This is a genomic window from Rodentibacter ratti, from assembly GCF_002000485.1.
In the GTDB taxonomy this organism is placed as follows: domain Bacteria; phylum Pseudomonadota; class Gammaproteobacteria; order Enterobacterales; family Pasteurellaceae; genus Rodentibacter; species Rodentibacter ratti.
This window is the reverse complement of record NZ_MLAJ01000002.1, coordinates 1-115,343: the sequence shown is the minus strand read 5'-3', so window position 1 is coordinate 115,343 and position 115,343 is coordinate 1. Positions and strand designations below refer to the sequence as shown.

The window sequence follows — 115,343 nt, the reverse complement described above, 5'->3', positions numbered from 1 at the left end:
ATTTACGTGCGGATCGTCAGCCTGAATTTACTCAAATCGATGTAGAAACGTCTTTTTTAACTGCCCCTGAAGTGCGGGAAATTATGGAGAATATGATCCACGGTTTGTGGAAACATATTCTTGATGTAGATCTTGGTAAATTCCCGATTATGACATGGCACGAGGCGATGAACCGTTTTGGTTCTGATAAACCTGATTTGCGTAACCCGTTAGAATTGGTCGATGTGGCTGATATCGTTAAAGATGTGGATTTCAAAGTATTCCAAGGGCCGGCGAATGATCCGAACGGTCGTGTTGCCGTCATTCGTGTGCCGAACGGTAATGAAATTACCCGTAAACAAATTGACGAATATACCCAATTTGTCGGTATTTACGGCGCAAAAGGTTTGGCGTGGTTAAAAGTGAATGATGTGAATGCCGGTCTTGAAGGCGTGCAAAGCCCGATTGCTAAATTCTTAAATGAAGATGTGTTAAAAGCCTTGTTTGCCAACGTAGGTGCACAAACCGGCGATATTCTGTTTTTCGGTGCAGATAAATGGAATGTCACTACCGATGCAATGGGGGCATTGCGTTTGAAATTAGGTCGTGATCTCGGTTTAACCCGTTTAGATGAATGGCAACCGCTTTGGGTGGTTGATTTCCCAATGTTTGAACGTGATGAAGAGGGCAATCTTGCTGCAATGCACCACCCGTTCACTTCACCACGTGATTTTACGCCGGAAGAATTGGAAGCTAACCCGACCAATGCGGTGGCGAACGCCTATGATATGGTGATTAACGGCTACGAAGTGGGCGGCGGTTCAGTGCGTATTTTCGATCCGAAAATGCAACAAACTGTGTTCCGTATTCTTGGTATCAATGAGCAAGAACAGCAAGAAAAATTCGGTTTCCTACTTGATGCCTTAAAATTCGGTACGCCGCCACATGCAGGTCTTGCTTTTGGTTTAGATCGCTTAACGATGCTTCTTACCGGCACGGATAATATTCGTGATGTAATCGCCTTCCCGAAAACTACCGCAGCAGCCTGTTTAATGACGGAAGCGCCGAGTTTTGCAAATCCACAGGCATTGAATGAGCTAGCAATTAGTGTTACTGCAAAAGCAGAGTAGTCACCTAACTTGGGCTTATCCTCAATTTAGGATAAGCTCAATTTTTAAAAGGATATAAAATGAAAAAATATTGGTGGGTAAATCAAAGTACTAAAAAAGATATGCACAAAATAAAATTATATGGGCTCCAGAAAAGAATAAACAAGGAAATAAAGTTCCACATTGGGATTCTTTATTTGATGCCAATATAGGAGATGAGGTCATTCACTATACAGATGGATATATTGTTGGTATTAGTCAAGTTATTGGAAAAGCTGAAAAAGCAAGTAATCCTTATCCGGATAATATTCAATGGGATATTGATGGAAAACGACTTTCTATAGAGTACCACGAAATAAATCCAATTCCTAAAAAAGCAATCCATATAAATATTAGAAAAGAAAATAAATCAATATTTGATAAAAATGGAAATGTTAAACAGGGGTATTTCTTCTTGATTGATGATCTTTTACAACAAGAAATCAAAAAGTTATTAAAAAATTGAGTAAAAATATTCTTATTAGTTTTATATGAACAATTTAACTTCTTAATGTTTTTATATATGGTAACACTGCCACTGCTGTTTGATGACCGGGGCTCTGAGTGTTAGTCAGAGCAGTTGAATGAATTTGCTATTCAGACAGTGATGAAAGAGTAATTTTGGTGTGAAGATAAACGGTGGTTAAACTACCGTTTTATTTTTTAGTATTTGTTGAAAGAGATAAGTATAATGTGTAATTTTAGAAAATATCTTAACGATCTCAAGAACTCCATAAATGGAGTTTCGAAAAGTATTAATGATAAAAATATTACCATTCCGTTAGAAACAGAGAGGAAAGAAAATATTCTTTCTGAATTTTCCCATTTGTTTCCTATTTTATCTCTCATTAGTTTTGGTATTTGCTCTTTTAGTGTTTTTGAATATCTATCTTCAATTCAAAGTTCTGAGTATTATATTTTCTCTATTAATCTGGAGTTTCTCACATCTATATTAACAATAGTAATAGTTTTTTCAGGTGTTTTCTCCTTATATCTTGTTTCACCGTCTATATTTTTATTTGATAAAAAAGATTTAACCAAGAAAGAACTTATTCAATTTTTCTTAGGGATTGTTATTGCAAGTGTCATATTTTTGGTAGCCCTAGTGTTATTTTCAATTTTTCGAGAAAAATTATCAATCTCTGCAGAGATATGTCTTATACTTTCTTTTATACTATCATTTTTCGTCTCTTGGTTTATTCTAAAGTTTTGTATTAAGATACAATCCTTCAGGGCTATTTCTTCGTCTTATTTTATTTTAGTAATTAATTTCTTCTTTCTTTTGTTTTTCTCTTCTTTTCACAGGGAGCTTTCTTGGGATGAGTTTATTGATGAAATAGTTTCAAATAGAATGTATTTTCTTGTTGTTTTCATAATATTTGGAATTGTCAATGTAGCTTTTCTATTTTTCATTAACTTAAATAAACTATTAAATAAAATTATATCTATAGTGTTATTGTTTTTTATTGTTTCTATGGTTATTAATACTATGTATAATAAATACTTTTTTATAAAATTGGGATTTTTGGACAAAGATAATATTCCTTATATCATAGATAAAGACTTCTGGGGAGAAAATAATTTAAAACAAAAAGAAAAAGCAAGCTTTATATCCGTTCTACAAGATGGAAAAGAAAAAATATTTTATATATATTGTGGAAAAGTTGTATGGAAAGTAGGAGATCATTATTTATTTCAAAATTTAGATGAAAAAATATATCCAATCCCTAAAAATAGAATTCGTAAATATTTAGGAGAGGATATTATTTGCCCTACTTCGGAGAAGAGAAAAAGTGCAGAAGAAAATGGTAGTTAAATGAGATATAAAAATCCCATTTCTATACTGGTGGTAGTTTTTTGTAAAAATACAAATAATATTTTAATGCTCCAACGCCAAGATGATCCCGATTTTTGGCAATCTGTGACCGGTTCTCTGGAAGAAAATGAAACACCACGACAAGCGGCAATTCGTGAATTGTGGGAAGAAGTGCGGTTAAAAATAACGGAAAATTCCACCGCACTTTTTGATTGTAACGAAAGTGTAGAATTTGAAATTTTCCCGCATTTCCGCTATAAATACGCACCGAATGTTACCCACTGCCGAGAACATTGGTTTTTATTGGCGGTGGAAAGGGAGTTTGTTCCCCAATTATCGGAGCATTTGGCGTATCAATGGGTTTCGGCGGAGCAAGCTGTGAAAATGACAAAATCCCCGAATAATGCCGAAGCGATCAGAAAATATTTATTAAGTAATAAATTCTTAGAAACAAAGAATCATCTGTTTTAACAAAATAATTTTAAGAAGGAAAACAATATGGCAGGCCATAGTAAATGGGCAAATATTAAACACCGTAAAGCTGCACAGGATGCACAACGCGGTAAAATTTTTACAAAATTAATTCGTGAATTAGTGACCGCAGCAAAATTAGGCGGTGGTGATGTCAGCGCAAACCCGCGTTTACGTGCGGCAGTGGATAAAGCATTAAGCAATAATATGACTCGTGATACGATCAACCGAGCGATTGATCGTGGCGTGGGCGGTGGCGATGACACCAATATGGAAACCAAAATTTATGAAGGTTACGGACCGGGCGGCACGGCAGTGATGGTGGAATGTTTAAGCGATAATGCTAACCGCACGATTTCGCAAGTTCGTCCTAGTTTTACCAAATGTGGAGGAAACTTAGGAACGGAAGGTTCGGTAGGATATTTGTTCAGCAAAAAAGGCTTAATTTTAATTGCTGAAGCCGATGAAGATGCTTTGACCGAAGCCGCAATTGAAGCCGGTGCAGACGATATTCAGCCGCAAGACGACGGTTCATTTGAAATTTATACGGCGTGGGAAGATTTAGGGAATGTGCGTGATGGTATCGAAAAAGCCGGTTTCAAAGTTCAGGAAGCCGAAGTGACGATGATTCCATCTACAACAGTTGATCTTGATCTTGAGACTGCACCGAAACTTCTTCGTTTAATTGAGATGTTGGAAGATTGTGATGATGTACAAAACGTCTATCACAACGGTGAAATTAGTGATGAAGTGGCAGCACAGCTTTAGTGGTATGGTAGATGGGTAGGATTCCTACCCATTTTTTATAGAAAACAATGAATATTATTTTGGGCATTGACCCCGGTTCTCGTGTGACCGGCTATGGTGTGATTCGCCAAGTGGGGCGTCATTTAGAATATCTTGGTAGCGGAGCAATTCGGACTCAAGTGGATGATCTTCCTACTCGATTAAAGCGAATTTATGCCGGAGTTACGGAAATTATTACTCAATTTCAACCGGATATGTTTGCTATTGAGCAAGTGTTTATGGCAAAAAATGCAGATTCGGCATTAAAACTTGGACAAGCTCGTGGAACTGCAATTGTGGCTGCAGTCAATCATGATTTACCGGTATTTGAATATGCGGCAAGGTTAGTGAAACAAACTGTTGTTGGGGTAGGATCGGCAGATAAGATTCAAGTGCAGGATATGGTTATGCGTATTTTGAAACTTTCCGATAAGCCTCAAGCGGATGCAGCGGATGCCTTAGCCATCGCAATTACCCATGCTCATTCGATGAACCATTCTTTGCATATTACAGGTTCAGTAAAAATAACAGACACTCAAGAGAAAATCACCGCACTTTTGAAAACACGCTATAGTCGGGGGCGTTTTCGATTAAAAAAATAACTGGATGTTCGTCCAGTTTTCTTTTATGCTATGCAAAATTTTATGCTTATGGATAGATTATGATTGGTCGTTTAACAGGCATTCTATTAGAAAAACAACCTCCAGAAATTTTACTTGATGTGCAAGGCGTTGGTTATGAGCTGCTTTTGCCGATGACGAGCTTTTACGACTTGCCTGAACTCGGACAAGAAACAACGTTATTTACCCATCTTGTTATTCGCGAAGATGCGCATTTACTTTTTGGATTTGCGCAAAAAAACGACCGCACTTTATTCCGGGAATTAATTAAAACCAATGGTGTTGGACCAAAATTGGCACTGGCAATTTTATCTGCTATGTCTGTCGAACAATTTGCCTATGCGATTGAACGTGAAGAACTTTCTAAACTCATTAAAATTCCTGGTGTGGGTAAAAAAACTGCAGAACGTCTATTGGTTGAATTAAAAGGAAAATTTAAAGGCGTGAAACAGAGTGATTTCTTTATAGAAAGTAAGCATATTCCGAGCGAATCATCAGCTGTTTCATACCAGGAAAGTTCGGAAGATGAGGCGGTTGCGGCGTTAATTGCGTTAGGCTATAAACCAACGGATGCTGAAAAAATGGTTAAGCGTGTAGCAAAACCGGAATTGAATAGCGAACAACTGATTCGTGAAGCCTTAAAAGCAGCGTTATAAGGTCGGATAGATGATTGAAGCTGATAGAATAATTAGCAATCAAGCTAAGTTTGATGAAGATGTGATCGACCGTGCAATTCGCCCCAAATTGCTTGCGGATTACGTCGGGCAAGCACAAGTATGCGAACAAATGGATATTTTTATCAAAGCGGCAAAATTACGCAAGGACGCTTTAGATCATTTGCTTATTTTTGGTCCTCCTGGTTTAGGTAAAACAACGCTTGCCAATATTGTAGCCAATGAAATGGGCGTGAATATTCGCACAACATCAGGTCCTGTTTTAGAAAAAGCTGGTGATTTAGCTGCGATGCTAACGAATCTTGAGCCCTATGATGTGTTGTTTATTGACGAAATTCATCGCCTGTCCCCGGCTATTGAAGAAGTGCTTTATCCGGCAATGGAGGATTACCAACTGGATATTATGATCGGGGAAGGACCGGCGGCACGCTCCATCAAATTAGATTTACCTCCCTTTACTCTTGTAGGGGCAACCACACGTGCCGGTTCTTTGACCTCACCTTTACGTGATCGTTTTGGTATCGTACAACGTTTAGAGTTTTATTCAGTAGAAGATTTAACCTCAATTGTGGCTCGAAGTGCGGTTTGTTTAAATCTTGAATTGGAGCAATATGCTGCTTTTGAAGTTGCTCGCCGATCGCGTGGTACACCACGTATTGCAAATCGTTTATTACGCCGTGTACGTGATTATGCCGATGTAAGAAACGGAGGGATTATTTCTCTAGATATTGCGAAGCAAGCACTTTCGATGTTAGATGTTGACGATGCCGGTTTTGATTATTTAGATCGAAAATTGCTGACAGCTATGATTGAACGTTTTGATGGTGGACCGGTTGGATTAGATAATTTGGCTGCCGCAATAGGCGAAGAGCGTGATACTATTGAGGATGTGTTAGAGCCTTATTTAATTCAACAAGGTTTTTTACAGCGTACGCCACGTGGAAGGATTGCAACCAAGCAAACTTATCAGCATTTTGGTTTGCAAAAATTAGTCTCTTAGACAAATGAATAATAAAAAAGACTTATTGAAAATTTTCAATAAGTCTTTTTTATTTAACATTTAATTTAATTAGTTTCTTCAGAACTATTTTTCATACTATTAAGTTTTGCTAATCCTAGATTACAGCTTTTGAGCTGGGTGGCGAGCTCCATTTCAAGAATTTGTTTTTTACTTTGATTGAGTTTATTTTTAATTTTACTCACCTGTGTATGTGTGCCAGGTTGTTTTTCTGCTTGAATGATTAAATTTTCTGTTTCTTTAAATAATTGAGCACATTGGGGAAGAATTTCATTAGATTTATGTGGTGCTGCAATTGCTGAAAATGATACCGCTGAAAAAAGTGCGGTCAAAATCATTGAAATTTTCTTCATCGTGAAGTCCTTTAGTAAAATTGTCTTAAATTCATTTAAGTCTAACTCTCGGCGAAAATAGCAAAATATATAGTAAATGTCTAGATATTAATCAATGTTTTTTGTGAGTAATTGATTTTCATCAGAAAATCAACAATATTTTTTTCCAGTTTATATCAAAAATGTGAGCGAGATAACATTTTTGTTGTTTTTTATCCTTATGATTAGTAGTAGAATAGTGCCTATTCTGAGTTATCTGCTTCATAATTCATCACTTTATTGTAATTCTCAAAAGGATTTATTATGTGTAGTGATTTAGTATTTACTTAATTGGACCTGATGGTTTAATTAGGTATTTGGGGTGATTATTTAAAGGATAATCTTTATTAATCATAGTGAATGGCTTGTCATTTTACAAGAGGTTGGGATGTTAGACGTTGTTGAACTTTCTCGCTTACAGTTTGCCTTGACTGCGTTATATCACTTCATTTTTGTCCCTTTAACATTAGGTTTGACTTTCGTATTAGTGATTATGGAAACCACCTATGTTGTAACAGGCAAAGAAGTCTATAAAGATATGACAAAATTTTGGGGTAAGTTATTTGGTATTAACTTTGCCCTTGGGGTGACTACCGGTATCATTATGGAATTCCAATTTGGTACTAACTGGTCTTACTATTCTCACTATGTAGGTGATATTTTCGGTGCGCCGTTGGCGATTGAAGCATTACTTGCATTCTTCTTAGAATCAACATTTGTTGGTTTATTCTTCTTTGGTTGGGATCGTTTATCTAAAGGTAAACATTTATTGACTACATACTGTGTTGCGTTTGGTTCAAATCTTTCTGCAATGTGGATTCTTGTTGCAAATGGTTGGATGCAAAATCCGGTTGCCTCAGAATTCAATTTTGAAACTGTGCGTATGGAAATGACCAGCTTCATGGATTTATGGTTAAATCCGGTTGCACAAAGTAAATTCTTACATACCCTTTCTGCCGGTTATGTAACGGGTGCATTCTTTGTATTGGGAATCAGTGCATACTACCTGTTAAAAGGTCGTGATCTTGGATTTGCAAAACGTTCTTTCTCTATTGCCGCTACTTTCGGTTTTATTGCTTCTATCTCAGTATTAATTCTTGGTGATGAGTCAGGTTATGATATTGGTAAAGCTCAACCGGTAAAATTGGCTGCAATGGAAGCTGAATTTGAAACCCAACCGGCTCCGGCATCATTTCACATCGCTGCAATTCCGAATAGTGCTGAAATGAAAAATGATTTCGAAATCAGTGTACCAATGATTGGTGGTATTATTGCAACCCGTTCTTTTGATAAAGAAATCATGGGCTTAAAAGAACTCCAAGCTTTAAATGAGCAAAGAGTACGCAGCGGTATTGTGGCTTATGATCTTTTCACTCAATTAAAAGCTGAGAAAAAATCATCGGGTCAAGTGAACCCTGAAACGAAAGCAAAATTTGAAGAAGTGAAAAAAGATCTTGGTTTTGGTTTATTGTTAAAACGCTATACCGATAAAGTTGTTGATGCGACAGAAGAACAAATTAAACAAGCTGCTCGTGATACCATTCCAAATGTAGGTCCTAACTTCTGGGCATTCCGTGCAATGCTTGCGGTCGGTGGTTTACTCGCATTCTTGGCGTTTGGTGCGTTTGTTCAAAATCTACGTAACAAAGTGACACAAAGTCCACTGTTGCTAAGAGCATTGTTATGGAGCTTACCTTTACCTTGGATTGCTATTGAATGTGGTTGGTTCTTAGCCGAGTACGGTCGTCAACCATGGGCAATTTATGAGGTGTTACCGGTAGGGGTATCTGCTTCAAATTTAGGTGTAGGTGATCTTTGGTTCTCTATCGGTTTAATCTGTGCACTTTACTTGGCGTTTATCATTGTTGAAATGTATTTAATGTTTAAATATGCGCGTTTAGGTCCGAGTGCGTTGAAAACCGGCAAATACTACTTTGAACAATCATCTAAATAAGCAGGAGACGAATTATGATTGATTATGAATTTCTACGTTTTATTTGGTGGGTGTTAGTTGTTGTATTGCTGATCGGTTTCTCTGTAACTGACGGATTCGATATGGGTGTGACTGCACTTTTACCTGTTGCAGGTAAAAAAGAAGTGGAACGCCGTATTATGATTAACTCCATTGCGCCTCACTGGGATGGTAACCAAGTTTGGTTATTAACTGCCGGTGGTGCAGTGTTTGCCGCATGGCCAATTGTATATGCGGTATCCTTCTCAGGTTTCTACATTGCACTGGTGTTGGTATTAGCAGCGCTCTTCTTCCGTCCAATCGGTTTTGAGTATCGTGCAAAAATTGATAACCCAACATGGCGCGCAGTGTGGGATTGGGGCTTGTTTGCCGGTGGTTTTGTTCCCGCATTAGTTTTTGGTGTCGCATTTGGTAACTTATTACAAGGTGTTCCATTTGAATTTAATGAAATCGCACAGGTGACTTATACTGGTTCATTCTTTGCGTTGTTAAATCCGTTTGCCTTATTATGTGGTGTGATTAGCTTAGCAATGCTTGTAACACATGGTGCAAACTGGTTACAAATGAAAACCACCTCTGAATTAAGAGATCGTGTACGTGCAATTACTCAAATTGGTGCATTTGTCACTTTAATCGCCTTTGTTCTTGCGGGTGTATGGTTATACTTTAAAGATGGTTATGTCGTCACCAGTACGATTGATCATTTTGCACCGTCTTCCCCTATGGGCAAAGAAGTTGCAGTTGAAACCGGCGCATGGTTCAGAAACTTCAATGAAATGCCTATTTTGTGGATTTTCCCTGCACTAGCCGTAGTGAGTGCATTGTTGAATGTCATTTTCTCAAAAGCAAATCGTTGTGGCTTTGCATTTTTGTTTTCCTCATTAACTATGGCTGGTGTGATTATCACTGCCGCAGTTTCTATGTTCCCATTTGTGATGCCTTCAAGCTCACATCCGGAACAAAGTTTATTAATGTGGGATGCAACATCTAGCGAATTAACGCTAACTTGGATGCTTTTCTTAGCGCTAGTATTTGTGGTTATTTCCTTGGCTTATACCATTTGGTCATACTTTAAAATGTTTGGTCGCTTGGATGAACGCTTTGTGGAAGAAAACACAAGCTCATTATACTAAAGGAGATATGAGATGTTATATATAATTTGGGTAGTGGGTATTTTGGCAGCAATTTTTGCAAGCGTAAAAGTCACAAAAAACAAAGAAAATTTAGGGCAATTTGACGAATAATGATTCAATTTCTCTATCAATATGTTAATAAGGGTTCGTTAAGAACCCTTTCATTTATTTTGGCGATTGTATTAACACTTGCCTTTTTGTTTAATTTTAATTTGTTTTCCACTCAATTAAGAACAGCCAACCCTTTTTTGATTCTTTTTATTCTATGGGGAGTGGTTTGTGCATGGATTCATGGAATTGGCTTTGAAATTAACCGCACTTTTTGGCAAGTGATATTTTTTCCTTATTTTGGTTATTTCGCATTTTTAGTTGCGATAGTCATACATTATTCATAAATCAGATCTTACCTATTTGAAAGTGCTTGCGAATAGTAAAATCTGACTCTAAAATACACAGTTTCAGATTGTTGAATAAGGAAAATAAAGTGGATTCAAGGATCTTTCGTTTCCCTGTGCGAGTTTATTATGAAGATACGGATGCAGGTGGTGTGGTTTATCACGCACGTTACTTGCATTTTTTTGAACGCGCGAGAACGGAGTATTTAAGAAAACAGAATTTTTCTCAACAAATATTATTGCAGGAACAACGGGCAGTATTCGTTGTCAAATCCATGGCGATTGATTATTGCGTTCCGGCAAAACTGGATGATTATCTTATTGTTGAAACAGAAGTTACTGCAATAAAAGGTGCAACAATTCTTTTTGAGCAACGACTGATGCGAGAGGCAGTAATTCTATCAAAGGCTACTGTGAAGGTAGCCTATGTTGATCTAGGTAAAATGAAACCGGCAGCGATTCCAACTGAAATAAAGGCTGCTTTTTCAGACAATATATAACTTTTCTCGGAGTAGGTAATGACTGCAGAATTGAACTTTTTAGATCTTTTTCTAAAAGCAAGTATTGTTGTTCAACTTGTAATTGTGATTTTGATTTTATTCTCAATTATTTCGTGGGCAATTATTATTCAACGTAGCCGTGTATTAACGAGTGCGTTGAAAGAAGCAAACACATTTGAAGACCGTTTTTGGTCTGGTGAAGATCTTAATAAATTATACGAAGGTTTATCAAATCGCCGAGATGTATTAACCGGTAGCGAACAAATTTTCTTTGTAGGATTTAAAGAATTTTCACGTTTAAAACAAGTTAATGCAGATGCGCCAGAAGCGATCATCAAGGGGACAACCCGTGCGATGAATTTGGCAATGAATCGTGAGATTGAAGGGCTTGAAAGCCGCGTTCCATTTTTAGCAACAGTTGCTTCGGTTAGTCCTTATATCGGATTATTTGGTACAGTTTGGGGAATTATGCACGCATTTATGGCGTTAAGCGGTGCGAAACAAGCCACCTTACAAATGGTTGCGCCGGGTATCGCGGAAGCATTGATTGCTACTGCAATTGGCTTATTTGCGGCGATTCCTGCTGTGATGGCGTATAACCGTTTAAGTTTACGGGTGAATGCAATTGAGCAAAATTATGGTAATTTTATAGATGAATTTACCACAATTTTACATCGCCAAGCCTTTGGTAAAGCACCACATTCCCATTAAAAGTAACAGGAAAATCAACCGCACTTTTTGAAGTGCGGTCATTTTTAGCGAAGTTTTAGAGGAAAATATGGCTCGTCGCTCACGTAAAGAGATTAAATCCGAAATTAATATTGTCCCATTTTTGGACGTTTTGCTTGTTCTTGTATTGATTTTTATGGCAACTGCGCCGATCATTAGCCAAAGTGTGCAAGTTGAACTTCCCGATTCAGTACAAAGTCAAAATGTATCGAATGAAGATAAAACGCCTGTTATTTTAGAAGTTTCCGGTGTCGGTCAATATACGCTTTCTATTGCGGGTGATCGTCAAGAAGGTTTAACGGAAGAAATGGTGACACAATTATCAAAGCAGGAATTTGATAAAGATAATAATACGATGTTCCTCGTTGGGGGGGCAAAAGAAGTGCCTTATGAAGAAGTCATTAAAGCGTTGAATTTGCTTCATCTGGCAGGTATTAAATCAGTTGGTTTAATGACAAACCCAATTTAATAAAGTAGGTAAAACGTGCAGAATAATCGACAGAAAAAGGGAGCGAATGCATTTGTCATTTCGATCCTCATGCACCTTGCCTTGTTCGGATTGTTGATTTGGAGTTCTTTCTATCAAACTGTTGAGATTATGGGCGGTGGTGAAGGTGACGGTGATGCGTTAGGCGCTGTCATGGTTGACACGGGGAATGCTGCTCAGGAATGGGGGCGTATCCAACAACAAAAAAAAGGCCAAGCCGATAAGCAGAAAAAGCCAGAGCCTGTTGTTGAGGAGAAACCGACGGTGGAACAAGAGGACGTTCGTCAACAAGAAATTGCTAAACAGGAAGAACTAAAACGCCAGCAGGAAATTCAACGTCAAAAGGAAATTGAACGTCAGAAACAACAAGAAGCGGCGGAAAAACAAAAGCAGCTAGAAATAGCCCGTCAGGAAGCCTTAAAAAAGCAGGCAGAAGAGGCTAAGGCAAAACAAATGGCTGAGGCAGCCAAGTTAAAAGCAGAAGCAGAGGCCAAACGTTTAGCGGCTGTGGCAAAACAGGCGGAAGAAGAAGCGAAAGCAAAAGCCGAGAAGGCTGCTGTAGAAAGAGCAAAAAAACAGGCTGAAGAAAAAGCTAAAAAACAAGCAGAAGAAAAACAAAAATCCGAATTAGAAGCGAAGGCGAAGGCTGCAGCCGAGGCAAAAGCAAAAGCGGAAGCAGAGGCGAAAGCAAAAGCTGAGGCAAAAGCTAAAGCTGAGGCAAAAGCTAAAGCCGAGGCAAAAGCGAAAGCTGATGCGGAGGCTAAAGCGAGGGCTGCAGCAGAAGCGAAAGCGGCTGCGGAAGCTGCTGCAAGACGTAAGGCAGATCAGGCTGCTTTAGATGATTTCATGAATGGCGGTAATATTGGTGGCGGTAGTGCTTCTAAAGGCGGTAATGCCAATAAAGGAGGCTCGCAAGGCAGTGGAGCCGGATTAGGCGCTGGTGACGGAGGCAAAGTGGGTGATCAGTATGCTGGTGTCATTAAAAGAGAAATTCAGCGTCGTTTCTTAAAAGATCCTAGTTTTGCTGGTAAAGTTTGCCGTATCAAAATTCAGTTAGGCAGAGATGGTACGATTTTGGGATATCAAAAAGTATCAGGTCCAGAGGATATTTGTACAGCTGCGTTAAGTGCTGTCGCAAGAACAAAAAAAGTTCCTGCTGCACCGTCTGATGCTGTGTACAATAAATATAAAGCACCAATTATTGATTTTGATATTAAGTAATTAATTTTTGGAAAGTATTAATCAGTTTACTCAAAGGTAACAAAATGAAATTAATTAAAAAGCTTGTAGGCGTATTTACAATCGTTCTTGCTTTCGTAGGTAATGCTGTTGCAGAAGATGAAGTTCGTATTGTGATTGATGAAGGTGTTGATGGTGCTCGTCCCATTGCAGTCGTGCCATTTGCAGGGTCTGCTCCGGAAGATATTGGAAAAATTGTTGCGGATGATTTACGTAATAGTGGTAAATTTAATCCGATTCCGGTGGCTCAAATGCCTCAAAAACCGACTTCAGCCTCTGAAGTCAATCCGGAAGCTTGGAGTGCTTTAGGTATTGATGCAGTAGTTGTCGGACAAGTAACCGCAACCGGTAGTGGTTATAATATTTCTTATCAGCTTGTTGATACGGTTGGGGCATCAGGTAATGCGGGCTCAGTGCTTGCCCAAAACAGCTATACTGTGACAAATAAGTGGTTACGTTATGGTGCACATACTGTAAGTGATGAAGTATTTGAAAAATTGACAGCTATTCGTGGCGCTTTTAGAACACGTATTGCCTACGTGGTACAAAAAAATGGAGGCTCACAACCTTATGAAGTACGTGTAGCAGACTACGATGGTTATAATCAATTTGTAGTGAATCGTAGCTCTCAACCAATTATGTCTCCGGCATGGTCGCCAGATGGTAAACGTTTGGCATATGTTTCGTTTGAAAATAGAAAATCACAATTAGTCGTTCAGGATTTAGGTTCCGGCGCACGTAAAGTTGTTGCTTCATTTTCAGGCCATAATGGTGCTCCGGCATTTTCACCAGATGGTTCCCGTTTAGCCTTTGCTTCGTCACAAGACGGGACATTAAATATTTATGTGATGAGTTCAAACGGTGGAACGCCGACACAATTAACTCGTGGGACAGGTAATAACACTGAGCCATCATGGTCGCCGGATGGCAGTTCAATTTTATTTACTTCGGATAGAGGCGGTTCACCTCAAGTTTATCGTATGAGTGCAAACGGTGGTGGAGCATCTTTAGTGGGTGGTCGTGGTAGTGCTCAAATTAGTGCTGATGGTAAAACGCTTGTTATGATCAATGGTAACAACAATGTGGTTAAACAGGATCTTGCAACTGGTGCTTCCGAAGTTTTAAGTACATCTTTCCTAGGTGAAAGTCCGAGTATTTCCCCGAATGGAATTATGATTATTTATAGTTCTACCCAAGGATTAGGAAAGGTGCTACAATTAGTTTCTGCAGATGGTCGCTTTAAGGCGAGTCTTCCAGGAAGTAATGGCCAAGTAAAATTTCCAGCTTGGTCTCCATATTTAACTAAATAAAAATGTGATTAGGAGAATCTAATGAACAAATTTGTTAAATCATTATTAGTTGCAGGTTCTGTAGCTGCATTAGCAGCATGTAGTTCCTCTAGCAACGATGCGGCTGGCAACGGTGCTGCAACAAACGGTCAAACTTTCGGTGGTTATTCTGTTGAAGATCTTCAACAACGTTACAACACAGTATATTTCGGTTTTGACAAATATAATATCGAAGGTGAGTATGTTCAAATCTTAGATGCACATGCTGCATACTTAAATGCAACTCCTGCATCAAAAGTGATTGTTGAAGGTAACACTGACGAACGCGGTACGCCTGAGTATAATATCGCTTTAGGTCAACGTCGTGCAGACGCAGTTAAATCTTTCTTAGCGGGTAAAGGCGTAGAAGGTAGCAAAGTTTCAACTGTTTCTTATGGCGAAGAAAAACCTGCAGTATTAGGTCATGATGAAGCTGCATACTCTAAAAATCGTCGTGCTGTATTAGCATACTAATTTTAGATAAGTTTGATTTTCTAAAGGTAGGGGCTTAAGTCTCTACCTTTTGAATTTTTATCGTTTATTTTTCGAAAAATTGATGACTATTCCATCAATTAATAAAAAACAGAAAAATTTTTCTTGCGCAGAAAAATAAAATCAGTAATATACGCCTCTGTTACAGATGATGTGGGTCGTTAGCTCAGTCGGTAGAGCAGCGGACTTTTAATCCGTTGGTCGAAGGTTCGAATCCTTCACGACCCACCACTTCCATATAGTTCTTAAGCATCATATATGGGTCGTTAGCTCAGTCGGTAGAGCAGCGGACTTTTAATCCGTTGGTCGAAGGTTCGAATCCTTCACGACCCACCAACTCACATTTATATTTCCAGAGATCATAAGCAAGTTATAGTTCTTTCCGCACTTGGTTTTGCCACCTGGTTTATTTATTGATAAGTAATCTTTATTTTTAAAATAAGGAAATTCTTGACTTAAATTAAAGGTTATTATGATAAAATACCCCAAGTATTTAATCAGGTAATAAAGCATAATGTTTGATCGTATCCGAATAGTTCTCATTGAAACCTCACATAGTGGGAATATTGGATCTTCAGCAAGAGCAATGAAAACAATGGGGCTTTCTCAGTTATGCCTTGTTTCTCCTAAAGCCGTTGATGAGCAATCTATTGCACTTGCTGCTGGAGCGGCTGATATTGTTAAGAATGCAAAAATAGTATCAAGTTTTGATGAGGCTGTGGCCGATTGTTCTTTAGTGATTGGAACAAGTGCACGTTTGCGTCACTTACAGAGTACATTAATTGAACCAAGAGAATGTGCAGAAAAAGTGGTAAAACACCAAGGTAAAGTGGCCATTGTTTTTGGGAGAGAGCGTGTCGGTTTGCACAACGATGAATTAATTAAATGCCATTATCACTTAACGATTCCGGCTAATCCTGATTATTCTTCATTAAATTTGGCAATGGCAGTCCAACTTGTTAGTTATGAGTTGCGTATGGCGAATTCGATGAAACACTGTAATGCTACTTTGACTTTTCCAGAAAAGGCGGCAGAAAGTCAGTCAGTGACAGTTCAAGAGATGGAGTATTTTTTTAATCATACTGAACAGCTGTATCAATCTCTCGGATTTATTCAAAATCAAGGTGTAATGCAGAAACTGAGACGTTTATACAATCGTGCAAATATAGAAAAAAATGAACTCAATATTCTGCGCGGTATGCTAAGTGCGGTTGAAAAACGGTTAAGTTTGCCCAAGATAGATAGTTGATTATTTTGGTCGGATATGTAAACATTAGCGCAATTTTAAGGAAACTTTATGAAACTTACCTCAAAGGGACGTTATGCGGTGACCGCGGTGCTAGATATCGCATTAAATGCAGAATCTGGCCCGGTGAGTCTTGCTGATATTTCTGAACGTCAAAATATTTCATTATCATATCTAGAACAGCTTTTTGCTAAATTGCGTCGTGACGGATTAGTGAAAAGCGTCCGTGGACCGGGTGGGGGGTATAGACTTGGCTTATCAAGTGATAAAATTTCTGTAGGCATGATTATTTCTGCCGTAAACGAGAATATCCATGTGACTAAATGTTTAGGTAGAGGAAACTGTCAAAATGGAAAAGAGTGCTTAACTCATGCTCTTTGGGAGGATCTCAGTAATCGTATTGAAAGTTTCTTGAATGAAATTACCTTGGCAGAACTTGTCAGTAAGCGTAGTCAAAAGCATTCATCGCATCATGATTTTGAAAATTTAGTATTAATGAATCCATAAAAGGAAAGTAGTTGCACATTTTATGTGCGGTCAAATTTGGAATGATTTTTAGGAGTGAAAATGAAATTACCTATTTATTTGGATTATGCGGCAACTTGTCCAGTAGATGAACGAGTCGCTAAAAAAATGATGGAATTTTTAACCATTGAGGGCACCTTCGGAAATCCGGCTTCACGCTCACATAAATTTGGTTGGCAAGCAGAAGAAGCTGTGGATATTGCACGTAATCAAATTGCCGATTTAATTGGTGCTGATTCTCGTGAAATTGTGTTTACATCCGGTGCAACGGAATCGGATAATTTGGCGATTAAAGGTGTGGCACATTTTTATCAAACCAAAGGTAAACATATTATTACTTGCAAAACCGAACACAAGGCAGTATTAGATACTTGCCGTCAATTGGAGCGTGAAGGGTTTGAAGTCACTTATTTATCACCGGAATCTGATGGTTTAGTGGATTTAGAAAAATTCAAAGCGGCACTTCGTCCTGATACTATTTTGGTTTCAATTATGCACGCCAATAATGAAATTGGTGTGATTCAAGATATTAAGGCGATTGGTGAGCTTTGTCGTGCAAATAAAACCCTTTTCCATGTTGATGCAACGCAAAGTGTCGGGAAAGTAGCAATTAATCTTGCCGAATTACCGGTGGATTTGATGTCAATGTCTAGCCATAAACTTTATGGACCAAAAGGTATTGGTGCGTTATATGTTCGCCGTAAACCTCGTGTCCGTTTAGAAGCGATTATTCATGGTGGTGGTCACGAACGTGGTATGCGTTCAGGTACATTACCTGTTCATCAAATTGTGGGTATGGGTGAAGCCTATCGTATTGCGAAAGAAGAAATGGCAACAGAAATGCCACGTTTAAAAGCCCTTCGTGATCGTTTATATAACGGCTTGAAAGATATTGAAGAAACCTATGTTAATGGTTCTATGGAACATCGTCTGGATAATAATTTAAACATCAGTTTTAACTATGTAGAAGGTGAATCATTAATGATGTCATTACGTGACATTGCGGTCTCATCCGGTTCTGCTTGTACTTCTGCAAGTCTTGAGCCATCTTATGTATTGAGAGCATTAGGTTTGAACGATGAATTAGCGCACAGCTCAATTCGTTTTACTCTGGGTCGTTATACCACTGAAGAAGAAATTGATTATACCGTTAATTTAGTCAAAAATGCGGTTGAAAAATTACGTGAGCTATCCCCATTATGGGATATGTTTAAAGAAGGTATTGACCTTAACACGATTGAGTGGTCTGCCCACTAATATCTCATTACCCTCTGAAATGGGTGAAGGATAGTTTTTTATCAGAATTTAGAAAAGGAAAGTTAAAATGGCTTATAGTGAAAAAGTAATCGATCATTATGAAAATCCACGTAATGTGGGATCAATGGACAAAAAGGACAGTTCTGTCGGTACCGGAATGGTAGGAGCACCGGCTTGTGGTGACGTGATGCAGTTACAAATTAAAGTCAATGATAACGGCATTATCGAAGATGCAAAATTTAAAACCTACGGTTGTGGCTCTGCGATTGCATCAAGCTCATTGATTACCGAGTGGGTTAAAGGTAAATCTTTAGAGGAAGCTGGGGCAATTAAAAACAGCCAAATTGCGGAAGAGTTAGAATTACCACCAGTAAAAGTTCACTGTTCGATTTTAGCTGAGGATGCGATAAAAGCAGCGATTGCCGATTATAAAGCAAAGCAAGGTGAATAAATAAAAAAGTGCGGTTGTTTTTGACCGCACTTTTACTGATCTCTCGGGGGAAGAATGAGTATTACATTAACAGAAAAAGCCGCTCAACGCGTGAAAGCTTTTTTAGATAATCGCGGAAAAGGTATCGGCTTGCGTCTGGGGGTGAAGACATCAGGATGTTCAGGTTTAGCCTATGTATTGGAATTTGTCGATGTCTTAAATGAAGAAGATCAAGTCTTTGAACAACATGGCGTGAAGGTGATTATTGATCCGAAAAGTTTAGTCTATCTCAACGGCATTGAATTGGATTATGTCAAAGAAGGTTTGAACGAAGGCTTTAAATATAACAATCCGAATGTGAAAGAATCCTGTGGTTGCGGTGAAAGTTTCCACGTGTAATGTTGAGTTGAAAGATAATGTTAAACCCCTTTGAAATTTTTGATTTACCTGTTGATTTCCAACTAGATACGCAAGCGTTAAATGCACGTTATTTGGAATTACAAAAAGCCTTGCATCCTGATAATTTCGTTGCTGCAAGTGCCGCAGAGCAGAGAATAGCGATGCAAAAATCGACAGAAGTGAATGATGCCTTAAAAACGTTAAAAGATCCGATTCTTAGAGCGGAAGCGATTGTTGCGCTTAATTTGTGTGAACAGCAAGATATTGAACAAAAAAGTACACAAGATGTGGCGTTTTTAATGCAGCAGTTACAATGGCGCGAGCAATTGGAAAATGTAGAAAGCCAAAAAGATGAACAAGCATTGGATGCGTTGGCAAGGGACATTCGTCAAGAAACACAGCAATTATTGACCGCACTTTCTCATAGTATCCAAGCCCAACAGTGGGCCAAAACTACACAACTTTGTGATAAATTACGCTTTACACGCAAACTCACAGAAGAAATTGAGCGTGTAGAAGAACGCTTTTTTGAATAATAAAGTGCGGTGAAATTGACCGCACTTTTAATGATGTAATCCCGATTATGCAAACTCTTGAACAACTCATTTCGCCGCAATCTTCTGCTTGGCCAACACTTTCCCAATGGATTGAACAGGCTCGTAATCATTGTCGAGTGATTAAGAAAGATCAGCCTAGTGCCGAACGTGAACTGTTTACGATGCAAATGCCCACCTCATCCCCGATGGGAGCGGTGATTTATGAAACAGGCGGTATTCTTATTCATCATGGTTGGCTACGCATTTTAGGTTCCGGTAGTTTTCAATTACCACGAGGATTGATGGATTGGAATTTTAGTAAATCTTTCAAGGAATCAGGGGAAAAGCCGCAATATTTATTGGTGGCCGATGACGTGATTGGAGGCTATTTTGCGTTAAATGGTGGTTCTTTAGGGGAAAATCTCGGTAAAATCTATTATTTTTCACCAAAGGATTTGGTTTGGCATAATTTGAATTTTACTTATACGGAATTTTTGGCTTGGGCGTTAAATGGCGATCTGGATGCCTTCTACCAAGGCTTATTTTGGCAAAATTGGCAAGAAGAGGTGAAACAACTTGATGGCAATCAAGTGTTTGTTTTCACCCCGGATTTAAATGAAGAAAAAGCCATGGCAATGGATCAACGCCAAAAACGTGAAGTGAATATTGAAACCCATTATCACGCTTGTTTCGTTGAAAAAGATAAATTTGAAATGGCTTATTCTGTGGCATAACTGATTGAAATAGAAAAGAAATATTATGGCATTATTACAGATTTCAGAACCCGGCCAAACAGCCGCACCTCATCAACATCGTTTAGCGGTAGGGATTGATTTGGGGACAACCAATTCCTTGATTGCTGCGGTGAGAAGCGGTCAAGCTGTGATTTTAAATGATGAGCAAGAACGCAGCCTCATACCTTCCGTTGTGCAGTATGGAAAAAAGGAAAAACAAGTCGGGGTAGAAGCTTTTGCGCAAGCCTCAATTGATCCTAAAAATACGATAATTTCTGCTAAACGCTTAATCGGACGAAGTTTAACCGATGTGCAGACTCGTTATCCCACCATGCCTTATGATTTTGTGGCGAGTGAAAATGGCTTGCCGTTGCTTCTCACAAACCAAGGGAAAAAAAGTCCGGTGGAAGTGTCAGCCGATATTTTGGCACATTTGAACCATATTGCAGAACAACGCCTTGGTGGGGAACTATCAGGGGTTGTGATTACGGTTCCTGCCTATTTTGATGATGCCCAACGCCAAAGCACGAAAGATGCGGCACGTTTGGCGGGGTTGAATGTATTACGTTTATTGAATGAACCCACAGCTGCCGCAGTGGCGTACGGTTTAGATAGCGGCAAAGAAGGGATCATTGCAGTTTATGATTTAGGTGGCGGAACCTTTGATATTTCTATCCTACGTTTATCGAAAGGGGTATTTGAAGTCCTTGCAACCGGTGGTGATACGGCTTTAGGGGGCGATGATTTCGATCATTGTATTGCTGATTGGGTTATAAAACAAACACAATTCCAACCACAAAATGTCAATCAACAACGTGAACTGTTAACCCTTGCCGCTCAAGCGAAAGTTGCCTTAAGTCAAGCTGGAAGTGCGGTCATTTCTTGGCAAGATTTTTCTACGACAATCACTCGTGACCAATTCAATGAACTGATTTATCCGCTCGTAAAACGTTCGTTACTCGCTTGTCGCCGAGCATTAAAAGATGCCAATGTTGATGTGAATGAAGTTCAAGAAGTGGTGATGGTAGGCGGTTCAACACGAGTACCCTATGTTCGTGAGCAAGTGGGTGAATTTTTTGGCAAAACGCCACTCACTTCTATCGATCCGGATAAAGTAGTGGCGCTTGGGGCGGCGATTCAAGCGGATATTTTAGTCGGCAATAAAACCGATGCCAATATGCTATTGCTTGATGTGGTGCCACTTTCACTCGGTATTGAAACCATGGGCGGTTTGGTGGAAAAAATTATTCCACGCAATACCACTATTCCCGTTGCTCGAGCGCAAGAATTTACCACCTTTAAAGACGGTCAAACAGCAATGAGCGTACATGTGGTGCAAGGTGAGCGTGAATTGGTGGCGGATTGTCGTTCACTTGGACGTTTCACCTTACGCGGCATTCCGCCAATGGCAGCGGGTGCGGCACATATTCGTGTGACCTACCAAGTAGATGCCGATGGTTTATTAAGTGTCACTGCGATGGAAAAATCCACCAAAGTGCAAGCATCAATTCAAATTAAGCCTTCTTATGGTTTAACCGATGAGGAAGTGACGGCGATGATCAAATCTTCCTTTGACCATGCACAAGAAGATTTACAGGCTCGTGAATTGGCGGAGCAACGTGTGGAAGCTGATCGTGTGATTGAGAGTGTGATTGTGGCATTACAGGCAGATGGTTCAGCGTTGCTTAGCATTGAAGAATTTCATCATATTGAAGCGGTGTTGAAACAATTGATGGAGGTGAAACAGGGGAGTGATCGTCATGCCATCGCACAGGGCATTAAAGACTTAGATGCCGCCACGCAAGAATTTGCTGCAAGACGAATGAATGCGAGCATTAATCGCGCTTTAACCGGTAAGAACGTATCGGATATGGAAAAATTGTAAAGAAAAGTGCGGTTAAATTTAGATGAGTTTTAATTTTATTTAAAATAGGCTGTTTTTTAATCATTGAGATTTGAGGAAAGTATTATGCCAAAAGTGATTTTTTTACCAAATGAAGAATTTTGCCCGGAAGGTATGGTGGTGGATGCAGCTGCCGGTGATAACTTGTTAGAAGTGGCACATAATGCGGGGGTAGAGATTCATCACGCTTGTGATGGCTCTTGCGCTTGCACGACTTGCCATGTGGTTATTCGTGAAGGATTTGATTCTTTAAACGAAACCAGTGATCAAGAAGAAGATATGCTGGATAAAGCATGGGGTTTGGAAATGGAGAGCCGTCTTTCTTGCCAGTGTATCGTGGGAGAGGAAGATTTAGTGGTGGAAATTCCAAAATATAATCTTAATCATGCGAATGAGGCGGCTCACTAATGAAATGGACGGATTCACAACTTATTGCAGAAGAATTGTATGATCGCAACCCTGATCTTGATCCTAAAACAGTACGTTTTACGGATTTACATCAATGGATTTGTGAACTGGAAGATTTTGATGATGATCCACAAAAATCGAATGAGGCAATTCTTGAAGCGATTTTGTTAAAGTGGCTAGAGGAATATGAGTAAAAAAAAGCCCGCACTTTGCGGGCTTTTTTATGAAGATTAAATTCTTTCGTTTTTTGCTTAACTTTTTGAATTGATGGATGAGCTAATTATTGATAGTTTAGGTCTTGTTAAATTACCAATTGATTTGTTTTTCAAGTGGAGAAATAACACCATCTTTTACTTCAAATAATCTTCCTGTTTCCGCTTTCATCTCTTTAAGCTGTTTCTGTGTAATTGCCGTCACAAATACTTGTGATCCACTTTGTTGTAAACGTTCGGCAAGCAATTCACGTTTAAATGGATCTAATTCCGAAGCGAAATCATCAACTAAGAAAATACAATGGCGTTGTTTTTCTTTCATTAAATGTTCGCCTTGGGCGAGACGTAAGGCACACATCAGCAATTTTAATTGTCCACGAGAAAGTACATCTTCTACGGGTAATCCATTCGCTTTAAAACGAAAATCTGCTTTTTGTGGACCGGAAAAAGTATAGCCAAGGGCTTTATCCCGCTCAAAATTTTGTTCCAGTAAATCACCATATTCAGTGTTTTTATCCCAACCTTGCTGAAAAACAACACTAATTTCTAATTCCGGTAAAAAAAGTTGGCAGGTTTTTTCAATATCTGTACGTAAAGCTTCCGCATACTCTGCACGCCAATTACTGACATCGTGCGCAAGTTTTGATAATTCAATATCCCAGATTTTTATTGCGGCATAGGGTTGATGTTGAGTGAGTGCTGCATTGCGTTGTTTTAATAAACGATTTAGGTTACGCCAAGCAGAATGAAAATGAGCATGATGATGAAACAAGCCCCAATCTAAAAATGCGCGGCGATAGCTTGGTCCGCCATTAAGCAAGGTTAAACCTTCCGGGGTGATAAGTTGCATGGGGAGCAAGTGAGCAAGATCGGAAATTTTATTTCCGTCTTCACCGTTGATTTTAACAATTGTGTTGCCTTGGCGAAGTTTTTGTAATCCTATTGACCACTGATGTTGGTTTTCTTGAATATTTCCAAACAGGGTAAAATGGGGTTCATCATAAGAAATGATGCGATTTGTGACCGCACTTTTGAAGGAGCGCCCGTGTCCTAAATAGAAAATTGCCTCTAAAAGACTGGTTTTTCCGCTTCCATTATTGCCGATCAAAAAGTTAAAGCTGCAATCTAATTCAAGATCGACGGCATTTAAATTTCTAAATTTTTCAATCAGTAAACGGGAAATTGCCATCTTATAGACGCATTGGCATAATCACATATTCGCTGCTGTTATCTTCACAGTTTTCAATTAAGCAGCTAGAGGACGCATCGGTTAGTCGAATACGAACTTGTTGACACTTGAGGGCGTTAAGTACGTCTAAAATGTAAGTCACGTTGAAACCGACTTCTAATTCTTCACCGGAATACACGACATCAACAATTTCTTCCGCCACTTCGTGTTCAGGGTTGGAGGCAGTGATTTTAAGTTGGTTTTCAGTTAAATTTAAACGTACGCTACGTACACGCTCATTGGAAAGAATAGAGGCACGAACAAAAGCTTGTTTTAAGGCATCCCAATTTCCTTCCACTATTTTGGTGGCATTACGTGGCAATACACGGCGATAATCCGGAAAGCGACCATCAATTAATTTTGATGTGAAGGTAATATGATTGAGGTGAATACGAAGATTATTTGTGCCAATTTGTAAACGAGCGGGTTCTTCAGTGCTCTCCAATAGGCGATTTAATTCTAACACCCCTTTACGCGGCAAAATGACCGCATGATTTTGTAACTCTTGCTCAAGTGCTATGGTGCAAACGGCCAAACGGTGTCCATCCGTTGCGACGGTGCGCAGTAAGTTACCTTCCGTTTCAAATTTCATACCATTTAAAAAATAGCGTGCATCTTGGTTCGCCATCGAAAATTGAGTGGCTTCAATTAAGCGACGTAAGGTATTTTGCGGTAAGGCAAAATCGACCTCCGATTGCCAATCTGTTAAATTTGGATATTCTTCTGCGGGTAGTGTGGTGAGATTAAATTTACTTCTGCCCGATTGCACAATGGCGCGATCTTCTTCAAAAGTCACGGTAATTTCAAATTCGTCAGACAGCGTGCGGCAAATATCTAAGAATTTTTTTGCCGGAATAGTGAAGTTACCATTTGTTGTAGAAGACGAAAGCTGAGTTTGCGTTGAAAGTTCCACCTCTAAATCTGTACCGGTAATGGTTAAACGGTTATCTTCGATTTGAAGTAATACATTATTCAATACTGGAATATTTGGACGACTGCTTAATACGCCACAAACTTGTTGTAACGGTTTTAAGAGATTTTCTCTAGAAATACTAAATTGCATGATGGCTCCTTATGCAGATAAGGTGCGAATTAAATTCGCCCAATCTTCTTGAATACTGTTATCTTTTTCACGAAATTTCGGCACTTCACGGCAGGCGTTCAATACAGTGGTATGATCCCGATCAAAAGCCCGACCAATTTCCGGCAAACTACGGTTGGTTAATTCTTTTGCCAGTGCCATGGCGATTTGGCGGGGACGTGTTACTGAACGTTGACGACTTTTGGATTTTAAATCCGATACTTTAATCCGATAGTATTCCGCCACAGTTTTTTGAATATTATCAATGGTCACGAGACGTTCTTGTAAAGCAAGAATATCTTTTAGGGTATCACGTACAAAATCAATATTAATTTCACCGCCTTTAAAATCTTGCATTGCTTTCACGCGATTGAGCGCACCCTCCAGTTCGCGTACATTCGTGCGTAAACGTTGAGCGATAAAAAATGCCACTTCTTCCGGCAAGTACATTTGATGTTCTTCTGCTTTTTTCAATAATATCGCCACGCGGGTTTCTAAGTCAGGTGGTTCGATTGCGGTGGTTAATCCCCAACCAAAACGGGATTTTAACCGCTCTTCAATTTTCTCAATTTCTTTAGGGTAACGGTCAGAGGTTAAAATAATTTGGCGACCGGTTTCAAATAAGTTATTGAAAATATGGAAGAATTCTTCCTGGGTTTTTTCTTTTTCAGCAAAAAACTGAATATCATCTACTAAAAGGGCATCAAGTGAACGATAGAATTTTTTGAATTGCTCCATATTGTTGTCACGCATCGCTTTTACCATGTGTTGCATAAAATTGTTGGCGTGAATATATAGTACCCGAGCATTGGGTTTATTTGCCAAGATACCGTTACCAATAGCGTGCAGTAAGTGGGTTTTTCCTAGCCCGGTTCCTCCATACAAAAAGAAGGGATTGGCTGTGGCTTCACCGGGGGCTTGTGCCAATTTTTGTCCGACTGCGCGGGCTAATTGGTTTGATTTACCTTCAACAAAGTTTTCAAATACATGTTTGGTATTCAGATGTGAGTCGAATTTCAGCGGTTTTTCTATTTCAGGTTTATCATAGGAATTGACCGCACTTTCTGCTGATTGCATGGTTGGCTTGATTACCGCTTGAGGTGTAGGTTTCACTCCTTCTTTAAGGATAATTTGCAAATTGGGATTTTGTGAAAGTGTTTGGCAAATTTGATGAATTTGTTTAAGGTAATGAGTTTCAACCCAACCTTTTACAAACATATTTGAAGCATAGAGTACGATTTTATCTTGAGACACAGTATCAGCCTGCAATGGACGAAGCCAAGTGCTTAAATCAGTAGCGGAAACTTGATCTTGTAGTTGAGAAAGGCAATCTTGCCAAAGATTAGAGAGACTCACGATAAACTATCCTCAATGCTGCTTTTTCTATTTATAATGGAATTAGTGATACGATAGTACGACCAAAAATTTTTAGAGATTCTACAATAATCTCGACAAAAAATCTTCTCCAATGAAGGGAAAACTCAATACTAAATTAAGGTGGTTGGATATTTTATTTGGATCACGTACGATTTCGGAGATTTTTGAAGAAATGAAAGGTTGTTTTGTAAAAATTCCCTTTCTTAGTTTGACGAACAGCTGATTTATGATTAGAATTACGTCCTATTTTTTATAACCCTTGTTTGTTTTGGATTCAAAACAGTAAACATTTTAGATTTAGGTAAATTAAAATGAAACGTACATTTCAACCTTCTGTATTAAAACGCAGCCGTACTCACGGTTTTCGTGCTCGCATGGCAACTAAAAATGGCCGTCAAGTTTTAGCTCGTCGTCGTGCTAAAGGTCGTAAAAGTTTATCTGCATAATCGCTAATTCTTAGTGGTTAAACTAAACTTTTCTAGGGAGTTACGTTTGTTAACTCCCCTTCAATTCAAAAATGTCTTTGAACAACCGTTTCGAGCTAGTACGCCTGAACTGACTATCCTCGCCAGAAAAAATCATCTTGAACATCCCCGCTTGGGTTTAACTGTCGCTAAAAAACATTTGAAACGTGCGCATGATCGTAATCGAATTAAACGTTTAGTGCGTGAAAGTTTTCGTTTGTATCAGCATCAGTTACCTGCCTGTGATTTTGTTTTTGTAGCAAAAGGTGGAATTGCGAAGCTTGATAACGCTACATTTCGTCAAACGCTGGAAAAATTATGGCAGCGACACATTCGTTTGGCTCAAAAATCCTAGTTGGTTTAATCCGAATTTATCAAATGACGATCAGTCCTTTGATCGGTCCGCGTTGTCGATTTGTTCCTACTTGTTCGTGCTATGGCATTGAAGCGTTAAAAACACATGGATTGTTAAAAGGTGGTTGGCTTACACTAAAACGTGTATTAAAATGTCACCCCTTGAACGAGGGTGGATTCGATCCGGTTCCACCCAAAACCAATAATAACGATGAGAAAAAATAATGGACTCAAGACGTAGCCTGTTAGTGTTAGCGCTAATGTTTATTTCTTTCCTTGTTTATCAGCAGTGGCAAATGGATAAAAATCCGCCTCCGGTAGCTGAGCAAACAACTTCAATTACTTCAGATGTACCTGCAAGTTCCTCTTCATCAACACAAATTGCCCCTGATTCAGCGGTTAAAGGTCGCATTATCACCCTTGAAAATGATGTTCTACGTCTAAAAGTAGATACCCTAGGCGGTGATGTAGTGAGTTCTGAACTCTTAAAATATGATGCGGAGCTAGATTCTAAGACACCATTTGTGTTGCTAAAAGATTCTCCGGAACATATTTATATCGCACAAAGTGGCTTGATTGGTAAAAATGGGATTGATACCAAATCCGGTCGTGCGCAATATCAAATTGAGGGCGATAATTTCAAATTAGCCGAAGGACAAGATTCCCTTTCTGTTCCATTAATTTTTGAAAAAGATGGGGTAACCTATCAAAAAGTGTTTGTGTTAAAACGCGGTAGTTATGATCTTGGGGTTGATTATAAAATCAATAACCAAAGCGGTGAAACTATTGAAGTAGAGCCTTATGGTCAATTAAAACATACATTAGTGGAAAGTAGTGGCAATGTAGCTATGCCAACTTATACCGGTGGTGCTTATTCTTCATCAGAAACTAATTATAAAAAATACAGTTTCTCTGATATGAAAGATGCGAATCTTTCTATTAGTACCAAAGCAGGTTGGGTTGCTGTATTACAGCATTACTTTGTTTCTGCATGGATTCCGAATCAGGATGTGGATAATCAACTTTATACCCTCACTGATACAAAAAATAATGTGGCATCAATAGGTTACCGTGGTCCGATTGTCACTATTCCGGCAGGTGCACAAGAAACGATTTCCAGTTCATTATGGACAGGTCCTAAACTTCAAAATGATATGGCAAAAGTGGCAAATAACTTAGACTTAACCGTTGATTATGGTTGGGCATGGTTTATTGCGAAACCGTTATTCTGGTTACTCACTTTCATCCAAGGAATCGTTTCTAACTGGGGTTTGGCGATTATTTGTGTAACTATCGTTGTTAAGGCGATTCTATATCCACTCACAAAAGCACAATATACCTCAATGGCAAAAATGCGTATGTTGCAACCGAAAATGCAAGAAATGCGTGAGCGTTTTGGTGATGATCGTCAACGTATGAGCCAAGAAATGATGAAACTCTATAAAGAGGAAAAAGTGAATCCGCTAGGCGGCTGTTTACCAATTCTTCTGCAAATGCCGATTTTCATTGCGTTATATTGGACATTTATGGAGGCAGTTGAACTTCGTCATGCGCCATTCTTTGGCTGGATTCAAGATTTGTCTGCGCAAGATCCGTATTACATTCTGCCGATCTTAATGGGGATTTCTATGTATTTGTTGCAAAAAATGTCTCCGACACCTGTGGCTGATCCAATGCAACAAAAAGTAATGAATTTTATGCCGTTGATCTTTATGTTCTTCTTCCTCTGGTTCCCGTCAGGCTTAGTGTTATATTGGTTAGTATCTAACCTAATCACTATTGTACAGCAGCAACTGATTTACCGTGGGTTAGAGAAAAAAGGATTACATTCCCGTAAAAAATAACCCCTAATTATATGAAAAGGCATCGGAAGGTGCCTTTTTCCATCATTGGGTATTGATGATGTCTCTAAGGGCGTATAGCATACGCCCTATTGTATTTTAAACCGTATAAAAGTGCGGTCATTTTAAAAGAGTTTTTATGAAAGAAACAATCGTTGCACAAGCCACCGCACCGGGACGGGGTGGCATTGGGATTTTAAGAGTTTCCGGACCTTTAGCGGGCGAAGTTGCGTACGACATATTGGGGAAATGTCCCAAACCGCGTATGGCGGACTATTTACCTTTCAAAGATGTTGATGGAACGGTATTAGATCAAGGTATTGCCCTTTATTTTAAAGCACCGAATTCTTTTACCGGTGAAGATGTATTGGAATTGCAAGGGCATGGCGGACAAGTTGTCCTTGATTTATTACTAAAACGTATTTTGCAAATTGAGGGCGTTCGTTTGGCACGGCCGGGCGAGTTTTCTGAGCAGGCGTTTTTAAATGATAAATTAGACCTTGCTCAGGCTGAGGCGATTGCCGATTTAATTGATGCGACATCCGAACAAGCTGCTCGCTCGGCGTTAAAGTCCTTACAAGGTGAATTTTCAAATAAAATCAATGCCTTGGTCGATGCGGTTATTTATTTGCGAACTTATGTGGAAGCCTCCATTGATTTCCCCGATGAAGAAATTGATTTCTTAGCGGACGGAAAAATTGAAGCAAATTTACGCGGAATTATTACTCAACTGGATGAAGTACGCCGTGAAGCAAAACAAGGTGCGATTTTACGAGAAGGTATGAAAGTCGTGATTGCCGGTCGCCCAAATGCAGGAAAATCGAGTTTGTTGAATGCTCTTGCAGGTCGTGAAGCGGCGATTGTGACCGATATTGCAGGCACGACACGCGATGTTTTGCGCGAACATATTCACATTGATGGTATGCCGCTCCATATTATCGACACAGCGGGGTTGCGTGAAGCTACCGATGAAGTGGAACGAATTGGAATTTCCCGCGCTTGGACGGAAATAGAGCAAGCGGATCGTATTATTTTAATGCTCGACAGTAATGATACGGAAAGCCAAAATCTTGAAAAAGTGCGGTCAGAATTTTTAGCGAAATTACCGACAAATATACCCGTGACGATTGTGCGTAATAAAATTGATTTAACTGATGAACAAGAAGGATTGAGTGAAGAAAACGGTTATCAAATCATTCGCTTGTCAGCTCAAACACACAAAGGTGTGCAGTTACTTCGAGATCATTTAAAACAAACTATGGGATTCCAAACCGGTATTGAAGGCGGATTCTTAGCCCGCCGTCGCCATTTAGAAGCATTAGAAAAAGCGGCGGAGCATTTGCAACTCGGTTTAGTTCAATTAACGGAATTTCATGCAGGAGAATTATTGGCGGAAGAATTGCGTCTGGTACAGGCACAGTTAAGTGAAATTACCGGTCAATTTACCTCGGATGATTTACTCAGTAATATTTTCAGCTCATTTTGTATTGGAAAGTAAAGGCAGAAAACAATGGCATTTTATGTATTGTGGATGATTGCACTGGGACTGTCGATGGATGCATTTGCGGTTTCCATTTCTAAAGGGCTCGCTATGCGATCTTTTCGATGGAAACAGGCAGTGATGATATCCCTTTGCTTTGGTTGTTTCCAAGCAATGATGCCACTTATCGGCTACATATTGGGTTCGCAATTTAGCAAAATCATTCAGGAATGGGATCACTGGGTTGCGTTTATCCTTTTATTATTAATCGGTGCAAATATGATCCGTGAAGGTTTCAGCGAGGAACAAGAAGAGCAGGTTTCAGATTTTATCAATATAAAACGACTGCTCAGTTTGGGGTTGGCGACGAGTGTTGATGCACTGGCCGTGGGTATTTCATTTGCTTTTTTGCATGTGGATATTATTGAGGCAGTATGGATTATTGGTTTTACAACTTTTGTAATTTCTTTTGTCGGTGTAAAGAGCGGTCATTTTTTAGGAAGAAAATTTAAAAGTAAAGCCGAAATTTTCGGTGGTTTAGTCATCATTATTATGGGGATTAAAATTTTATTTGAACATAATGTTTTAGTATTTTAAGGTGCGAATTTCCTTGCTTTCGATTATAATTCGGAAAATTTTGTCTTTTAAAAAGGGTAAATATGTTTATTGAAAAAATGAATGGTATGGCAAATACCAAAATAGCTAAATTTATTCTCGGATTAATTACCATTTCATTCTTAGTAGGGGGAATGTCCGGTTATTTATTTAGTAGCTATGATTCTTATGCCGCAAAGGTCAATGGAGAAACCATTTCCCAGCAAGATTTTATGAATCGTTATAACCAAGAATTTGAAGCACGTGCGGCACAAGAAGGCGAGGCATTTTTAACTCAGTCCGATTCGCCGGAATTTGTCAATGCTTTGCGTCAAGGGATTATTAATCGTTTAGTTGATCAAGAATTACTTCGTCAATATGCGCAAGAATTGAAATTAGGTGTCAGTGATGAAATGATCAAACGTGCCATTGTGGTTGATCCGAATTTTCAATCTAATGGCAAATTTGATAATGGACGATATCAACAAATTCTTGCACAAAATGGTTTAAGTTCGGATACCTATGCGAATATTTTGCGTGGTGCACTCACACTTGAGCAGATGCAAAACGGTATTGCAGATAGTGAATTTATCGTACCTGTTCAGGTAAAAGCTAGTGCTCAACTTTTCTTTCAAAAACGTATTGCCCGTTTAGCGACATTATCCCTGGCTGATGAAATGGCAAAACAAAATATTACTGAAGATGAAGTAAAAACTTATTATGAAGCCAATCAAAAAGCTTTTGTGCAGCCTGAACAAGTAAAAGTGCAATATATCCAAGTTTCAGGGGCTGATGTTGCAAAAGATATTCAAGTAAGTGATGTGGAAATTGCGCAATATTATCAGGATAATAAGGCGCAGTTTATGATTCAGAAATTAGCGCATATTCAATTCTCTAATGAGCAAGATGCGCAAACAGCCTATCAAGAATTACAAAATGGTGCAAATTTTGCCGAATTAGCTAAAACACGTTCGCTAGACAAGGTTTCAGGTGAGAATGGTGGCGAATTAGGTTGGGTAAATGCCAATGAATTACCAAAAGCTTTTGAAGATGCGACAACAATGCTTCAAATCGGAAAATTTAGCGAACCGGTCAAGGTTGATGGTAATTTTCACATTATCTTAGTGGAAGAACGTAAAGAAAAACCGTTAGATGAAGTGAAAGCCCAAATCACCGATTTAGTGCGTAAAAACTTATTGGAAAACCGCTTTTACACGATGGAAAAAGATGTACGTGAAAAAGCCTTTGAAGACAGCAAATCTTTAGAAAGTGCGGCGAATGTAGCCGGCGTGAAAGTACAAGAGAGCGGTTATTTTTCTCGTGAAAACGTACCGACAGCGCTAAATTCGCCTAATGTCGTTTCTGCGATGTTTGATTCCGATATTTCAAATGGCGGGGCAAATTCCGAACCATTAAATGTAGGAGAACAAAATATTGTTTTAGTACGTGTGTTAGATCATAAGGCTGAAGGTATCAAAACCTTAGACGAAGCAAAATCGGATATTGAAAACTTTTTAAAACGTGAAAAAGCGGAAAAAACGTTGATTACCAAGGCAACACAATCGGTCAATGATCTTTCGACAGATCCAAATAAATTGCCGGAGGGTGTTTCTTTCGGTACGGAACAAACTTTTGCCTTTACCGAAAATCAAGATCCGATTTTAACCAATGGTATTTTCTCTATGGAAAAACCGACAAATGGTACAACGCAGTACAAAATGGTGCGTAACAGCAAGGGCGATGTGATTATCGCTGCGCTTAGTAAAGTAGAGCAAGGTGAATTGAGTGAGCAAGAATTGACTCAATTTGGCGAACAATTACGTCAAGCGCAACAACTTGAATTACGCGCGCAACTTTTACAAGCATTGCGTGATAAGGCAAAAATTGAAATTAACGAAGTTTTTATCAAACAAGAAGATGAAAACTAATTTGTGAGTTCTGACAAAGCCTATGTTCTCATAGGCTTTATTCTTTCAAGTATAAAGCTAAATTGCAATCAAGTCTGATTTCTGATAAAAAGTGCGGTAATTTTCAACCGCACTTTTTTCATTGATGAAAGGAAAATCCCATGGCAGAAGAAACCATTTTCAGTAAAATTATTCGCAAAGAAATTCCCGCTAATATTGTTTATCAAGATGAGTTGGTTACCGCATTTCGTGATATTGCACCACAAGCCAAAACCCATATTTTAATTATTCCAAATAAATTGATTCCAACCGTAAATGATGTCACCGAACAAGATGAAATTTCACTTGGTCGTTTGTTTACTGTGGCGGCGAAGTTAGCGCAACAAGAAGGAATTGCGGAAGACGGTTATCGTTTAATTGTTAACTGTAACAAACATGGCGGGCAGGAAGTATTCCATATTCACATGCACCTGCTAGGAGGCGAACCGCTTGGCAAAATGTTGGATAAATAATGAAGAAATCACTGATTATTTTCTCAAGTATTGTGCTTTCGGCTTGTTCCGTTTCTGGGCCGAATTTAGTTCATACTAATAAACCAATTTTGAATATAACAGCGGAGCTTGCTCCTGTTGTTGAAGCGAACGTGTCGGCGGATTCTGCCTGGGTAAAAAATAAAACTACCCAACCTATTAATGTGAATTATCACCTTTTTTGGTATAACGCACAGGGGGTTACTCAAGTTTGGTCGGATCAACGAGAGAGCCTTGTTGGAAATTTGCGTTTACAAGCTAAAGAAGGTAAATCTATTGAGCTGATGAAACCAACATTAGAAAGTACCAATTATCGTCTTTATTTACAGTAAATTATGTCTACTTTATTAATTGATCTTGAAGGCTACGAATTAGGCCAAGAAGAAATCGAGTTACTGGAACATCCCCTCGTTGCCGGTTTAATTTTGTTTACACGAAATTTTTATGATCGAGAACAGATTCAGGCATTGGTGAAATCCGTGCGTGAAAGTGTGAAAAAGCCTTTACTCATTACCGTGGATCAAGAAGGCGGTCGCGTGCAACGTTTCCGTGAAGGCTTTACCCAGTTACCGGCAATGCAAGCTTTTGCCTCATTGTCCGATGATTTGCAGCAGCAACAATGCTGGGCAAGGGAAGCCGGTTGGCAAATGGCGGCGGAAATGGCTGCCCTTGATATTGATTTAAGTTTTGCTCCGGTATTGGATTTGGGCCATGAATGCCGTGCTATTGGGGACCGTAGCTTTAGTGGCAATGTGCAAAGTGCGGTCAATTTAGCAAGTGTTTTTATTGATGGAATGCATGAGGCAGGTATGGCCACAACGGGTAAACATTTTCCTGGTCATGGGCATGTATTGGCGGATTCTCATTTAGAAACGCCTTATGATGAACGTCCTCAGACTGAGATTTTTAGTCAAGATATTCAACCTTTCCAACAATTAATTGCTTGGCAAAAATTAGATGCCATTATGCCTGCTCATGTTATTTATAGTCAATGTGATAGCCAGCCGGCAAGCGGTTCAGAATATTGGTTAAAACGTATTTTACGTGAAAAACTGAATTTCAACGGAGCAATTTTCTCCGATGATTTGGGGATGAAAGGCGCCGGATTTATGGGCGATTTTGTCGCGCGTAGTGAAAAAGCATTAAATGCCGGTTGTGATTTATTGTTACTTTGCAATGAACGGGAAGGCGTGGTTCAAGTGTTGGATGAATTAAAACTCTCGGAAAATCAACCGCACTTTATTCAACGTCAAACCCGCTTAAAAAGTTTATTTAAGAAAAAATCATATAATTGGTCTGAATTAACCAAAACGCCACGTTGGCTGGAAAATCATAAAAAGTTATCGGTATTGCAACAAGAATGGCTGGCGAGCAAAGCATGATTGATTGCCACCATTATCAAGAGGGAAATTGCCGTTCGTGCCAATGGCTTGAAATTCCCTATGAGCGGCAGCTTTCTGAGAAAACCGCCCATCTAAAAACACAACTTTCCCATTTGAATTGTGATGATGCGGTTTGGTATCCGCCTTTCCAATCCGTACAGTCGGCATTTCGTAATAAAGCCAAGATGGTGGTGAGCGGCTCGGTGGAACGCCCGATTCTCGGCATTTTGCAAGATCCGAATGATCCGCAAAGTGCGATTGATTTGTCTGATTGCCCGCTGTATCCCACGTATTTTGCAACGATTTTCCCTATTCTAAAAGATTTTATCGGGCGTGCCGGCTTAGTGCCGTATAACGTTGCCAAGAAGAAAGGCGAGTTAAAATATATTTTACTGACGGAAAGCGCCGCAACAGGAAAATTAATGCTACGTTTTGTGCTGCGTTCTGAAAACAAATTAGCATTAATTCGTCGAGAACTGACCGGGCTTCTCAGCAAATTGCCCCAACTAGAGGTGGTTAGTGTGAATTTGCAACCTCAACACGCCGCGATTTTGGAAGGGGAACAAGAAATTTTTCTAACGGAACAACAGTTTTTGGCGGAAAGTTTCAATGGTATTCCGCTTTTTATCCGCCCTCAAGGTTTTTTCCAAACAAATCCTCTAGTTGCAGCAGGGTTATATAAAACAGCGCAACAATGGATAAAAGATTTACCGGTCACAACATTATGGGATCTCTTTTGCGGTGTGGGTGGTTTTGGTTTGCATTGTGCCTATGGATTACAAAAACAAGGGCAGAACGTTGAGTTAACAGGCATTGAAATTTCGCCATCGGCAATTTTTGCGGCAAAAATGTCCGCTCAAAAGTTAGCGTTACAGAACGTGAAATTTCAATCTTTAGATGCGGCAAATTTTGCATTGAATGGAAATGGGGAAAAACCGGATTTGGTTATCGTAAATCCACCTCGTCGTGGAATTGGGAAGGCATTAAGTGAATTTCTTAATCAAATACGACCGCACTTTATTTTATATTCCAGTTGTAATGCCGTTTCGATGGGGGACGATTTACGTTGTCTGACACATTATAAGCCTGTCAAAATTCAGCTTTTTGATATGTTTCCACATACTGCACATTATGAAGTACTGATATTATTAGAGCGAGTGAACTAACAATTTGGGCGGGTAAAATAACCCGCCTTTATTTATGCTTTGATTCTGCTATAAGTTAATGCAAGGACAAACATCGCAGCCTGCAATAAAATAATGCAAGCGCCTGTTGATGCATCAAAATGGTAACTCAAAACTACACCCATAAGACTGGAAATGACAGATGTTATGACAGCAACCCAGAGCATGTTATCAAAGGATTTGGTCAAGGTAAGTGCGGTAATCCCGGGTGCTATTAACATGGCGACCACTAAAATTACACCTACTACCTGCATCGTGCTAACAATAGTCAGCGCAGTTAGAATGAGTAAACTATAGTGTAGCACTTTGGGTGAGAGACCGGCTACCCGAGCATGGCTTGCATCAAAACAATAAAGCAATAAATCACGACGCTTAAATAGAATAACAAGAAAAACAATGGTAGAAATGACCGCTGTTTGTATTAATTCAATAGTACTCACGCCCAGTACATTACCAAACAGAATATGAGTTAAATGTTGTTCCGTTTGGATTTTTGTAAACATGACCAATCCGATGGCAAACATCCCTGAAAACACAATGCCCATTGCAGTATCTTCTTTGATACGACTATTTTCTTTTAAATAACCTACGCTAAATGCACAAAAAATACCCGATAGAAACGCACCTATGGCAAGAGGAATACCTGCCAGATAAGTCAATACGATTCCGGGTAATACCGCATGAGAAATGGCATCTCCCATTAATGACCAACCCTTTAGTACTAAATAACAGGAAAGTAGGGCACAGATAGTGGAGACAATTAACGCCGTGAGTAATGCATTTTGCATAAAAGCAAATTGGAGAGGCTCTAAAAACCAATCAAACATTGGATACCGCCTTTTTATTACGAGTAAGTAAGCCGTATTTTGGAGAGAATAAAAATGCGAGCAAGAAAAGTAACGTTTGCAATGTCACGATGATTCCCCCGCTTGCGCCGTCCAAATAATAGCTAATATAAATACCGACAAAGCTGGTCATTGAACCTAAGATAACGGAAATAATGGCGAGAGTTTTAAATTTATCCGTTAGTAGATAAGCTGTGGCGCCCGGTGTGATGACCATTGCGATCACAAGAATTGCGCCTACGGTTTGTAATGCCGCGACTACACAAGCGCTTAATAAGGTAAAAAATAAAATTTTGTAAAAGAGTGGTGAAAGCCCTACGGTGATCGCCTGAGTTTCATCGAAAAAAATCAGCAATAAGTCTTTCCAAAATAATAAAAGTAAGACTAAGCAAATGCCGATAATGATAGAGACTTGGTAAATGTCTTCGTCTGCAATCCCCAAAATATTACCTAAAATAATACTTTGCACATTTACAGCAGTTGGATTTAGGGAAATAATCAATAATCCAAGTGCAAAGAATGTACTGAAAATAAAACCGATAACCGCATCTTCTTTTAGCTTGGAAATAGATTTTATCCATAAGATAGAAAGTGCGGCTAAAATACCTGAAAAAAATGCACCGAGCGCATAAGGCAAGGAAAATGCATAAGCAATGGCGACCCCTGGGACAACGGAGTGAGATAAAGCGTCACCAATTAACGACCAACCTTTCAGCATTAAATAAGAAGACAAAAAAGCGCAAATTCCACCCACAGCTGTACTCAAAATCATCGCTTTAATCATATAGTTATAAGAGAAGGGCTCGAGCAATAGATCTAGCATGGGTTATTCCTTCTCTTTTTGATTGTTTATATCGACATGACAATCTTGTGTCGTGGCGGGTGGGTCTTGTTTGGTTTCGCCGTAAAACACGACGGCTTTTTCATCATCGGTCAATACGGTTACTGCACGTTTGTCTTCATCATTATGTAAGTCTTCACCTTGCAATTTGATATGGCGTAATACGCCGCCAAAGACGAGCTCTAAATTATGTTGATTAAAGGTATCTTCCGTTTTACCTGCGGCAATTACTGTGCGATTAATCATCACAACTTGATCACAAAAATCCGGTACGGAGCCTAGGTTATGAGTCGAAACTAAAATTAAATGCCCTTCACTACGAAGCTGTTGTAATAAATCTACAATGGCATTTTCCGTTTTGACATCTACGCCGGTGAAAGGCTCATCCAATAAAATTATTGGACTTTGTTGCGCCAATGCCCGAGCTAAAAATACACGTTTTTTTTGTCCGCCGGATAGCTCACCGATTTGGCGATGTGCAAGATGCTCAATGTTTACACGTTGCATAGCCTCTTGCACTTTTTGTTTATCAATGGCTTTTGGGATACGCAAAAAATTCATGTATCCATAACGCCCCATCATCACGACATCATAAACGGAAACAGGGAACTGCCAGTCCACTTCTTCCGATTGGGGAACATAAGCAATCAGATTACACTTTAAGGCCTGTGTAATAGGCAAATTGCATAATTTTATTTCACCTTTTTGTGGTTTTACCAACCCCATTAAGCTTTTAAACAGGGTTGATTTTCCACTACCATTCACGCCAACCAGTGCGCAAATCGTACCGTCATTGAGTGAAAAAGTCATATCGTGAATAGCAGTATGTCCATTGTTATAACGAACTGTTACGTCGTTTACCCAAATTGATGTCGAAAATGATTCCATTATTTTTCAAATCCTTTAACGATGGTGGAGACAGTGGTGTTCAATAGGTCAATATAGGTTGGTACAGGCCCCTCTTTAGTTGAAAGAGAATCTACATATAATACGCCCCCGTATTTTGCCCCACTTTCTTTCGCCACTTGTTGTGCTGCTTTTGGTGAAATAGTACTTTCACTAAAGACTACCGGAATATTATTTTTACGAACCAAATCAATTACTTTACGAACTTGCTGAGGCGTCCCCTGTTGTTCGGCATTAATTGGCCATAAGTAACCTTCTTTTAAGTTATAATCTTTCGCCAAATAGCTGAAAGCGCCCTCACTGGTTACCAACCAACGTTTGGATTCCGGAATTTGTGCAAGTTTATCACGAAGCGGTTCATCTAACTGTTTAATTTTTTGTGCGTAATCCGCAGCGTTTTTTTCATATACTGCTGCGTTTTGCGGATCATATTTTATAAGTGTGTTTTTAATGTTTTCAATATAAACCAATGCATTTGATGGAGACATCCAAGCATGTGGATTCGGCGCATCCTTGTAAGGACCTTCATAAATAGAAAGTGGTGTAATACCTTCTGTCACCACTACGGCCGGTTTGTCTTTAATGTTTTGGAAAAAACGCTCAAACCAACGTTCTAAATTTAGACCGTTCCATAAAATTAAATCGGCAGATTGTGCTTTTACAATGTCTTTTGGCGTAGGTTCGTATTCGTGAATTTCAGCGCCGGGTTTCGTAATGGATTCCACCGTTGCGGCATCGCCCGCCACATTTTGTGCGATATCTTGGATCACGGTAAACGTAGTAACGATTTTAAATTTTGCATTGGCTTGCATCGTAAATAAACCTAACGCAAGTGCGGTCATAATTTTTAATGAAATTCGCATAAGATCTCCTTATAAAGTAGCATTTAGTTTTACTTGAATATGGGTGAACGCAATAAATTTTACATTCACCAACACAATAGTACTACTTTTTGTAGAGGTTTTAAATAAAAATGATTATCAACTTCTAAAATTTATTTTTACGACGGCTAGGATATCAAAAAGGACGATAGATTTTTTCTATGCTTTTGAACGTTTGACTATAGGAGTAAAAAAATACCGGCATATTGCCGGCAAAATAGAGAAACTTATTGTTTGGAAAGCTGTTCAATTAGGTTGCTTAAGCCTTCTTCATCATAACCTTCTTCATATTGTGCATCATCAGGTGTGAAATTGTTTAGTCGGTGTCCGGCAATGCAACCGTATTTTTCCAATTTACTTTTTGTAAAGTTAGTGCGAAATTGGGAAGAGCTATTATTTAAACTAATCACACCAATGGCTGAGTTTCGGCAAAGATGCTTATTAACAAATACCAAATTATAACCGGACTCACGAATATAGCCGGTTTTATTAATTGCGGCATCAAACACTTCTTCTCGCACCAATTTATTGGTATTTTTCACAAATACATAGCGCCCACCGGCTTGAATATAAGCGCTTGGCATATTGGAAAAATCCTTAATTTGCGGTTTATTCAAAGAATATTTAGTCAGTTTAACCAAATCCATCACGCTTGAAATATTACTATCTGACAAGCCTGAACTATCAGTGAATCGGGTTGAATGCATCCCAAGCTCACGTGCTTTCTCATTCATTTTTTGAATAAATTGAAGACGGGTCATTCCAGCTGAACGGGAAAGCGCATGAGCCGCATAGTTATCGGAATGGACTAACATCGCTTTTAGTAATTCATTACAGGAAATAGGTGTGTATGTCGGTAACTTTGTGCGAGTCCCTTTGATATAATCATGATCATCATCTGTAATGGAGGCTGAGCAACGAGGGTTCTTATTATTTTCTAAAAATACATTTGCAGTCATCAGTTTTGTGACCGATGCAATAGGTTGAACATGATTTGGCGAGCTGCTTTCCAATACTTTGTCATGAGTGAAATCATAAACAACATAGGATTGTGCCATGACGAGAGAGGGTGGAATGCATAGACATAGAATTGAAAAGCATTTTTTAAACATTTTTAGTACCGATAAATGAAAAATAAAATAAATGCGTATTCTACCTTACTTTTTCCTAAAAGATTGTTTATTTTTGCGATCTGAATCGTAAAAAGTGCGGTTAGGAATGTTCTTGTTTTTGAAATCTGCTAGCTTATCTTCCAACAAATCTGTAAAATCGCTGCTCATTTTTATATCAGGCTTTTTGGTAGGAAATTACTACAATTTTTATTGCCATAATGTGTAGCAACGAGGCTTTAATGTTAGAACAAACATCAAACAAAAAAATTAATTTAATGGATTTAACACGCCAACAAATGCGTGAGTTTTTTCAAGAACTCGGTGAAAAACCGTTTCGTGCCGATCAGTTAGTAAAATGGATTTATCATTTTGGCGAAGATAACTTCGACAACATGACAAATATCAATAAGAAATTACGTGAAAAGTTAAAATCCGTTGCAGAAATTAAAGCGCCAGAGGTGGCTGTAGAGCAACGTTCTGCAGACGGTACAATTAAATGGGCAATGCAAGTAGGGGATCAGCAAGTAGAAACCGTCTATATTCCGGAGGCGGATCGTGCCACGCTTTGTGTTTCTTCTCAGGTTGGTTGTGCATTAGCTTGTACTTTTTGTTCTACCGCCCAACAAGGTTTTAACCGTAATTTAACTGTATCCGAAATTATAGGTCAAGTATGGCGTGCCTCAAAAATTATTGGTAACTTCGGTGTGACTGGTGTTCGCCCGATTACCAATGTGGTGATGATGGGAATGGGCGAGCCGCTATTAAATGTGGCAAATGTTGTTCCTGCAATGGAAATTATGTTGGACGATTTTGCTTACGGTTTGTCTAAACGTCGTGTAACGCTTTCTACTTCAGGCGTTGTACCGGCATTGGATAACCTAAGTAAAATGATTGATGTGGCATTAGCTATTTCTTTACATGCACCGAATGATGAATTGCGTGATGAAATTGTACCTATTAATAAAAAATATAATATTAAAATGCTGATTGATTCTGTAAATCGTTATCTAAGTGTTTCCAATGCTAATCATGGCAAAGTAACGATTGAATATGTAATGCTCGAGCATGTAAATGACAGTACAGAGCATGCTCATCAGCTTGCAGAAGTGCTGAAAAATACACCTTGTAAAATTAATTTAATTCCGTGGAATCCGTTTCCGGAAGCACCTTATGCAAAAAGCTCAAATACCCGCATTGACCGTTTCCAAAAAACATTGATGGAATATGGTTTTACCGTCATTGTGCGTAAAACTCGAGGTGATGATATTGATGCTGCTTGCGGACAACTTGCAGGGGATGTTATTGATCGTACCAAACGTACAGCGATGAAACGTCAATTCGGGCAGAATATAGGAATAACTCAAGTTAATTAGTTAAGCAATAATAGTTGGAGGAAAAATGAAATCTTTCTTTATTCAATTTCTAAGTGCGGTCATTTTTCCTCTTGTTTTTTCAGCTTGTGTTTCACAAGCGCCATCCTTAGATTTTAATAAACAGCAGGCTGCAAAAGCTCGAGTTGAACTAGCTCTGGGGTATTTGCAGCAAAATAATTTTATTCAAGCTAAACAAAATCTTGATAAAGCTTTAATACATGATAAAAATTATTATCTTGTTCATTCTGCATTTGCCCATTTCTATCAATTGCAAGGCGATATGAATGAAGCGAGAAAGTCTTACCTACAAGCCATAAAACTTGATGAAAAACAAGGTGATGTACATAATAATTTTGGTACGTTTTTATGTAGGCAAGGGGAGTTTGAACAAGCTAATACACAATTTGAACTTGCCCTAGTTTCACCTAATTACTATCATCAAGCAGATACTTATGAAAATATGGCACTTTGTTCACTGGCGTTCAATCAACAGGATGCTTATCAAAAAGCAATCAATAAATTACGGCAAATAGATGTGAATCGTGCGGAAAAACTGAATCCCATTAAATAAAACATTGCTAAAAATTGCTTTGGACTTTAAAATTCAGCCTTTAATTATGTCTCATAAATTAATAAACATTATGAATTCTCAGGCTGAACAAATGGAAACGAAAACGCAAGCAGATCAACAGATATCTTTGGGGGATAGATTCCGTGAGGCCCGTGAAGCCTTAAATCTTTCTCTTGAAGATGTTTCTAAGAAAATTACACTACGACCAGCGATTTTAGCTCAAATCGAAAATAATGAATTTATCCAAAAAAATGTGCCTGCGGCTTTTATGAAAGGGTATGTCCGCAATTATGGGAAATTTTTGCGATTACCTGAAAGTCTTTGGGCTGATCTCTCTTTTGGTGAAGATGAACAAAATGATTTGGGAAAAAATGCCCGCTCAACCCGTTCGGTAAATCAATATTCTTCTCACAGTCGTTGGGTAGGTTATCTAACCGCGTTAGTACTTTTGGTTGCATTAAGTATGACGGGATTATGGTGGTGGCAAAACTATCAACAGTCCAATGAGGAGCGTGATACTTTAGTGCAAAGTTATGTTTCAAGCACTGATACAGCCCAAGTAGCGTCTGAAAGCTCATCGGCCTTACCGACTGAAATACAAACGAATCAGCCTGTTCAGCCAATGGCTCAGCCGGAAGAGGCTCAATCTAATAGTTCGGGCTCAACGGTTGAAGTAAAAGCAGGAGACGAAGTCGCTTCTGAGCAAAATGTATTGCCTAAATCAATGACCTCCTCTGAAGATAAAACACAGAGCGAAGTTGCTATTCCCGATACTCAAAGTGCGGTCGAAAATCCAACTGTTTCTCCGCCACCACCCGCTGCTCAAGGTGATTTAGTCGTGGAAATATTAAAAAATACCAGTTGGTTAAGCGTAAAAGATAAAAATAGAAAAGTCCTTGCTCAAAAAGAATATAAACAAGGTGAAGTGTTAACTTTCAACGGTACTGAGTTTTCATTGATTGTGGGAGCACCCGGTAATGTTCGTATCACTTATAAGGGGCAAGATTACCCTCTAAAAGTAGACGGGCGTGTCGCAAAATTTAAACTTTCACAGCCTTAATAAGGAATAGTAATGTCAGCTTTTCAACCGATCATTAAGCGTCGTGAATCGACTAAAATTTATGTGGGTAATGTCCCGATTGGCGGAGATGCACCGATTGCCGTGCAATCTATGACAAATACACGGACTACGGATGTTGAATCTACGATTGCTCAGATTAAATCTTTAGAGCGTGTAGGTGCCGATATTGTGCGTGTTTCCGTGCCGACTATGGATGCAGCCGAAGCCTTTAAAATTATTAAACAACAAGTTAATGTACCATTGGTCGCGGATATTCACTTTGATTACCGTATTGCATTGAAAGTCGCTGAGTATGGAGTAGATTGTCTGCGTATTAATCCCGGTAACATAGGGCGGGAAGATCGTATTCGTGCGGTTGTAGATTGTGCACGTGATAAAAATATCCCGATTCGTATCGGTGTTAATGCTGGTTCTCTAGAGAAAGATCTTCAAGAGAAATACGGTGAACCCACCCCTGAGGCATTGCTTGAATCCGCATTGCGTCATGTCGAGATTTTAGATCGTCTTAACTTTGATCAATTTAAAGTGAGTGTAAAGGCATCCGATGTGTCTTTGGCGGTAGAATCTTATCGTTTATTGGCAAAAGCCATCAAACAACCCTTACATCTAGGAATTACTGAAGCCGGTGGTGCTCGTGCCGGAGCTGTTAAATCAGCAATAGGCTTAGGAATGTTACTTGCTGAGGGTATTGGAGATACATTACGCGTTTCACTAGCGGCAGATCCTGTGGAAGAGATCAAAGTCGGTTTTGATATTTTAAAATCATTGCGTATTCGTTCCCGAGGAATTAATTTTATTGCCTGCCCTACTTGTTCACGCCAAGAATTTGATGTGATAGGCACAGTAAATGCTTTAGAACAGCGTCTTGAAGATATTATTACACCGATGGATGTTTCTATTATCGGCTGTGTTGTTAATGGACCGGGAGAGGCATTAGTTTCTGATCTAGGAGTAACCGGCGGTAATAAGAAGAGCGGTTATTATATCGATGGAGAACGCCAAAAGGAACGATTTGATAATGAAGATATTATCAATCAATTAGAAGCAAAGATCCGTGCAAAGGTCGCATTGCAAGATCCCAAAAATCGTATTATTTAAGGAAAACTTGTGGCAAAAACAATTCAAGCAATTCGTGGAATGAATGATTGTTCCCCGACTGAGTCCCCGTTATGGCAATGGGTTGAAATGCAAGTACGTGAAGTCCTAAACAGTTATGGATATTCTGAAGTGCGTATGCCAATTGTTGAAAGTACGCCGTTATTTGCTCGTGCTATTGGCGAAGTAACAGATGTCGTTTCAAAAGAAATGTACACATTTTGGGACAACGATGAACAATTAACCCTCCGTCCTGAGGGAACGGCCGGTTGTGTACGCGCCGCGATTGAGCATGGCTGGATTTATAATAATGAACAACGTCTGTGGTATATGGGACCAATGTTCCGTCATGAGCGTCCACAAAAAGGGCGTTATCGACAGTTCCATCAAGCGGGAGTGGAAGTTTTCGGTATTGCTAACCCGGAAATTGATGCCGAATTAATTATTTTAACGGCGAGACTTTGGAAAAAATTAGGTATTGATCAGCACGTTTCTCTTCAACTTAATTCCATAGGTTCACTGGAATCCCGTGCCAGTTATCGCTCTGCTTTAGTTGATTTTTTGGAAAATCATCAAAATTTAATGAGTGAAGAAGAAAAAGAACGTTTGGTGAAAAATCCTTTGCGTATTTTAGATACAAAAAATCAAGAATTACAAAAAGTATTAGATAATGCACCGAAGTTGCTTGATTATTTGGATGATGATAGTCGTACGCATTTTGCTCAATTATGTGCTTTATTAGATGAAGTGGGAATCCAATATGAAATTAATCCAAAGCTTGTACGTGGGTTGGATTATTACAATAAAACCGTGTTTGAATGGGTAACTTCAGCATTAGGTGCGCAAGGTACAGTATGTGGTGGCGGTCGTTATGACGGTTTGGTTGAACAACTTGGCGGACATGCTACATCGGGTGTAGGATTTGCCATGGGATTGGAACGCTTAGTTTTATTGGTGCAAGAAGTTAATTCAAACATACCATTAAAAAGTGCGGTTGATATTTATGTGATTCATCAAGGGGAAAATACGACTTTAGCTGCATTGCAGCTTGCTGAAAAAATTCGTTCAGAATTACCGCACTTACGGGTTATGTTGCATTGCTCGGGTGGGAATTTTAAAAAACAATTTAAGCGAGCAGATAAATCCGGTGCAACTTTAGCCTTAGTGATTGGGGAGAGCGAAGTACAAAATAATCAGGTTGTAGTGAAACACTTGCACGGTGGGGTTGAGCAACAGACTTTTGAAATTGGACAAGTCGTTGATTATATTCAGACTCAATTTTAATTTATAAAGGAAAAGAATATGGCATATTCCATTGAAGAAGAACAAGAGATTAACCAGTTAAAAGAATGGTGGAAAGAAAACGGTAAAACAATCATTGTCGCCTTTATTCTAGGCGTGGGCGGAATGTTTGGTTGGCGTTATTGGCAGACTTACCAAGCAAATCAAATTGCTGAAGCATCGGCAGGGTATGATGCTTTAATTTACGCAGCGGAGCAAGATAGCACTGCTCAAAAAGCGAAATTAGCGGAATTCGTCCAAGCGAATAGTAAAACCAGCTATGCAGTCTTTGCGTTATTTGATGAAGCAAAAAATGCGGTGGAAAAACAAGATTTTGCTGGTGCCGAAGTCGCTTTACAGCAGGTTTTAACACAATCTCAAGATGAATTATTAACCTCCCTTTCTGCGCTACGTCTAAGTTCCGTACAGTTCCAGTTGGGGCAATTAGATAATGCCTTATCAACGCTTGAAAAAGTAAAAAGTGCAGGTTTTAATGCTCGTAAAACACTTTTGGCCGGAGATATCCAATTGGCTAAAGGTGATGTCGCAGCAGCAAAAAACAGTTTTGAGCAAGTTCTCCAAACAGGCAGTCAATTAGAACAGCAAGCGGCTCAAATGAAATTAAACAATCTTTAATATAAAGCGCCCGAGAGGGCGTTTATTTTTTTATGCGCTTTTTATTTCCTCCTCCCCCAATTCTTTGTTTTTTCATTGGCGTAGTGATGTATGCATTACCTCCAATCGGGAAATATTCTAAATTTTTCTATGCTATTTGGTTCTGCATTCTATTATCTATTCTAGTTGCCGTTATGAGCTTATGGCAATTTTATCGTGATAACATATCTATTGATCCGCAGCGGCTGGATAAAACTACACGGCTTGTCACATCAGGTATTTTTCAAATCACGCGTAATCCAATGTATCTGAGTTTATTATTGATTCTTGTGGCGTGGGCATTGTGGTTGGGGCATTTATTGGCTTGGTGCGGTATTATTGCCTTTGTGTGGTTAATGAATCGATTCCAAATTTCTCGGGAAGAATGCTATTTAGAAAAGAAATTTGGCGATGAATACCGCCGATATAAATCAAAAGTTAGACGTTGGATATGAAAAATGCGGTCAATTTTGACCGCACTTTTATGTTTCATAGGTTATTTTGCGTTACAATCAGCCGCTTTCTTTTCGAAACGTTCTGCAACATAATCCCAGTTTACCACATTCCAAAATTCTTTAATGTAGTCTGGACGGCGGTTTTGGAATTTTAAGTAGTAAGCATGCTCCCAAACATCTAAACCTAAAAGTGGGAAACCTTCACAACCTGCAATTTCTTTACCCATTAATGGATTATCTTGATTTGCCGTAGAAACAACCGCTAATTTTCCTTCTGTAGTGAGAACTAACCATGCCCAACCTGAGCCAAAACGGGTTGCTGCCGCTTTTTCGAATTCAGCTTGAAAGGCTTCAACAGAACCAAAATCGCGTAATATTGCATCTTTTAATGCACCTTGCAATGTTGTTCCTTTTTTCAAAGATTTCCAGAATAAACTATGATTTGCATGGCCACCCGCATTATTACGTAATACGCCGCGTTTGTCTGCCGGAAGTTTATCAAGTTGAGAAATTAATTGACCTGCGCAAATTTCTGTAAATTCAGCCGGTAAACCTTCTAATGCTGCATTTGCATTGTTTACATAGGCTTGATGATGTTTGCTATGGTGAATTTCCATAGTTTGAGCATCAAAGTGAGGTTCTAACGCATCATAAGCGTAGCCTAATTCAGGTAGAGTGTAAGCCATAATCATTCCTTCTATAAAATGAGTTTTCATAAGCCATTTTGGCCGATTGCTAAAATACGCAAGCTTTAACCAAAAAGTACTAAAGTACAAATACTAGCAGAAAACTTGATTTAGATCATTAAATGTTTTCCCTTTTGTAGAAATTGAGCATTCAAATGAAGCTTGTTCTAAATCAATAAAACCTACAATCTACTACCAAATGGTTAATAATTTTTGATGACTAAAATCTCGTTAAATTTTTCACTTATGATAGAATGACCCCAATTTAGTATTCGTGTTTTTCCTTATGTTTAAGTCCCATAATTTATCGATTAAAGAGCTTGCTTGCCAACGTGGTGAGAGTTTGCTTTTTCACGGTTTATCGCACAATTTTACGAGTGGTGATTTTGTGCAAATTGAGGGGCATAACGGTATTGGAAAAACCAGTTTATTACGCATTTTAGCCGGGCTTGCACAACCTTTAGAAGGTGAAATACTGTGGGATTCTGAATCTATTTTTAAACAACGGGAAGTTTATTATCAGGATTTACTTTATTTAGGGCATTTTTCAGGTGTAAAGCCGGAATTGACAGCATTGGAGAATTTACAATTCTATCAACGCATTAGCCAAGCAGAGCAGAGTGAGGATGCGCTTTGGGATGTATTGGAAAAAGTTGGACTTTTGGGGCGTGAAGATCTCGCGGCAGCACAACTTTCAGCCGGACAACAACGGCGTATTGCATTGGCAAGATTATGGCTTTCACAGGCGCCATTGTGGATTTTAGATGAGCCTTTTACGGCGATTGATAAGAAAGGCGTGAAAATTTTGACCGCACTTTTTGATGAACATACAAAACAAGGTGGCATTGTATTAATAACAAGTCATCAAGATGTGCCGAGTATGCGTTTGCAAAAACTTAATTTAGCACAGTATAAAGCGGAATAACCGAATGATTTTTCTAGAAATAATTAAACGTGAATTAAAAATTGCGATGCGTAAACGCTCAGAAATTTTAAATCCGCTATGGTTTTTTTTGATTGTCATTACATTATTTCCACTTGTGATTGGGCCGGATCCTAAATTACTTTCACGCATTGCGCCCGGGATTGCTTGGGTAGCGGCTTTACTTTCTGCGCTGCTTTCCTTTGAACGCTTGTTTCGTGATGATTTTATTGACGGTTCGCTTGAACAATTAATGTTAACCAAACAACCTTTAGTATTAACGGCGTTGTCTAAAGTCGTTGCTCATTGGCTTTTAACCGGTTTGCCACTGATTTTACTTTCACCGATTGCGGCATTACTGCTTTCTCTTGAAGTGCATCTTTGGTGGGCGTTAGTGCTAACCTTACTGCTCGGCACGCCGGTGTTGAGTTGTATCGGTGCGATTGGTGTCGCATTAACTGTCGGGTTACGCAAGGGCGGAGTCTTACTCAGTTTACTTGTGGTACCGTTGTTTATTCCTGTACTGATTTTCGCTTCTTCCGTACTCGATGCGGCAGGTTTGAATCTGCCTTATATGGGGCAGCTTGCGATTCTTGGTGCGATGATGGTCGGTGCAATCACGCTTTCGCCTTTTGCGGTGGCAGCAGCTTTGCGTATTAGTTTAGATAATTAATTTGGCAACTGTACAAAAGTGCGGTTGTTTTCTTTTTTATTTTTTTGAGAGGTTTTTCTATGTGGAACTGGTTACATCCCTACGCTAAACCAGAAACCCAATATCGAATCTGTGGTAAATTGAGCCCGGTGTTTGCGTTGTTGAGTTTATTGCTGTTAAGTGTTGGCATAGTATGGGGTTTGGCTTATGCGCCGGCAGATTATCAACAAGGTAACAGTTTCAGGATTATGTATGTGCATGTGCCAACAGCAATCTGGTCGATGGGAGTGTATGGTTCAATGGCAGTAGCGGCAGTGGTCGCTTTAGTATGGCAAATTAAACAAGCACATTTAGCAATGATTGCTATGGCACCTGTTGGGGCATTATTCACCTTTCTTGCATTGATTACCGGTGCTATTTGGGGCAAACCGATGTGGGGGACTTGGTGGGTGTGGGATGCCCGTCTGACGGCTGAATTAATCCTCTTCTTTTTATATCTTGGTATCCTTGCGCTGTATTCCAGTTTTTCTGATCGAGCGATTGGTGCGAAAGCATCGGGTATTTTATGTATTACTACGGTGGTTATTTTACCGATCATCCATTTTTCTGTGGAATGGTGGAACACGCTTCATCAAGGGGCAAGTATTACAAAATTTGAAAAACCTTCTATTGCAACCCCTATGTTGATTCCACTGATTTTATGTATCTTTGGTTTTTTAGCTTTATATATTTGGCTTACTCTTGTGCGTTATCGTGCGGAATTATTAAGAGAAGATGCAAAACGCCCGTGGGTTAAGGCGTTAGCAAAGGATTGTAGTAAATAGTTTTTATATTTTTAAGAGGAATAAAAATGTTTTTCCAAACTTGGAGTGATTTTTTTGATATGGGTGGCTATGGTTTTTACGTATGGCTGTCTTATGGCATTAGTTTGGTTGCGATTGTTGCCTTGATTATACAAAGCCTAAAACAACGTAAAACTATTTTGCAAAATGTGTTGCGTGAAACTCAGCGTGAAGCGCGTTTACAACATGCTAATAATAAAGGAAACACACTATGAATCCGAGACGTAAATCCAGACTTAAATTAGTTGTTTTTGTTGTACTGGGTATTGCAGTTGCAAGTAGCTTAGTACTGTATGCATTACGTCAGAATATTGATTTATTCTATACCCCATCGGAAGTGATTTTGGGTAAAGATAATAACCCAAATCAAAAACCGGAAGTCGGTCAGCGTATCCGGGTCGGTGGTATGGTGGTTGAAGGAACAGTAGAACGTGATCCGAAAAGTTTAAAAGTACGCTTTGATTTGAATGATATCGGCCCTGCAATTTCTGTTGAATATGAAGGTATTTTGCCTGATCTTTTCCGTGAGGGGCAGGGTATTGTTGCACAAGGTGTGTTAACCGAACCGACGGTACTCACTGCCACAGAAGTATTGGCCAAACATGACGAGAATTATGTACCACCGGAATTAGGCGAAAAAATGCAAAAGGTGCATAAACCAATGGGTGTAGATGAAGCTGATTTGAAAGGCGAAAGTACGCGAGATCGTCAAGAGAAACAAGAAGGCTACAAATGATCGCTGAAATCGGAAATTATGCGCTTGCTTTGAGTCTGGCCGTATCGTTAATGCTCGCAATTTTTCCATTGTGGGGCGCGGAGAAAGGGAATACCCAGTTAATGGTGCTGGCTCGACCAATGACTTATGGATTGTTTGTTTGTCTCACTATTGCCTTTGTTGCGCTATTTTATTTATTTGCGGTCAATGATTTTAGTGTGCAATATGTGGTGAATAATTCTAACAGTACTCTGCCGATTTATTATCGTTTGTCTGCTGTTTGGGGTTCTCACGAAGGTTCATTATTGCTTTGGATCTGGCTACTTGCCCTTTGGTCTGTAGCAGTGGCATTGTTTAGTAAACATTTACCTCAAGAAGCAGCAGCGAGAGTCCTCGGCATTATGGGAATTATTAGCGTGGGTTTCGTATTGTTTGTTTTGTTTACGTCAAATCCATTCACACGTACTTTCCCGGAGTTTCCTGTAGACGGTAAAGAACTTAACCCTATGTTGCAAGATGTGGGATTAATTTTTCATCCTCCGTTACTTTATATGGGGTATGTTGGTTTCTCTGTTGCTTTTGCCTTTGCCATCGCTTCTTTGATGACCGGTAAACTTGATTCTGCTTGGGCTCGTTGGTCTCGCCCCTGGACCCTTGCCGCATGGGTATTTTTAACCCTTGGTATCGTACTCGGTTCTTGGTGGGCGTATTATGAACTAGGTTGGGGCGGCTGGTGGTTCTGGGATCCGGTTGAAAATTCCTCCTTTATGCCTTGGTTAGCCGGTACAGCCTTAATTCACTCTCTTTCAGTGACAGAAAAACGTGGTTCATTTAAAGCCTGGACAGTGCTCCTTGCAATTTTAGCTTTTTCCCTGTGTTTACTTGGCACATTCTTGGTGCGTTCAGGGATTTTGGTCTCTGTGCATGCTTTTGCGTCTGATCCGACACGCGGTTTATATATTTTGGCGTATCTTGTTATTGTCATTGGCGGATCTCTTGCTCTTTATGCCTACAAGGGGAGCCAAATTCGTTCACGTGATAATGCAGAACGTTATTCTCGTGAAAGCATGTTGTTATTAAATAATATTCTATTAATGACCGCACTTTGTGTGGTGTTCTTAGGCACATTACTACCGTTGGTGCATAAACAGTTAGGCTTAGGAACAATTTCAATCGGTGCGCCGTTTTTTGATCAAATGTTCTTGATCATTATGACACCGTTTGCGCTATTGCTTGGTATTGGACCCTTAGTAAAATGGCGGCGGGATCAATTCTCAGAGATTAGAATGCCCGTCGTAATCAGTGTTCTTATCATGCTGGTGATGGGGTTTGTTTTACCTTATATCTTACAAGATAAAATCACGGTAAGTTCTGTTCTTGGTTCGATGATGACAATAATCATCTTGTTGCTTGCCCTTTACGAATTGCAACAACGGGCAACTCACCGTGAATCATTTTTTGTCGGTGTGCGTAAACTATCCCGTTCCCATTGGGGAATGTTGTTTGCACATTTAGGCGTAGCAATGTCGGTATGGGGCATTGCTTTTAGCCAAAATTTTAGTGTGGAACGTGATGTGCGTATGAAGGTAGGGGACAGCGCACAGATCGGGCATTACGATTTCAAATTTTCCGGTGTCAGTGATGCCAATGGCCCTAACTATATTGGAGGCAAAGCGCAGATTGATATTACAAAAGACGGAAAACCGGAAGCAACGCTATTCGCTGAAAAACGTTTTTATACGGTGAGTCGAATGTCAATGACAGAGGCCGCCATCGATGGTAGTTTAACCCGTGATTTATATGTGGCACTTGGTGAAAAACTTAATGACGATTCTTGGGCGTTGCGTTTGTATTACAAGCCTTTTATCCGCTGGATTTGGATTGGTGGCATATTTATGGCATTAGGTGGTTTATTGTGTATGTTCGACAGACGTTATCGGTTTAGTAAATTATTAAAAAAATAGTTTATTTCCAATAGTGATCTTTTTGATCTTCCTTAAGAAAATGGAAATACTTGGAAAAGATGGCGTAATTAACTTTTTCTCGCTAGCTTTTTCAACAAGAAACGGTATTTACTTAAAAGAGCGGTAGAAATGAAAAAAAAATTATTGATTCCCCTTGTTCTCTTTTTAGCAGTGGTTATTACGTTTTTAGTGCAGCTTAACCGTAATGCTCAAGGCGAAGATATTAAGGCTTTGGAGTCTGCATTGGTTGGAAAACCGATTCCCGTGAAAACATTAACGGAACTCTTTGAAAATAAGACCTATGATGATGCGTTATTTCGACAAGGTAAACCGATTTTGCTGAATGTATGGGCGACTTGGTGTCCCACTTGTTACGCAGAGCATCAATACTTAAATAAACTTGCACAACAAGGTGTGAATATTATTGGGTTGAATTATAAAGATGAATCGGCAAAAGCAATAAAATGGTTAAAAGATTTAGGTAATCCTTATCAAGTTGTGTTGAAAGATGAAAAAGGATCTTTCGGTTTGGACTTGGGGGTGTATGGTGCACCGGAAACTTTTATTGTGGATGGTCAAGGAGTGATTCATTATCGTTTAGCTGGGGATGTAAACGAAAAAGTGTGGTTGGGAACCTTAAAACCGATTTATGACAAACTGGTGGAGCAGGCACAATGAAAAAATTAGGGCTTTTTTTGACCGCACTTTTATTTAGTACCGTGGTATTTTCTGCCATTGATGCACTAAATTTTAGCTCGCAACAGCAGGAGAACGATTACCATCAACTCACGCAATCTTTGCGTTGCCCGCAATGTCAGAATAATAATATTGCGGACTCTAATGCAACGATCGCGGTAGATATGCGTAATAAAGTATTTGAGTTACTACAAGATGGGAAATCAAAAAATGATGTAGTGGAATACATGGTCGCGCGTTACGGTAATTTTGTGACCTATGATCCCCCGATGACGGCAAGTACCGTAATTTTATGGATTGCCCCATTATTTCTCATATTATTTGGTATTTTTTTCCTACTGAAACGAAAACCGCAAAAGCAAAGTGCGGTCAAAAATGATAGCGTTTTAACAGAAGAAGAAAATACACGTTTAGCTAACTTGTTGAACCAAAAGGATAAATAGATGAATTTTGCATTAATTTTAGGCGTAATTACTTTATTAGTCGCGTTAATCTGTTTTTATCCTTTATTGCGCCAGGCTAAAACAAAAAATGAACAAAAACGTGATGAACTGAATAAGGCGCTTTATTTTTCACGACTGCAAGAAATCGAGCAAGATGATGCCCAAGGGTTGGTGGAAAATGTAGAATTGCTTAAACAAGAATTACAGAAAACCTTATTGGATGATGTTCCCCATCAGGAAGAAAAAAACCTCCAAAGTGAAAAGTCCTACGGCAAAGTTTGGTTTGCTTCAGGGCTGTTAGCAATAGGGATTATTGCAGGGACAAGTTACTTTATGGTTGGATCTTGGCAAGCAGAATCAATGTTAGAGCAGACTTATGCCAAATTGCCTTATTTCTATGATCGAATGAAAGAAGAGGAGACGAATCCTCTTTCTGATAGTGAAATGCAGCAATTTTCTACCGCACTTCGTATAGATTTGCAGAAAAATCCGCAAGATGCCAAAAAATGGTGGTTGTTGGGGCAAATTGGTATGAATTTAGGTGATGCCCGTTTAGCATTCGACAGCTACCAAAAAGCAAATAAACTTGATCCTGAGAATTTACAATATAAATTGGGGTATGCCCGAGTATTAATGTTTTCAGAAGAGGCGACGGATAAATTGAAAGGCAGTGATTTATTACGTGAAGTTATTCGTAAAGATCATAGTAATATTGAAGCGCTAAGTTTGCTGGCATTTCGTTATTTTGAAACGGAAGATTATAAAATGGCAGCAGTGACTTGGGCGATGATGTTACGTTTAATGCCGAAAGATGATGAACGGGTCGCATTAATTGAAAAAAGTATTCGGGCAGCACGTGATGCGTTAGAAATTCAAGAGCAGGAAAAATCAAAAAGTATTACACCAGAGAAAAATTAGTCATGTTTGAAATTGAAGGTGTTCATCATGTTGCAATCATTGTTTCAGATTACACTCGTTCTAAGCTGTTTTATACAGAAATTTTAGGGGCAAAAGTGATTGCCGAAACTTATCGGGCTGAACGTGATAGTTACAAATTAGATTTAGAATTCCCTGATGGTAGTAAAATTGAGCTTTTCTCTTTTCCAAATCCTCCTAAACGATTAGATTATCCGGAGGCTTGTGGTTTACGCCATCTAGCGTTTAAAGTTAGAGATATAGAATCCTGTGTTTCCTATTTAGCTGGTCGGGGTGTTTCCTGCGAATTTATTAGAGTCGATGAATGTACTAAAATGAAGTATACTTTCTTCAAGGATCCTGATGGTTTACCGATAGAATTCTATCAAATCGATTAATAATATAAGGAGAAGCATGAAATATTATACTTATCTCTTGTGTTTTTCTGTATTATCTTCCTTGCCGTTATCGTTCTCTGCTAGTGCCAAAACGATTGTTGATGAGCGAGGAGAAACCACTCGGAAAAACTTAACCCGCTATATTGATAGTAAAGGACAGCGCATTTTAGATCCGAGTACTTCAATACGAGATGCCAAAAACTTAGCCAATAGTGTTGAGTTTGAAGTATATATGATAAATGAAGATTTTTCTTCCCGAAGTGTTTTTGTATCAGGTGAGGGGGTATGTAATGGTTTTGAGGGAGATAATGGAGTAGATTTTACAAATTCTACGAATAATTACATCAATCCGAATGATGATAGCGAATATTACGGTGGAGTGATGGGCGCTTCACTTTATCGGCAAAATGAACCTAAAAATGTGCAGTATGTGCCTGTTTATGTTATTAATAATCCTCAATTAGAGAAAGAGATTCGCCAGAGGGAAGAGGGACAAACAAAGCAAATTATTAAGGATAAAGTTGATAGTAATAAACAACTTTTAGATAAAATGGTCTGTAAAAAGGGTGAAAAATGAAAAAATTATCAATGGTATGTTCAGCCTTGTTTCTTGCCGCTTGTAGCTCGCAACCATCTACACAACAAGACACTGGGATCTATGATATGAAAACAGTTCAAGAGTATCAGGCTCAAGTAGCTAGCGGTAATACGGTAACTGCGGAACAAAAAGCAAGAGCGACAAAAGATATTTCTGATCCGATTAAAATGAATGCTAGCGATAGTCGTCAGAAAGTTATTTATCAACGTGCGCCTGTTATTGTACCAAGTATTGGATTTGGTTATTACAGGGGTTATCATAATTGGTAGTGAAAAATAGCTGCGCTTAATGGCTTTTTTGTTTCAAATGAAAATAACAAAACAAACCGCACCTAAAAGTGCGGTTTGTTTTTCCATTGTTTTTTTATTTTTTCTTCGCGTATTTTAAGGAGTCGATTGCCACAGCTAAAATAATGATGCTGCCTTTGATGATATATTGCCAATAAGGGTTTACACCTATATAGGTTAAACCATAGTTAATTACAGTAAAGATGATAACACCGGTAACTACACCGATTACTGTACCCACACCACCGGCGAATGATACACCACCCACTACGCAGGCTGCAATGGCATCCAATTCATACATAAACCCTAGATTGTTAGTTGCAGAACCGATTCGACCGGCTTCTAACATACCGCCGAAAGCATAGAACATTCCCGCAATGATATAAATCATAACAAGATTACGGGCAACGTTTACACCGGATACTCTTGCCGCTTCCGGATTCCCACCAATAGCAAAGATGTTTTTACCAAAACGGGTTTTATTCCACATGATCCATACTAAAAATGAAGCAATGGCTGCGTAAATCGTAATATATGAAAGTTTAAAGCTTCCGATTCGGAAGAATCCTTGTGCGAATGTAGAAAAGTTTTCATTAAAACCGGCGATAGGCGAGCCACCTACTGCATCATAATAAAGGGAATTGAAACCATAAACGATGATCATTGTTCCCATAGTGGCGATAAATGGCGTGACGTTTAGATAGGCAATAACCAAGCCATTGACTAAGCCGATAACAGCACCTACGGCACAAACGGCTAGGATGACAACGGGAATTGGGATTTCACCTAAATCAGGGAAAACACGGTTCATATTTTCCATAGACTGCAACATAGTTGCAGAAATTACAGCGGCTAAACCAACCTGACGACCGGCAGAGAGGTCGGTACCTTGTGTCACCAATAACCCTGCTACACCTAAGGCGATAATCAAACGCACGGAGGATTGAGTGAGGATATTACTAAAATTGATAAGGTTTAAGAAAGTTGGATCTTGTGCAATGATAATACCGAGTAAAATTAGTAGCACAAAATAGATCGCATTTTGTTTTAAAAGATCAAAGGATTTATTTTTTTCTAAGGCACTCATAATTCGTTCCTTTTGTTGTTATAAATATTTCGCTGCCAACTGCAAAATTTCTTCCTGGGAAGTTTTTGCTGTCTCCACAATGCCTGCAACCCGACCGTTACTCATCACGAGAATTCGGTCAGTTGTCCCTAATAACTCAGGCATCTCAGAGGAAATCATAATGATACCTTTGTCTTTTTTGGCAAGCTCTTGAATGAGTTGGTAAATTTCAAATTTAGCACCGATATCAATACCGCGGGTCGGCTCATCAAGCATCAAAATCTCCGGTTGGGTAAGCAACCAGCGACCAATGATAACTTTTTGTTGATTACCGCCGGAAAGAGATCCAATCGTAGTTTTATGTGAAGGGGTTTTCACATTCATAGAATCAATGACCCATTGGGTATCGCTACGCATTTTTTTATTGCTGAGTAATTTCCAAGGTGTAAGGTAAGATTTCATATTTGAAATCAAAGAATTGAATTCAATACTTAGATTGGAATAAATCCCGGTGGTACGGCGTTCTTCGGTGACAAGGGCAAAACCATGATTAATCGCTTCAAGTGCGGTTCGATTTTTGACAGTTTTATCATGTAGCTTGATTGTCCCGCTTTTGAGTTCACGTACCCCGAAAATGGCTTCGACAATATCGGTACGTTTTGCACCGACCAAACCTGCAATACCTAAAATTTCCCCTTTACGCAATTCAAAGGAAACATCTTGAATAGAAGGTTGGTTCAAGGCAGTTAAATGTTCGACTTTAAGTACAACTTCTTTTGGAACGTTCGTCTTTTCAGGGAAACGTTGAGTCAGTTCTCGTCCTACCATCATTGAAACAATTTGTTCCATACTGGAGGTTTTTACCGGTACGGTATTGATCCACTTTCCATCACGTAAAATAGTAATTTCATCACAAATTTTGAAAATTTCATCCATTTTGTGAGAAATATAAATAATGCCACATCCACGATCTTTTAGTTTTTGAATAATTTTAAATAGATGATCTACTTCTTTTTCAGAGAGTGAGGAGGTGGGTTCATCCATAATGACGATTTTTGCATCATAAGAGAAGGCTTTCGCAATTTCGATCATCTGCATTTGAGATACGGAAAGTTTTGCGACCTTTTCTTTTGGATCGATATTAATATCCAATTCATCAAAAATCGCTTTAGTATCACGGTACATTTTGGCATGATCGACAAATGGGCCTTTTAGTGGATAACGGCCAAGCCAAAGATTATCCATAACACTGGTCTGGCGTACCAAATTGAGTTCTTGGTGCACCATAGATATACCGTTTTCTAAGGCTTCTTTTGATGTTTTAAAATTGACGGGTTTACCTAAGAAAAGAATCTCACCTTCATCTTTAGCGTAAATGCCGAACAAACACTTTAATAATGTGGACTTTCCCGCCCCATTTTCGCCCATTAAGGCATGAACAGAGTGAGAGCGGACGCTTAAGTTTGCCTTATCTAAGGCTTTTACACCCGGAAAGGATTTACTGACATTGGTCATCGTAAGCAGCAATTCGCCACTTTGACTTAAGTCTTGAGTTGTCATATCCAACCTCATTTGAAATAGGGGAAGTAACAATACTCCCCCTAAAGGTTACATCATTGATATTCGTGTTATTTTAAGAATTCAGCTAAATTATCTTTATCCACACCGACATAAGGGATACGTACAACACGATCTTTTAATTCCCATTTGGTGCCTTCATTTGCGGCTTTACCTTGGGCAAGATTATTAGCTAATTGAACAACCGCTTTACCTTGATTTACACCATCATTTAACACGGTACCTGCGAGTTCCCCTTTTTTGATAAGCTGTAAGGCTTCAGGTAAGGCATCTACACCGAAAATAGGTAATTTTTTACCGTGAGCTTTTGTGGCTTCTAACGCACCTAATGCCATACCATCATTGTTGGAAATGATCACTTCGATATTATTGGCTTTAGAACTGGATAACCAAGCATCCATTTTGTCTTTTGCCATCGCGGCATCCCACATACCGGTATCGATGAATAATTGTTCGGTTTGAATACCCTGTTTATTTAATTCATCGATAACATATTTAGTACGGGCTTCCGCATCCGGGTGACCCGGCTCACCTTTGAGTAAGACAAATTGGATTTTCCCATCTTTGTTTAAATCAAATTCAGGTGTTGCTTTCCATTGTTTTGCAATTAAATTACCTTGGATAATGCCTGATTCTTTTGGATCGGTACCAACATAGTAGGCTTGTTCATAACTACCGATTGCTTTTGCGCCGGGATCTTTGTTGAAGAATACTACAGGAATGTTATCCGGTTTTGCTTTACCGATAATAGTTGGCGCTGCAGCAGGGTCTACTAAATTAATTGCAAGCGCTTTCACACCTTTAGAAAGTAATACATCAACTTGGTCATTTTGGATCGATTGAGCATTTTGAGAGTCATTCATTAATAGCTCAATGCCTTGTAATGTTTTCGCTTCTTTATCGATTTCTTTACGCATTAATGACATAAAGTTGTCATCATATTTGTAAATAGTGACACCGATACGGTTGTCAGCTGCATAACTTGCTGTAACCGAGCCTAAACCTACTGCTAAAGCGATTGCACTTAATACTGTTTTTTTCATAAAACACTCCTGATTGGAAGGTTGATTTGAACAAAGAAGACACTGTACGTTATTGTTACAACTGTCATAATTCTTTTGGAATAATACTTATCAAATCCTTGTAAGTCTGTGATCAAACTCACATAAATGAAAACGATTACAAAACAATGTTGAAATTTGTGATCTCCATCACATTTTAGTTTGCTGATTCTACGGAAAAACGGCGAACCAACGTTGGATTAAACTGAATAGCTGAGGGCGCAGCGATATTTTCATCAACTAAACTTAATGCTAAATTAGCGGCATAAGTTGCCATTAAATCAATGGGATAGCGTATGGTTGTTAGTTTGGGAATTAAATAACGTGCAATTGGCATATCATCAAAACCAATAATGGAAAATTGGCTTGGTACATTGATATTGTTTTCATTCAACACTGAAATTGCACCGGCAGCCATAGAATCATTGTAGGCAACGACTGCGGTTAAATCTTTATTGTAACTGAGTAAATCAATCATTGCTTGCTCCCCCCCCTCAAAATCCGGAGAGTTATGCACAATTGCATGTTTAACAATAGGATAATTGTGTGTTCTTAAGGCTTCCAGATAGCCGGTTCGGCGCTCAACTTCGTCGAAAATAGCATGATTAGAGCCGATATAAGCAATTTTTTTATGCCCGCATTGAATAAGCATTTTTGTCGCAATATAAGTGCCTTTTTGATTATCCAGACTTACGCAACGATTTTCATAACCTTTAATGACACGATTAATCACCACCATTCCTTTCACTTTATCAAGATAATCTTTAAGTTCCTCATCTGAAAGGGCTTTAGAATGAACAACCAGACAGCTACAACGCTTACGTAATAAGGTATTAATAGCTTCACGTTCTTTTTCTGCATGATGATAACCAATGCCGATTAAAATCGTTTTATTGTGGGATTCGGCTACTTTGTCTACTGCTTTCACTAAAATAGCAAAAAAAGAATCTGTGACATCTGTGACCACTACACCAATCGTATCGGTATTTTGTATAGCGAGAGCTTGTGCATTGGCATTAGGTTGATAACTTAACTGCGAGATTGCATTTTGTACGGAAAGACGGGTTTTTTTACTGACTGACGGATGATTGTTTAACACGCGAGATACTGTTGCAACGGAAACTTTAGCGAGCTTCGCAACATCATGAATAGTACTCATAAGATTCCCTCTTTCATCTAACTTATAGCTATTCATCATAATGGCTTAGTATGAAATTGAAAACGTTTACTTTTAAATTTTTTAATGTAGATCACAAAAAATCCCCTTAAAATTCTAATTTTGTGATATGGATCACGGTTTATTCTTCAGAAGTTAGGTATCTTACCAAGCAAATAAATGTAATCGATTACAAATTTACAGATAAGAGAATTATTATGACTGATACACTATTTGAGCCAACGGAGCATCCGCACCGTCGTTATAATCCGTTAATTGACCAATGGGTCTTGATTTCACCACATAGAGCCAAGCGACCATGGCAGGGACAGCAGGAAAAAGTCGTAGAAGAGCAGAAACCAAGCCATGATCTGAATTGCTATCTTTGCCCACGGAATAAACGTATTACAGGTGAGCTAAACCCGGATTATGATAAGCCTTATGTGTTCAAAAACGATTTTTCGGCACTTCTGGAAGACACACCGGCACCGGAAAAATCAAATGATCCGCTTTTTCAAAGCTCACAAGCTTGCGGAGAGAGTAGAGTAATTTGTTTTTCTCCGGATCACAGTAAAACTTTACCATTATTGACCGCACTTGAGATTGAAGAAGTGATCAAAGTTTGGCAAAAACAACTTCGTGAGCTTGGAGAAAAATATCAATGGGTGCAAATTTTTGAAAATAAGGGAGCGGCGATGGGGTGTTCTAACCCGCACCCTCACGGTCAAATTTGGGCAAACAGTTTCTTACCGAATGAAGTCGCTCGCGAAGATCAAAGTCAACGTCATTACTGGCAAAAATACGGTTCTGTGATGTTGTTGGATTATGCAAAGCGTGAACTTGAATTAAAAGAACGGATTGTTGTTGAAACCGAGCATTGGGTAGCGGTCGTTCCCTACTGGGCTGTGTGGCCTTTCGAAACGTTGTTACTTCCTAAAAATCATGTGAAACGCTTAACAGAATTAACTAATGCTCAGTCGAAAGATTTAGCAATCATATTGAAAAAATTGACCACAAAATACGATAATTTATTTGAAACCTCTTTCCCCTATTCAATGGGATTCCACGCTGCACCTTTTAACGATGAAGAAAACGAACACTGGCAGCTCCATGCGCATTTTTATCCGCCGCTTTTACGATCTGCAACAGTACGAAAATTTATGGTGGGGTATGAAATGCTGGCTGAAAGTCAACGGGATTTAACGGCTGAGCAGGCTGCGGAAAGATTGAAAGCGTTAAGCGAAATTCACTATAAGGAGAGAGGATAAAATTCCTCTCTTTCTATGCGTGATGCCGTTTATTTAAATTTCCTCCCTCCTCTCTTTGTGAAAGAGCGGAATTAATGGGGTATAAATTCAAATATAAGGATAGAAATATGACACCAATTGAAAAATCCCAACACATATTCAGCCAAAAATTTAATACAGAACCAACACTCACAGTTTACGCCCCCGGTCGTGTCAATATTATTGGGGAACATACGGATTATAATGAAGGCTTTGTCATGCCTTGTGCGATTAACTTTGGTACGGCAGTGAGCGGTAAAAAACGTGATGATCATATTTGGCATGTTTATGCGGCTGATTTGGATGAAACCGATAAATTTTCCCTTGCGGAGACAATTGAAAAAAGCCCGAATAAATGGGCGAATTATGTGCGTGGCGTGGTGAAATTTATTCAAGAACGTTATCCGCATTTTAAACAGGGGGCAGATCTTGTCATTTCGGGTAACGTACCGCTTTCGTCTGGTTTAAGTTCATCAGCATCACTTGAAGTGGCGGTAGGAAAATTCTGTCAGCAATTGGGCGATTTAACCATTTCTCATGTTGATATTGCGCTTAATGGTCAAAAAGCCGAAAATCAATTTGTAGGCGCTAATTGTGGCAATATGGATCAGCTTATTTCTGCACTTGGACAAAAAGATCATCTTTTGATGATTGACTGCCGAAGTCTTGAAACAATACCGACCGCTGTACCGAATGATGTAGCGGTGATTATCGTGAATTCGAATGTACCGCACGATTTAGTCACGGGCGAATACAATACTCGCCGTCAGCAATGTGAAAAAGCTGCGGCATTTTTTGGTGTGAAAGCGTTGCGTGATGTATCCGTATCTCAATTTAAAGAAAAAGAAGCGGAATTGACTGCACTTGATCCGATCGTGACAAAACGTGCCCGTCATGTTGTGACAGAAAATCAGCGGGTATTAGATGCAGTGGAGTCGCTAACTCGCAACGATTTAACTCGATTAGGTGAGCTAATGGGGCAATCCCACGATTCAATGCGTGACGATTTTGAAATTACCGTGCCACAAATTGATTATTTGGTGGAATTAGCACAATTGGTTATCGGCAAACAGGGCGGTGCAAGAATGACAGGGGGCGGTTTTGGCGGTTGTATCGTTGCCCTTGCACCACAAGATAAAGTCGAGGCTGTACGCAAAATTATTGCCGAAAATTATGAAAAAACTACCGGATTAAAAGAAACGTTTTATGTTTGCACCGCATCGCAAGGTGTGCGTGTTATTTAAGGGAAAATCATGTTAGAAAAAACAGCATTCAATGCCCCTGATGGCAAACCTTATCAAATTGTCTCTTTACACAATGAAAAAGGCATGCTCATCAAATTGATGGATTGGGGAGCAACCTGGTTATCTTGTCAAGTGCCGGTAAATGGCAGATTGAGAGAAGTATTGTTAGGCTGCAAAGTAGAAGATTATCCGAGCCAGAATGCTTATTTAGGGGCGAGCGTAGGGCGTTATGCCAACCGCATTGCAAACGCACAATTCGAACTAAACGGTGAAATAATCCAACTGGAAGCTAATCAAGGGGCGCATCAACTGCACGGGGGGAAAGGTTTTGATCAACGTCGTTGGATGATAGAAAAGTGCGGTGAAAATTTCGTTTGTTTTTCATTAAATTCTGCCGACGGAGACCAGGGTTTTCCGGGAGATGTGAAAGTAACCGTGACCTACACCCTCACAGAAGACAATGCTGTCAAAATTGAATATGAAGGATTGAGTGATCAAGACACGGCATTGAATCTCACCAATCACGCTTATTTTAATTTAGAAAATGCCGAACAAGGTTCGGATATACGAGAGCATAGTTTGCGATTGAACGCAGATTTTTATTTGCCGGTAAATAATGAAGGTATTCCAAATTCTCCGCTTAAACACGTGGTAGGGACAAGTTTTGATTTTCGACTGATGAAACAAATTAAACAAGATTTCTTAGAGGGCGATCAGCGTTTGACTAAAGGTTATGATCATTCTTTCATCGTCAATAAGGCGTGGCAAAAACCTTGTGTCTTGCTGGTTTCTCCGAATGAGGATCTAGTCCTTGAAGTGCGAACATCTCAAGCCGCGTTGCAGGTTTACACGGGAAATTATCTTGCTGACACACCAACCCGAGAGGGAGGGGAATATGCCGATTTTTCCGGAATTGCATTGGAAACACAATGTTTACCGGATACGCCGAATCACCCGGAATGGCAAAATTACGGCGGGATCCAAAAAGCCAATGAGCGCTATTATCAGTGGACGGAGTTTAAATTTCTATAAGATTAAGTGCGGTAAAAAAATGAGTATATTTTTACCGCACTTTGCTTTTCTACGCTTTCACTTTGCGAACTCAGCCAAAATATGATACTTTTCTGAAGTGAATTTAGTCTAGTCAAAACAGAATAATATGAGTGACGAACAGCAAAATTTAATTCAATCTGAAAACACTAAAAAATCTTTTTTACAATCTTTATTCGGTCGTTTTTTTCAGGGAGAGTTGAAAAATCGTGAAGAATTAGTGGAAGTAATCCGTGATTCCGAGCAAAACGATTTAATTGATCAAAATACCCGAGAAATGATCGAGGGGGTCATGGAGATCGCTGAGCTTCGGGTGCGTGATATTATGATTCCACGCTCACAAATTATTTTCATAGAAAGCGAGCAGGATTTAAATTCTTGCTTAAATATTATTATTGAATCAGCCCATTCACGCTTTCCTGTCATTGCCGATTCGGATGATCGGGATAATATTGCAGGAATTCTACATGCAAAAGATTTACTGAAATTCTTGCGTGAAGATGCCGAAGAATTTGATATACCAAAACTTTTACGTCCGGCAGTAATTGTACCGGAAAGTAAGCGTGTGGATAGAATGTTAAAAGATTTCCGTTCGGAACGTTTCCATATGGCAATTGTGGTGGATGAATTTGGTGCGGTGTCCGGCTTAGTGACGATTGAAGATATTTTAGAACAAATTGTGGGCGATATTGAAGATGAGTTTGATGAAGAAGAAATTGCAGATATTCGCCAACTTTCCCGTCATACTTATGCAGTACGTGCCCTGACGGACATTGATGATTTCAATGAACAGTTCAAGACGAATTTTGACGATGAAGAAGTGGATACTATTGGTGGTTTAGTCATGAAGGCTTTCGGTTACTTGCCGAAACGGGGTGAAGAAATTACCTTAGAAAACCTGCAATTTAAAGTCACTTCTGCCGATAGTCGCCGTTTAATTCAGTTACGTGTTACCGTGCCGGACGAACGTTTGCCGGAAGTGAAAAATATAGAAAACGAATAGTCTTTTCCGATTAAACTTTCCCCCCCTCATTTTTGTTGGGGGGAAATCTTTTTGTCATATTGAAAATTTAGATGAAAAATTTATTTATTTATTTTATTGCTTTTTTTTCCGGTTTACTCGGTGTTTTTGCTTTTTCTCCTTTTGACTACTGGGGCTTGGCCTATGTTTCATTGCTAGGCTTAATTTATGTCGCTAAAACTGAGAAAAAATCTACCGCACTTTTGGGCGCATTTTTGTGGTCAATGGGATTTTTCTGTTTTGGTGTCAGTTGGTTGAATGTCAGCATTCATCAATTCGGCGGCGCTTCTCTTTGGGTAAGCTATTTACTTGTCGGCTTACTTTCTGCTTATCTTGCCCTTTATCCAATGTTATTTGCCTATCTCGTACATCGTTTTCAGGTAAAAAGCGCGGTTATTTTTGCAGTAATTTGGACGTTTACGGAATTTCTCCGTGGTTGGCTATTCACGGGTTTTCCTTGGTTGCAATTCGGCTATACACAAATTGACAGCCCATTCTCCGGAATTGCCCCGATATTTGGCGTGAGCGGATTAACCTTCTTTACCCTGTGGGCAAGTGCGGTCATTTTTAATAGCATTTTTGCTTTATTTAAAGAAAAAAATATCAAATTGTTACTGGCCAATGTTCTACTCTTTATCATTGTCAGTGGTTTAGCGAGTTATGCGCAAAAAATTATTTTTGTGAAACCCGCAAAAGATAAAGCCCTGGCGGTTACGCTTCTACAAGGTAATATTGAGCAAAATCTAAAATGGGATCCTGCTTATCTCTATTCAACATTAGAAATTTACCAAAAATTAATCGCAGAAAATTTAGGGAAAAGCGATTTGATCATTTTACCTGAATCGGCGTTGCCTACCTTGGAAAATTCGATCGTTCCTTTTTTTGAAACCCTTGATCGTGTGGCACAGGAAAAGAATACGGAAATCGTAATCGGGACGGTGTATCAGGACGAACAATCGGGCAAATTGCTGAATTCTATTGTGAGCGCAGGTAATCCTGATTTTCCTTATAAATTGGATACTTCAAATCGTTACAATAAACATCACCTTGTGCCATTTGGCGAATATGTCCCGTTGGAAAATATATTACGCCCGTTAAACTCCGTGTTTAATTTGCCGATGTCGGCTTTCCAAAATGGGGAGGCAGTGCAGCCTTCTTTTATGGCAAAAAAACGTGCTTTTTCACCGGCAATTTGTTATGAAATCATCTTTGGCGAACAAGTACGAAAAAATTTGAAAAAGAATACCGATTATTTGCTAACCATTTCCAATGACGCTTGGTTTGGCGATTCCATCGGGCCTTGGCAGCATTTACAGATGGCGAGAATGCGGGCATTGGAATTAGGTAAGCCTTTAATTCGTGCGACTAATACCGGGATTTCGGTATTTATTAGTGCAACAGGTAAAATTTTGGCGCAAGCACCTCAGTTTGTTGAAACAACATTGACCTATAACATTGCACCGACTGAAGGCAAAACACCTTATTCTGTATTAGGTAATTTGCCGCTTTATGGACTATCATTCTTGTTTTTATTATTACATGGAGCGATGGCGTATGTTCGTCGCCGTATGAACCTTTCACAAAAACGATAGTCAAAACGACCGCACTTTATTGATGAACTTAATTCATCACGAGATTTAATTATCGGTGGTTTGAAAAATCACCTCACTAAAATGAGATTTGAATGGAGCAAAATCTAATCGAAGTCAAAAACCTCACCTTTAAACGGGGGGAGCGTGTGATTTACGATAACCTAAATTTAAAGATCCGAAAGGGAAAAATTACGGCAATTATGGGGCCATCCGGTATTGGGAAAACGACGCTGCTAAAATTAATTGGCGGACAGTTGTATCCGGAACGGGGGGAGATTTGGTTTGATGATAAAGATATTTGCCGTCTTTCTAATCGTGAGCTTTATGAAGTCCGCAAACGTATGGGGATGTTATTTCAATCCGGGGCGCTTTTTACCGATATTTCTACTTTCGATAATGTGGCGTTCCCGATCCGTGAGCATACCCGTTTACCGGAAAGTTTAATTCGCCAAATTGTATTAATGAAATTGGAAGCGGTCGGTTTACGTGGTGCAGCGCAATTAATGCCTTCCGAACTTTCCGGCGGTATGGCACGCCGGGCTGCGCTTGCTCGAGCCATTGCGTTAGATCCCGATTTAATTATGTTTGATGAGCCTTTTACAGGGCAAGATCCGATCAGTATGGGCGTGATTGTAAGTTTAATTAAACGTTTAAACGAAGCGTTAAATTTAACTTCAATTGTGGTCTCACATGATGTGCAAGAAGTATTAAGTATCGCTGATTACGCTTATATTATTGCTGACAAAAGGGTGATTGCTGAAGGGACGGCAGAACAATTATTGGCGAGCCAAGATCCGCAAGTATTGCAATTTTTGAAGGGCGAGGCAGATGGGCCGGTAAAATTCCATTATCCGGCAGAAAATTATATCGGGGAGTTATTTCAATGATTACAATGATTTCTTCCCTTGGACGCCGTGTTATTCGTTTTTTTCGTGCATTAGGGCGGGCCGGTTTTATGTTGTTTGGTGCATTGGTGGGGAAACCACAAATTCGCCAACATTTTCCGTTATTGATTAAACAACTGCACGTTTTAGGTGTGCAATCCTTATTGATCGTAATGCTATCCGGTTTATTTATCGGAATGGTCTTGGGGTTACAGGGCTATGTGGTATTGGTAGATTTTTCTGCTGAAACCAGTCTGGGTCAGCTTGTGGCATTATCGCTTTTACGAGAACTTGGGCCGGTAGTGACCGCACTTTTATTTGCCGGACGAGCGGGATCGGCATTAACTGCGGAAATTGGCTTAATGAAAGCAACCGAGCAGCTTTCCAGCCTTGAAATGATGGCGGTAGATCCGCTGCGCCGTGTTATAGCCCCACGTTTTTGGGCGGGCGTCATGGCGATGCCGATTCTCTCCATTATTTTTATTGCAATAGGAATATGGGGCGGCTCACTGGTTGGTGTGGACTGGAAAGGTGTTGATTCCGGTAGTTTCTGGTCAGTAATGCAAACTTCAGTGAGTTGGAGCTACGATATTCTCAATGGATTCATTAAGAGCGTATTCTTCGCTATTGCGGTGGTGTGGATTGCATTATTCAATGGTTATGATTGCATACCAACTTCAGAAGGCATCAGTCAAGCCACAACTCGAACCGTAGTGCATGCGTCATTAGTGGTTCTAGGGTTAGATTTTATCTTAACTGCCATCATGTTTGGGGCAGGCTAAAAGGGTATTTTATGCGACAAACAATTAAATATGAATTTTGGGTAGGATTATTTTTATTACTCGGTATTGGGGCGTTGGTGTTCTTAGGCTTACGTGTAGCAAATGTACAGGGTTTCGGTGAGAATAAATCTTATACCGTTACTGCAACTTTTGATAATATCGGTGGACTAAAAGTCCGTGCGCCATTAAAAGTTGGCGGTGTGGTAATTGGACGGGTTACCAGTATTGACTTGGATGAGAAAACTTATTTACCAAAAGTAAATATTGCGATTAACGAAGAATATAATGAAATTCCGGAGAATAGTTCATTATCGATCAAAACATCGGGATTATTGGGAGAGCAATACATCGCATTAACAATGGGATTTGATGATGGTGAAACCGCAATGTTAAAAAACGGTAGCCAGATTCAAGATACAAAATCAGCTATGGTATTGGAAGATCTGATCGGCCAATTCCTCTATGGCGATAAAAAATCTGAAGGAAATGCGGAAAACGCGGAACCGACAGTAAAATAATAACAATATTTAGTTAGGAGATTTATGATGAAAATCACTCAGTTGAAAAAATGGTTTGCTGTTTTAGCTTTTGCAATGACCGCACTTTTTATGGCTCGCACGGCAATGGCGGAAACCAGCCCTTATGTTTTAATGCAACAAGCCTCTGATAAATTATTTTCAGACATTAAAAACAGCCAAGCCAAAATTAAACAAAACCCAAATTATTTGCGTACTATCGTGCGTAACGATTTATTACCGTATGTGCAAGTAAATTATGCCGGTTCTTTAGTGTTGGGATCGCATTTTAAATCCACTACACTGGAACAACGTGAGAAATTCTTCAAAGCGTTTAGCGATTTTATTGAGCAGGCTTACGCTCAAGTGCTGACGGCATATAGTAATCAAAATATTCAAATTGAACCGGCTAAAGATATTGCGGGTAAAAATTTAGTGAGTATTCGCGTTAATATTATTCAAAATGGTGGTGCGGCGCCGATTAAACTGGATTTTAAATGGCGTAAAAACAGTAAGACAGGTGAATGGCAAGCCTATGATATGGTTGCTGAAGGCGTGAGTATGGTAGTGACCAAACAAAACGAATGGAGTAGTATTTTACGTCAACAAGGTATTGACGCATTAACGGCTCAAATTCAAAAATCGGCGGCTCAACCTGTAACATTAAGCAAATAATCTCATGACAAGATTAAATTGGGATTTGATTCGAAATGATGATAAGATAGCGCTCCGATTTTCTGGGGAGCTATCCCGCAACACGTTGTTGGCCTTATGGCAGCAACGTGCTTCTTTTTTGTCTGAGGCGAAATTAAATCAATCAATCATTGAATGGGATTTAACGGAGATCACAAAAATTGATTCCGCAGGTTTTGCACTACTTTGCGATTTTTTGCATGACAGCAAACAATTGCCTAACAAAACGGTGCGTTTAATTAATCCTCCTCAACAATTATTAACGCTTGCGGATTTAGTCAATCTATCTGATTGGATCGCGGCTTTTATTGACCATCATTAAAATGGGAATCTGAATGGAACTGCAAGAAATTGAACGAATTTTAAAAGAATCTTTAAATGTTGATGAAGTATATGCTCAGGGTGAAAATGCACATTTTGGTGTGATTGTCGTGAGCGATGAAATTGCAGCCTTGTCAAAGGTTAAACAACAACAAACTGTTTATGCACCATTAATGGCTTATTTCACAACAGGTGAAATTCATGCATTAACCATCAAGACTTACACTACTGAAAAGTGGAAAATGGATCGTCTTTTACATCAATCCAGTTAAATTAGGATTTCTATTATGGAAAAATTTCGTGTTTATGGCGGACAATCCCGTTTAAGTGGTACCGTCACTATTTCTGGTGCTAAAAATGCGGCACTTCCTATTCTTTTTGCCTCAATTTTAGCAACAGAACCGGTAAAGCTGACGAATGTACCTGAACTCAAAGATATTGAAACCACGCTTAAAATTTTACGCAAACTTGGTGTGACGGTAGAGCGTGATGAAAGCGGTGCGGTACTATTAGATGCCTCAAAAATTGATCACTTTATTGCGCCCTATGATTTAGTAAAAACGATGCGTGCATCAATTTGGGCATTGGCACCGTTAGTTGCTCGTTTTTACCAAGGACAAGTTTCCTTACCGGGCGGTTGTTCAATTGGTGCGCGTCCGGTAGATTTACATATTAGCGGTCTTGAAAAAATGGGTGCAGATATTGTGCTTGAAGAAGGCTATGTAAAAGCGCAAGTGATGGATCGTTTAATTGGTACGCGTATTGTTATGGAAAAAGTTAGCGTAGGCGCGACTTTATCCATCATGATGGCAGCGACCCTTGCAAAAGGCAAAACGGTAATTGAAAATGCTGCTCGTGAACCGGAAATTGTCGATACTGCTGATTTCCTCAATAAAATGGGGGCAAAAATCAGTGGTGCAGGTTCGGATCATATTACGATTGAAGGCGTGGATCGTTTAACTGGTTGTGAGCATAGTATCGTGCCGGATCGTATTGAAACCGGAACATTCTTAGTGGCGGGAGCAATTTCAGGCGGACGTGTCGTCTGTAAAAATACAAAAGCAGATACCTTAGATGCAGTGATTGATAAATTACGTGAGGCTGGCGCTCAAGTTGATATCACGGAAAATACAATTACGTTGGATATGCTCGGTAATCGCCCAAAAGCGGTGAATATTCGCACGGCTCCTCACCCGGGTTTTCCAACGGATATGCAAGCGCAATTCACCCTATTAAATATGGTGGCACAGGGCACGAGTATTATCACTGAGACGATTTTTGAAAATCGCTTTATGCATATCCCTGAATTGATTCGTATGGGGGGGAAGGCTGAAATTGAAGGTAATACAGCGGTATGTCACGGTGTGGAACAGCTTTCCGGAGCGGAAGTGATGGCAACGGATTTACGTGCATCAATTAGCTTAGTTCTAGCCGGTTGTATTGCAACAGGTGAAACTATCGTTGATCGTATTTATCATATTGATCGTGGTTACGAACATATTGAAGAAAAACTACGTTGTTTAGGTGCGAGAATTGAACGCTTTTCAGAAAAAAATGAAGAAGCGTAATGATTTTTCCTGATAAATGCTGAGAAAAGAGTGGTCAAATTTGACCGCTCTTTTTACTTCTGAATATAAGATTTCAATGTTTGTTCTACCTCATAAATCCAATCTAATTCATATTGGGTGAAACCGGCTTGAATACGGGCATCGGTATTAATTACGCCTTTAAAAATCACAATACGATATTTATGCAATAATTCAGTGAAACATTTCATTGCATCTAATCCACGTTTCGCAGAAAGCGCGTGATACCAATGACTACCGATATAGACATGACCGATTTCATCCCGCAAAATAATATCTAAAATATCAACGGCGGCGAAATCCTTGCGCTGGGCTATTTTTTCTTGTAATACAGGTGTGGCATCTAACCCACGAGCTTCTAATACTCTTGGAACGAGCGCCATTCTCTCCCAAATATCGTGAGCGGTAGCCTGTGCCATTTCCCATAAACCGGCATGGGCTTCAAAGTCTCCGTATTGATAACCTAATGTTTTCAAATGCTCATTGATCAAACTAAAATGTGTACTTTCTTCACGTGCGACACGTAACCAATCTTTCACAAAAGCCAGCCCTTCACCCAATTCTTCTTGGGCATTTCCCCCGAATCGCCATGCGGCATCTAAGCCTAAATTAATCGCATTAAACTCAATATGTGCAATGGCGTGCAAAGTCGCCGCATAGCCTTCTTGTGTGGCAAAAGAACGTTTAGGGACGTCTTTGGGTGCAACTAAAATAGGTTTTGCCGGGAATCCTGCAATATTTTGTTTAACGCTGATTTGTGGAAAATCATCAATTTCTGTGAGTGATATTGTCGGTAAAATCTCATCATAGAGTTGATTAACAAGCGTACATTTAATGTTGGGATCGGTTTCTTGTAAGGCTTCAGTGACCTTATGCCAAAATTCTCTTTTCATTACTGCCTCAAGTGCGGTTATTTTTGATAACGGATTAAGCCTTCTTGTTGTGTGGTTGCAATTAATTTTCCCTCTTGTGAAAAAATTTGCCCTCGTGCGAGCCCACGTCCAGCAAAAGCGTTATTACTTTCGATTGCATGGAGATGCCAATTATTCAAGTCAAATGGACGGTGAAACCAAATGCTATGATCAATCGTTGCTACTTTCATTCCCTGTTGTAAAAAACCTTTCTCATGAGGGTGAAGTGCGGTCAAAATACAGTGAAAATCAGAAAAATAGGCGAGCAAACATTGCTGTATGGCAAGATCAAGCGGTGCCTTACCCTGTGTTCTAAACCATGAATATTGTTCCGCCGGTAATTTCACTCCATTGAACGGATTATTGAGATATTTTGTCCGTATCTCAAAAGGGCGTTCAGCCATAAATTTCTCTTTTAAGGGTTCAGGCAGGGCGGATGCCATTTTTTGTATCATTGCGTTTTCATCAATGAACTTTTCAGGTTGTCCCACATCAGGCATTGCATTTTGATGCTCAAACCCCTCTTCATATACTTGAAAGGAGGCGGTGATATGACAAATCGGTTCGTTATGTTGAATGGCTTTCACCCGTAGGGCCGAAAAATTTCGTCCTTCACGCAAGGTTTCTACATCATAAATGATCGGATATTGGCTTTCTCCCGGTGCAAGAAAATAAGCATGGCATGAATGTAAAAGCCGATCTTTCGGTGCAACCTGCATTGCAGCAGACAATGCCTGCGCCACCACTTGCCCGCCAAATACTTGGCGAAGCCCTAAATCTTGGCTTTCCCCACGAAAAATTAAATCGTCAATTTGTTCAAGTTTAAGCAGATGAATTAAATGATTAAGCGCTTCTGACATTTTGCCTTCCTCATTGAATAAAAGTGCGGTTATTTTAACGAAGATTTTTGGGAATGCCAAAAAAGCGCGAATGGAAGTGTGAAAAGGGGATAATGCTACTTTAATGAATGTCTCAGAAATCCATACATTTACCTCCAAAACCAACCGCACTTTTTCAATTTTCTTTTCAATCTGTATAATAATGTGCTTTTCTAATTAGACGGGAGATAATTTGAAATCAATGATAGTAAAGCCTGATACATTGCCACAGTTTATTCGCAAACAAATTACCGATAATGATGCTTTTGGATTGATGGAGGGATTTTGTCGGCTTTTGCGTGAGAGCTCTGAGGCACAGATTGTTCCTCATTTACGTTTGATTAAACGTATTTTAAAGCAGGATCATGAACTTGCCTGTTCCGTGGCGGAATTGTTATGTAGTTGGTTATGCAGTTTACGTTTATATCCGATTTTTATCAGCAGCGGAATTTTACCACGTGAGGGGTTTGGGCGTGAGATGAAAAATCGCCTTTATGAACGTTTTAGCCCTTCTTTCAAAGATGTGAATGATTTACGTGATGTTTTCTATTTGCTATTTAATGATAAAGATGATGCACGTTGGATTGATGCTGTTCCGTTGAGAGAATGGCGGGCGTTATTTGGCGTATTGGCACGTAAAACGACGGAAAAGGATCGTGAGCGATTACGTGTGCATTTTCAAAATGAAGGGCTATTTGCTATTGAGATGCTCTCTATTTGGATCGCAGCCGAAGATATGGAACCAGAATTAATGCGTATGGAACCCTCACTATTAAATGCCGATTCACCTTTTGTAGCATTACATCGTGAAGTGGTTGATTGGTTGTTGGCCCGTCGTCGAAATGAAACTTTTGATGATAGCCATTTACAAGTGATGTTCGAACAATGTCAGCAATTAATTGAACGTTTGCAAAAACGAGGGGCTGTAGTGGGTTCATCTCTTCATGTTGCTTATTTGTTGGAACGGCTTTCACAAACGCTTGAACGTTTAGAAAAATTGATGGCCATTTTTGTATCAAATCGTTATTTACCACGTCGCATTTTATTGTTGACGGCTTGTTTTGCCCGTGCCGCGGCAGAACAGCATAGTATTTCCCGTTTATGGAAACAAAGTTCAAAGCTGATTGCTCGGAGTATTACTCAAAATGCCGGTGATCATGGCGAACACTATATTACACGGGATAAAAAAGAATATTTTGCTATGTTTTATTCTGCGGCCGGTGGTGGAATATTGATCGCATTGATGGCGCTATTTAAAACCTATTTGGGCAGTATTATCGATGATAAAGTCTGGAAAGGCATTGCAGAAGGGCTTAATTATGGTTTAGGTTTTACTTTGATTTTTATGCTGCATTTCACCGTTGCAACGAAACAGCCGGCGATGACAGCTGCCCGTTTTGCCGAAGCGGTTGAGAAGAATCCGCAAGGTAAAAGTTTAAACGTAAAATTAGCACAATTATTGGTAGATGTATTTCGTTCCCAAAGTATCGCCGTATTTGGTAATGTGATCGTTGCGATGAGTTTGGCGATGATCATTGCTTTTGGTTACTCCTATCAAACAAGAGATACATTGATGAATCAGGAGCAGATTGAATATCACCTACATAGTATCGATCCTTTTGCTGGTACATTATGGTTTGCTGCAATCGCTGGGGTATGGTTATTTTGTTCAGGGATTATCTCGGGATATTTTGATAATCGTAGCAATTATTTGAATATACGAATGCGTTTACGCCACCATCCATTATTAAAGAAACTAATGCCTTTAAAACAGCGAGAGAAACTAGCGAATTATATGCACGAAAATTATGGTTCTATTGTTGGAAATCTTTGTTTTGGTCTATTGCTCGGTTTAACAGGTGTGGTGGGATATTTAACCGGTTTGCCGTTAGATATTCGCCATGTGGCATTTTCTTCCGCTAATGTGGGCTATATTGCGGTGAGCGGACATTTCGATTTTGCACTCTTATTACAATGTATCCTTTTTGTCTTGCTAATTGGTTTAGTGAACTTGGTCGTGAGTTTTTCTTTAACCCTTTGGGTTGCACTACGTTCTTTAAATGCAGAAGTAACCAGTTGGTGGGCGATTTGGCGTGAAGTGGTAGAAATTATCAAACAACGCCCGTTGAGTTTATTTTTACCTGTTCAACTGGAAAAATAAGAAAAGTGCGGTTAAAAACGAAAGAAATTTTAACCGCACTTTTGTTCTTGTGATACCTATCACATTTCTGAAATTTCTTTTATTGTACACTCTTATCAGTATTTTATTTCTTGTGATTAAGGAGTGTGTATGAAAAAAGAAATTGATACGAAAACCCTTATTATTGGTACGCTTTCATTAGTGTGTGCCATTATCTTTTTTGGCGGATTTGCCAAAGATTTGTGGGGTGGTATTTTTGATTTTAGTAAATTAACCGGTCAATTTCCTGAATGGCTTAAAACATCGGGTGGTACCAGCGCAAAAGGCGGTTTCTTATTTGCTTTGACATTGATTCCCAGTGTGATGTTGGCGTTGGGATTCGTGGCGATTTTTGAACATTATGGGGCATTACTCGCTGCGTCTAAATGGCTAAGTCCCGTGCTTAAGCCGTTAATGGGGATTCCGGGAAATTGTTCCATTTCGCTTATTGCCAGTACACAAAGTACGGATGCCGGAAGTTCTACTGCTAAGTTTTTATATGACGAAGGTCAAATCACTCACCATGAATTGTTAATTTTCTCTGCCTTTCAATTTAGTGCAGGCGCATTTTTGACAAACTTTCTTGCTTCTTTTGCTCCTCTTTTATTAATCACTGATAAAGCCGGTGCGGTTGCACCTGTATCTATTGCGATGGCATTAGGTGTGATTTTCCTATTTAAAGTTTTTGGGGCGAATTTAATGCGTCTTTATGTGAAAAAGTTTGTAAAAGAAAATGAGGTAGCGGTATGAGTAAACAAACAAATACAGAATCAAAGTTAATTACCGATATTTTTGTTGAAGGGGCAAGAAAAGGCTGGAATATCGCGATATATAGTACGATTCCTAACGTATTAATGGCTTTTGTGATTATTTATATTTTAAATGCTTCCGGTTTGTTGAAATTATTGGGGGAATATGTCGGATTTGTGATGGCCCCATTGGGGTTACCGGGTGAATCCATTGCGGTTTTCCTCGCTGCATTTCTAAGTTGGGGCGGTGCCGCAGGTGTCTTGGTAGCTTTGGTTCAGGAAGGTACGTTGAACGCACAACATATTGCGATTCTTATTCCGGGAATGGCGTTAGTCGGTTCTACGGTTCAATATATGGGGCGTGTTTTAGGGGTATTAGGTGTACCCGGAAAGCATTATCTGGTGCTTTTTGGCATTTGCATTATTAACGCTTATTTAGCGATGTTCTTAATGCGGGTATTAATTTAGCAATGAAGGAATAAATGATGAATAATGAACAATTAGAGATATTTTTAGATGAACTTAAAGAGCTCACCGATATTGAAAGTCCAACGACCGATATTGATGGCGTTAATCAGGTAGCGGAATGGTTCATTAAAAAAGCAGAAGCACAGGGATTACAACATAAACGAATTCCTATGACTTCCGATAAGGTGGCCCCGGGTTTGTTTATCAGTAATCGTTTAGATGCGGAAAAATTCGATATTCTCTTTGTTGCACATATGGATACGGTATTTCCGTTAGGAACCGGGAAAGATGTGCCTTTTACAAGGAAAGAAGAACGCATTAACGCATTAGGCGTGATTGATGATAAATCCGGTGCATTATTGTCTTTCTATATTGCTCGGGAATTAGATTTATCGAAATACACAATCGGGATTTACTTAAATTCTCACGAAGAAAACGGCTCACTTTATGCAAAAGAAAGTATTCGTGAATATGCACGCAAAGCACGTTATTGTTTTGTCATGGAGCCCGCACGGGAAGATGGTTCAATGGTCTCTACTCGAAAAGGAATGGTTACCTATCAAATTGAATTTCATGGTGTGGCGGCTCATGCGGGAAATTGCCCTGAGCGGGGGCGTTCCGCATTAGTTGAAGCGGCACATTTCATTACTGAATTTTATCAATTGAATGATTTTGATGCCGGACATACGTTTAATTGCGTGATGACTCACGGAGGAAGTGGGCATAATGTGATTGCGGATTATGCGGCATTAATGATTGAAATGCGTTATAAAAAATCCTCATCAATCGAATTTTTTGAACAGCATTTGCAACGCGTGCTTGAAAATCCGTTGGTGGAAGGGGTCACTTCAACAAAAACTTTGATTAATAAAGAATCCCCAATGATTGATGAGAAATATCTTCCTCTAATTAAAAAGGTGTTTGATGAAGTGGGAGAAAAATTGGCGATACCTATAAAATGGGTCGATGCAGGCGGATTAAGTGATGGTAATATTGCAGCCTCAGCAGGCTGTCCGACGATTGATGGTTTGGGGCCAACAGGTGGTAATATGCATGAGAAAACTGAATATTTGGAGATAAATTCGGTTATTCCTAAATGTAATCTTGTCGTCGGCGTAATTAATGCATTAATGTCTCATCCGTCTTGAATTTGCTCGTAGAATATAGAGGCATCAATTGGTGCCTCTATTTTTGTATATATGCTCAGAGTAGCTATATTTAATATAAAATGAAAATATCACTAAGAAAAAAGGTTCTGATTCCTTAAGCTTTAATTTTCCCTGTTTTACGGTATCATATTGCTCATTCATTTTTATTATTTTATGAATGGTACTCATGAAGCCCACATTTCTTGAATTTCGACATCTTAAAACGCTGCTCGCCTTAAAAGAAACGGGCAGTGTTTCATTGGCAGCGAAACGGGTTTATCTCACCCAATCCGCCCTTTCCCATCAAATAAAGCTCCTTGAAGATCAATTTGGTTTGCCCTTGTTTGAACGCAAGAGCCATCCGTTACGTTTTACCGCAGCAGGGGAGCGTTTGATTCGTCTTGCCAATGAAGTAATGCCAAAAGTGATTGATGCGGAGCGTGATTTAATTCGTGTTAAACATGGTGAGGCAGGGCAGCTGCGAATTGCGGTGGAATGTCATACTTGCTTTGATTGGTTAATGCCGGCAATGGATGCCTTTCGTCAAAATTGGGGCTTGGTGGAATTGGATATTGTGTCCGGTTTTCATACGGATCCGGTGGGGTTATTGCTTTCTCATCGGGCAGACTGTGTCATTGTTTCGGAAATCGAAGACAATGATGAGGTGATTTTTAAACCGCTCTTTTCTTATGAAATGATGGGGATTTGTTCGAAAGATCATGTTTTGGCAGAAAAAGCCGTTTGGGAGGCAGAGGATTTTGCCGATGAAACATGGGTAACTTATCCCGTACCGGATGATATGTTAGATCTATTGCGTAAAGTGTTAAAACCGAAGGGGATCAATCCCACACGTCGTACCACAGAACTGACGATCGCAATGATTCAGCTCGTAGCAAGTCGCCGTGGTATTGCTACTGTGCCTTATTGGGCGGCATTGCCATACCTTGAAAAAGGTTATGTAGTGGCACGAAAAGTTACGCAAGAAGGTTTGTATAGCAATTTATATGCGGCCATTAGAAAAGAAGATGAAAGTCTTGCTTATATGGAAGATTTTTATCAAACCGTTAAATCTCAAAGTTTTTCCACTTTACCGGGGTTGTCCGTTTTAGAATTAGCGAGGGAGTAAATGGATTTTTCTAAAGCACATCCTATCCGTGCCGCAGCGAAAGCAGCATTACCTTACAGTGCCCCGATGATCGCCGGATTTTTATTTCTTGGCGTAGCCTATGGCATTTATATGAAAGCACTGGGTTTTGGTGTTTGGTACCCTACATTGATGGCGTTATTAATTTATGCCGGATCGGTTGAATTTATTGCCGCCAGTGCGTTGGTGCTGCCTTTTTCACCGATAAGTGTATTGTTAGTGGCGCTCATGGTAAGTGGCAGGCAAATTTTCTATGGCATTTCTATGTTAGAAAAATACGGCGTTCATCTCGGTAAAAAACGTTGGTATTTAATTAGTTCATTAGTAGACGAATCTTTCTCATTGAATTATATGGCAAAAATTTCAGCGCACTTAGATAAAGGCTGGTATATGTTTTTTGTGAGCTTGTATCTACACATTTATTGGGTGTTGGGTGCAGCGATGGGAAATTTATTTGGAGAGATTTTACCTGTTGATTTAAAAGGTGTTGAGTTTGCTATGACCGCACTTTTCTTGGTGATCTTTGCTGAGAATTGGATGAAAGAAAAATCTCATGATAGTTCTTTGTTTGGTTTAGGGATTGCTTTGGTTTCTTTGCTCATCGTAGGAAAACAGCATTTTTTAATCCCAACTTTAATTGGCATTTGGGTCATTCTAACACTACGTCGTCCTAAAATAGAAAGTAAATTGGAGGCGTTAAGATGACTTTAACGGAACAGATTATAACGATTGGTGTTTGTATATTTGCAGTACAATTTACCCGACTTCTTCCTTTTTGGATCTTTCCTGCAAACCGCCCAATCCCTGAATATATCCGTTATCTCGGCAAAGTGTTACCTGCGGCGATGTTCGGAATGCTTGTCGTATATTGCTATAAAAATATTGATCTATTGAGTGGCTATCATGGTATTCCTGATTTTCTTGCCGGAGCATTGGTTTTGGCGCTACATTTTTGGAAAAAGAATATGTTTCTTTCCATTGCGGTAGGCACGATTTTTTATATGCTATTGGTTCAAATTGTCTTCGTTTAATCTTTTGAGGAGCGAAATAAAAATTCTTTATTGGGCAATCGGTTGCCTTTATTTCGCCTCTTTTCCTCCCTTTTTAAATCTTTTATTATGCCCCCACATTTTTTATTCAAAACAGGGCATATCATGGAATTTAATTTCATTGAATTATTAGGCTATATCGCAACATTTTTTGTCGCAGCTTCATTTTTGTTTAAATCAATTGTTCACTTACGAATTGTAAATAGTATTGGTGCCGTTTTGTTTGTGATTTACGGTATGATTATTGATGCTTATCCTGTTGCGGTGCTGAATGGTTTTCTTGTTTGTGTAAACCTTTATCAACTTTACCGTTTGAAGAAAGAACAGCCTCTTTCAAAAACATTGAAATAATTACTCATAAATCACAGAGGTGATTTATTCATTCCTTCGGAGCCGTTGGAAAGCCAACGTTCAAAATCCTTCGGATTTTATGACCGCACTTTTTACCCTATCCTCGGCATTATAGTGCCGTTGCAACCTGATTGGGGGTTTATTTGTAAGGACACACTGTGTGTCCTTATTTTTTGTTTATCTCACCACATTTGATAAAGTGCGATGACAAACGGCATAGTGAATACGCAAAGGAAAGTCGTGACGCCATAAATCGCACTGGCTTTTTGAGCATTGTTACCGAAAATCAAGGCCATTTGCGTCACCGTGGCGGCAGAAGGGCTAGTCGTGGCAAGAAAGCTGATCATCGCAATGGTTTCGCCATTTTCGACCCAACCGGCAAAGCCACAAAGTTTGATAATCACCAAGAGGAAAATAGGGATCAATACTAAACGAAGTGCGGTGACCAAATAAATGCGTTTTGATGAAAAAATCGTTCGCAGTGGGATAGATGCGATCAACATTCCGGCAATTAACATCGCATTTGGGCCGATGAAAACGCCAACGGAAGAAAGTGTGCCGTTAATAAACTCCGGTAATTTTATTTGAAAGGCGAATAGCACAACACCAATAAAAATTGACCACATATTGATATTTTTCACCATCACTTTCAGGCTTAAATTGCCTTTCCCGACAATAATCAGGCGGCAATGTGTCCAAAACAAAAAAGTTTGTACCACAATAAAACAGCTGGCATAAATAACCCATTCTTTCCCAAAAAGCGACATCACAATAGGAATAATCAAGTTGCCTGAATTTGAATAAATAGCGGTGGCGTGTTCAATGGGATCGAGCTTTAGCAGGCGTTTTAGCATGCGTCCTGTGATAATAAGAATAATGTGGAGAAATACTGCCATACCAAGAGAAAGCATTAATCCTTGGAGAATTTTAGGAGTATAGTCTATTTGGAAGGCTTCGATCATCACTGCCGGGCTAATAATGTAAAGCCCGATAATGGAAAGAGGTTTGCTGTCTTCTGATTTTAAAAGTTTGGTTTTTACCAGCCCATATCCCATTAATACGATAAGGGTGAGTTCAATAATTTTGCTGCCGAGTAAAAATGCGATATCCATAGATTTTTTAACGCAAAGAAAAATATTGAGTTATTAAACTACAGATGATGAGAAAGGGCAAAATAATTTGTTCTAAATACAACCACCGCAACTGCCACAACGCCAATCTTCTTTATTTACTGCTTGATAAAAAGCCCGCATGGTACTTTCTTCCAATGGAATGTTGTGTTCAATAAAAACATCGGAAAGCCATTCAATATTTTCGACAATCCATTCATCTTCCCCTAATCCTTCTCGATAAAGTTCATCTTCAGGATCCATAAAATTATAAATATTTTCCGTGCCCATATCTTGATCACGGCGTTCGCGAGGTAGAGTAATGGGTAAATCAAGATAAGAAATGTCCCAATGTCCTAAACATAAAGTATTGCCTTGCATAGACCAGCGAGCTTTAAATGGATTATCACTCATGTTGAAATTTTATAAGAAAAGTTGAATATGAGTGCAGTATAAAGTTGAAGAGGCGTAAAACCCATACTAAAAAGCGGGTATTGGTTTGATCGAGATCAAGAAGAAATGAAAAAGTGCGGTTAAAAAACGCTGTGTTTTTCAACCGCACTTAGTTTTTTGTAGGGGTGAATTTTTTAACGTTTAAACATTCCCCCTAAACCACCAAGACCGCCCAAGCCTCCGCCCATTAGACCTTGCATACCCCGCATCATTTTCGACATTCCGCCTTTACGCATTTTTTTCATCATACGCTGCATTTCATCAAATTGTTTGAGCAATTTGTTTACATCTTGCACTTGTGTGCCGGAGCCTAATGCAATGCGGCGACGGCGGGAACCTTTGATAATGTCGGGATTGGCACGCTCTTTTAAAGTCATAGAGTTAATGATCGCTTCCATTTTGATGAACATTTTATCGTCCACTTGGTTTTTCACATGATCCGGTAAATTCTTCGCGCCGGGGAGTTTTTCCAGCATCGACATCATACCGCCCATTTTTTTCATTTCGATGAGTTGTTCGCGGAAATCATCAAGGGTAAAGGCATCGCCTTTCTTGAATTTTTGTGCCATTTTTTCCGCTTTTTCACGATCTACCGAACGTTCGAGATCTTCGATAAGGGAAAGCACATCACCCATGCCTAAAATACGAGAGGCAACACGATCCGGGTGGAATGGCTCAAGAGCATCGGTTTTTTCCCCCACACCAAGGAATTTTATCGGTTTGCCGGTAATTTGACGGATTGACAATGCCGCCCCGCCACGGGCATCGCCATCTACTTTGGTGAGGATTACGCCGGTGAGCGGTAATGCTTCATTAAACGCTTTGGGGGTGTTTGCCGCATCTTGCCCCGTCATCGCATCAACAGTAAAGAGGGTTTCGATTGGATTTAACGCACTGTGGATTTGTTTGATTTCATCCATCATTTCGCTATCCACATGTAGGCGACCGGCAGTATCCACGATGAGAACGTCGTAGAATTTGAGTTTGGCTTCTGAAAGGGCGGCTTTGGCAATTTCTACCGGATTTTGTTTGACATCTGATGGGAAGAAATCCACGCCTACGGATTGTGCCAACGTTTCCAATTGTTTGATTGCCGCAGGGCGGTACACGTCAGCAGAGACGACCAATACTTTCTTTTTATGGCGTTCACGCAAGAATTTTGCCAATTTTCCCACGCTGGTGGTTTTCCCTGCACCTTGTAAACCCGCCATTAAAATGGCTGCCGGGGGCTGGGTGGCAAGATTTAAGCTTTCATTTGCTTCCCCCATGGCTTTTTCAAGCTCACGTTGTACGATTTTTAAGAATTCTTGCCCCGGGGTTAAACTTTTATTAACTTCTTCGCCTAATGCGCTTTCCTTTACTTTTGCGATAAATTCACGCACCACCGGTAATGCTACATCGGCTTCCAACAATGCCATACGCACTTCACGTAGGGTTTCTTTAATATTATCTTCCGTTAAACGACCTTTCCCCGTGATATTACGTAGGGTTTTCGAAAGGCGATCAGATAAATTCTCGAACATTCTTAATCCTGTTTTTTTCATCAAAAATTGCCGTGATTATACCGAAATCTAGGCGTTTTTCATCATTTCAAATAAATTTATAGCGAATTCGGAATCAGAACGCTAAAATAATAACAATTCCTAACAAGAGACAACGATTATGTGGTTTGCCGTTTTTTCGATTTTGTTTTATTTAATTAGCGCATTAATGATTGCGCCATTGCTTAATTCTTCGGATAACGAAAAACGCCGTCCGAAAAAAACATTGTTCTTTTTGACCGCACTTTTAGCCGTCGTATTCCATCTCATAAGTCTTTATCCTGCATTACAGGAATTAGCCTTAGAACGTAAGTTTAGCTTAGTTGAAATCAGCTCATTAATGAGCGTAAACATTGCGATTTTGGCAATATTGGCTATGTTGGTGGTAAATTCTATGTGGTTTTTGTTACCGATTGTGTTTTCTTTCTCTATTTTTAACTTGGTTTTGGCGACATTTATTCCGAGCCATATGATTCAGTTGTTGGATCAGGAGCCGGCGATGTTATTTCATATCGGATTATCTATTTTTACTTATGCCGTATGCTTTATTGCAACGTTATACGCCATTCAAGTCGCTTGGATAGATCGTAGTTTGAAAGCGAAAAAAACCGCATTTTCACCGGTAATCCCTTCTTTGATTACGGTTGAACGGCATTTTTATCGAGTGTTTGCCGCAGGTGAATTATTACTGACTCTGACATTAATTTCAGGTATCTACCATTCTATAAATGCATTAACCGCAGAAAATATCCATAAAGGCGTTTTCTCATTCTTGGCTTGGGTTGTTTTTGGTGTAGCGCTTTTCGGACACTGGCGTCTAGGCTGGCGTGGAAAAAGGATGATTTTTTATGCTATTTCAGGTATTATTTTGCTCACAATTGCCTACTTCGGTAGTCGGTTAATTTAGTCAATAAGGGCGAGCAGAGGTTCGCCTTTATCGTTGGATTTTTATTCAACTCTTGTTTAACTAACAAAAGGATTCTCTCTTGGACAGTATTCCCCTTAGTACGTTATTTATTACACTCATTATCTGTTTAGTTTTATCCGCTTACTTTTCAAGCTCCGAAACCGGCTTACTTTCTCTGAATAAATATCGAATGCGTTATCTTGCCGAACAAGGCAATAAAGGGGCGCAAAAAGCCGAGAAATTATTAGAAAAGCCCGATACCTTATTGAGCTTCATTCTTATTTTTAACAATTTAGTAAACATTAGCGCATCCGCCATTGCAACGATGATCGGGATGCGTCTTTATGGCGATGCCGGTGTAGCAATTGCAACGGGATTACTAACCTTTGTGATGCTTGTCTTTTCTGAAATTTTCCCTAAAACAGTTGCTGCGCTTCACCCTGAAAAAGTTGCTTTTTTATCTAGCCATATTTTGAATGTACTGATTAAGATTTTTTATCCGGTGGTGTGGTTTATGAATTTATTTACCACGCTGTTAATGAAAATGATGGGATTAAAGCCGGAAATGCAAAAACAGGTGATTAGTAGCGAAGAGTTACGTAGTATCGTGAGTGAAGCAGGAGAAGCAACACCGGGCGAGCAACACCCGCAAATGTTGCTTTCCATTTTGGATATGGAAACGGTCACGGTGGACGATATTATGGTACCACGCAATGAAATTGGCGGTATTGATATTGACGATGATTGGAAAGCCATTATGCGTCAGCTTAATCATGCGGCACATAATCGTGTAGTACTGTATAAAGGTAGCCTCGATAAAAATGTACTTGGTATTTTGCGTGTGCGTGAGGCATTTCGATTGTTACTTGAGAAAAATGAGTTTACTAAAGAAACCCTTATTCGAGCGGCCGACGAGGTCTATTTTATTCCGGAAGGAACGCCGTTAAAAACGCAGTTGGCTAATTTCCGTACCAATAAAGAGCGTATTGGGCTTGTGGTCGATGAGTATGGCGATATTAAAGGATTGGTTACATTGGAAGATATTTTGGAAGAAATTGTTGGTGATTTTACTACTTCCACCGCTCCGAGTATTCACGAGGAAGTTACGCCACAATCTGATGGTTCAATCATTATTGACGGATCTGCTAATCTACGGGACCTGAATAAACTGTTCGGTTGGGGCTTGGATACTGAAGATGCCCGCACTTTCAACGGACTCATTCTAGAACATCTTGAAGAAATCCCTGACGAGGGTACGCTTTGCGAAATCGAAGGGCTGCAAATAACGATTCTAGAAGTGGCAGACAATATGATTAAGCAAGCGAAGGTTGTTAAACTGTAAATTAGAAACAACATAAAATTAAACCGCACTTTTGACCTGGATCATAAGTGCGGTTTGTTTTTTTACCCTTTTTTCCTAAGCCATCTATAATTTTCCTCATTCGTTTTAGGTATGAGAGTAATGATGGAACAGGCATATCAGCGTGGGGTAACACGTGTTTGTGTACAAACAGCATTATTGCTATTACAGCATGGAGCGGAAAGTGCTGTGGTGGTTCAAATGACGCAGCGATTAGGCGTGGCGCTCGGTGTTGAGAGTGTGGAATGTGCCCTGACGGCAAATGCCGTGGTGATTACCACACTTTCAAATCAGCACTGTATTACAACCGTTCGAAAAAGTACCGATAAAGGAATTAATATGCAGATGGTCACTGATGTGCAGCGTATTGTCATTGCCGTGGAGCACAAATTATATAATTTAGAGCTTGTACAGAAGAAATTGGATAAGCTGACACCCCTAAAATATCATCGCGCTTTAGTGGTGTTGATGATTGGATTATCTTGTGCGTCTTTTGCTCATTTATCGGGAGGCGATTGGCTGATTTGTCTGATGACTTTTTTGGCTTCTGCGGTGGCGATGTTTGTTCGGCAAGAATTATCTAAGCGTCATTATAATCCGATTATTGTGTTTGCGATTACGGCATTTGTGGCATCACTCATTTCCGGTATCAGTTTGAAATATCAATGGGGAAACGATCCGCAAATCGCCTTAGCTTCCAGCGTATTGTTGCTTGTGCCGGGATTCCCCTTAATTAATTCCTTGGCAGATATTTTAAAAGGCTATGTCAATATGGGGTTAGGGCGTTGGACGATTGCGACAGTTCTGACTTTTGGAGCGTGCCTTGGTATTGTGTTGGCATTGAGTGTGTTGCATATTACAACCTGGGGGCATTAAAACGATGTTTCTATTGAGTTTACTTGATGATATGGTGTTTGCCGCCATTCCTGCGGTGGGTTTTGCCTTAGCCTTTAATGTGCCGCCTAAGGCATTAAAATATTGTGCTGTTTTAGGGGCGTTAGGGCATGTCACACGCACATTACTTTTACACATTAATGTACCTATTGTCTTTGCAACTTTTTTTGCCACTTGTGTTATCGGCTTTATCGGCGTGCATTTATCGCACCGTTATTTGGCGCATCCAAAAGCATTTACGGTGGCTGCGATTATTCCTATGATTCCGGGTGTTTATGCCTATAAAGCGATGATTTCCATCGTACAAATTCATCACTACGGTTATTCCCACGAACTCTTGGAACAAATGATCAGCTCATTTATCAACACCGCCTTTATTTTAGGCGCATTGGTTTTTGGGCTTGCTTTGCCGGGCTTGATTTTTTATCGTCAGAAACCGGTGGTGTAAAACAAAAAACACGCATCATTGCGTGTTTTTTCTCTTACTATTCTTTTGTAATTTCCTTATCTTCCGGCAAGATTAAGTTCAATATCAATGCCAGTAATGATCCCACCGTAATACCAGATCCTAATACCTCTTTGAAAAAGTGTGGGAGTTTATCAAGCAATTCCGGACGGGTGGTGACTGCTAATCCACAACCGATTGAAATGGCAATAATTAATCCGTTGCGTTTGCTGCGTTCCACTTTGTCTAACATCTGAATCCCAGCAGCAATAATCATCGCAAACATCATTAAACCCGCACCGCCGAGTACCGGTAATGGAATGGACACGATTAATGCGCCAAATACAGGGAATAGCCCTGCTAATGCCAATAATACGCCGGTTAATGCGACCACATGACGGCTTGCTACGCCGGTTAAAGAGATCACGCCGATATTTTGTGAGAAAGAAGAAAAGGGCGTGGTGGACATAATCGCCGCCAATGCTGAACCTAAACCGTCAGCCAGTACACCGCCTCGTAAATGTTTACCGGTAATTTCAGTATTGGTAGCATTACCCAGTGCTAGGAAATTACCGCTAGATTCAACGATGGTGACCAAATAAGCAATGGACATTCCGATAATACCTGAAATAGGGAAAGCAAGCCCAAAATGAAGGGGTTGAGGAACTGCGAAGGTTTGGGCGTTTGCCACGCCATCAAAATTAACCCAACCTAAAATAAGGCAAAGGACGTAGCCGGTCATCATCCCTATTACAATGGCTGCGGCAGAGAAAATGCCTTTGCCCCATTGAACCAAGGCGACCACGATAACCAACACAAAACTTGCCATCATCAAATTTTCCGGCGTGGCATATTGCGCATCGCCACGTTGACCGCCGGCAAACCAATCTACCGCAACGGGAATTAAGCTCAGACCGATCATCATCACCACTGTGCCGGTGACAACGGGTGGGAAAAGTTTACGAATATAAGGCATAAAAAAGCTGCCGATAATCATCACTAAAGACCCGACTAAAGACGCTCCTAAAATCCCGGCAACACCATAATCACTAAAACCAATGGCAAGAGCTGCAGCAACAAAGGTAAAACTGGTTCCCATCACGCTGGGTAAGCGAATACCGATTGGACCTAATCCACGGCATTGAATCACCGTGACCACGCCGGAAATTAACAATGCCGCATTGACTAACGTGATGGTGTCTTCGGTGGGGAGTTTTAAAACATTACCGATCACCAAGGGTACAGCGATAATGCCTCCGAGTGCCGCTAATAAATGTTGTGCGGCAAGCAATAAACTCAATCCAAAAGGAGGTTTATCTTCAACGGAGTAGAGGAGTTGATTATTCATATTTTGGGTCCTTATGTAAAAGAAAGCGCGAATTATACGCTAAAGCAGGGTAAAGGAAAACGTTTGCTTTTGTGAAATGAAAGTGCGGTCAAAATCATCGGTATTATGTGGCAAATGCATAAAATAGAAATTTCAAGAGACGTAGGGACACACTGCGTGTGTCCGTTATAAAATCAAGTTATTTCAATAGGTTAAAATTCGGACACGCGCAGTGTGTCCCTACAAGTGAACAAAAAACAGATTTGTGCAACTGCTACATAATACCGAAAATTATACTGATTTTTGACCGCACTTAATGAATTGCCTAACCCCAATTGACATTGGTAAAGGCATTATAAACCGCCCAAATAAAGAGCACTGCAATGATGGCGAGCACTAATTTTTCCCATTTGTTCAGATTGAATTTTCCGCCTTGGTATTGATAGTGGGAATATAAAAATAACCCAATTCCCGGCACATAAAGCAGAACGGAAAGCAACAAATAATCCAGCCCAGCGGCGTATAGAATCCATAAGCCATAAAGAGATGCCATAAAGCCGGTGAGCTTAATATACCAAGGAGAATTTTGTTGAATGGAGAGTTTTAATAAATATGCGCCAATTAAAAAATAAGGCACTAAAATCATTGAGGTGGAGATCAATAATAAGGCGTTATAACTTTTCCCTGTGAGTAAAACTAATAATAAACAAAGTTGCACGACCAATCCGGTAAACCAGAGGGAATGAATTGGCGTATTGTTTTCATTGCGTTTGTCTAAAATTTTCGGGAAGGCGCCGTTTTTTGCACCACGATAAGGTACTTCGGTAGAGAACATTGTCCAACTGATGTAAGACGCGAGTACAGACACAATCAAGCAGGCGGTAATAATGATTTTGCCCGTGCTACCAATCATGTGTTCAAGTAGCCCAGCCATGGAGGGATTCGGCATCATAGCAATAGTTTCACGGGGTAAAATCCCTAATGAAAGCACGGTGATTGAAACATAAAGTGCAAGGGCGATCAAAATACTTAATACAGTGGCAAGTCCTACATCGGAACGTTTTTTTGCATGTGCCGATAGCACCGCCGCGCCTTCCACACCGCTAAACACCCAAAGAGTAATCAACATAGTATTTTTTACTTGGTCTGATACATTGTTATTTAACGCAGTTGCTTTTACATCATGGCTAAAGGTTTCGGGGTTGAAATACCATATAGCAAGCAAGATAAACAAGATAAGCGGAAAAACTTTCACAAAGGTGGCAATAAGGTTCACTGTCGCCGCTTCTTTTATTCCTCTGGCGATTAGAATATGCACCAGCCAAACAATAATAGAAGAACCAATAAATGAGGCGATGGTATTTCCTTGCCCAAAAATAACTGTATTTGGGCTATCGGTAAAGGTGCCAATGCCCTCAAAGGCGACCACTAAATAACCCACAATACCGATCGTGGCGCAGAGCCAATAACCCCAGGCGGACATAAACCCCATGAGTTCGCCAAAGCCTTCCCGTGCATAGGTGTAAATGCCGCCGTCTAAGTCTGGACGAAGACGGGAAATGAAAAAGAAGGAGAGACCGAGAAAAATAATCCCGATACCGGTAATCGTCCAACCAATAATGAGCGCTTCCGACCCCGCTACTTCTGCCATATTTTGTGGTAGGCTGAAAATACCCGAGCCAATCATTGAGCTTAACACTAATGCAGTCAGAGACAGTAAGCCAATTTTTTTGTTTGACATAATGCTTTCCTAAAAAATAATAAAAATTAAATGGATAGAATGGTTTTCACATATTGTTGTAATGTTGGAATCACTTCTTGTTCAAACCATGGATTTTTTTGTAGCCAAAGTTGATTGCGTGGTGAAGGGTGAACTAAAGGAAAAAAGTGCGGTAGAAATTCACGGTAGATTTTCACTGTCTTCGTCACATTTAATGTATTTTTCGGTAAATAATATTTTTGCGCATATTGCCCGATCAAAATCGTCAGTTCAATATTGGGCAAAATAGCTAAAAGTTGAGGATGCCATTTTTCCGCAAAGCCTTTGCGTGGGGGTAAATCGCCCGATTTACCTTTTCCCGGATAATAAAAATCCATGGGGATTACCGCAAATAGCCCTGAATGATAAAACATATCACGATCAACCCCTAGCCATTCGCGCAGGCGATCCCCGCTTTTGTCGTTCCAATAAAGGCGGGTTTGTTCCGCTTTTAAACCGGGCGCCTGACCGACAATATTAATACGTGCCGTGCGAGGGGCGGCAAAAAGCGGTTCAATATGGCGAGCGGTGAAATCTTGATTTTGAGGATCATTGATAATCGCTGTTTTGATTTGATTGATCGTTTGCATAATCTGTTTAATTTATCTCATTTTATGGTTAAGGTTCACTGGTATAAGCCTCGCCAAATTTTTCCGCTAATGCTTTGATATGTTCGGGACCAATGCCACAACAACCGCCAATAATGGTCGCACCGCTTTCAGCCCATTTTTCAGCCCAAAGGAGATATTGTTGTGGATTGAGATCTTCTCGGATTTCATCAAGCCCGTCATTTGCCGTAGCATCTTTGGGTTGGGGCGGAAAGGCATTGGCGTAAGCGCCGATACGAATATTTGTGGCATGACGGGTTTTCAACGTTTCCTGTGTGACGAGCAACGCCTGTTGAATCACTTCAGGTTGGCAACAGTTAAACAAAATCGCTTCCACGCCTAATTCAACCATTTTTTCAACCGCACTTTGCACGGTTTCACCGGAGCGTAAACGAGGAACATCAGTAGGTTCATCGTCTTGTAAAGTGAAAGAAACCCAGAGTGGACGATCATCTTTTGGCAACAAAGGTTTAATCGCTTGAGGTTCGGTCGCCGAACTTTGGGTTTCGCATAGCCAGAAATCCACATAAGGCGAAAGTCCATCAATGATCGGTTGAGCCACCTCTTGCACCCGCTGGGGTTGGTATAAATCGAAACGGTAAGAACCGAATAATGGCGGAATTGAGCCGGCAATTTTGATCTGAGAAACAGCTGAATTTTCAACCGCACTTTTAGCTAAACGCCCGGCAAGATCCGCCAACATTTTTCCATCCGCCTGAAAACGTTGCTCTCCAATATGAAAAGGCACGACGGCATAACTGTTGGTGGTAACTACTTGTGCGCCACTTTTGATAAAATCCTCATGCACGGATTGAACGGCACTTGGCTGTTGATAGAGGGCGAGTGCCGACCATTCCGGCTGCTGAAAAGGCGCTTTACGGCGCGCCAACTCACGTCCCATACCACCGTCTAAAATGATGATGTTTGACATTTTGCTTTCCTTAAATTTTCTAAAAAAAGACCGCACTTTAAGCGTGCGGTCGTGTTTGATGAAATTTATACGTTGAAACGGAAGTGCATCACATCGCCGTCTTGTACAATGTAATCTTTCCCTTCTAAACGCCATTTGCCCGCTTCTTTTGCGCCATTTTCCCCTTTGAATTGGATAAAATCTTTATAGGCGATGACTTCGGCACGAATAAAGCCTTTTTCGAAATCCGTGTGAATAACGGCAGCGGCTTTTGGTGCGGTGGCTCCGACGGAAACTGTCCAAGCACGCACTTCTTTTACACCGGCAGTGAAATAGGTTTGCAGATTTAACAAGGCGTAACCGGCACGAATCACTCGGTTTAAGCCCGGTTCTTCAATGCCTAAATCTTGTAGAAATTCTGTTTTTTCTTCATCTTCCAATTCCGCAATTTCCGCTTCAATGGCGGCACAAACCGGCACAACCACCGATCCTTCTTTTTCGGCAAACTCACGAACCTTGTCAAGATACGGATTGTTTTCAAAACCGTCTTCATTCACATTGGCGATATACATGGTTGGTTTTAGGGTGAGGAAGTTATAGCTTTTAATCGCATGGAGTTCTTCTTTATCAAGGGGAACAGAACGAATCATGCCCGCTTCAGAAAGCACAGGAAGAATTTTTTCCATCACAGAAAGTTCAAATTTTGCCTCTTTATCGCCGCCTTTGGCACGTTTTTGTAAACGTTGAATGGCACGCTCGCAACTATCCAAATCGGCAAGGGCAAGCTCGGTATTGATGGTTTCAATATCGTTTAACGGATCGATTTTTCCCGCCACGTGAACAATATCGTCATTTTCAAAACAGCGAACAACATGACCAATCGCATCGGTTTCACGAATATTGGCTAAGAATTTATTGCCCAAGCCTTCGCCTTTACTGGCGCCTGCCACTAAACCTGCGATATCCACAAATTCCATTGTAGTTGGGAGTACACGTTCCGGTTTAACGATTTCAGCAAGGGCATCGAGACGGGGATCCGGCATTGGTACAACACCGGTGTTGGGTTCGATAGTACAGAATGGATAATTTGCCGCTTCAATGCCGGCTTTGGTGAGTGCGTTAAAAAGGGTAGATTTACCGACGTTTGGCAAACCTACGATACCACATTTGAATCCCATAATTTTTCCTTATATTGAATCAAAAAAGTTGCGAAAATGACCGCACTTTTAAATTTTAAAACTATTTAAACGGTTGGTAGCTTTTACGATGCCGTCTTTAAAAATCATTTCCACGCAATCCGTTGCTTCATCAAGGGCTTTTTCAAGGGCTTGACGATCGCTTGGCGAAGGTTTGTTCAGCACATAACCGGCAACCAAATCACGATGTCCGGGGTGTCCGATGCCTAAACGTAAACGATGGAAATTGTTGTTATTTCCCAATTTTGCCACAATGTCTTTCAAGCCGTTATGTCCACCGTGTCCGCCACCCAGTTTAAGTTTTGCGCTACCCGGCGGTAAATCCAGTTCATCGTGAATCACCAAGATTTCTTCCGGTTTGATACGATAAAATCCGCTCAAGGCTGCCACCGCTTTACCGCTTAAATTCATAAAGGTGCTAGGCACAAGCAAACGGACTTCTTTTCCGTTCACCAAAGTGCGGGCGGTTTTACCGAAGAATTTGTTTTCAGGATTAAGCGTGGTATTGAAACGATGGGCTAAACGTTCTACCAACCATTCACCGGCATTATGGCGTGTTTCGGCATATTTATCCCCGGGATTGCCAAGTCCGACGATGAGTTTAATTTCAGACATATTGCGTAATGATTAAAAAATAGTGGCGTATTGTAGCGAAATGCAGCTAATTTCTCAATCTATAATGCCAATACAAACACGCCGACTAACATTCAAAAACGTTGTTTTTTGTGACCGCTCTTTTCCGTTATAATAGCCCAAAATTTTAAGACGAAGAAATCCATGATGAGCCAGATTAATATTGAAATCGCCTATGCCTTGCCGGAGCGCTATTATTTAAAAGCTTTTCAGGTAGAAGAAGGCACAATGGTGCAAACCGCTATTTTGCAATCCGGTATTTTGCAACAATTTACCGAGATTGACTTGCGTGAAAATAAAGTCGGCATTTTTAGCCGCCCGGCAAAATTAACCGATATATTGAAAGAGGGCGATCGCATTGAAATTTATCGTCCCTTACTGGCCGATCCAAAAGAAATCCGCCGTAAACGTGCCGCAGAACAAGCCGCTCAAGCCAATAAAGAAAAAGGAGTCCAAAAATGACCGCACTTTCCCCAACCGATTTTTGTTTACCGGAGTCTATCACCCCTGAAATTTTCTTGCGGGATTATTGGCAGAAAAAGCCTCTGATTATCCGCAATGGTTTGCCTGAAATCGTCGGGCAGTTTGAACCGCAAGATATTATTGAGCTGGCGCAAAATGAAGACGCCACCGCACGTTTGGTGAAAACCTTTGCCGATGATGATTGGAAAGTATTTTTCAGTCCTCTAACGGAACAGGATTTTAAACATTTACCGCAGAAGTGGTCGGTGCTTGTACAAAATCTGGAACAATGGTCAGCGGAATTGGGGCAGCTTTGGAACAAATTTGGTTTTATTCCCCAATGGCAACGGGATGACATTATGGTGTCTTATGCACCCAAAGGCGGCTCGGTGGGCAAACATTATGACGAGTATGATGTGTTTTTAGTGCAAGGCTATGGTCGCCGTCGCTGGCAGTTAGGAAAATGGTGTGATTCCAGCACGGAATTTAAACCGAATCAACCTATTCGTATCTTTGACGATATGGGCGGTTTAGTGATTGATGAAGTGATGAATCCGGGCGATATTCTCTATGTTCCTGCCCGTATGGCGCATTATGGCGTAGCGGAAGATGATTGCTTAACCTTTTCCTTTGGTTTGCGTTACCCGAATTTGACTCATTTGATTGATGGCATCAGTAAAGGCTTTTGTCATCAAGATCCGGATTTGAATTTAAGCGAATTTGATTTGCCGCTTCGTTTAACGCAATCGGCGCAGCGTAGCGGAAAACTTGCCGATGAAAACATTCAGATGATGAAACAACAACTGTTGGATAAACTTGCTCATTCTGAAGCCTTTGATAAATTATTCAAACAAGCAGTAGCCACAGCGGTGAGTTCACGCCGTTATGAACTCTTGGTGTCTGAAGAAATGAGTGATCCTGAGGAAGTGCGTGCTGATCTGGAAGAGGGCGCATTACTTTATCAGGATAATAATAGCAAGTTGCTTTATACGGAAAATCCCCTTCGCATTTATGCCAACGGCGAATGGTTAGATGAATTAAATTTGATTGAAACGGAAGTGCTGAAACGCTTAGCAGACGGTGAGTCCTTAGATTGGGAATTTTTGACGGATTTAACGAACGAAACGGAAGAGCCGGAAACCGCAATGGAATTATTGTTAGATTCAATTTGTAACTGGCTAGACGATGGCTGGGCATTATTAGATGAATATGTCTGAGAATATTTATTCCGTATCCCAACTTAACAATGCGGCACGCCAAATGTTGGAAAGCCATTTTTCCCAGATTTGGCTGACGGGGGAAATTTCTAATTTTACCCAACCGGTGTCGGGGCATTGGTATCTCACGTTAAAAGATGAAAATGCCCAGGTGCGTTGTGCCATGTTTCGGATGAAAAATTTGCGTGTGGCGTTTCGTCCGCAAAATGGTATGCAGGTTTTGGTGCGAGCGAATGTGAGCTTATACGAACCGCGTGGTGATTATCAACTCATCATTGAATCCATGCACCCGGCAGGCGAAGGCTTATTGCAACAGCAATTTGAAGCGCTGAAAATGAAACTTGCGGCAGAAGGACTCTTTGCTCAAAATCTTAAGAAAAATTTACCGCACTTTAGTCGAGCCGTCGGGGTGATCACCTCATCCACGGGGGCGGCATTGCAAGATATTTTGCACATTTTGGCTCGCCGTGATCCGAGTTTGAAAGTGGTGATTTATCCGACAGCGGTGCAAGGCAAAGAGGCGGCAGCTGAGATTGTCCAGATGATCGAATTGGCGAATGTTCGGCAAGAAGTGGATGTGTTGATTGTCGGACGAGGGGGCGGTTCCTTAGAGGATCTGTGGTGTTTTAATGAAGAATCTGTTGCTCGTGCCATTTTTCGTTCAACTTTGCCAATCATTAGCGCAGTTGGACACGAAACCGATGTGACTATTGCGGATTTTGTTGCAGATCTCCGTGCGCCAACACCTTCTGCTGCGGCAGAATTAGTCAGCCGAAATCAAGAGGAGCTGATACAACAACTCCGCCATCAGCAACAGCGTTTAGGTATGGCATTTGACCGCTTATTTAGCGAAAAAGGTCAACGATTAAAACAGCTTATGCTACGCTTGCAAAATCAGCATCCACAGAATCAATTACGTATTCAACAAACGAAGAATGAACAACTTGCACAGCGTTTACACTTTGCGATGCAGCGTCAGTTGGAAAAAACACAGCAAAAACTGACCGCACTTTCCCTGCGTTTAGCACAAAATCCCTTACCTTATCGTATCCAACGTCATCAACAACAATTAGTGCAATTACAAGGGCGATTACATTTCAGTGCAAGCCGCCAATTAACGGAGCGTCAAAACAGGTTGGCGATATTATGTGGAAAATTAGATGGATTAAGCCCCTTGAAAGTGTTGGCTCGCGGTTATTCCATTGCAACAACGGAACAAGGAAAAACCATCACAAGTATGAATGACGTTAAGCAAGGAGATGAGATCACGACAAAATTCGCTGATGGAAGTATTCGTAGCCGGGTGGTATGAAATTTAGATGAAATTGATTGATAGAGTCATTGTCATGTATTTTTAAGAAAAAGTGCGGTTTATTAACCGCACTTTGTTTTTTCTGGTTCCTATTTCCTTCGCCATATGCCCTTTATTTAATGCTCATTTTGCTATCCTTTCAAAATTTGGGGAGTAGAAAATAGTCGTACCGAGCACTTTTGAGGTTGGTTTTATTGCCCTCCGGAAATAGCGTCAAGCCAGTTAATTAATGCACGTTTTTGTTCGCTATTCATTTGTTGCCAATGGTAGTCAAGCCGAAAACGCAAGGCATCATTCTGTATGGGAACATAGAGTTGTTTGTCGTCTAGGTTGAAGGTTTTGCTGTCACTGAAAAACCAATCAATAGGTGTATCTAAAATAATAGCTATATCTACTAAATGGTTTACATTCATTTTAGTTGCTCCTCGTTCATAACGAGAAAATTGTTGTTGTGATACACCAATTTTTTCAGCTAATACTTCAGCACTGATACCCAATTCTTTACGGCGGAGTTGAATTCGTTTGCCTATAGCGATATCAGTTTCTGCTGCGGTAAATCTTGCCATGTTATCTCTCATTGTGTGAAATCAAAATTATTCTCATTGTTTGAGTAAATTCGATTTCTGGGTACTCAATGAGTGATATTTTTTATTATTTATTAAAAATAGTTGATTGTCTTGAGGTTGTAATATTATAATTTAACTCAACCAATGATTTTTTCTTTAATCCATAATCCTATATTGGGGGATTTAATGAAAAAAATAGCTTTTGCTCTTGCATTGGGAGTTTTATCAATCACAAATCGTTATCTTTAAACCAAGTCCAATGGATATTGCCGAACCGTTTAAAACGACAGTCATGTTTTTGAGGGGGCATAGGAAATGCTTCGGGGAAAAGGTAACTGAACTTTGTTGGTAAAACGTAAAGCTAAAAATATCGACAAAATCGATCCGGAAATAAGTAAATGTACAGCTTTACTCTTTCGGCAATGAGTGTGCTGCGCTGTGGTATCAAGGTATTCAGCGTGGCATTTGTGTCTGGTTTTTTAGCAAAGCTGAAGCTATTTTGCTCGGCTCACATATTTGCTCGCTCGTATTGAGTGTTTAACTTACTGCTAAAAGCTAACAAATTGAGCAATGAAACCATCATGGTAGGTAAAGTTTCTGTTAGTGATGAATAATCGTTTTAGAGGTTTATATTTTAGCTTATAGGGCTGGCTCGACTGTGTCGTTGGTTGCACATATACCAAGATAAACATATGGACGAATTGATTCAAGTCCAATTATTAAATGCTCTGAGAGAATGATAAATCTCGATTATTTAGACGCTATAAGGGGAAATTTTATGCTGGAATGTAGATGGTTTTATTCCTGAAGATAACCCTGAATTAAAAGGATAAGTAAATATATGAATAAGATTTTTAAAGTCATTTGGAATCATGCTACTCAAACATGGACTGCTGTATCGGAGCTTTCTAAAGTCAAAGCAGTTTCCTCTTCTTCTACTTCAAATAGGCCTGATTCATTGAGTGCTAATTTAATCAAAACAATTGCAATTACACTGCCATTTGTGGTTACACCTCTTGTGGCTAATGCGTATGTTGAAATGGCAGGTGAACCACACACAGGACAAGGCAACCTTAGTGCGGATGCTAAACCTAAACCTGGAGGTACTACTACTTGGGCATACGATTATAAAAATCCAGGCAATAAATCCTATCATGATGCTAATCAACAAGGTAATTTTGATAATGGTTATTCAAATCAAGGAGAAGTTGCATTTGGTATCGCAATTGGTAATAAGAGTAATGCTGTTCACAAGAATGGCTCTTCAAATGGTATTGCAATCGGTGATTATTCCCAAGCTACAGGAGGATTATCGATGGCTGTTGGTGCATTTTCTCGCGCAGAAGATGTAGGTTCAACGGCAATTGGTACTGCAGCTCGAGCCAACGGGTTTAACTCTCTTGCTATGATGCGTCAATCTGCTGCGATTGGTAATTATTCTGCTGCAATCGGTTCTGTAGCCTATGCAAAAGGAAATGCAAGTTTTGCGTTTGGAGCTTCCGCGACATCAAATGGTAATCAATCTATTGCGATTGGTAATACGGCTCCAAAAACTCTTGATGGTTTACCTGGCGAAGGGGAGGCGAAAAGAACCAAGTATGATGGTTTAAATAATACTCAATCAAATGGTGACCGTTCTGTGGCAATTGGTTCGGGAGCGAAAACAAATGGTAATGATTCCTTTGCATTTGGTTCATTAGCCAGCACCGGTGAATTTTATTCAGAGCATGATAGCTACTTAGGTGAAAAAGTAACTAAACCTGGTTCTTCTAGTGCTGAAAAAGCTATTGCATTTGGTACAAGTTCAAAAGCAACGGGGAATTCGTCTATCGCTTTTGGTTACAATTCATTGGGTGCTAAAACCAATTCTATTGCATTTGGCGTAGAAGCTAAAGCACATAAGAATGATGCTGTCGCATTTGGTAGTAATGCTAATGCAACTGAGGCTAACTCAATTGCTTTCGGCAGTAATGCCCAGGCGTTACATGAAAATGTGATAACTATCGGTAAAAACTCAAAAGCGACTAAAAAAGGTTCGATGAGTATTGGTGAGAGCGCAATATCTAATGCTAATAACTCATTGGCTTTAGGTAACGGTACTATTGTTAATCAAGAAGACATTAAAAACAAAAATGCAAAATATACAAATGATAATTTTGATGTCGAGCGCGGTGTTGTTGCTATTGCAAATAAAGGTGCTGAGCGCCGTTTAGTTAATTTAGCAGCAGGCCGTGAAGACACTGATGCGGTAAATGTTAAACAATTATCTGAGGTTAATGATAATTTAGCAAAATCTATTGCTGGAGATGGTTATATCGGTTATAGCATTGATAGTGCTACTGGTCGTTACACTTATAAAGCACCTGAGTTTGATATTAAAAATCAGAAACTGAATAATGTAAAAAAAGCGGTAGAACTTGCTCAAACCAACTATGTAAGTGTTAATGCTGATAAAACTAAACAAAAAGAAACCAATAGTAATTATGATAATTTAGGTGCAAAAGCTACGGGATCTATTGCATTGGGTGAAATGACCGGTACAGGAACAAATGCAAAAGATTCAATTGCTATCGGACATAATACTAATGTAAGCGGAGCTAATACTATTGCTATTGGCGCAAATATTACTGTGGGTACAACCGGTTCCGTCATTCTTGGTGATAATTCTACGACTACAGGATCACATGCAACTGAGACAGTCGCAAATAAAACGATTGGTGGACATACTTACAATTTCAGTGGCTCTGTTCAGGATTCAGGTCGCTTTGTAAGTGTTGGTGAAAAAGGTAAAGAACGCCAAATTAAAAATGTAGCGGCGGGGCATGTTGAAGCTAATTCAACTGACGCGATTAATGGTTCTCAGTTGTATGCTGTTGCATCACGAATTGAACAAGGTTGGAAAATCACAACGGATAAGACCGGTTCAGGTGAAGTAAGCGGCAATAAAGAACAAAAAATAGCAATGGGTGATACGGTGAAAATCACTGCGGGCAATAATATTAATATTACGCAAAATAATGCTAATTTAACAATTGCGACTAAAGAAAACGTTACCTTTACGAAAGTGACAACAGGTAACACAACTTTAGATGATAAAGGTTTAACAATTGAAGATGGGCCAAAAATCATTAAAGATGGTATTGATGCGGGTAATAAAAAAATTACCAACGTTTCAAATGGCACGATTAATGCAAGCAGTAAGGATGCGGTAAATGGTTCTCAACTTTTTGCTACAAACCAAAATGTTACAAATAATGCCAATAATATTGCTAATAACACTCAGAATATTTCTAAAAATACAAGTGAAATTGCTAAAGGTTTAAATTTCCAAGGGGATAATACAGGTGTAACTGTAAATCGTAAACTAGGAGAGACGTTAAATGTAACCGGTGGTGCTGCGGAAAATAATTTATCAGACAATAATATCGGTGTTGTTGGAACTGCAGGCTCCAGTCCGGCACAAGGTGGTTTAGCAATTAAATTAGCAAAAGATCTTAAAGGTTTAAATAGCGTTAATGCTAAAGAAATTAAGCTTGGTGATCAAACGAATAATACGACTATTAAGTACGAGGGTAATCGTATTAAATATGGTGATCAAAGTATTGCTAATTTAGGTGATGAAAAACATATTACAAAAGGTGAATACTCTGTTCAGAATGATGGTTCTGTAACAATGACGTATACCGATGGTAATGGAAAATTAGTTGCAAATGAAACAGCAAAAATCACAGGAATTGCCAAACAAGATCTTTCCAATATTAATAATGAAGGTGAAACTAAGATCAAAAACTTAGCGAAAGCTACAATTAATATGGAAGATGGTAAAAATACTAAAGTATCGTACCGTGATGTGAATGATGTTAAAACATTTAAGGTAGATGTCGAGGGTGCTTTAGCGAATATTACTTCAATTACTAACGGTAATGGATCAGGTAAAGTTGAGTTCAAACCAGATGGTGTGGTGAATGTCAGCGGTAATAAGTCAATCAGCCTAAATGGTAAAGATGGCCACATTACAGGTTTAACCAATACTGATTGGAATGTAACCAACCCAACTCCGGTATCCGGTCGTGCAGCTACGGAAGATCAATTAAAAACGGTATCTAATGTAGTAAACACTAAAATTGGTGATAACAGTATCAAATTAGGTGGTAATTCAGGTACAACTAATGAACAAAAACTATCCAAATCGGGCGGTTTGCAATTTAATGTTGTAGGTGGAGATAGTGCTAAATATATATCAACAAGCGCAACAGGTACGGATGTTGCTGTTGATTTAACACAAGATACAAAAGACAAAATCGACAATGCGGCGGATAAAAACCTAACCAATATTACTAATGAAGGTAAGAAAGTCATTACTGGATTAGGGACAGTTGTTGAAGCCGGCAATAACGTAGTTGTAACCAATACAACTGATGCTGCAACAGGCCAAAAAACTTATACCGTTAGTGCAATAGCTCAAAACTTAGGTGACGCAGAACTATCATACAAAGCTAATGGTGAGAATCCACAAAAAGTTAAAGTATCACAAGGCTTAGATTTCACAAATGGTAACTACACAACCGCAACAGTAGGTACGAATGGTAAAGTTCAATACGATGTAAACGTAGGTAATATTACAACCGGAGCAGATGGTAAAGCAGGTATTGATGGCGCAAATGGTAATACTATTGCAACAGTGAAAACTGTAGTTGAGGCAATTAATAACAGTGGTTGGTTAGCTAATGCAACAAAATCAACAGGTGAGCTAGATGGCACATCAGTAGCAACTAAAGTAACACCAAGTGCGGTCGTAAATTTCGATGCCGGCAAAAACTTAACGGTTAAGCAAGATGTGACGGATCCTAATAACCAAACTTACACTTATTCTTTAGCCAATGATATTACGATTGGTGAAAAAGGTGAACCTGGCACACCAGGTAAAGACGGAGTTGACGGTAAGATCGGTATCAATGGCAAAGACGGTTCGGCTGTAGTTATTAATGGTAAAGACGGATCTATTGGCTTAAATGGCGCAAACGGTAGTAATGGCTTAACGATCAAAGGAGATAAAGGTTCAGTTGGCGTTGATGGAACGGATGGTGCTAACGGTAAAGATGGTATGACCCGTATTGTTTATAAAGATGATAAAGGTACGAATCACACCGTTGCAACATTAGAAGATGGACTAAGATTCACTGGTAATAATGAGTCTGTTGAAAATAAACATAAACTGAATACTTTAGTAAAAGTACAAGGTGAAGGGGTTAATGAAGCTACAGCTAAAACCTTTGAATCTGCTGCTGGCAATATTAATGTTGTCGCAGATGGTAGCAATAAGTTAGAAGTTAAACTTAACAAAGATATTAACTTAACTGATAGAGGTTCTGTAAAAGTAGGCAATACTACTGTAAATAATAGCGGTGTTACTATTACTAACCCGACTGATACAACTAAAACAGTATCTTTAACAGATTCAGGTTTGAATAATGGTGGAAACCAAATTAAAAATGTGGCCAATGGTACGAATCCTACAGATGCAGTTAACTTAAGCCAGTTGGATTCAGTGAGAGCGGCAGAACGTCATATAAAACCGGGCGAATACCAAGTGGATGATAGCGGCGCAGTAACCATGACTTATGTTGATGGTGATGGCAAGGACGTTACAGGTGAAGCCAAAATCACAAATATTGCAAAATCAGATTTAAAAAATATTACTAATGACGGTAAGAAAGTGATTACCGGTTTAGGTTCGATTGTTCAATCCGGTAGCAAGAATGTTACGGTAACACCAAGTGAAGACCAGACAACAGGGCAGAAAACTTATACGGTTTCTGTTGCAGAACAAAATCTGGGTGATGCTCCATTAGCCTATAAAGCAAACGGTAAAAATAATCAAACTGTTACTTTATCAAAAGGATTAAACTTCACAGATGGTAACTATACAACGGCATTGGTAGATAACGATGGTATTGTTAAATATGATGTTAAGTTAGGCGCAACTCCAATTACCCCAATAGATGGTAAGAATGGTAAAGATGGTGCAAATGGTATAGCAACAGTTCATCAAGTGGTTGATATCGTAAACAATAGCGGATGGAATGCAAATGCAACCGGTAATGTAAACGGTAGTTCTGTAGCGAAAACTGTAAAACCTGGCACAGTAGTTAATCTGGATGCGGGTAAAAATTTAACTGTCACTCAAAGTGGTGCTGATGAAAATCAAACCTATAGCTTTGCGCTGAATAAAGACTTAACTAATTTAGATAAGATTGTTGTAAACGGAAAAAATGGTGCTGATGGTAAAGATGGTGTGACAATCACAGGTCCTAATGGACAAAATGGTGAAGATGGCAAAGTCAGAATCAGTGGTAAAGATGGCAAAGATGCAATTTCTATCTCCGGTAAAGATGGAGTTGGTCACATTGGCTTAACTGGTCCTAAAGGTGCTGATGGTAGTGATGGCGTATCAGCTGATATTTCTGTAAAAGAAGGCAAAGCTGGCGTTGACGGTGAAGATGGTAAAGATGGAATTACCCGTATTGTTTACAAAGATAAAGATGGCAAAGAACATGAAGTGGCAACGCATGATGATGGTATGAAATACTATGGTGATGCAATTGCAAATACTAATGTCATCAAAAAACACCTAAATGAACAAGTAAATGTTATAGGTGGTATTACAGATAGAAACGAGCTTTCAGAAGAGAATAACATCGGTGTTATTTCCGATGGAGCTAGTAACCTAACCGTTCGTTTAGCTAAAAATCTTAACGGTATTAATTCGATTGGTGGAAATAACTCATCAATTGTCTTTACCGGTAAAGATAATAATGATCCAAGCAAACCTGCTGTAACCATTAAGGGCGGAGATGTCAGTGTTGATGGTAATAAAATTACGAACCTTAAAGATGGTAATGTAAATGCAACATCTAAAGATGCTGTAAATGGTTCACAACTTTATAATGCAACCAATGCAATCAACACGAAAGGTTTGGATTTTGGCACTCAATCAACAGGTAATGATTCAGTTATTCATAAAAACTTAGGTGAGAAACTTGAGATTGTGGGTAAAGGAGAAAAGTCAGATACTGAGTATGATGCAACTAACATTAAAACCATCACTGAAAATGGTAAAGTTGTTGTCGCTTTAGCGAAAGATTTAACAGCAAATAAAGTCACTGTTGGCGAGAAAGGTGCTAACGGGAAAGATGGTATTGACGGTACTATCGGCGTGAATGGCAAAGATGGTTCATCAGTAGTTATCAATGGTAAAGACGGCTCAATCGGCTTAAATGGCAAAGATGGAGCAAATGGTTTAACCATTAAAGGTGCCGATGGAAAAGCGGGTGTTGATGGAAAAGATGGTGAAAGTAAAACACGCATTATTTATGAAACCAAAGATCCTAAAGACCCGAGTAAAACTATTACCGAAGAAGTGGCAACGCTTAACGATGGATTAAAATTCAAAGGTGATGACACTACAGTTATAGCCAAAAAGCTAAATGAACAATTAGAAATCGTTGGTGGTGCGGATAAAGCTAAGCTAACAAAAGACAACATCGGAGTTAACAGCAAAGATGGTAAGTTAAATGTTCAATTATCAAAAGACCTTAACGATATTGAGACTATTACAAATGGTCAGTCAAGTGTTGTGCTAAGCAAAAATGGGGGGACAACCATCTCTGGGGGCGATGTCAGTGTCGATGGCAATAAGATTACTAATGTTAAAGCTGGTGATGTAACTGAAACATCTACTGATGCAGTGAATGGTTCTCAGTTATATAACGTTCAGAAAGATCTTACTGTTAAAGGCTTAGACTTTGAAGCACAGTCCGGTGATGCTATTCACAAAAATTTAGGTGAAAAACTTGAGATTGTAGGTAAAGGCACACAAGCTGATGATCAATATGATGCAACAAATATCAAAACCATGACTAAAGATGGCAAACTCGTTATTGGTTTAGCTAAAGATCTCACTGCAGATAAGGTGACAGTGGGTCAAAAAGGTGAAAATGGTAAAGACGGGGTTGATGGTCAAATTGGAGTGAATGGCAAAGATGGTTCATCAGTGGTTATCAATGGTAAAGATGGCTCAATCGGCTTAAATGGCAAAGATGGAGCAAATGGTCTAACCATTAAAAGTGCGGATGGAAAAGCGGGTGTTAACGGAAAAGATGGTGAAAGTAAAACACGTATTGTTTATGAAACCAAAGATCCGCAAGATCCGAATAAGACCATTACCGAAGAAGTGGCAACACTTAACGATGGTTTAAAATTCAAAGGTGACAAAGGTGACTCGATTGCTAAAAAACTCAATGAAGAGCTAGAAATCTTAGGGAAATTAAATGCGAATGCTAATGTTACAGATAAAAACTTACGTGTTGATAATGAAGGTGGTAAGTTAATTCTTAAAATGGCTAAAGAGCTACAAGATTTAACAGGCGCACACTTCATTGATGAAATGACAGGTAATAAATCTGTTATCAATGGCAGTGGTTTAACCATTACACCAAAAGATGCGCCTGCAAATAAAACGGTTAGTTTGACAGACAAGGGGTTGAACAATGGCGGAAACCAGATTGTTAATGTTGATAGTGGTTTGAAGGATGCTAATGGTAATAAGGTATCTTTAACAGATGCTAAAGGTGATACATTAAACAATGCTGTTAATGTTGGTGACTTAAAAGAATCCATTAGTAACATTACTGACCCATCAAAAGGCGGCGGATTTGGTTTAACGGATGAAAAGGGTAATGACGTTAAAGCAAAACTTGGTGAAACAGTCACCGTGAAAGGTGATGGAAGTGTAATCACTGAAGTCGTTAATGAAAATGGTAAAGCTAAGTTACAGGTCGGCTTAAATAAAGATGTCACTATTGGTAATGATCAAGAATCCGGTGCTATCACTGTTAAGGGTGAAAATGGCCAGGATGGAGTTTCTATCAATGGTAAAGATAGCTCTATTAGCTTGAAAGGGGCTGATGGCAAGGATGGCATAGCCTTGAATGGAAAAGACGGAACTATTGGTATTAACGGTAAAGATGGTTCGAGTGGTGCAATTACCGTTGCGCAAGGTCAAGCCGGTCTTGATGGTAACGACGGTAAAGATGGCAAAACTAAAACTCGTATCGTTTATGAAAAATCAAATGGTGAAACCGAAGAAGTGGCAACACTTAACGATGGTTTGAGATTTACCGGTAACAACGAAGTCGTTAATAACCATAAATTAAATTCTGTTGTGACCATTAAAGGTGAAGGTATTGATAAAAATGCATCTAATAACTTTGAATCGGCAACAGGTAACATTAATGTTAAAGCTGATGGCAAAGGTACTTTAGAAGTTCAATTAGCTAAAGACTTGAAAAATGTTGATTCTATCTCGAATAAAGATGGTCAAAAAATTGAGTTTAAAGCAGGTGGAACAACGATCTCTGGGGGACATTTAAGTGTTGACGGTAACAAGATCACTAACGTAAAAGCGGGCGAAAGCGATACTGATGCAGTTAATGTGAAACAGTTAAAAGATGGTATTGCTCAAGCAACGACAAAGGTTGATGCAGGTAAAAATATCGAAGTGATACCAACAAAAAATGCTGATGGTAGCACGACGTATACTGTGAAAACCAAAGATGATGTTGATTTCACTTCTGTAACCACAGGTAACACAACTATGAATGATAGTGGTATCACAATCAGAGCATCTGACAATGGTAAAACCAATGTGACATTAACCAATAAAGGGTTAGATAACGGTGGTAACAAAGTTGTAAATGTTGCTGATGGTGAAATTAGTTCAACATCCAAGGATGCGGTAAACGGTTCGCAATTACACAACATTCAGCAAGAACTGGCTAGAGAAGGTTTGAACTTCAAAGGTCAAAGTGGACAGATTATTCATAAAAATCTTGGTGAAACACTTGAAATAGTCGGTAAAGGTGAGAAAGCCGATACTGAATACGATGCAGTGAACATCAAAACTTATGAAGAAAATGGCAAAGTTGTTGTCGCCTTAGCGAAAGATCTAACAGCAAATAAAGTCACTGTGGGTGAAAAAGGTGCCAATGGTAAAGACGGTGCTGATGGCTCTATCGGTGTGAACGGTAAAGATGGCTCAGCAGTAGTTATCAACGGAAAAGACGGTTCAATTGGCTTAAATGGTAAAGATGGCAAAAATGGCATTTCTATCAAAGGTCAAGATGGTAAAGTTGGCGTTGATGGGAAAGATGGTGAAACTCGTTTGGTTTATGTGGAAAAAGACAATCCAAATAAAACTCACGAGATCGCTACTACTGATGACGGCTTGAAGTTCACAGGTAATAATGAAGTCGTGAACAACAACAAACTTAACAGTAAAGTTACAGTGAAAGGTGAAGGTGTTTCTAAATCACAATCTGAAAACTTCAAATCCGCAAAAGGTAACATTAATGTTAAGGCCAACGGTAAAGGCACTTTAGAAGTCCAGCTTGCAAAAGATGTTGACCTTGGTCATGATGGTTCTGTAAGGGCAGGTAATACCGTTGTAAACAGTCGTGGTGTTTCTGTGAAAAATGGCCCTAGCATGACGACTGATGGTATTAATGCAGGCAATAAAAAAATTACCAATGTCGCACCTGGTGAAGTTTCCGCAACTTCGACTGATGCGGTGAATGGCTCTCAGTTATACGCAGTTAATCGAAATATCAATAATATTAACAGTAATGTTAATGGCTTAAATAACAAGATTAACAAAGTTGATAAAGATCTGAGAGCGGGTATTGCAGGGGCAGCTGCGATTGCCGGGTTACCACAGGTTAGAGGAAATGGAAAATCCATGGTTGCCGTTGCAGCGAGTAATTATCGTGGTGAAAATGCGGTAGCCTTAGGTTATACCAAAGCCAGCGATAACGGAAAAGTACTACTGAAATTAAGTGGTAGTACCAATACTCGTGGTGATGTTGTAAGTGCGGTCGGTCTTGGCTATGAATGGTAATTCGTATTCATAGCTGAATCCGATGTTATAAAGCTCAATCTCTTATCTAAGAGATTGAGCTTTATTTATTATAGCTAGACAAAGTCTAGCTATAAAAACCATACGCTATGCGTATGGAATCAAAGAGCTTAAGCGGTGAACGGAATAAAAGAATCCTCCTATAATGAATAAGGCTGACAACCAAAATTCAGAATATAGGAGGATAAGTCATGGCAAGTAAATCCAATGACGACTCAAGTCTATCACATACAAGATGGAGCTGTAAGTATCATATTGTCTTTATTCCGAAGTATAGAAGAAAGGCAATTTATGGAAAATTGCGAGTAGATATAGGCGGTATTTTAAGGCAGTTATGTACTTACAAAAATGTAGAAATTCTAGAAGCATATGCGATGAAAGATCATATTCATATGTTAGTCAAGATTCCCTCGAAATTGGCAGTATCGAGTTTTATGGGTTATCTGAAAGGGAAGTCATCGCTAATGATATTCGAAAGACATGCGAATTTAAAATATAAGTATGGAAATCAGAATTTTTGGGCGAAGGGGTATTATGTAAGTACGGTGGGTCTAAATACGAAGGTAGTAGAAGAATACATCAGGAATCAAGAGAAGGAAGATATGATTTCAGATAGTTTATCGAAGAAAGAATATGTGGACCCCTTTAAGGGGTAAGCCATAGAGTTATTGTGCGGTTGTCAGTTTTTCACATGCCCCTTGAGGGGCATGTGAAGTCCTAGGCCCTTATAGGGTAGCCTAAAAACCGCACGTTTTACGTGAGGATTGTTATTGTAGAAGATCAAACCCAATCTGACAGTCTCTTGTTTAAAATCTCATATCCGCTAGCTTGCTTTAAGCTTAAATTTTTACCTAATCAAAAATGGGATTATCTAAGGCAAATTTTCTTACCTATTCCTCTATTATTTTATTTATTTGGCTTTAGAAATATCTCATTCATAGGTCAGTATATGAAATAGAAAAGCCCTGATATTACAGGGCTCTGAGCTATTTTGAAATGAATTGAAAGGCTATGAAAAGTGGGATTTTTATTCCCATTCAATCGTTGCGGGTGGTTTTCCGCTTACGTCATAGACGACGCGGGAGATACCATTAACCTCATTGATAATTCGATTAGAGATTTTTCCTAATAACTCGTATGGTAAGTGCGCCCAATGTGCGGTCATAAAGTCGATAGTTTCAACCGCACGGAGGGACACAACCCAATCGTATTTGCGACCGTCACCCATTACGCCTACGGATTTCACCGGGAGGAACACGGTGAAGGCTTGGCTGACTTTGTAATACCAATCCGCTTTATGTAATTCTTCGATGAAGATCGCATCGGCACGACGGAGGAGATCGCAGTATTCTTTTTTCACCTCACCTAACACACGTACCCCTAACCCCGGACCCGGGAATGGATGGCGATTGAGCATTTCTGCCGGTAAACCAAGCGCTAAGCCGATTTTACGCACTTCGTCTTTGAATAGTTCACGCAATGGCTCGACCAAGCCGAGTTTCATATAATCCGGCAACCCCCCCACATTATGGTGTGATTTGATAACATGGGCTTTGCCTGTTTTGCTCGCAGCGGATTCAATGACATCTGGATAAATCGTACCTTGTGCCAACCATTTCACATTTGGCAATTTTTTCGATTCATCATCAAACACATCAACGAACACTTTACCGATAATTTTGCGTTTTGCTTCCGGTTCATCCACTCCTGCCAATTCGTTTAGGAAACGATCTTCCGCATTCACCCGAGTGATATTTAAGCCGAATTTATTACCGAACATTTCCATCACTTGATCGCCTTCGTTTAGGCGTAACAAGCCGTTGTCCACGAAGACGCAGTGCAAGTTTTTACCGATTGCTCGGTGCAATAATAAGGCGACAACCGAGGAATCTACCCCACCTGATAAGCCTAAAATCACCTCATCATCGCCCACTTGGGCTTTAATGCGGGCTACGGCATCTTCAATGATATTTTCTGCCGTCCATTTGGTTTCACAGCCACAGATATTCACCACGAAGTTTTTCAATAATTCCAAACCGCTTTTTGTGTGGGTGACTTCAGGGTGGAATTGAACACCGTAGAAATGACGATTTTCATCAGACATGGCAGCAATCGGGCAAGTTGGCGTTGTACCTGTAATAGAAAAGTTATTGGGTAAACGGGTCACTTTATCACCGTGGCTCATCCAAACATCTAATTTATTATCGCCATCGTTGAGGTTTGCAAAAAGTGCGGTCGAATTTTCCAATGAAACGGAGGCATAACCAAACTCACGGTGATCGGAGGTTTCCGTTAAACCACCCAATTGCATTGCCATAGTTTGCATACCATAGCAAATACCCAACACTGGGACACCGGCATTAAAAACATATTCTGGCGCACGAGGGCTGTTTGCTTCCGTGGTGCTTTCAGGTCCGCCGGAAAGAATAATCCCGGTTGGATTAAACTCACGAATTTGTTCTTCCGTGACATCCCATGCCCAAAGTTCGCAGTAAACCCCGATTTCACGCACACGGCGAGCAATGAGTTGGGTGTATTGTGAACCAAAGTCTAGGATCAGAATTTTATGGTGGTGAATGTTGTTCATTTAAGTTCTCTTGGTGATTAAGTTATTTTTTTGATTCGTTACAGTCGGATGTTTTAAGAACTTGCAATCCTTCTTTTTTATAAATTGCAAATGCACCTTGACGACAATGAGAGCCAAAAAGATCGGTAAATTGTCTTGTCGGTTTTCCTTGAGCAATTAAGTATAAGTTACCTTTTTCATCAGTTTGTTGCTTTTTGATTACCCAATTATTTTTCTGTAAAGATTTGAGCACGCTTTCTTTTGATTGTCCTTCATACATATCTGGTACTCCGCTTGATGACCAGTCATTTACACAAGCTGATAATAGTAATGCAACAGTCAGAATAGTTAATTTTTTCATAATTTTCCCTTATAAGCTATCTTATAAAACTTAAAAGAATTAACTGAACTTTAAACTCAAAGAGGTGGAACAAATTCCACCTTACGATATGGTTTAAAGATTACCCCATCCGATAATTCGGGGCTTCTTTGGTGATGGTTACATCATGAACATGGCTTTCTTTAATGCCTGCACCGCTGATACGCACAAACTCTGCTTTGGTGCGGAGTTCATCAATAGTGGCGCAACCGGTTAAGCCCATACAAGAACGCAAACCGCCCATTTGTTGATGGATGATTTCTTTTAAGTAACCTTTATATGGAATACGCCCCTCAATACCTTCCGGCACGAGTTTGTCAGCAGCATTGTCTGATTGGAAATAGCGGTCTGATGAACCTTTCGCCATCGCCCCCAATGAACCCATACCACGATAAGATTTAAAGGCACGGCCTTGGTAAAGCTCAATTTCACCTGGGGCTTCTTCCGTACCGGCAAACATTGACCCCACCATCACACAGCTCGCACCGGCAGCGAGGGCTTTGGCAATGTCACCGGAGAAGCGGATACCACCGTCGGCAATAACCGGAATGCCACGATCTTTCAAAGCTTCTGCCGCATCAGCAATCGCCGTGATTTGTGGCACACCCACACCGGTGACAATACGAGTAGTACAGATTGAGCCTGGCCCGATCCCTACTTTCACGGCACTTGCCCCGGCATCAGCCAATGCGATTGCCCCTTCAGCTGTGGCAATATTACCGGCGATGATAGGAAGGTCAGGGTATTTGGCACGGGTTTCACGCACACGTTGTAGTACACCTTCGGAATGACCGTGTGATGAATCGATTAACAACACATCCACGCCGGCTTTGACTAACGCATCAATGCGTTCTTCGTTACCCGGGCCTGCACCCACTGCCGCACCCACACGCAAACGCCCAAACTCATCTTTACAGGCATTCGGTTTGCTTTCGGCTTTTTGATAGTCTTTTAGAGTAATCATCCCTTTTAATTTGAAATTGTCATTGACTACCAATACTTTTTCCACACGATTTTCGTGCATCAAGCGGAAAATTTCTTCGCGAGTCGCCCCTTCTTTGACGGTGACTAATCGCTCTTTAGGGGTCATAAAATCCGCTACCGTTTTGCTTAAATCTGAAATGAAACGGGTATCACGCCCTGTAATGATGCCGACTAAATTTTTCTCTGCATCAACCACCGGATAACCGGCAAAACCGTTTTTCTTGGTGAGTTCAGCCAGTTCTGCAAGCGTGAGGGTAGGGGATACGGTGACTGGTTCGGAAACGATACCGCTTTCAAATTTTTTCACCTTACGCACACGATCCGCTTGGCGTTCAATGGACATATTTTTATGAATAAAACCAATGCCGCCTTCTTGAGCAAGAGAAATTGCCAATTTGGTTTCGGTTACAGTATCCATTGCCGCAGAGAGCATAGGAATATTCAAACGAATGGTTTTAGTGAGTTGGGTCGAAAGATTAGCGGTGTTTGGAAGCACGGTAGAATGTGCTGGGACAAGAAGAACATCATCGAAAGTGAGGGCTTCTTTTTTGATTCTAAGCATAGCAATATTTCCGTCGTTAAAAATGAATGTTAAAAAATATTGCGGCGGCATTATACAGATTTTGTCCCATTTTGAAAATGAAATTTTTAGGTTTTATGCTATGATCAGCAAACGTTTTCGTGATAGGAAAAAGTATGAATTTGGCATTGTTAAGCTGTTTGTCTGATTGCATGCCTAAAGTGCGGTCAGAATTGGCGGAATTTTCACAAAATATTACTTTTGATGTGCAGCAATTGCGGGCATTGGGGCTAAATATTGAAGAAAATACCGCATATTATCAACTCATACCACAATTACCTTTATTAAATTCTCACCAAATATCAACCGCACTTTCACCTTGTCGCGTGCATTATTATCCGGTTATCACTTCCACAAATGAGTGGATTTTGCAGAATATTGCCCATCTTCAAAAAGGCGATCTTTGCCTTGCGGAATATCAAACAGGTGGGCGAGGACGACGGGGGCGTCAGTGGTTGTCGCCTTTTGCTGGTCAAATGATATTTAGCTTTTATTGGACGTTTGATCCGAGAAAATCTATTGAAGGGCTCAGTTTGGTGGTGGGTTTGGCGATTGCAGAAACCTTTGGTGTGCAAGTGAAATGGCCGAATGATATTTTATTTGATGGGCGAAAGCTGGGCGGTATTTTAGTTGAAATTGCGAATGTAAAAAACGGTGGGGTAAACCTCGTGATAGGCGTGGGCATTAATGTGTCACTGCCGGAAAAAACAGCCATTAACCAACCCTATGCGCAATTGTGTGAAATCGATCCCAATTCGGATCGTCAGACATTATTCCCTAAATTAATTCAACATCTTTATACACGTTTGGAACGTTTTGAAAACAGTGGGATTGATGAAGAATTTCAACAATCTTGGCAGAAATACAACGCCTTTTTACATCAAGCGGTGAATGTGATTACCGAGCAGGGTATCGTCTCAGGTATTGAGCAGGGCATTGATGAGAGAGGCTATTTGCAAGTGCAATATGGAAATGAACGGCGTACTTTCAATGGTGGGGAGGTTTCCCTTCGCCGAAAATAAGTGCGGTCAAAATTTTCGCTGTTTTTAACCGCACTTAATACTAGATCACTTTTTGCACTAATGCAGAAATATCACTCTCGAACAGCTCTTTTTCAGCCATTTCAGCGATTTGACTGTGGGTGTAACGCTTGGCGTTATACAGCGCTACAATACTGGTATCACCAATTTGCAAGAAGTTGTGTTCGCCAAAATCGGTGTAACGTGTTGCGCCAATGCTGATGATCGCCTGTTTCGGATAATTTGCGGCTTCAAGTAAAGCGGCAATATTATTCATCGGACCTTCATCAGGCTGATTATTCATTCGGTCGATAATCCAATCCAATAATTTTTGATGAAAATAACTATACCCCACCGCAGGGCTATCAATACCGTACTCATTCATCACGCCATGGCGTTTGTGGAAACAGGCGATGTGGAAATCGTCCAATACACCGCCTGCATTGAAATGCTCCAATGGCAGCCAATTTGCCGAAATGCCTTTAGATTTTTCGCCCCAGTTCTTTTTTTCACAAATTTTGCGAGCGTTCGGACGGCGGATTGAGCAATCGTTATAGGCGGCAAAATGCGTTGGCACAAGGGCTGAAACGCGATTTTCGGCGTAGTGAATTTCACACAACAACGCAATTTCAGGCTCAATTTGTAAATTATCGGCATCATTGGGAAAACGGATTTCAGAATGGGAAAGGGGGTAAGTGGAAAGGAATTGATACTCGCCTAACGTTTCACTCGGCACATAAAACGGGAAAATCGCCTTGGGCTGCACCGCTTCTACCGTTTTCACTTGCAAAAAATCCGCCGCTTCGCCCGCTTGCTCCAAATGCCCCGCAAAATTGCCTGCCACGCCTAATCCGATAAAGCTGTTGTTCATTGAGTTCTCCTTTTTGTAACAAGATTGGTTGAATTTTACTGTTTCTATGTTAGAAAATCATTAAAAGATCAGCGTGAAATTTATCCGATTAGGATGAGATTTAATCAAAAGATCATTT

116 protein-coding genes and 2 tRNA genes (1 of these 118 running past the window's edge) are annotated in these 115,343 nt (G+C 39.8%); 88 read left to right on the top strand and 30 right to left on the bottom strand.

Annotated elements, in window-relative coordinates:
- From aspS to ruvB, 7 genes are all read left to right on the top strand, one after another.
- On the top strand, window positions 1–1,109 hold the 3' portion of the coding sequence (gene aspS, locus BKG94_RS01395) for an aspartate--tRNA ligase (RefSeq protein ID WP_077433494.1). The gene continues 661 nt to the left of window position 1, outside the view; the window shows 1,109 of its 1,770 coding nt (coding positions 662–1,770); its start codon lies beyond the left edge, outside the window; it ends in the stop codon at window positions 1,107–1,109.
- Window positions 1,110–1,818: 709 nt separating this feature from the next.
- Complete coding sequence (locus tag BKG94_RS01390; protein ID WP_077433492.1) at window positions 1,819–2,943, top strand: hypothetical protein; 1,125 nt, start codon at window positions 1,819–1,821, stop codon at window positions 2,941–2,943.
- Entirely contained in the window at window positions 2,944–3,414 is a 471-nt protein-coding gene (nudB, locus tag BKG94_RS01385; protein WP_077433490.1) for a dihydroneopterin triphosphate diphosphatase, read from the top strand.
- A 27-nt stretch (window positions 3,415–3,441) separates the two neighbouring features.
- Window positions 3,442–4,182, top strand: coding sequence for a YebC/PmpR family DNA-binding transcriptional regulator (locus BKG94_RS01380; protein ID WP_018355303.1), 741 nt, complete (start codon window positions 3,442–3,444; stop codon window positions 4,180–4,182).
- 47 nt (window positions 4,183–4,229) lie between these two features.
- Window positions 4,230–4,802: a crossover junction endodeoxyribonuclease RuvC gene (ruvC, locus tag BKG94_RS01375; RefSeq protein ID WP_077433488.1), complete on the top strand. Its 573-nt coding sequence runs from the start codon at window positions 4,230–4,232 to the stop codon at window positions 4,800–4,802.
- 59 nt (window positions 4,803–4,861) lie between these two features.
- Complete coding sequence (gene ruvA, locus BKG94_RS01370) at window positions 4,862–5,476, top strand: Holliday junction branch migration protein RuvA (protein WP_077433486.1); 615 nt, start codon at window positions 4,862–4,864, stop codon at window positions 5,474–5,476.
- Window positions 5,477–5,486: 10 nt separating this feature from the next.
- Complete coding sequence (gene ruvB, locus BKG94_RS01365; RefSeq protein WP_077433484.1) at window positions 5,487–6,494, top strand: Holliday junction branch migration DNA helicase RuvB; 1,008 nt, start codon at window positions 5,487–5,489, stop codon at window positions 6,492–6,494.
- 65 nt (window positions 6,495–6,559) lie between these two features.
- Here the strand turns inward: ruvB and BKG94_RS01360 are convergent, their stop codons facing one another.
- Window positions 6,560–6,865 carry a DUF5339 domain-containing protein gene (locus BKG94_RS01360; protein WP_077433482.1) on the bottom strand — a complete coding sequence of 102 codons (306 nt, stop codon included), beginning with the start codon at window positions 6,863–6,865 and terminating at the stop codon, window positions 6,560–6,562.
- 406 nt (window positions 6,866–7,271) lie between these two features.
- On the opposite strand from BKG94_RS01360, the gene BKG94_RS01355 reads away from it, so the two are divergent.
- The 21 genes from BKG94_RS01355 (at window position 7,272) to iscX (ending at window position 22,790) form a co-directional block, all read left to right on the top strand.
- A complete protein-coding gene (locus BKG94_RS01355; protein WP_077433480.1) occupies window positions 7,272–8,837 on the top strand; it encodes a cytochrome ubiquinol oxidase subunit I in 1,566 nt (521 codons plus the stop codon).
- Between the two features lie 14 nt (window positions 8,838–8,851).
- Complete coding sequence (gene cydB / locus BKG94_RS01350; RefSeq protein ID WP_077433478.1) at window positions 8,852–9,988, top strand: cytochrome d ubiquinol oxidase subunit II; 1,137 nt, start codon at window positions 8,852–8,854, stop codon at window positions 9,986–9,988.
- Window positions 9,989–10,098: 110 nt separating this feature from the next.
- Entirely contained in the window at window positions 10,099–10,383 is a 285-nt protein-coding gene (gene ybgE / locus BKG94_RS01345; RefSeq protein ID WP_077433476.1) for a cyd operon protein YbgE, read from the top strand.
- A gap of 89 nt (window positions 10,384–10,472) precedes the next feature.
- A complete protein-coding gene (gene ybgC / locus BKG94_RS01340; protein WP_077433474.1) occupies window positions 10,473–10,883 on the top strand; it encodes a tol-pal system-associated acyl-CoA thioesterase in 411 nt (136 codons plus the stop codon).
- An 18-nt stretch (window positions 10,884–10,901) separates the two neighbouring features.
- Entirely contained in the window at window positions 10,902–11,594 is a 693-nt protein-coding gene (gene tolQ / locus BKG94_RS01335; RefSeq protein ID WP_077433472.1) for a protein TolQ, read from the top strand.
- A gap of 67 nt (window positions 11,595–11,661) precedes the next feature.
- On the top strand, window positions 11,662–12,081 hold the full coding sequence (gene tolR / locus BKG94_RS01330; RefSeq protein WP_059365638.1) for a colicin uptake protein TolR: 420 nt from the start codon (window positions 11,662–11,664) through the stop codon (window positions 12,079–12,081).
- A 15-nt stretch (window positions 12,082–12,096) separates the two neighbouring features.
- Complete coding sequence (gene tolA, locus BKG94_RS01325; protein WP_077433470.1) at window positions 12,097–13,320, top strand: cell envelope integrity protein TolA; 1,224 nt, start codon at window positions 12,097–12,099, stop codon at window positions 13,318–13,320.
- 44 nt (window positions 13,321–13,364) lie between these two features.
- Window positions 13,365–14,648: a Tol-Pal system beta propeller repeat protein TolB gene (gene tolB / locus BKG94_RS01320; protein WP_077433468.1), complete on the top strand. Its 1,284-nt coding sequence runs from the start codon at window positions 13,365–13,367 to the stop codon at window positions 14,646–14,648.
- Between the two features lie 21 nt (window positions 14,649–14,669).
- Window positions 14,670–15,140, top strand: a complete 471-nt coding sequence (pal, locus tag BKG94_RS01315; RefSeq protein WP_077433466.1) for a peptidoglycan-associated lipoprotein Pal — start codon at window positions 14,670–14,672, stop codon at window positions 15,138–15,140.
- Window positions 15,141–15,313: 173 nt separating this feature from the next.
- Window positions 15,314–15,389 (top strand) — tRNA-Lys (locus tag BKG94_RS01310).
- A 29-nt stretch (window positions 15,390–15,418) separates the two neighbouring features.
- A tRNA-Lys gene (locus BKG94_RS01305) sits at window positions 15,419–15,494 on the top strand.
- A 178-nt stretch (window positions 15,495–15,672) separates the two neighbouring features.
- Window positions 15,673–16,407 carry a tRNA (cytosine(32)/uridine(32)-2'-O)-methyltransferase TrmJ gene (gene trmJ, locus BKG94_RS01300; protein ID WP_077433464.1) on the top strand — a complete coding sequence of 245 codons (735 nt, stop codon included), beginning with the start codon at window positions 15,673–15,675 and terminating at the stop codon, window positions 16,405–16,407.
- A 48-nt stretch (window positions 16,408–16,455) separates the two neighbouring features.
- Window positions 16,456–16,911 carry a Fe-S cluster assembly transcriptional regulator IscR gene (gene iscR, locus BKG94_RS01295; protein ID WP_077433462.1) on the top strand — a complete coding sequence of 152 codons (456 nt, stop codon included), beginning with the start codon at window positions 16,456–16,458 and terminating at the stop codon, window positions 16,909–16,911.
- Between the two features lie 60 nt (window positions 16,912–16,971).
- The gene (locus tag BKG94_RS01290; RefSeq protein ID WP_077433460.1) at window positions 16,972–18,186 is read left to right on the top strand and encodes an IscS subfamily cysteine desulfurase; all 1,215 of its coding nucleotides are present in this window, start codon (window positions 16,972–16,974) and stop codon (window positions 18,184–18,186) included.
- Window positions 18,187–18,253: 67 nt separating this feature from the next.
- Window positions 18,254–18,637 carry a Fe-S cluster assembly scaffold IscU gene (gene iscU / locus BKG94_RS01285; RefSeq protein WP_077415449.1) on the top strand — a complete coding sequence of 128 codons (384 nt, stop codon included), beginning with the start codon at window positions 18,254–18,256 and terminating at the stop codon, window positions 18,635–18,637.
- 54 nt (window positions 18,638–18,691) lie between these two features.
- Window positions 18,692–19,015, top strand: a complete 324-nt coding sequence (iscA, locus tag BKG94_RS01280; RefSeq protein WP_077433458.1) for an iron-sulfur cluster assembly protein IscA — start codon at window positions 18,692–18,694, stop codon at window positions 19,013–19,015.
- 17 nt (window positions 19,016–19,032) lie between these two features.
- The gene (hscB, locus tag BKG94_RS01275; protein WP_077433456.1) at window positions 19,033–19,551 is read left to right on the top strand and encodes a Fe-S protein assembly co-chaperone HscB; all 519 of its coding nucleotides are present in this window, start codon (window positions 19,033–19,035) and stop codon (window positions 19,549–19,551) included.
- A gap of 47 nt (window positions 19,552–19,598) precedes the next feature.
- Window positions 19,599–20,285, top strand: a complete 687-nt coding sequence (locus BKG94_RS01270; RefSeq protein ID WP_077433454.1) for a DUF2625 domain-containing protein — start codon at window positions 19,599–19,601, stop codon at window positions 20,283–20,285.
- A gap of 25 nt (window positions 20,286–20,310) precedes the next feature.
- Window positions 20,311–22,170 carry a Fe-S protein assembly chaperone HscA gene (gene hscA, locus BKG94_RS01265; RefSeq protein WP_077433452.1) on the top strand — a complete coding sequence of 620 codons (1,860 nt, stop codon included), beginning with the start codon at window positions 20,311–20,313 and terminating at the stop codon, window positions 22,168–22,170.
- Between the two features lie 84 nt (window positions 22,171–22,254).
- On the top strand, window positions 22,255–22,596 hold the full coding sequence (fdx, locus tag BKG94_RS01260) for an ISC system 2Fe-2S type ferredoxin (RefSeq protein WP_077433450.1): 342 nt from the start codon (window positions 22,255–22,257) through the stop codon (window positions 22,594–22,596).
- Window positions 22,596–22,790 carry a Fe-S cluster assembly protein IscX gene (gene iscX, locus BKG94_RS01255; protein ID WP_077433448.1) on the top strand — a complete coding sequence of 65 codons (195 nt, stop codon included), beginning with the start codon at window positions 22,596–22,598 and terminating at the stop codon, window positions 22,788–22,790. Before fdx ends, iscX begins: the two co-directional genes overlap by 1 nt.
- A gap of 112 nt (window positions 22,791–22,902) precedes the next feature.
- Here the strand turns inward: iscX and recF are convergent, their stop codons facing one another.
- From recF to dnaA, 3 genes are read right to left on the bottom strand one after another with little or no spacing between them, the layout of a single operon-like run.
- Window positions 22,903–23,997 (bottom strand): DNA replication/repair protein RecF, encoded by a 1,095-nt coding sequence (gene recF / locus BKG94_RS01250; RefSeq protein ID WP_077433446.1) that lies wholly within the window; start codon window positions 23,995–23,997, stop codon window positions 22,903–22,905.
- A 1-nt stretch (window position 23,998) separates the two neighbouring features.
- The gene (gene dnaN, locus BKG94_RS01245; RefSeq protein ID WP_077433444.1) at window positions 23,999–25,099 is read right to left on the bottom strand and encodes a DNA polymerase III subunit beta; all 1,101 of its coding nucleotides are present in this window, start codon (window positions 25,097–25,099) and stop codon (window positions 23,999–24,001) included.
- A gap of 9 nt (window positions 25,100–25,108) precedes the next feature.
- Complete coding sequence (dnaA, locus tag BKG94_RS01240; protein ID WP_077433442.1) at window positions 25,109–26,473, bottom strand: chromosomal replication initiator protein DnaA; 1,365 nt, start codon at window positions 26,471–26,473, stop codon at window positions 25,109–25,111.
- 332 nt (window positions 26,474–26,805) lie between these two features.
- On the opposite strand from dnaA, the gene rpmH reads away from it, so the two are divergent.
- The 11 genes from rpmH to rlmC all read left to right on the top strand — a co-directional run bounded on the left by rpmH (window position 26,806) and on the right by rlmC (window position 36,212).
- A complete protein-coding gene (gene rpmH / locus BKG94_RS01235; RefSeq protein ID WP_005539760.1) occupies window positions 26,806–26,940 on the top strand; it encodes a 50S ribosomal protein L34 in 135 nt (44 codons plus the stop codon).
- 13 nt (window positions 26,941–26,953) lie between these two features.
- Window positions 26,954–27,313, top strand: a complete 360-nt coding sequence (gene rnpA, locus BKG94_RS01230; protein WP_077433440.1) for a ribonuclease P protein component — start codon at window positions 26,954–26,956, stop codon at window positions 27,311–27,313.
- On the top strand, window positions 27,277–27,537 hold the full coding sequence (gene yidD / locus BKG94_RS01225; RefSeq protein WP_077433438.1) for a membrane protein insertion efficiency factor YidD: 261 nt from the start codon (window positions 27,277–27,279) through the stop codon (window positions 27,535–27,537). Before rnpA ends, yidD begins: the two co-directional genes overlap by 37 nt.
- Window positions 27,537–29,156, top strand: coding sequence for a membrane protein insertase YidC (gene yidC, locus BKG94_RS01220; protein WP_077433436.1), 1,620 nt, complete (start codon window positions 27,537–27,539; stop codon window positions 29,154–29,156). Before yidD ends, yidC begins: the two co-directional genes overlap by 1 nt.
- 136 nt (window positions 29,157–29,292) lie before the next feature.
- Window positions 29,293–30,651 carry a tRNA uridine-5-carboxymethylaminomethyl(34) synthesis GTPase MnmE gene (gene mnmE, locus BKG94_RS01215; protein WP_077433434.1) on the top strand — a complete coding sequence of 453 codons (1,359 nt, stop codon included), beginning with the start codon at window positions 29,293–29,295 and terminating at the stop codon, window positions 30,649–30,651.
- Between the two features lie 12 nt (window positions 30,652–30,663).
- Entirely contained in the window at window positions 30,664–31,230 is a 567-nt protein-coding gene (locus BKG94_RS01210) for a manganese efflux pump MntP (RefSeq protein WP_077433432.1), read from the top strand.
- Between the two features lie 62 nt (window positions 31,231–31,292).
- The gene (gene ppiD, locus BKG94_RS01205) at window positions 31,293–33,155 is read left to right on the top strand and encodes a peptidylprolyl isomerase (RefSeq protein WP_077433430.1); all 1,863 of its coding nucleotides are present in this window, start codon (window positions 31,293–31,295) and stop codon (window positions 33,153–33,155) included.
- Window positions 33,156–33,295: 140 nt separating this feature from the next.
- Window positions 33,296–33,646, top strand: a complete 351-nt coding sequence (gene hinT / locus BKG94_RS01200; RefSeq protein ID WP_077433428.1) for a purine nucleoside phosphoramidase — start codon at window positions 33,296–33,298, stop codon at window positions 33,644–33,646.
- Entirely contained in the window at window positions 33,646–33,996 is a 351-nt protein-coding gene (locus BKG94_RS01195; protein ID WP_077433426.1) for a putative periplasmic lipoprotein, read from the top strand. The genes hinT and BKG94_RS01195 overlap by 1 nt, the downstream gene beginning before the upstream one ends.
- 3 nt (window positions 33,997–33,999) lie before the next feature.
- Entirely contained in the window at window positions 34,000–35,046 is a 1,047-nt protein-coding gene (gene nagZ, locus BKG94_RS01190; RefSeq protein WP_077433424.1) for a beta-N-acetylhexosaminidase, read from the top strand.
- Window positions 35,043–36,212, top strand: a complete 1,170-nt coding sequence (gene rlmC / locus BKG94_RS01185; protein WP_077433422.1) for a 23S rRNA (uracil(747)-C(5))-methyltransferase RlmC — start codon at window positions 35,043–35,045, stop codon at window positions 36,210–36,212. Before nagZ ends, rlmC begins: the two co-directional genes overlap by 4 nt.
- 32 nt (window positions 36,213–36,244) lie before the next feature.
- Here the strand turns inward: rlmC and BKG94_RS01180 are convergent, their stop codons facing one another.
- The 5 genes from BKG94_RS01180 to BKG94_RS01160 form a co-directional block, all read right to left on the bottom strand.
- A complete protein-coding gene (locus BKG94_RS01180) occupies window positions 36,245–37,057 on the bottom strand; it encodes a metal ABC transporter permease (RefSeq protein WP_077433420.1) in 813 nt (270 codons plus the stop codon).
- Window positions 37,050–37,898, bottom strand: coding sequence for a metal ABC transporter permease (locus tag BKG94_RS01175; protein ID WP_077433418.1), 849 nt, complete (start codon window positions 37,896–37,898; stop codon window positions 37,050–37,052). Before BKG94_RS01175 ends, BKG94_RS01180 begins: the two co-directional genes overlap by 8 nt.
- A gap of 3 nt (window positions 37,899–37,901) precedes the next feature.
- Window positions 37,902–38,804 carry an ATP-binding cassette domain-containing protein gene (locus BKG94_RS01170; protein WP_077433416.1) on the bottom strand — a complete coding sequence of 301 codons (903 nt, stop codon included), beginning with the start codon at window positions 38,802–38,804 and terminating at the stop codon, window positions 37,902–37,904.
- Window positions 38,804–39,685 carry a metal ABC transporter substrate-binding protein gene (locus BKG94_RS01165; RefSeq protein WP_077433414.1) on the bottom strand — a complete coding sequence of 294 codons (882 nt, stop codon included), beginning with the start codon at window positions 39,683–39,685 and terminating at the stop codon, window positions 38,804–38,806. Before BKG94_RS01165 ends, BKG94_RS01170 begins: the two co-directional genes overlap by 1 nt.
- A gap of 245 nt (window positions 39,686–39,930) precedes the next feature.
- Window positions 39,931–40,815: a D-alanyl-D-alanine carboxypeptidase family protein gene (locus BKG94_RS01160; protein WP_077433412.1), complete on the bottom strand. Its 885-nt coding sequence runs from the start codon at window positions 40,813–40,815 to the stop codon at window positions 39,931–39,933.
- A gap of 239 nt (window positions 40,816–41,054) precedes the next feature.
- On the opposite strand from BKG94_RS01160, the gene rlmN reads away from it, so the two are divergent.
- The 7 genes from rlmN to BKG94_RS01125 all read left to right on the top strand — a co-directional run bounded on the left by rlmN (window position 41,055) and on the right by BKG94_RS01125 (window position 47,325).
- Window positions 41,055–42,188 carry a dual-specificity RNA methyltransferase RlmN gene (gene rlmN, locus BKG94_RS01155; protein WP_482822349.1) on the top strand — a complete coding sequence of 378 codons (1,134 nt, stop codon included), beginning with the start codon at window positions 41,055–41,057 and terminating at the stop codon, window positions 42,186–42,188.
- Window positions 42,189–42,213: 25 nt separating this feature from the next.
- Window positions 42,214–42,759, top strand: coding sequence for a type IV pilus biogenesis/stability protein PilW (gene pilW / locus BKG94_RS01150; protein ID WP_077433408.1), 546 nt, complete (start codon window positions 42,214–42,216; stop codon window positions 42,757–42,759).
- A gap of 70 nt (window positions 42,760–42,829) precedes the next feature.
- Entirely contained in the window at window positions 42,830–43,819 is a 990-nt protein-coding gene (locus BKG94_RS01145; RefSeq protein ID WP_077434094.1) for a RodZ domain-containing protein, read from the top strand.
- Between the two features lie 12 nt (window positions 43,820–43,831).
- On the top strand, window positions 43,832–44,938 hold the full coding sequence (gene ispG, locus BKG94_RS01140) for a flavodoxin-dependent (E)-4-hydroxy-3-methylbut-2-enyl-diphosphate synthase (RefSeq protein WP_077433406.1): 1,107 nt from the start codon (window positions 43,832–43,834) through the stop codon (window positions 44,936–44,938).
- Between the two features lie 9 nt (window positions 44,939–44,947).
- On the top strand, window positions 44,948–46,219 hold the full coding sequence (hisS, locus tag BKG94_RS01135; protein WP_077433404.1) for a histidine--tRNA ligase: 1,272 nt from the start codon (window positions 44,948–44,950) through the stop codon (window positions 46,217–46,219).
- Between the two features lie 18 nt (window positions 46,220–46,237).
- Window positions 46,238–46,852, top strand: coding sequence for a YfgM family protein (locus tag BKG94_RS01130; RefSeq protein WP_077433402.1), 615 nt, complete (start codon window positions 46,238–46,240; stop codon window positions 46,850–46,852).
- Window positions 46,853–46,884: 32 nt separating this feature from the next.
- Window positions 46,885–47,325, top strand: coding sequence for a methyltransferase family protein (locus BKG94_RS01125; RefSeq protein ID WP_077433400.1), 441 nt, complete (start codon window positions 46,885–46,887; stop codon window positions 47,323–47,325).
- A gap of 41 nt (window positions 47,326–47,366) precedes the next feature.
- Here the strand turns inward: BKG94_RS01125 and sodA are convergent, their stop codons facing one another.
- Window positions 47,367–48,011, bottom strand: coding sequence for a superoxide dismutase [Mn] (gene sodA / locus BKG94_RS01120; RefSeq protein WP_077433398.1), 645 nt, complete (start codon window positions 48,009–48,011; stop codon window positions 47,367–47,369).
- Between the two features lie 286 nt (window positions 48,012–48,297).
- On the opposite strand from sodA, the gene ccmA reads away from it, so the two are divergent.
- The 12 genes from ccmA to BKG94_RS01060 all read left to right on the top strand — a co-directional run bounded on the left by ccmA (window position 48,298) and on the right by BKG94_RS01060 (window position 56,425).
- Entirely contained in the window at window positions 48,298–48,936 is a 639-nt protein-coding gene (ccmA, locus tag BKG94_RS01115) for a cytochrome c biogenesis heme-transporting ATPase CcmA (RefSeq protein WP_077433396.1), read from the top strand.
- A 4-nt stretch (window positions 48,937–48,940) separates the two neighbouring features.
- Window positions 48,941–49,606: a heme exporter protein CcmB gene (gene ccmB, locus BKG94_RS01110; RefSeq protein WP_077433394.1), complete on the top strand. Its 666-nt coding sequence runs from the start codon at window positions 48,941–48,943 to the stop codon at window positions 49,604–49,606.
- A 59-nt stretch (window positions 49,607–49,665) separates the two neighbouring features.
- Window positions 49,666–50,409, top strand: coding sequence for a heme ABC transporter permease (locus BKG94_RS01105; protein WP_077433392.1), 744 nt, complete (start codon window positions 49,666–49,668; stop codon window positions 50,407–50,409).
- Between the two features lie 26 nt (window positions 50,410–50,435).
- On the top strand, window positions 50,436–50,642 hold the full coding sequence (gene ccmD / locus BKG94_RS01100) for a heme exporter protein CcmD (protein ID WP_077433390.1): 207 nt from the start codon (window positions 50,436–50,438) through the stop codon (window positions 50,640–50,642).
- Window positions 50,639–51,163, top strand: a complete 525-nt coding sequence (gene ccmE / locus BKG94_RS01095; RefSeq protein WP_077433388.1) for a cytochrome c maturation protein CcmE — start codon at window positions 50,639–50,641, stop codon at window positions 51,161–51,163. The genes ccmD and ccmE overlap by 4 nt, the downstream gene beginning before the upstream one ends.
- Entirely contained in the window at window positions 51,160–53,106 is a 1,947-nt protein-coding gene (locus BKG94_RS01090; protein WP_077433386.1) for a heme lyase CcmF/NrfE family subunit, read from the top strand. Before ccmE ends, BKG94_RS01090 begins: the two co-directional genes overlap by 4 nt.
- A gap of 129 nt (window positions 53,107–53,235) precedes the next feature.
- Window positions 53,236–53,784 carry a DsbE family thiol:disulfide interchange protein gene (locus tag BKG94_RS01085; RefSeq protein ID WP_077433384.1) on the top strand — a complete coding sequence of 183 codons (549 nt, stop codon included), beginning with the start codon at window positions 53,236–53,238 and terminating at the stop codon, window positions 53,782–53,784.
- Complete coding sequence (locus BKG94_RS01080) at window positions 53,781–54,245, top strand: cytochrome c-type biogenesis protein (protein WP_077433382.1); 465 nt, start codon at window positions 53,781–53,783, stop codon at window positions 54,243–54,245. Before BKG94_RS01085 ends, BKG94_RS01080 begins: the two co-directional genes overlap by 4 nt.
- Window positions 54,246–55,163, top strand: a complete 918-nt coding sequence (gene ccmI / locus BKG94_RS01075) for a c-type cytochrome biogenesis protein CcmI (protein ID WP_077433380.1) — start codon at window positions 54,246–54,248, stop codon at window positions 55,161–55,163.
- Window positions 55,164–55,165: 2 nt separating this feature from the next.
- Window positions 55,166–55,558, top strand: a complete 393-nt coding sequence (gene gloA2, locus BKG94_RS01070; RefSeq protein ID WP_077433378.1) for an SMU1112c/YaeR family gloxylase I-like metalloprotein — start codon at window positions 55,166–55,168, stop codon at window positions 55,556–55,558.
- A gap of 16 nt (window positions 55,559–55,574) precedes the next feature.
- The gene (locus BKG94_RS01065; RefSeq protein ID WP_077433376.1) at window positions 55,575–56,135 is read left to right on the top strand and encodes a DUF8095 domain-containing protein; all 561 of its coding nucleotides are present in this window, start codon (window positions 55,575–55,577) and stop codon (window positions 56,133–56,135) included.
- Window positions 56,132–56,425: a hypothetical protein gene (locus tag BKG94_RS01060; protein ID WP_077433374.1), complete on the top strand. Its 294-nt coding sequence runs from the start codon at window positions 56,132–56,134 to the stop codon at window positions 56,423–56,425. The genes BKG94_RS01065 and BKG94_RS01060 overlap by 4 nt, the downstream gene beginning before the upstream one ends.
- Window positions 56,426–56,519: 94 nt before the next feature.
- Here the strand turns inward: BKG94_RS01060 and mglC are convergent, their stop codons facing one another.
- The 4 genes from mglC to BKG94_RS01040 all read right to left on the bottom strand — a co-directional run bounded on the left by mglC (window position 56,520) and on the right by BKG94_RS01040 (window position 61,307).
- On the bottom strand, window positions 56,520–57,530 hold the full coding sequence (mglC, locus tag BKG94_RS01055; protein ID WP_077433372.1) for a galactose/methyl galactoside ABC transporter permease MglC: 1,011 nt from the start codon (window positions 57,528–57,530) through the stop codon (window positions 56,520–56,522).
- 18 nt (window positions 57,531–57,548) lie between these two features.
- Window positions 57,549–59,069, bottom strand: coding sequence for a galactose/methyl galactoside ABC transporter ATP-binding protein MglA (mglA, locus tag BKG94_RS01050; RefSeq protein WP_077433370.1), 1,521 nt, complete (start codon window positions 59,067–59,069; stop codon window positions 57,549–57,551).
- A 68-nt stretch (window positions 59,070–59,137) separates the two neighbouring features.
- On the bottom strand, window positions 59,138–60,130 hold the full coding sequence (gene mglB, locus BKG94_RS01045) for a galactose/glucose ABC transporter substrate-binding protein MglB (RefSeq protein WP_077433368.1): 993 nt from the start codon (window positions 60,128–60,130) through the stop codon (window positions 59,138–59,140).
- Between the two features lie 175 nt (window positions 60,131–60,305).
- Window positions 60,306–61,307 (bottom strand): substrate-binding domain-containing protein, encoded by a 1,002-nt coding sequence (locus tag BKG94_RS01040; protein ID WP_077433366.1) that lies wholly within the window; start codon window positions 61,305–61,307, stop codon window positions 60,306–60,308.
- Between the two features lie 215 nt (window positions 61,308–61,522).
- On the opposite strand from BKG94_RS01040, the gene galT reads away from it, so the two are divergent.
- From galT to murA, 12 genes are all read left to right on the top strand, one after another.
- Window positions 61,523–62,572 (top strand): galactose-1-phosphate uridylyltransferase, encoded by a 1,050-nt coding sequence (gene galT / locus BKG94_RS01035; RefSeq protein ID WP_077433364.1) that lies wholly within the window; start codon window positions 61,523–61,525, stop codon window positions 62,570–62,572.
- 107 nt (window positions 62,573–62,679) lie between these two features.
- Window positions 62,680–63,834 (top strand): galactokinase, encoded by a 1,155-nt coding sequence (gene galK / locus BKG94_RS01030; RefSeq protein ID WP_077433362.1) that lies wholly within the window; start codon window positions 62,680–62,682, stop codon window positions 63,832–63,834.
- Window positions 63,835–63,843: 9 nt separating this feature from the next.
- Entirely contained in the window at window positions 63,844–64,866 is a 1,023-nt protein-coding gene (gene galM, locus BKG94_RS01025) for a galactose-1-epimerase (protein ID WP_077433360.1), read from the top strand.
- 127 nt (window positions 64,867–64,993) lie between these two features.
- Window positions 64,994–65,887: a CNNM family magnesium/cobalt transport protein CorC gene (gene corC, locus BKG94_RS01020; RefSeq protein WP_077433358.1), complete on the top strand. Its 894-nt coding sequence runs from the start codon at window positions 64,994–64,996 to the stop codon at window positions 65,885–65,887.
- Between the two features lie 71 nt (window positions 65,888–65,958).
- A complete protein-coding gene (gene lnt, locus BKG94_RS01015; RefSeq protein WP_077433356.1) occupies window positions 65,959–67,497 on the top strand; it encodes an apolipoprotein N-acyltransferase in 1,539 nt (512 codons plus the stop codon).
- 92 nt (window positions 67,498–67,589) lie between these two features.
- Window positions 67,590–68,384, top strand: a complete 795-nt coding sequence (gene mlaF, locus BKG94_RS01010; RefSeq protein WP_077433354.1) for a phospholipid ABC transporter ATP-binding protein MlaF — start codon at window positions 67,590–67,592, stop codon at window positions 68,382–68,384.
- Window positions 68,381–69,163, top strand: a complete 783-nt coding sequence (mlaE, locus tag BKG94_RS01005) for a lipid asymmetry maintenance ABC transporter permease subunit MlaE (protein WP_077433352.1) — start codon at window positions 68,381–68,383, stop codon at window positions 69,161–69,163. The genes mlaF and mlaE overlap by 4 nt, the downstream gene beginning before the upstream one ends.
- A gap of 11 nt (window positions 69,164–69,174) precedes the next feature.
- Window positions 69,175–69,681 carry an outer membrane lipid asymmetry maintenance protein MlaD gene (mlaD, locus tag BKG94_RS01000; protein WP_077433350.1) on the top strand — a complete coding sequence of 169 codons (507 nt, stop codon included), beginning with the start codon at window positions 69,175–69,177 and terminating at the stop codon, window positions 69,679–69,681.
- A 24-nt stretch (window positions 69,682–69,705) separates the two neighbouring features.
- Window positions 69,706–70,353, top strand: a complete 648-nt coding sequence (mlaC, locus tag BKG94_RS00995) for a phospholipid-binding protein MlaC (RefSeq protein WP_077433348.1) — start codon at window positions 69,706–69,708, stop codon at window positions 70,351–70,353.
- Between the two features lie 4 nt (window positions 70,354–70,357).
- Window positions 70,358–70,693, top strand: coding sequence for an STAS domain-containing protein (locus BKG94_RS00990; RefSeq protein WP_077433346.1), 336 nt, complete (start codon window positions 70,358–70,360; stop codon window positions 70,691–70,693).
- A 13-nt stretch (window positions 70,694–70,706) separates the two neighbouring features.
- Entirely contained in the window at window positions 70,707–70,964 is a 258-nt protein-coding gene (locus tag BKG94_RS00985; RefSeq protein WP_077433344.1) for a BolA family protein, read from the top strand.
- A gap of 15 nt (window positions 70,965–70,979) precedes the next feature.
- Window positions 70,980–72,260 (top strand): UDP-N-acetylglucosamine 1-carboxyvinyltransferase, encoded by a 1,281-nt coding sequence (gene murA, locus BKG94_RS00980; protein ID WP_077433342.1) that lies wholly within the window; start codon window positions 70,980–70,982, stop codon window positions 72,258–72,260.
- A gap of 53 nt (window positions 72,261–72,313) precedes the next feature.
- On the opposite strand, the gene BKG94_RS00975 is transcribed toward murA, so the two are convergent.
- Together BKG94_RS00975 and tesB are read right to left on the bottom strand one after the other, a co-directional pair.
- On the bottom strand, window positions 72,314–73,171 hold the full coding sequence (locus tag BKG94_RS00975; RefSeq protein WP_077433340.1) for a ferritin-like domain-containing protein: 858 nt from the start codon (window positions 73,169–73,171) through the stop codon (window positions 72,314–72,316).
- A 17-nt stretch (window positions 73,172–73,188) separates the two neighbouring features.
- A complete protein-coding gene (gene tesB, locus BKG94_RS00970; RefSeq protein WP_077433338.1) occupies window positions 73,189–74,049 on the bottom strand; it encodes an acyl-CoA thioesterase II in 861 nt (286 codons plus the stop codon).
- A 220-nt stretch (window positions 74,050–74,269) separates the two neighbouring features.
- On the opposite strand from tesB, the gene BKG94_RS00965 reads away from it, so the two are divergent.
- The 8 genes from BKG94_RS00965 (at window position 74,270) to BKG94_RS00930 (ending at window position 81,155) form a co-directional block, all read left to right on the top strand.
- Complete coding sequence (locus BKG94_RS00965) at window positions 74,270–76,228, top strand: site-specific recombinase (protein ID WP_167377227.1); 1,959 nt, start codon at window positions 74,270–74,272, stop codon at window positions 76,226–76,228.
- 129 nt (window positions 76,229–76,357) lie between these two features.
- Window positions 76,358–76,996: a nucleoside recognition domain-containing protein gene (locus BKG94_RS00960; RefSeq protein WP_077433336.1), complete on the top strand. Its 639-nt coding sequence runs from the start codon at window positions 76,358–76,360 to the stop codon at window positions 76,994–76,996.
- Window positions 76,993–77,463, top strand: a complete 471-nt coding sequence (locus tag BKG94_RS00955; RefSeq protein WP_077433334.1) for a YjiG family protein — start codon at window positions 76,993–76,995, stop codon at window positions 77,461–77,463. The genes BKG94_RS00960 and BKG94_RS00955 overlap by 4 nt, the downstream gene beginning before the upstream one ends.
- Window positions 77,464–77,480: 17 nt before the next feature.
- Window positions 77,481–78,611: a M20/M25/M40 family metallo-hydrolase gene (locus tag BKG94_RS00950; protein WP_077433332.1), complete on the top strand. Its 1,131-nt coding sequence runs from the start codon at window positions 77,481–77,483 to the stop codon at window positions 78,609–78,611.
- Between the two features lie 187 nt (window positions 78,612–78,798).
- The gene (locus BKG94_RS00945; RefSeq protein ID WP_077433330.1) at window positions 78,799–79,737 is read left to right on the top strand and encodes a LysR family transcriptional regulator; all 939 of its coding nucleotides are present in this window, start codon (window positions 78,799–78,801) and stop codon (window positions 79,735–79,737) included.
- Complete coding sequence (gene azlC, locus BKG94_RS00940) at window positions 79,738–80,460, top strand: azaleucine resistance protein AzlC (RefSeq protein ID WP_077433328.1); 723 nt, start codon at window positions 79,738–79,740, stop codon at window positions 80,458–80,460.
- Complete coding sequence (locus BKG94_RS00935; protein WP_077433326.1) at window positions 80,457–80,786, top strand: branched-chain amino acid transporter permease; 330 nt, start codon at window positions 80,457–80,459, stop codon at window positions 80,784–80,786. The genes azlC and BKG94_RS00935 overlap by 4 nt, the downstream gene beginning before the upstream one ends.
- Before the next feature lie 123 nt (window positions 80,787–80,909).
- Complete coding sequence (locus BKG94_RS00930; RefSeq protein ID WP_077434090.1) at window positions 80,910–81,155, top strand: YgjV family protein; 246 nt, start codon at window positions 80,910–80,912, stop codon at window positions 81,153–81,155.
- 182 nt (window positions 81,156–81,337) lie between these two features.
- On the opposite strand, the gene BKG94_RS00925 is transcribed toward BKG94_RS00930, so the two are convergent.
- The 3 genes from BKG94_RS00925 to ffh form a co-directional block, all read right to left on the bottom strand.
- A complete protein-coding gene (locus BKG94_RS00925; RefSeq protein WP_077433324.1) occupies window positions 81,338–82,267 on the bottom strand; it encodes an AEC family transporter in 930 nt (309 codons plus the stop codon).
- Between the two features lie 72 nt (window positions 82,268–82,339).
- Window positions 82,340–82,678 (bottom strand): hypothetical protein, encoded by a 339-nt coding sequence (locus BKG94_RS00920; RefSeq protein WP_077433322.1) that lies wholly within the window; start codon window positions 82,676–82,678, stop codon window positions 82,340–82,342.
- A 173-nt stretch (window positions 82,679–82,851) separates the two neighbouring features.
- Window positions 82,852–84,240: a signal recognition particle protein gene (gene ffh / locus BKG94_RS00915; protein WP_077433320.1), complete on the bottom strand. Its 1,389-nt coding sequence runs from the start codon at window positions 84,238–84,240 to the stop codon at window positions 82,852–82,854.
- A 139-nt stretch (window positions 84,241–84,379) separates the two neighbouring features.
- On the opposite strand from ffh, the gene BKG94_RS00910 reads away from it, so the two are divergent.
- The 4 genes from BKG94_RS00910 (at window position 84,380) to BKG94_RS00895 (ending at window position 87,867) form a co-directional block, all read left to right on the top strand.
- Window positions 84,380–85,165, top strand: coding sequence for a cytochrome C assembly family protein (locus BKG94_RS00910; RefSeq protein WP_077433318.1), 786 nt, complete (start codon window positions 84,380–84,382; stop codon window positions 85,163–85,165).
- 79 nt (window positions 85,166–85,244) lie between these two features.
- Window positions 85,245–86,507, top strand: coding sequence for an HlyC/CorC family transporter (locus BKG94_RS00905; protein ID WP_077433316.1), 1,263 nt, complete (start codon window positions 85,245–85,247; stop codon window positions 86,505–86,507).
- A gap of 123 nt (window positions 86,508–86,630) precedes the next feature.
- Entirely contained in the window at window positions 86,631–87,401 is a 771-nt protein-coding gene (locus BKG94_RS00900) for a threonine/serine exporter family protein (RefSeq protein ID WP_077434088.1), read from the top strand.
- A 4-nt stretch (window positions 87,402–87,405) separates the two neighbouring features.
- The gene (locus BKG94_RS00895) at window positions 87,406–87,867 is read left to right on the top strand and encodes a threonine/serine exporter family protein (RefSeq protein ID WP_077433314.1); all 462 of its coding nucleotides are present in this window, start codon (window positions 87,406–87,408) and stop codon (window positions 87,865–87,867) included.
- Window positions 87,868–87,904: 37 nt separating this feature from the next.
- On the opposite strand, the gene BKG94_RS00890 is transcribed toward BKG94_RS00895, so the two are convergent.
- The 6 genes from BKG94_RS00890 to pth form a co-directional block, all read right to left on the bottom strand.
- Complete coding sequence (locus BKG94_RS00890) at window positions 87,905–89,212, bottom strand: nucleobase:cation symporter-2 family protein (protein WP_077433312.1); 1,308 nt, start codon at window positions 89,210–89,212, stop codon at window positions 87,905–87,907.
- A gap of 304 nt (window positions 89,213–89,516) precedes the next feature.
- Entirely contained in the window at window positions 89,517–90,932 is a 1,416-nt protein-coding gene (locus tag BKG94_RS00885) for a basic amino acid/polyamine antiporter (protein WP_077433310.1), read from the bottom strand.
- Between the two features lie 26 nt (window positions 90,933–90,958).
- Window positions 90,959–91,540: a uracil-DNA glycosylase family protein gene (locus BKG94_RS00880; RefSeq protein WP_077433308.1), complete on the bottom strand. Its 582-nt coding sequence runs from the start codon at window positions 91,538–91,540 to the stop codon at window positions 90,959–90,961.
- Window positions 91,541–91,568: 28 nt separating this feature from the next.
- The gene (locus BKG94_RS00875; protein WP_077433306.1) at window positions 91,569–92,489 is read right to left on the bottom strand and encodes a homocysteine S-methyltransferase family protein; all 921 of its coding nucleotides are present in this window, start codon (window positions 92,487–92,489) and stop codon (window positions 91,569–91,571) included.
- Window positions 92,490–92,554: 65 nt separating this feature from the next.
- A complete protein-coding gene (gene ychF / locus BKG94_RS00870; protein ID WP_077433304.1) occupies window positions 92,555–93,646 on the bottom strand; it encodes a redox-regulated ATPase YchF in 1,092 nt (363 codons plus the stop codon).
- A gap of 48 nt (window positions 93,647–93,694) precedes the next feature.
- Entirely contained in the window at window positions 93,695–94,279 is a 585-nt protein-coding gene (pth, locus tag BKG94_RS00865; RefSeq protein ID WP_077433302.1) for an aminoacyl-tRNA hydrolase, read from the bottom strand.
- 165 nt (window positions 94,280–94,444) lie between these two features.
- Here pth and BKG94_RS00860 point away from each other — a divergent pair, with 165 nt between their 5' ends.
- Genes BKG94_RS00860 through xseA form a run of 3 tightly spaced genes read left to right on the top strand, consistent with a single transcriptional unit; the run spans window position 94,445 to window position 97,288 of the window.
- Window positions 94,445–94,759, top strand: coding sequence for an RnfH family protein (locus BKG94_RS00860; RefSeq protein WP_077433300.1), 315 nt, complete (start codon window positions 94,445–94,447; stop codon window positions 94,757–94,759).
- A complete protein-coding gene (locus BKG94_RS00855) occupies window positions 94,756–95,976 on the top strand; it encodes a ribosomal protein uL16 3-hydroxylase (protein ID WP_077433298.1) in 1,221 nt (406 codons plus the stop codon). Before BKG94_RS00860 ends, BKG94_RS00855 begins: the two co-directional genes overlap by 4 nt.
- A complete protein-coding gene (xseA, locus tag BKG94_RS00850; RefSeq protein ID WP_077434086.1) occupies window positions 95,969–97,288 on the top strand; it encodes an exodeoxyribonuclease VII large subunit in 1,320 nt (439 codons plus the stop codon). Before BKG94_RS00855 ends, xseA begins: the two co-directional genes overlap by 8 nt.
- Window positions 97,289–97,479: 191 nt before the next feature.
- Here xseA and BKG94_RS00845 read toward each other — a convergent pair whose 3' ends face one another.
- Window positions 97,480–97,854, bottom strand: coding sequence for a helix-turn-helix domain-containing protein (locus tag BKG94_RS00845; protein WP_077433296.1), 375 nt, complete (start codon window positions 97,852–97,854; stop codon window positions 97,480–97,482).
- 841 nt (window positions 97,855–98,695) lie between these two features.
- Between BKG94_RS00845 and BKG94_RS00840 the strand changes: the two genes are divergently transcribed.
- Window positions 98,696–108,808, top strand: coding sequence for a YadA-like family protein (locus BKG94_RS00840; RefSeq protein ID WP_143538881.1), 10,113 nt, complete (start codon window positions 98,696–98,698; stop codon window positions 108,806–108,808).
- A 209-nt stretch (window positions 108,809–109,017) separates the two neighbouring features.
- Window positions 109,018–109,482 (top strand): IS200/IS605 family transposase, encoded by a 465-nt coding sequence (gene tnpA, locus BKG94_RS00820; RefSeq protein WP_077433294.1) that lies wholly within the window; start codon window positions 109,018–109,020, stop codon window positions 109,480–109,482.
- Between the two features lie 371 nt (window positions 109,483–109,853).
- Here the strand turns inward: tnpA and guaA are convergent, their stop codons facing one another.
- The 3 genes from guaA to guaB all read right to left on the bottom strand — a co-directional run bounded on the left by guaA (window position 109,854) and on the right by guaB (window position 113,317).
- The gene (gene guaA, locus BKG94_RS00815; RefSeq protein WP_077433292.1) at window positions 109,854–111,413 is read right to left on the bottom strand and encodes a glutamine-hydrolyzing GMP synthase; all 1,560 of its coding nucleotides are present in this window, start codon (window positions 111,411–111,413) and stop codon (window positions 109,854–109,856) included.
- A gap of 22 nt (window positions 111,414–111,435) precedes the next feature.
- Window positions 111,436–111,753, bottom strand: coding sequence for a hypothetical protein (locus tag BKG94_RS00810; protein ID WP_077433290.1), 318 nt, complete (start codon window positions 111,751–111,753; stop codon window positions 111,436–111,438).
- A gap of 100 nt (window positions 111,754–111,853) precedes the next feature.
- A complete protein-coding gene (guaB, locus tag BKG94_RS00805; RefSeq protein WP_077434080.1) occupies window positions 111,854–113,317 on the bottom strand; it encodes an IMP dehydrogenase in 1,464 nt (487 codons plus the stop codon).
- A 134-nt stretch (window positions 113,318–113,451) separates the two neighbouring features.
- Here guaB and birA point away from each other — a divergent pair, with 134 nt between their 5' ends.
- Window positions 113,452–114,357, top strand: coding sequence for a bifunctional biotin--[acetyl-CoA-carboxylase] ligase/biotin operon repressor BirA (gene birA / locus BKG94_RS00800; RefSeq protein WP_077433288.1), 906 nt, complete (start codon window positions 113,452–113,454; stop codon window positions 114,355–114,357).
- Window positions 114,358–114,397: 40 nt separating this feature from the next.
- On the opposite strand, the gene BKG94_RS00795 is transcribed toward birA, so the two are convergent.
- Entirely contained in the window at window positions 114,398–115,225 is an 828-nt protein-coding gene (locus BKG94_RS00795; protein WP_077433286.1) for a DUF5718 family protein, read from the bottom strand.
- Window positions 115,226–115,343: the final 118 nt, after the last annotated feature.

Coding starts and splice junctions, on each gene's coding strand:
- BKG94_RS01390 (WP_077433492.1), top strand. CDS start 1,819: ATGTGTAATTTTAGAAAATATCTTAACGATCTCAAGAACTCCATAAAT.
- nudB (WP_077433490.1), top strand. CDS start 2,944: ATGAGATATAAAAATCCCATTTCTATACTGGTGGTAGTTTTTTGTAAA.
- BKG94_RS01380 (WP_018355303.1), top strand. CDS start 3,442: ATGGCAGGCCATAGTAAATGGGCAAATATTAAACACCGTAAAGCTGCA.
- ruvC (WP_077433488.1), top strand. CDS start 4,230: ATGAATATTATTTTGGGCATTGACCCCGGTTCTCGTGTGACCGGCTAT.
- ruvA (WP_077433486.1), top strand. CDS start 4,862: ATGATTGGTCGTTTAACAGGCATTCTATTAGAAAAACAACCTCCAGAA.
- ruvB (WP_077433484.1), top strand. CDS start 5,487: ATGATTGAAGCTGATAGAATAATTAGCAATCAAGCTAAGTTTGATGAA.
- BKG94_RS01360 (WP_077433482.1), bottom strand. CDS start 6,865: ATGAAGAAAATTTCAATGATTTTGACCGCACTTTTTTCAGCGGTATCA.
- BKG94_RS01355 (WP_077433480.1), top strand. CDS start 7,272: ATGTTAGACGTTGTTGAACTTTCTCGCTTACAGTTTGCCTTGACTGCG.
- cydB (WP_077433478.1), top strand. CDS start 8,852: ATGATTGATTATGAATTTCTACGTTTTATTTGGTGGGTGTTAGTTGTT.
- ybgE (WP_077433476.1), top strand. CDS start 10,099: ATGATTCAATTTCTCTATCAATATGTTAATAAGGGTTCGTTAAGAACC.
- tolQ (WP_077433472.1), top strand. CDS start 10,902: ATGACTGCAGAATTGAACTTTTTAGATCTTTTTCTAAAAGCAAGTATT.
- tolR (WP_059365638.1), top strand. CDS start 11,662: ATGGCTCGTCGCTCACGTAAAGAGATTAAATCCGAAATTAATATTGTC.
- tolB (WP_077433468.1), top strand. CDS start 13,365: ATGAAATTAATTAAAAAGCTTGTAGGCGTATTTACAATCGTTCTTGCT.
- pal (WP_077433466.1), top strand. CDS start 14,670: ATGAACAAATTTGTTAAATCATTATTAGTTGCAGGTTCTGTAGCTGCA.
- trmJ (WP_077433464.1), top strand. CDS start 15,673: ATGTTTGATCGTATCCGAATAGTTCTCATTGAAACCTCACATAGTGGG.
- iscR (WP_077433462.1), top strand. CDS start 16,456: ATGAAACTTACCTCAAAGGGACGTTATGCGGTGACCGCGGTGCTAGAT.
- BKG94_RS01290 (WP_077433460.1), top strand. CDS start 16,972: ATGAAATTACCTATTTATTTGGATTATGCGGCAACTTGTCCAGTAGAT.
- iscU (WP_077415449.1), top strand. CDS start 18,254: ATGGCTTATAGTGAAAAAGTAATCGATCATTATGAAAATCCACGTAAT.
- iscA (WP_077433458.1), top strand. CDS start 18,692: ATGAGTATTACATTAACAGAAAAAGCCGCTCAACGCGTGAAAGCTTTT.
- hscB (WP_077433456.1), top strand. CDS start 19,033: ATGTTAAACCCCTTTGAAATTTTTGATTTACCTGTTGATTTCCAACTA.
- BKG94_RS01270 (WP_077433454.1), top strand. CDS start 19,599: ATGCAAACTCTTGAACAACTCATTTCGCCGCAATCTTCTGCTTGGCCA.
- hscA (WP_077433452.1), top strand. CDS start 20,311: ATGGCATTATTACAGATTTCAGAACCCGGCCAAACAGCCGCACCTCAT.
- fdx (WP_077433450.1), top strand. CDS start 22,255: ATGCCAAAAGTGATTTTTTTACCAAATGAAGAATTTTGCCCGGAAGGT.
- iscX (WP_077433448.1), top strand. CDS start 22,596: ATGAAATGGACGGATTCACAACTTATTGCAGAAGAATTGTATGATCGC.
- recF (WP_077433446.1), bottom strand. CDS start 23,997: ATGGCAATTTCCCGTTTACTGATTGAAAAATTTAGAAATTTAAATGCC.
- dnaN (WP_077433444.1), bottom strand. CDS start 25,099: ATGCAATTTAGTATTTCTAGAGAAAATCTCTTAAAACCGTTACAACAA.
- rpmH (WP_005539760.1), top strand. CDS start 26,806: ATGAAACGTACATTTCAACCTTCTGTATTAAAACGCAGCCGTACTCAC.
- yidD (WP_077433438.1), top strand. CDS start 27,277: ATGGCAGCGACACATTCGTTTGGCTCAAAAATCCTAGTTGGTTTAATC.
- yidC (WP_077433436.1), top strand. CDS start 27,537: ATGGACTCAAGACGTAGCCTGTTAGTGTTAGCGCTAATGTTTATTTCT.
- mnmE (WP_077433434.1), top strand. CDS start 29,293: ATGAAAGAAACAATCGTTGCACAAGCCACCGCACCGGGACGGGGTGGC.
- BKG94_RS01210 (WP_077433432.1), top strand. CDS start 30,664: ATGGCATTTTATGTATTGTGGATGATTGCACTGGGACTGTCGATGGAT.
- ppiD (WP_077433430.1), top strand. CDS start 31,293: ATGTTTATTGAAAAAATGAATGGTATGGCAAATACCAAAATAGCTAAA.
- hinT (WP_077433428.1), top strand. CDS start 33,296: ATGGCAGAAGAAACCATTTTCAGTAAAATTATTCGCAAAGAAATTCCC.
- BKG94_RS01195 (WP_077433426.1), top strand. CDS start 33,646: ATGAAGAAATCACTGATTATTTTCTCAAGTATTGTGCTTTCGGCTTGT.
- nagZ (WP_077433424.1), top strand. CDS start 34,000: ATGTCTACTTTATTAATTGATCTTGAAGGCTACGAATTAGGCCAAGAA.
- rlmC (WP_077433422.1), top strand. CDS start 35,043: ATGATTGATTGCCACCATTATCAAGAGGGAAATTGCCGTTCGTGCCAA.
- BKG94_RS01180 (WP_077433420.1), bottom strand. CDS start 37,057: ATGTTTGATTGGTTTTTAGAGCCTCTCCAATTTGCTTTTATGCAAAAT.
- BKG94_RS01175 (WP_077433418.1), bottom strand. CDS start 37,898: ATGCTAGATCTATTGCTCGAGCCCTTCTCTTATAACTATATGATTAAA.
- BKG94_RS01170 (WP_077433416.1), bottom strand. CDS start 38,804: ATGGAATCATTTTCGACATCAATTTGGGTAAACGACGTAACAGTTCGT.
- BKG94_RS01165 (WP_077433414.1), bottom strand. CDS start 39,685: ATGCGAATTTCATTAAAAATTATGACCGCACTTGCGTTAGGTTTATTT.
- BKG94_RS01160 (WP_077433412.1), bottom strand. CDS start 40,815: ATGTTTAAAAAATGCTTTTCAATTCTATGTCTATGCATTCCACCCTCT.
- rlmN (WP_482822349.1), top strand. CDS start 41,055: ATGTTAGAACAAACATCAAACAAAAAAATTAATTTAATGGATTTAACA.
- pilW (WP_077433408.1), top strand. CDS start 42,214: ATGAAATCTTTCTTTATTCAATTTCTAAGTGCGGTCATTTTTCCTCTT.
- BKG94_RS01145 (WP_077434094.1), top strand. CDS start 42,830: ATGAATTCTCAGGCTGAACAAATGGAAACGAAAACGCAAGCAGATCAA.
- ispG (WP_077433406.1), top strand. CDS start 43,832: ATGTCAGCTTTTCAACCGATCATTAAGCGTCGTGAATCGACTAAAATT.
- BKG94_RS01130 (WP_077433402.1), top strand. CDS start 46,238: ATGGCATATTCCATTGAAGAAGAACAAGAGATTAACCAGTTAAAAGAA.
- BKG94_RS01125 (WP_077433400.1), top strand. CDS start 46,885: ATGCGCTTTTTATTTCCTCCTCCCCCAATTCTTTGTTTTTTCATTGGC.
- sodA (WP_077433398.1), bottom strand. CDS start 48,011: ATGGCTTACACTCTACCTGAATTAGGCTACGCTTATGATGCGTTAGAA.
- ccmA (WP_077433396.1), top strand. CDS start 48,298: ATGTTTAAGTCCCATAATTTATCGATTAAAGAGCTTGCTTGCCAACGT.
- ccmB (WP_077433394.1), top strand. CDS start 48,941: ATGATTTTTCTAGAAATAATTAAACGTGAATTAAAAATTGCGATGCGT.
- BKG94_RS01105 (WP_077433392.1), top strand. CDS start 49,666: ATGTGGAACTGGTTACATCCCTACGCTAAACCAGAAACCCAATATCGA.
- ccmD (WP_077433390.1), top strand. CDS start 50,436: ATGTTTTTCCAAACTTGGAGTGATTTTTTTGATATGGGTGGCTATGGT.
- ccmE (WP_077433388.1), top strand. CDS start 50,639: ATGAATCCGAGACGTAAATCCAGACTTAAATTAGTTGTTTTTGTTGTA.
- BKG94_RS01090 (WP_077433386.1), top strand. CDS start 51,160: ATGATCGCTGAAATCGGAAATTATGCGCTTGCTTTGAGTCTGGCCGTA.
- BKG94_RS01085 (WP_077433384.1), top strand. CDS start 53,236: ATGAAAAAAAAATTATTGATTCCCCTTGTTCTCTTTTTAGCAGTGGTT.
- BKG94_RS01080 (WP_077433382.1), top strand. CDS start 53,781: ATGAAAAAATTAGGGCTTTTTTTGACCGCACTTTTATTTAGTACCGTG.
- ccmI (WP_077433380.1), top strand. CDS start 54,246: ATGAATTTTGCATTAATTTTAGGCGTAATTACTTTATTAGTCGCGTTA.
- gloA2 (WP_077433378.1), top strand. CDS start 55,166: ATGTTTGAAATTGAAGGTGTTCATCATGTTGCAATCATTGTTTCAGAT.
- BKG94_RS01065 (WP_077433376.1), top strand. CDS start 55,575: ATGAAATATTATACTTATCTCTTGTGTTTTTCTGTATTATCTTCCTTG.
- BKG94_RS01060 (WP_077433374.1), top strand. CDS start 56,132: ATGAAAAAATTATCAATGGTATGTTCAGCCTTGTTTCTTGCCGCTTGT.
- mglC (WP_077433372.1), bottom strand. CDS start 57,530: ATGAGTGCCTTAGAAAAAAATAAATCCTTTGATCTTTTAAAACAAAAT.
- mglA (WP_077433370.1), bottom strand. CDS start 59,069: ATGACAACTCAAGACTTAAGTCAAAGTGGCGAATTGCTGCTTACGATG.
- mglB (WP_077433368.1), bottom strand. CDS start 60,130: ATGAAAAAAACAGTATTAAGTGCAATCGCTTTAGCAGTAGGTTTAGGC.
- BKG94_RS01040 (WP_077433366.1), bottom strand. CDS start 61,307: ATGAGTACTATTCATGATGTTGCGAAGCTCGCTAAAGTTTCCGTTGCA.
- galT (WP_077433364.1), top strand. CDS start 61,523: ATGACTGATACACTATTTGAGCCAACGGAGCATCCGCACCGTCGTTAT.
- galK (WP_077433362.1), top strand. CDS start 62,680: ATGACACCAATTGAAAAATCCCAACACATATTCAGCCAAAAATTTAAT.
- galM (WP_077433360.1), top strand. CDS start 63,844: ATGTTAGAAAAAACAGCATTCAATGCCCCTGATGGCAAACCTTATCAA.
- corC (WP_077433358.1), top strand. CDS start 64,994: ATGAGTGACGAACAGCAAAATTTAATTCAATCTGAAAACACTAAAAAA.
- lnt (WP_077433356.1), top strand. CDS start 65,959: ATGAAAAATTTATTTATTTATTTTATTGCTTTTTTTTCCGGTTTACTC.
- mlaF (WP_077433354.1), top strand. CDS start 67,590: ATGGAGCAAAATCTAATCGAAGTCAAAAACCTCACCTTTAAACGGGGG.
- mlaE (WP_077433352.1), top strand. CDS start 68,381: ATGATTACAATGATTTCTTCCCTTGGACGCCGTGTTATTCGTTTTTTT.
- mlaD (WP_077433350.1), top strand. CDS start 69,175: ATGCGACAAACAATTAAATATGAATTTTGGGTAGGATTATTTTTATTA.
- mlaC (WP_077433348.1), top strand. CDS start 69,706: ATGATGAAAATCACTCAGTTGAAAAAATGGTTTGCTGTTTTAGCTTTT.
- BKG94_RS00990 (WP_077433346.1), top strand. CDS start 70,358: ATGACAAGATTAAATTGGGATTTGATTCGAAATGATGATAAGATAGCG.
- BKG94_RS00985 (WP_077433344.1), top strand. CDS start 70,707: ATGGAACTGCAAGAAATTGAACGAATTTTAAAAGAATCTTTAAATGTT.
- murA (WP_077433342.1), top strand. CDS start 70,980: ATGGAAAAATTTCGTGTTTATGGCGGACAATCCCGTTTAAGTGGTACC.
- BKG94_RS00975 (WP_077433340.1), bottom strand. CDS start 73,171: ATGAAAAGAGAATTTTGGCATAAGGTCACTGAAGCCTTACAAGAAACC.
- tesB (WP_077433338.1), bottom strand. CDS start 74,049: ATGTCAGAAGCGCTTAATCATTTAATTCATCTGCTTAAACTTGAACAA.
- BKG94_RS00965 (WP_167377227.1), top strand. CDS start 74,270: ATGATAGTAAAGCCTGATACATTGCCACAGTTTATTCGCAAACAAATT.
- BKG94_RS00960 (WP_077433336.1), top strand. CDS start 76,358: ATGAAAAAAGAAATTGATACGAAAACCCTTATTATTGGTACGCTTTCA.
- BKG94_RS00955 (WP_077433334.1), top strand. CDS start 76,993: ATGAGTAAACAAACAAATACAGAATCAAAGTTAATTACCGATATTTTT.
- BKG94_RS00950 (WP_077433332.1), top strand. CDS start 77,481: ATGAATAATGAACAATTAGAGATATTTTTAGATGAACTTAAAGAGCTC.
- BKG94_RS00945 (WP_077433330.1), top strand. CDS start 78,799: ATGAAGCCCACATTTCTTGAATTTCGACATCTTAAAACGCTGCTCGCC.
- azlC (WP_077433328.1), top strand. CDS start 79,738: ATGGATTTTTCTAAAGCACATCCTATCCGTGCCGCAGCGAAAGCAGCA.
- BKG94_RS00935 (WP_077433326.1), top strand. CDS start 80,457: ATGACTTTAACGGAACAGATTATAACGATTGGTGTTTGTATATTTGCA.
- BKG94_RS00930 (WP_077434090.1), top strand. CDS start 80,910: ATGGAATTTAATTTCATTGAATTATTAGGCTATATCGCAACATTTTTT.
- BKG94_RS00925 (WP_077433324.1), bottom strand. CDS start 82,267: ATGGATATCGCATTTTTACTCGGCAGCAAAATTATTGAACTCACCCTT.
- BKG94_RS00920 (WP_077433322.1), bottom strand. CDS start 82,678: ATGAGTGATAATCCATTTAAAGCTCGCTGGTCTATGCAAGGCAATACT.
- ffh (WP_077433320.1), bottom strand. CDS start 84,240: ATGTTCGAGAATTTATCTGATCGCCTTTCGAAAACCCTACGTAATATC.
- BKG94_RS00910 (WP_077433318.1), top strand. CDS start 84,380: ATGTGGTTTGCCGTTTTTTCGATTTTGTTTTATTTAATTAGCGCATTA.
- BKG94_RS00900 (WP_077434088.1), top strand. CDS start 86,631: ATGGAACAGGCATATCAGCGTGGGGTAACACGTGTTTGTGTACAAACA.
- BKG94_RS00895 (WP_077433314.1), top strand. CDS start 87,406: ATGTTTCTATTGAGTTTACTTGATGATATGGTGTTTGCCGCCATTCCT.
- BKG94_RS00890 (WP_077433312.1), bottom strand. CDS start 89,212: ATGAATAATCAACTCCTCTACTCCGTTGAAGATAAACCTCCTTTTGGA.
- BKG94_RS00885 (WP_077433310.1), bottom strand. CDS start 90,932: ATGTCAAACAAAAAAATTGGCTTACTGTCTCTGACTGCATTAGTGTTA.
- BKG94_RS00880 (WP_077433308.1), bottom strand. CDS start 91,540: ATGCAAACGATCAATCAAATCAAAACAGCGATTATCAATGATCCTCAA.
- BKG94_RS00875 (WP_077433306.1), bottom strand. CDS start 92,489: ATGTCAAACATCATCATTTTAGACGGTGGTATGGGACGTGAGTTGGCG.
- ychF (WP_077433304.1), bottom strand. CDS start 93,646: ATGGGATTCAAATGTGGTATCGTAGGTTTGCCAAACGTCGGTAAATCT.
- pth (WP_077433302.1), bottom strand. CDS start 94,279: ATGTCTGAAATTAAACTCATCGTCGGACTTGGCAATCCCGGGGATAAA.
- BKG94_RS00860 (WP_077433300.1), top strand. CDS start 94,445: ATGAGCCAGATTAATATTGAAATCGCCTATGCCTTGCCGGAGCGCTAT.
- BKG94_RS00855 (WP_077433298.1), top strand. CDS start 94,756: ATGACCGCACTTTCCCCAACCGATTTTTGTTTACCGGAGTCTATCACC.
- xseA (WP_077434086.1), top strand. CDS start 95,969: ATGTCTGAGAATATTTATTCCGTATCCCAACTTAACAATGCGGCACGC.
- BKG94_RS00845 (WP_077433296.1), bottom strand. CDS start 97,854: ATGGCAAGATTTACCGCAGCAGAAACTGATATCGCTATAGGCAAACGA.
- BKG94_RS00840 (WP_143538881.1), top strand. CDS start 98,696: ATGAATAAGATTTTTAAAGTCATTTGGAATCATGCTACTCAAACATGG.
- tnpA (WP_077433294.1), top strand. CDS start 109,018: ATGGCAAGTAAATCCAATGACGACTCAAGTCTATCACATACAAGATGG.
- guaA (WP_077433292.1), bottom strand. CDS start 111,413: ATGAACAACATTCACCACCATAAAATTCTGATCCTAGACTTTGGTTCA.
- BKG94_RS00810 (WP_077433290.1), bottom strand. CDS start 111,753: ATGAAAAAATTAACTATTCTGACTGTTGCATTACTATTATCAGCTTGT.
- guaB (WP_077434080.1), bottom strand. CDS start 113,317: ATGCTTAGAATCAAAAAAGAAGCCCTCACTTTCGATGATGTTCTTCTT.
- birA (WP_077433288.1), top strand. CDS start 113,452: ATGAATTTGGCATTGTTAAGCTGTTTGTCTGATTGCATGCCTAAAGTG.
- BKG94_RS00795 (WP_077433286.1), bottom strand. CDS start 115,225: ATGAACAACAGCTTTATCGGATTAGGCGTGGCAGGCAATTTTGCGGGG.